This window comes from Sneathiella glossodoripedis JCM 23214 (assembly GCF_000616095.1).
In the GTDB taxonomy this organism is placed as follows: domain Bacteria; phylum Pseudomonadota; class Alphaproteobacteria; order Sneathiellales; family Sneathiellaceae; genus Sneathiella; species Sneathiella glossodoripedis.
Genome location: NZ_BAMS01000003.1, coordinates 172,737 through 288,079, shown reverse-complemented (window position 1 = coordinate 288,079; position 115,343 = coordinate 172,737). Strand labels below are relative to the sequence as shown.

Genomic DNA, 115,343 nt, shown 5'->3' with positions numbered 1-115,343 from the left:
AAGTGCTATTTTCTACACGCTCATCTTTAGCGACGGAAAGGGCAATCGCCTAACACCATATGCGGTGTTGCAACGACTTTCCCCTGTCGCCAATGCGCCCATCTTCACCAATTGGGAAACGTTGCTAGGTAGCGGCATAGTCGGTGGTTATCTGCTTTCTGGGGAAAAAGTTGGTGAAATTGCTGCCCGGTATGTACTGAATTTCAATCACTCACGTGGCGGTGAAGTCATTCGTGAAATTGCCTATCATCATGTCTATGATCAACGGCAATTAAAACGCTGGAAAATAGCATCTCAGAACTTACCGGAAAATGCACAGATCCGGTTCAAAGCGCCCGATTTTTATGACGTTTATCGGACAGAATTGATCTTTGGCACGCTTCTTCTTTTCGTGGTCAGCATATTGGTATTTCTGCTGGCATCCACCAACAGAAAGCGATTGGTCGCGAATGAAGCCAGCAAAGCAAAATCCAAATTCCTTGCCAATATGAGCCATGAAATCAGAACCCCCTTAAATGGAGTTCTTGGAATGGCGCAAATACTCAAAAAATCAGATTTGAATGAAGACCAGCGGTCCATGGTGGAAACAATTTTATCCGCTGGAAATTCGCTATTATCCATCATCAATGATGTGCTTGATATGAGCAAAATTGAAGCGGACGAGCTCAAACTTGAGGAAATTGATTTTGATCTGAATGAGTTGGTATCAACGGTCGCGTCCCCAATGAAAAGCCTTGCTGACGAGAAGGGCCTTTTCCTTAAAGTTGAAAATGGCCTTGCCGACAGGGTAGCTGTTAAAGGCGACATGGTAAGGGTGCGCCAAATAGTCTGGAATCTTTTGAATAATGCGATCAAATTTACATCGGAAGGAACTGTTTGCCTGAGTGTGACACCGCTCCCTGCCCCACCCAATGATGACCCAAAATACAACCTGAAAAAAGCCAACTGGATCAGATTTCGGGTACGAGATACTGGCAAGGGCATCAGCGATGAAAAAGTTCAGGCCATTTTTGATCGCTTTACCCAAGAAGATACATCCATAAACCGTGAATATGGTGGAACCGGTCTTGGACTATCGATCGTCAAAACAATTGTCGAAAAAATGGGCGGTGAAATTTCAGTAGTCAGTGATTTGAACATCGGCACTGAGTTCACAGTAGATATTCCCTTCAAACCCGGGAACCAGTCCAAAACCGTTAAACAGACACCAAAACCAGCACCGACAATCGTCCCCGACGCATTAAACAAAAACAGTGCCAAGCTAAACGTCTTATTGGCAGAAGATAATCACGTTAATGCTTTGATCGCGACTTCATTTATTGAAAATGCAGGCCATACAGTGCGCCACGTTACAAATGGAAAACTTGCGGTAGAAGTTGCCGACGAAGGCTGGCCTGATTTGATCATTATGGATGTCCACATGCCCGAAATGGACGGGTTGGAGGCCACTAAAATGATAAAGTCCAAAAGTGCGACCCGCAACATTCCAGTTGTTGGTCTCACCGCAGATGCATTTGAAGATCGACATACTCAATTTACGTCCATTGGAATGGACACGGTCATAACCAAGCCCTTCAAAGAAGAGCATCTAGTTTCCCTGCTAGACGAATATAGCGTGCATTTGAGTGCCTGATCAGATCAAAAGCAACCTCCCCCACTCTATCCATCCAAGGAGGGGGGGGAGTTTTAAATCAACTTGCTTTTTTAATACAAGATATAAAGTTTTTCGACATATTTTCGAGTAGTTGGAGATAAAGCCCTGGCCCGAGGCTCAGATTTGCACCCAGAGGGTCAAGCACGCCTGCGGAAGCTGTGCTTCCCTCGATGACTATATTGGAAAGTTTTGCAGGAAACTGCGGTTCGCGAAATACGCAGACAACATTCAGATCGGCAACCTTCTTTCGTAATTCAGTAATTCGTTTTGCCGATGCGGAATGTGCTGGATCGAGGACAATAGAGCCCACAGCCTGTAAACCATAGTGACGTTCAAAATACTGATAGGCATCATGAAATACAATGAAAGGACGATTTCCAACAGAGCTCAACTCTGATTTCAGTTTCTCATCAACCGTTTCAATCTGTGAAATCATCGCACGAGCGTTGGCTTTGTAGGTAGTTCTGTTTTCCGGAAAAGCGCGTGAGAGTTCTTTTGTAATCACTTTCACCATAGTGATTGCGTTTTCAGGGTCCAACCATACATGGGCGTCCACATTCGCCCCATGGGAATGGCCATGGTGATGATTATGGTCGTGATCATCGTGGTCGTCATGGTCTTTATGTTTACCATGGGTTTCGTGAGTGTCATGATCCTTGTGCCCATCGTGATCATCATGAGAGTGAACTTCCCAGTTTGCTCCACTGCGAGTATCCAGCAAGCGGATCCCATCCTGATCCATCAATGCCACCGGGCGAACTGTATCAGGCATCACCCTCAAGGCACGCGGGAGAAAGGTTTCAAAACCTGCATCTATGTAAAAAACAAGAGTCGATTGCTGCAGCATTTTCATTTGAGAGGGTTTCAGCTGGGTTGCGTGAGGGGATACATTTCCTTGCACCAACAATTCAGCCTTACCCGTATCACCCATTACAGCCTGAACCAGTGAATGCACTGGTGCAATAGATGCGGCAACTCGAGAGGAGGATGCCGCGGCTTCGAGCGCAAAAAATGAAAACAGAGCGCTAAGCGCCAGAAACTTTCTCATAATCGTAACTTTCAAATTCCTTACAAGGCTTCAGATCAGAGGCATCAAAATTCACACTTCGACAAATATCGAAACGTACACTTGACAGCCCAGTCATTTTGTTATTGTTATGTTATATAGTAACAAAAACTGAAAGCTACCACAAATGAGAATAATTCGCGTACTTCCTTCGCTTGTTCTGGCGCTAGGCTCATGGAATGCAATGGCAGCTGATGATCATGACCATGATCACCAGCACGGACACCAAGGGACAGGCTTTTACGGACATCTGCATGCTAAAGTTCTTTTCGATCATGTCTATGACGCAGAAGAATCAGATGAAGAGATAAACGAAGCATATACCCACTCCCACCTTGAGCTCGGGTATGGTTTTGAGAATGGACTATCATTCAACACCAATCTGGAACTGGAAGGAGAGCCTGGCGGCCATGACCATCATGGAGGTGGCTCTGAACTTGATGGTAACAATCGATATTTTGAGGATACTCCTCTCTTCGTTCGTTCACTCACAGTCAATTACGATCGAAAAAGCTTTGGCCTGTACGCAGGTAAGTTTGACCCCGTAATCAGCCTTGATCAGCATGCTATGCCCGGTATCTACGGCTATCAAATTGTTGATGAATATACAGTTCGGGAAAAAATCGGTTTTGGTGGCTATGGTCAGCTAAATGCTGGAGATTACGGCAAGCACCGCCTTGATGTGAGCACTTTCTTCTCCGACACGACCTTCTTAAGTAACTCGGTTCTACATGAGCGAGGCCAGACAAAAGAAGAGGATGGCGGCGTTGCCAATACAGAAGATTTCTCATCGATTGCAATTTCGTTAGGTGGCAGGGATTTTTATTCTCTAAATAGTGATATCCCCGAAGGACTGTCTTACCGTATCGGGTTCGCCCACCAGGCCGCGGGTGAAGGGGATGAAGAAGATGAAACCCGGTTCAGCATATCGGGGCAATATGAGCATGTCTTCACATCAGACCTGAAAGGCCGCGTTTTGGGTGAGATCGTGCATATCAACCACCTCAACGGTGAAGCACCGCATGATCGCACCTATAAAACAGTGGGTGCGGAGCTCACTTATGATCAATGGGTTGCAGGTTCGACTTTTACCCATATCGGCAATGACAATCCTGAAGAAGCTGATGAGGCGATTGACGGCAAGGTGTTTCAGGCGTCATTGGAATACCGTTTTCAGAACGGCATCTCGCTCGGCGGTGGATATAAATATCAGGATGTTGAAGGTGAAGAAAACCACAGACTGGGCGCAATGCTTAGCTATTCACTGGAATTCTAACTATAAGGCCCCAATAAAATCTAGGTTCTACAGGGGAAGGTCCAAAGTGGCCTTCTCCGTAGATACAACAATAGATGTTCGAAACTTTCGGACATTTTTATCTGCGAAGAAAAAGCGGTGCGTAAATTTTTCATAGTCTGCAATATCCTTCGCTACCACAATCATGACAAAATCAGCATCACCGGCAATGCAGTAGAAATTTGTCACCTGCCCATCCTGTTTTGCTTTTTGCTTGAATGCGTTGATCTGATCCAGACGATCCCTCTCCAACTCCACCGAGACAATCGCGGTAATGCCAAAGCCCAACTTCTTCTGATCCAGAATTGCGGCTTCTTTTTTAATCACCCCACTTTCGCGAAGTGACTTCAACCGTCTTTGTACAGAAGCGGTAGAGGCACTGATATGTGCCGCCATTTCCTGAATTGAGGTTTTCGCATTCTGCTGCAGTAGAGACAGCAATTTCAAATCACTAATATCCATGATCATATTTTATCAATATTTCTTCCTGTTAGACACAAACAAATCAATTTTTATCCTTTATTTGCATTTTTTACATCACATTTTTTAGATATTGTGAGGCCTATGAAACAAGGAATGATAACAATCTTACCTCTTGCAGCAGGTGCAGCCATATATGGCTTTGCCTTCGGTTTGTTAGCCGCGCAAGTTGGTTTTCCATGGTGGGGAGTGGCACTAATGAGCTCCCTCGTTCACGCCGGCTCATCGCAAATTGTTGCGGTTGAGCAATTCGCTGCCAGTCCCGCTGTGATTGGTGCCGCCCTCGCCAGTGCCGCATTAAACCTGCGATACATAGGTATTGTTGCTTCATTGTCGGACATACTGGACGGATTGCCGCTTCGGTTTAAATTACTGGCAATTCATATCACAGGCGATGAAAATTGGGCGTTGACCATGTCGGAACGTGCCAAAAACCCCACTATTGGCGCCCCCTTCCTTATTGGCTCCGGCATTGTCATGATCAGTGTGTGGACCCTCTCAACCTCATTTGGGGCGATTGTTGGATCCAACCTCCCCAATTTAGAAGAGTTTGGCCTCGGATTTGCCTTCACAGCGGCATTTATTGCATGGCAAGAGGGTTATGGAGTGGGCATTCCAGACTGTTTCCTTGGTTGATCAGCTTCTTTATTACCATGATCTTTGTATTACTGGGCTTGGCAAAAGCCTATGCAATTGTTGCAGGGACACTAGCTGGCCTTGCCTGCATCGCAGTGTTAAGACGCAGGAGTAACCATCAATGAGTACCGATTTTTGGGTATTGATATTTGTCCTAGCAGCAGCGGCTTTCTCAATCCGTATTCTGGGGTTGGTCGCCGGAGACACGATCAAAGCGTCCAAGCATGCCTGGATACTGGAAGAGATCCCCGGCCTGATTATCATCTCTCTTGTTGCTGCATCACTAACTGGTCAAGGGCTTACAACTTGGATCGCCGCTGGCGCTGCACTTGCAATCGCATGGCTCAGTAATCACGTAATCTGGACCATGTGCGGCGGTGTGGCAGTCTTTGCGCTGCTGAATTTTATGGGCTCCCAAGGCTGGTAAGTAATGAATTGACCTGCAGCGCAATTTTCAGCTCTTGCACCTGTATTATAATCCCATTAAGACAACATTTTCTCTTTCGTTATATGATCATTTGCCTATATGGAAGGCAGAACTGAAAACAGAGGTAGATGTGACCAAACTAAACCGCACCGTAAGTATTGCGCCCATGATGGACTGGACGGATTTTTTCTCAGCTACTTGATTTAGTTGTTAATTTTTTTCTTGGTAAGTATTTAATGCCAATAACTTTTTACGCAATGAATATAACCGTGTAAAGAAATTGACTGCGTTCCTAAAGCAATTCAAACAATTGCGATATGGGTCAAAAATTCAATCTTTATACGTGTTTTATATTATAAAAAAATCAACCATATATAGTAAATTTATCCCCAACATATCCTAACATCAAGTATTACAAGTTGCTGGATGGCTGATTTTTTTTATCAGTAGCAACCTTTTCATAATAATGCACAATATGATGAAAGAGAAACTCTCGAACCTCGTTTGAGGGACCTCGAGCAATGTTTTTATATTTTGAACCATCCATGACTTGCAGGTAACTTTGTCGGCCATACCGAATTAGAAGGGTTCGAAGCACCAGATTTGCACTAACCGTGAATTGCCTTCGAGGACTATTTTTTACCTGCTCAATAAAATCATTAATGTCAACTGTAGGCCTTAAAGCTAAGGCCCCACTATCAATGCTGATTTCCATTGGTGTGAGGTGAATTCGCTCCTGATGCTTGGGCCTAAGTATTAAATAAAGCAAAAACAGAGGAAAGGCCGCTAAGACAACCAGAAACATATAAACGGCTGATGAGATCATAAAGTGGTATATGTTTTGAATATTCGTTAGCTGAGCATTGAACAGTGACTGAAAAAGTAAATTCATAGAGAGCATTAAAATGCTATAAATTGCTAGCAATATTGCGTTTATTGGGTGCTTTGGTAGCGGCAAAACAATAACTTCAGTATCACCTTTTTTGGTGTAGGAAACATTATTTTTCGAGTAAAATTTAGTTATTTTTTTTGACATAAATACTTTTCTAGTTGTCTATTTAATTAAATTGAGAGCCACCGTTAATAGATTTAACATCAAACACAAGCACTACCTTAATTTTCCTCCAACCAAAGTGAAAAAATTCAATCAGATATGCAGCGACACCTGAATACAAAGAGAATTAATTTGGCACTGTGACTTATTAGGGATTAGTACAATCGAGTTCTCTCATTTCAGCGAACATTCCAAACGCAAAAGTAATAACAGATATTTTAAACTGCCTCAGACACCAAACATAACTATTGAGAGCCTTAAGTAGCTTAAACCATTTTTCCGGAAAAAGGCAATCCAGACTAGCGGATTATCGATGTTTTAAAAAATCAAGGCCAATTCACCCATATGGACGGGTTGATCCAACCAAGCGAAGTACCATCCCACCGGTGCTTAAGCTAAAGGATTACGTTCTGCAAACGAGCCAATTCACTTTTGTTAACCTCTACGCAGATAAACGGGCAAACAGCGGCTTCATCGGGGCCGACCTTCTCCACCTAACGGGCATAACAATCCAATAAATAATTTTGATTTAAAAGCTCCTTAAGCGGTACTAATATAGCGAAACAGCGGAATTTTATGACTGAAACTCAGGCCATTCCTAAATCAGCGCTTTATATATCTCGTTGATTTTTGCCTAAAATTCTATTTTTCGGCCGTAAAAAGAAACCAAGGAAACCGTGACCAAATTCAACCGTACCGCAACTATTAGTCCTCATAAAGGATTGGGCGGACTTCAGACATAACCGATTAAATCAATTGTATTTTTCGGCACTCTTTTAGCGCCAATTAAATTATCGATGCTAACAACAACTGACTGATTATTAACTACTTAAGACCGGTATTACTAATTTTAGAAAGGATAATAATTAGCGAAAACACTTTGTTTTGCCCATCAAGCGGTACAACAGTTGAGGTCTGCTATACAAAGTTAGCGGTAATGCCCTTCTTTCTGCTTCTTAAAACAATTGCAAGGCCAACAAAAGTGAAGGCGTGAAGCATTGCGAAGCAAGCAAAGCCAAGTACAAGAACGTATTTACTATCTTTATAGAATGAACGCGAGATTACGTGCTCGATATCTACGCCAAGTAAAAAAATGACAGCCACAGAAAAGCTTATAACCCCCATAAATACCCACAGAAATGAATGTTCCGCAACATTATGAAGCCATCTCAAGTAGAATACTGTTTGCTGTTCTATAATTGTGCCTCTTCTTTGAGGGGTTGAATTTTTGAGAATATGGCAAAGACTAATATGCGCAAATAAGCCCTCAATGATGACAACAAGAATAAACATAAGAACAAAGAACCAGGCAATTTCTGTCGGAGGCCCATCAACCACCTGATCAAAATTTGAAATAACAAAAATTGGAAAATCATATAATCCGTGTAACAGGATTGGCACGATAGCGGCTAACGCCCAGTAAATGATCTTATTTCGACCTTTGGTAGCTTTCGCAGCGAAGAAACCCATAAGAGCGCCAACAAAAGCATGCCCCGGGACTGCACTTATGCTCCGCAATAGTGCAACAAAATGCCAATTGTCACTGTCTACGACGTAGAAAATATTCTCTAGACAAGCAAAGCCACACGCAACGGCAATGCTCAGTGTAAATGTCTGGCTGGGTTTCAGAGTGTGAAGCTGGCCACTAATTAAGGTTAATAGTGCTATAAGTTTGAACGTCTCTTCTGGAATTGCAGCACCAAAAAAGGCATGATTGAGACTGCTTTCAAAAAAACCATCACCATAGCCAAAAGACTTCTCATAAATCTGCACTACAACAACAACAGGAAAGGCTGCACAGGCGCCAAATCCAAAGCCCTCCCATATTTTATCGCCAGTAACTTTGATTCTGGCAGCAGTCAAAAAATATACAAGCACGATAACAGGCGGAACAATTGCAGCAAAAAATGAAAGTGTTCTAAGCGGGATTTCGTCCATTGATGAGTTATCTTGCAGAATAGTTTAAAACAACTATAGCAATCAATGATAGCATTATTATGCCGCCAAAAATTGCTCCTGTCTTTGACACTCCACCCGTACTGCGAATACGCTCATCGCGCTCCTCTGGAGAGAGCCCCAATGCCTCGATTTTTTTTATTTTTTTGTTGGCGCTCTCAACGTAAAACTGATTTCCAAGCAGAAGAAACACAACTCCAATAGCAATACTGGCATCCGGTAGATCCGGAAATACTGTATATAAAATTACCGGAACCAGTAAAATAGCTAAGCCCCATAAGTACATTTTTCGATAAAATAGCCATGGTATTGGAAAGAAAAAAGCAACCCAATTGTACGATTTAGGTTTTTTGTTCGCGTTTAGGTCGTTGTTTAATTGTAAAAAAATCTCTGCATTCGGACCAACAAATAGCCTAAAAAGCCGCTCTCTTGAGTATTCCGAAGAAAAATCAGCACTATTTTCTGTTTCAATCACTTCATTCTGTTGCGACACAACTTCCCCCTACCTAATCAACATTTTTCTTGCATCCCTTACAACTTAGAGGATTATACAAATTCTCTGAATTTCTTGAAACACTATTTTCTTCAATCGTCTGATCCATCAAATATTGACAAATATGCGGTGTAGTTTGTGTCTTTGCTAAAACCTCACCATACGGTAGAATTCCCTACTGGACACATCCTCATAGAATTAAAGGACCAAAAACTAGAGAATGTAATTACGAAGTTCCTCCAATTATTTTTGTTCTGACCTAGTGAGAAAGCCTGAATGCCTAGTAGCGGCGTTAAGCTACAGATTTTCCCTTGGTTTTCTGCGTGGAATTATATATCTAAACTACGAAATGAAACAGAGGTAGATGTGACCAAACTAAACCGCACCGTAAGTATTGCGCCCATGATGGATTGGACTGATCGTCATGACAGATATTTTCTGCGCCTGATCACATCACGAGCCCTGCTGTACACAGAGATGGTGACAACCGGTGCAATTCTTTTTGGTGACGAAGCCCGGCATCTAAACTTTCATTCAGATGAACAACCCGTTGCATTACAACTGGGCGGCAGCAATCCGGAAGACCTTGCCAAATGCGCTAAAATCGCTGAGGGGTATGGATACAAGGAAATTAACCTGAATGTAGCTGCCCTTCAGACCGGGTTCAAAATGGGCGGTTTGGCGCCTGCCTGATGGCCGAGCCAGAATTGGTAGCCGATTGCGTTGCTGCAATGAAAGATGCAACGACGCTGCCCGTAACCGTCAAAAACCGAATTGGCATTGATGATCTGGATAGTTACGAGCATCTTGTCCATTTCACTCAAACCATTAAAGACAAAGGTTGTGAGACTTTCATCATTCATGCCCGCAAAGCCTGGCTTACAGGGCTCAGCCCAAAAGAAAACAGAACCATTCCACCGCTCAAATATGATGTTGTTTATCAGCTAAAGAAAGATTTTCCGGAACTCGAGATCATTATAAATGGTGGCATTCAAACTCTTGAGGAAATAGACAGCCATCTGCAGGCTGTAGACGGCGTTATGATTGGGCGCGAAGCTATCAGAATCCATATTTTCTGGCGCAAATTGACCAGCGCTATTACGGCGTTTCAGACGATGCGCCAGAGCGCAAAGAAGTGGTCGAAAAAATCTTGCCCTATATCGATTCCGAAATGGCAAAAGGAGTTCCTCTGAAAGCCATTTCCCGGCATATGCTTGGGCTATTTCAGGGGCGACCCGGCGCGCGTGCCTGGCGGCGACATATTTCTGAAAACGCACATCTGGACGGCGCCGACACCAGCATTTTAAAAGAGGCTGCTGCAAAAGTACGCTAAGCGATTAATCTTCCAGATACTGCCCTTGCAGGCAAAGCTCACTTTCGCGCGCGCCCCCAAGACGATGAATTCGCCGGCAACTACGATTGAACTCGGAAATGAAAAAACTCGCAATGGAGCGTTTTTGAAATTTGCCGGTTAAACGAGACAGCAAATCAAAATGCTGTTGCGCGGAATTTACGCTCCACATATAGGTTCGGTTGCGAGCAATTTTTTCACCTGCAAGACCCTCATGCGTTCCCCATGGCTTTAAAAGAATGGAGAAGGTCTTCCTCTCCGCCGGGATATAGGCCACAGTATTCTCTCCCGGAATAGGATAGGTAAAATAATCTGACAGATTTTCAGGTGCTTCCGTTGTGAGTGGCAACTCCACAATACGAACGTTTTCAATAAAGTTAGGCTGATCAAATTCTGCGCACCGGATATTGAGTGCCGCTGCATATATCCGCCCTGAAATTTTCCCGTTTTCACGCGTTGAAGCGATTGCAGTGTAAAGCCTAAACTCTACCTGCATACCCTCCTGGCCAAAGCCATCACGAAAAGTGAGGTCTGATCCGGATTTTTCATATACCCCGTAAATGACAGCCAACGCCTCCTCAGCTTCCGAGAATTCATCGGTTCCGTTATGCGCGAATGTGTCCTCTGCACAGCGATTAATCAGCGCCCCTGCGCTTTCGCGAATAATTTCAAACTTCGGATAGGTATCGTCAATCTGTGTGAGTTTTCCGTCATCCACCATCGCTTTGCGGCGGACATCAGACAGGAAGCCAACTTTTTCATCTAGTATCCCGATATTCGTGTAGATAACAGACTCTTTCAGAGAAAAAGGCTGCCCTGCGGTGATTTTAAAACTGGCATCATTCCCGAGCTCGCAGCCGGATTTGATACAAGCGTTGAAATCCTGATGGGGCATAAAATCCCGATTGCCAAAAATGCTCAGTGGCCTGACACGCTCATGCATGATTGAAAGCGATATTCCATCCTGGGTCACCGCGCGTACATACTGATTACCATCATTATAAGTTTCAGACTTATCAACACGGTAGAGCAATGTACCAGTAGGCACATAGGTAATGATAGGACGTCTGTCGTCACCATAAGGTGCGATCGCCCAGTCGCCGTCCATTACAACGTGAACCTCGTCCGCTCTCACCGGCAACACCAGAAGACAAATACCAAAGACACACATTGTGAAGGGATTACATTTCTGCATTTTGGATCACCGTCTCTATAAATTTTACGGAATTGCCGTTCATGGCGACTTGTATCTGCATTACTTCTGCGTCCGTGAATTTCGAAATATTTCGATAATCCTCCAACGCTTTGATCAGAGCATCTGAACTGCTGTCCTTCAGCCCGGTTAAAGTCCTGACAGACACTAAAGACGCCATCGCACGTGCAAGCTCAGTCATACGCTCAGTTCTGGTTTCATTGATTTTGTCAGTTCCCGCATTTCGATTACTTTGAGCAATCTCGGTCAGACGACTGATACTTTGGGAAAGCTGGGTCAGATTTTCATACAGGAATGTCGTCTTCGCCTCAGCGAGACGGGCACGCGATTCAATTTCCAGATTGTTTTCATACTGAATTTGCTGCAACGGATATAACACAGCAAAAACCAATGCTGCCAGGATCACCTTGTCATAAAATTTGATCCCCAACTCTTTAAGTATTGAGGCGGCATTATTCTGCTTCTCTGCACTTTTCTGAGATACGGGAACAAGGTTATATTGATACTTTACCGTCATCATGGGACTAAATCCCCCGATTGAATTTCCTGCAAACCGGCAAAGCAACCTAATTAGATTAGTCTAATTTATTTAGAGTTGAAAATAAAGAACCTTCTTTCCATTTAAAATTCACATAAAAAGGCCGGCACCTAAACAGTTCGGCCCTGTTTTCCTGAAGCCTAGTGATTATGCTTGTAGAGGGAATTTGCGATGTTTTAATTTAACATCCAAACTATAATCACCGGCACCATGGGCAACGAGCAACAAAAAACCACCAGCAATAGCAATGTTTTTCATAAACAGGATCATCTGAATTTGATCAGCGGGTTGAAAGTGAAAAATAAATCCAGAAACAACACAAAAGCCTGCAAGTGCCGCCGCAATCAAGCGCGTTTGATAGCCTGCGATAAGTAACAAACCACCTCCAATTTCAAATAGAATAACAAGTGGTAGTAACATGCCGGGTACGCCCATGGCCTCCATATAGCCCTGAGTGCCCTCATATCCGCTGATCTTTGAAAAACCTGCGGGAATAAACAAAGCCGCTAATAAAATCCGGCCAAGAACTTCAGATACGGGTACGAGTTTGTCAGTCATCCCAATTCACCTTCGATAATAATTACGTGTGATCTGAATTTAAATTTACTTTTTCAGAATAAAATTGTTAAATTTCGACTAATATATTCTAATTTATAGACATAATACGATGATCGGACGCATATCACTATCCCAATGGGCAATTTTTGACGCTGTAATTGAGCACGGGGGATATTATAAAGCGGCGAAAGCGCTGAACCGCAGTCATTCTTCACTACATCATGCGGTTGCCAAAATACAGCAACAGTTGGGGGTTGATCTTCTGGTCATCGATGGCAAAACCCCGGTATTGACAAAAATCGGTGAAGTCATCCACCGAAGAGCCAAACGATTGTTGCAGGAATCTCTGGAAATCGAGGAACTTGCAGTTAAACTCTCTCGCGGATGGGAAAGCGAAATTACTGTCGCTGTCGAAAACATTTTCCCAAAATCCCTGCTACAACCGGCATTAAAGCATTTTCATAAAACAAATCATATCACGCGGCTTCGAATACTGGACGTCGTCCTTTCTGGCGCAATGGAGATGATTGAAACTGCTGAGGCAGATATTGTGATCACACCCATTGTACCATCGGGCTTTATTGGAACACCGCTTTTAACAGTCACCTTATTGCCTTTCGCCCATAAGGATCACCCACTTAACAAAATGGCGCAACCGGCAACACAACGGGACTTAATTGAGCATTTACAGATCGTAATTAAGGATACTGGCACAGTGGCACGCAAAATGCCCACGGGATGGCTGCGGGCAGAAAAAAGATGGACGGTTAGTGACTTCTATCATGCGCGTGAGATCCTCTTATCAGGAGATGGTTTCTGTTGGATGCCCGAACATTTCCTTAAAACGAGTTGCCCAGACCATCAGATAAAACAAATTCAAACAGAAGGTGAGCTTGCCCGTGCAGCCACGCTGTATCTGGTTACATCAAAGGGGGAAAATGCTGGACCTGGTGTTGAGCTGCTTGCCAGGTTAATACGAGAAGAAGCCAGACGAGGCTTATAATCAGCTGAAACGACACTTATCAATATAAGTATTTTTTAGAATTAAAAAAAGTATGTAAAACTAATACTCAAAAAATAAAAAAATATCCATAAATTTGTTGTATATCAAACAAATTTTAAATACATTGCCCGCTAACTTTTAGTTGAAATTATCCGCCTTGGTTTCTTAAAAACTGAAATCAGGATCAGTAGCTTTCGGAGTTTGTAGTGTATAAAAACCTTGCCATTGTTTCATTGTTTGCCGTTTTCTCTCTAAATGCCACGGCTGAGGAAAAATTTACATTTTCTCTTGATACGGGTGTTCATCATCAGTGGAATCAAGCAACCACTTATGCTGTCGATTACTTAGCGCCAACTAAAACATCCACAGATAAGTCAACTCTCCTGATTGGCGGCAACGCAGGAATTTCTTACGCTCTACCCAGTGACAGTGTTTTCAGCAATGGCATTTTTGGGCAAAATCAATGTTGTCATTGGATTTTGGATATTTCAAAGGCTCCTCAAGCGCATCTGACCGTATTACAGGTACTAACGCAAACAGCCTGTTGGCGGTAGATGGTACCGTCGGTAGCCGCTGGGTTGACGCGACATGGTATTCAACAAACGATTATGAGCTTGCTGACCTAAACCTTAGCTTCAAGGGTTTCACAAAGGCACCCGCAGATTCTTGGTCGCTATTCCCTGAAATTGGTTTAGTTGGTCGTTATTTCGAACAGGAATATGATCAGGATAGTGATTTTGATGTATCGACCAGACGCAATGTTTTTGACGGAGATTTAGAATCGCACATGTATGGTGCACAAGTTTCCCTTAATATTCAGTCCCCAAATTACAACGGCTGGAGTTTTGGATTTAAGCCATCTGCCAAAATAATGGGTGCAGACACCGACATGCGCGTCATTCAGGACAAAGATAGTGCAATTTCCTCCTTCGCCGACAGACTGACAGTCAGGGATTCAAAGACATCAATTGTTTATGAAGGAAAGCTTGAAGTCGGCATTGTGAAACAGATTGAAAATGTCTCCTTTGGCGTAGATCTCTACGGCTCCGCTACTTCTGGAACGCCATATATTGATATGCCAGAATTTTCTGGAGATGAAGCCAAAATCAGCACTGACGGATTATCATATTCCGCAGGTGCCCGTATTAGCATTAATTTCCAATTTTAGTTTTCAAAGCAGATCGTTGAGGAGGCGAAGAAACTTTTGCCTCCTCAAATAAAGTGATGCTTAAGCGCTTACACGATGATGATGAAAATCCTTCATCATGTGCCCCAACTGAAGACGATATCCACGCTCTTCGTCATGAGTAAAGGCTTTAAGCTGTTTACGTGTTTCCTTTAGAAATTCGATAATTTCCTTAGCCTGCTCCATAGCCTCACTGTTTTTCTCAGCAAAACTATTTACAGCAGGTGCCTCTCGTCGGAAAACACCATATTTATGCCCTTCGATCATTTGGGTCTGGGTAAATTCAACCGTCGATCCAGCCGTATTTATGACGGTCGCCCGGTTTGGATCGTAATCAACTGTTTCGGTCGCGACACTGACTTCCAGTGCAAAACCACTGAAAACCCCGGCACTCCCGAGTGAGCCTGAACTATAGGTTTCTTCAACACGTGCCAATCGAATATCGATTGACAGTGATGCCTGATCCACCGAGGTATCACTCACAAGATCAGCTAGTGACTCCAGAGCCGTATTAATTATCTCAGCAAGTTCTTCACCTTTGTGCCCAAATGGCTCCAGGAACCCCTCCAGCTTTTCTGCGAGCATGTCCAGCATGTCATCCGCATCCTTTTCACCCTCCTCAAATGGCAATGAGACGATGGGATTACTGTGACTTTCTGCGATAACTGCATCAAAGCTAAATGAAGCCTCCTGAGCTAGCGAGGTCGAGGTGTGGGAAATTCCCCTGTAGGGATTACTATAACTAGTCGCCGAAGCCAGAGAGCTATAGGAAGACGAGGCGGAAAACCCCGCTATCAAGTCAGACATAAGCTGTACCTTTCTCTTTTTAAGAGGGTAAGGCTTCATTCTAAAGCCTAAAATAACAGCTTCATCTTATTTACAGGCCCTTAACTTCAGGTTAACGAGCGGTAAAATTATATCTAAATTTTTCAGAAAATGCCCTGCTGTCCTCTGTGGCGTAACAAATGATCGGCCAAAACACATGCCATCATAGCTTCACCAACAGGCACAGCACGAATACCCACGCAAGGATCGTGACGACCTTTAGTAACGATTTCAGTCTGCTCACCGGATTTGGTTATGGTCGCTCTAGGTTTCAGGATCGATGAGGTTGGTTTGACTGCAAATCGCACCACAATATCCTGCCCAGTCGAAATTCCTCCCAAAATACCGCCTGCATGATTACTCGCAAATCGTGGGCCTTGCTCATTCCCGCTGAACATTTCATCAGCATTGGTTTCCCCTGTCAAAGCGGCCGCTGAAAAGCCTTCGCCAATTTCCACCCCTTTAACTGCATTGATCGTCATCATGGCACCGGCCAAATCTGAATCCAGTTTTCCATAAATTGGCGCGCCGAGACCTGCGGGCACGCCTGAAGCGACAACCTCAATTACTGCGCCTACTGAAGACCCACTCTTACGGATACCATCAAGATATTCTGCCCAGACATCCACCATTTTCGGATCTGGTCCCCAAAAGGGGTTTTGATCGATCTGCGACGCGTCAAAGCGAGAATAATCAATCTTGTGCTCACCAATTTGAGTGAGATAGCCTTTAATTTTTACATCATCGCCCAGCACTTTGCGAGCTATCGCGCCCGCGGCTACCCTAGCCGCTGTCTCACGAGCACTGGATCTGCCGCCGCCTCGGTAATCGCGGATACCGTATTTATTCTGATACGTAAAATCTGCATGACCGGGTCGAAATTTCTCGGCAATGTCACCATAATCCTTGGACCGCTGATCCACATTTTCAATCATCAGACTGATCGGTGTACCTGTCGTTTTTCCTTCAAAAGTACCAGACAGAATTTTAACTGCGTCCGGTTCACGGCGCTGTGTTGTAAAGCGGTTCTGTCCCGGTTTTCTGCGATCCAAATAAGTCTGTATTTCTGCTTCACTGATTTCGATCAACGACGGGCAACCATCAATGACACACCCAAGGGCCGGGCCGTGACTTTCACCCCAGGTTGTAACCCGAAACATATGACCAAAACTGTTATATGACATAAGGTCTGCCGCCTGATTTAACTTTTTTCTATTCGTGGTGCTGGCACATCCGGAGCGTCTTCGCGCTTCATACCGACTACATGATAACCGGAATCCACATGATGCGTCTCTCCCGTAACCCCAGAGCTTAAGTCGCTCAAAAGGTAAAGGGCCGATCCCCCCACATCATCAATCGTAACGTTACGTTTTAGCGGCGCATTATACTCATTCCATTTCAGAATATATCTGAAATCACCGATACCGGATGCAGCAAGGGTTTTAATCGGTCCTGCAGAAAGTGCATTAACACGAATACCATCACCGCCCATCTCCGCTGCCAGATACCTCACGGATGCTTCCAATGCAGCCTTTGCCACTCCCATTACATTATAGTGCGGCATCACACGTTCCGCGCCGTAATAGGTCAATGTGAGCATGCTTCCACCATCTGTCATCAGCTTTGAAGCCCGTTTGGCAACTGCAGTAAAAGAATAGCAGGATATATCCATGGTCATCAGGAAGTTTTCACGGCTTGTATCCGAGTAATTTCCCCGTAACTCACGCTTGTCCGAAAATCCGATTGCATGAACCAGAAAATCAATCTTGCCCCACTTCTGTTCAAGTTCGTCAAATACAGCATCCATGGAAGCTTCGTCAGTGACATCGCATTCCATTAACACGTCATAGCCAAGACTTTCAGCCAGAGGCCTGACCCGTTTTTCAAGGGCTTCACCTTGATAAGTGAAAGCGATCTCGGCTCCTTGAGCGTGCAATGCCTTGGTGATCCCCCACGCAAGCGACATGTTGTTGGCCACACCCATAATCAACCCGCGCTTACCGCTCATCAGACCGGTCTGTCCTGTAGTCATCCCCGTGATCCCGTTACTCTTTCAAAACTCAGTGTTTACTTTATTTATCGCGCCCGGACAGTTCAGTCAAAACCAAAAGGCATATACATGAAGTATCATGCTTTGCGCCCAAACTTGGAGCGCGCGTCATATTGATGTTCTTCAGACCATTTTGAAATCCAGTCCTGAAACTCTGCATCCGGTTTTTCCGGAAGAACAACTTTCAGTCTGACCAATTGGTCACCCCGGTCCGAGCTTCCCTTAGCACCAACACCTTTACCTTTAAGACGTAGGGTTGTTCCCGTGTTGGAGCCTGCCGGAATCTTCAGATTGACAAGTCCCTCAACAGTGGGCACTTCAACTTTAGCTCCTAAGACAGCTTCAGGCACACTAACGGGTAACTCCAATATGATATTTCTGCCATCACGCTGAAAAAGATCATCAGGTTTGACAGAGACATTAATTAGAATATCACCTGCTGGGCCACCAGATATCCCCGGCTCCCCCTGACCTTTGAGACGAATTTGCTTTCCATCAGTTATGCCTGCCGGGATCTTAACGTCCAAGGTTTTGCCACCTTCGCCCAGCGTCAATCTTCGCGTTCCACCAATAGCGGCTTCTTTAAACGATACATCGATCGCAAATGTACGATCGCGTCCCTTGGTTGCTCTGCTGCGCGCGCCACCACGACGAAAATTGCCAAAAATTTCAGAAAAAAGATCATCTGCACCAGCAAAGCCTCCGCTCGCCTCATGAAATCCGCCAGAGCTACGCCGTGCACCGCCTCCACTGAAACCATGCGCGAATTTCTCCTGACCATTTTCGTCAATTTCTCCGCGATCGTACTTTGCGCGCAAAGTTTCATCACCTAGTATATTATAGGCAGCGGAAACCTCTTTAAAACGGTCAGCAACTTTATCATCACCGGGATTCGCATCGGGATGATATTTTTTAGCCAGTTTTCTGTAGGCAGATTTTATCTCACTTTGGGATGCGCCTTTACTCACACCCAGTGATGCATACAAGTCTTTCATCTAATCAGTTACCAACCAAGTAAAAACCAACGAAAACTAAATAAAGCAGTAATCAGTACTTTTAATTAACAGTCTGCAACTGCTGTTTCTCAAGAAAAGTAAGTGTTGCCTCCAATCGTTCAAGAGACTGTGCAGCTTTTGATGACCCATTTTGTTTGGCAAGCGACCACCAGTAATGAGCTTTCACACGATCAACTGGAACAGCATAACCTTCATGAAACATCTGGCCCAAATGGTACTGCGCGACCGCATTGCCTTCCTGCGCCAAAGGAGCCCATACGCTTAAAGCCTGCTGATACTGCTCCAGAGAGAAGGACAATTCTGCCATCTCAAGTCGCTCCGCAACTGTTAAACCAGCTCCTGGAACAACTACTTCAACCGGTTTGAGTTCACTTTTGGGTTTAGGCGCAACAATTGCTGACGCTGGCGCCGCAGCGACAGTAGCCGGTTCAGCAACGGCGGTGGATGAAACTTCCTCCTCATCATCACCAGTAATAAGTGACTTAAGCGATGCAAAGAAACCTTTGCTCTCTGGTTTTGGCGGAACATCAGCAGAAGGCGTTACTATCGGCACTTCGGTTGGTGCAGATGAAGTAACGCTTTCTTGCACTGCACCCGAATTAACCGGTTCTACGAAAGAAGGTTTTAAAGTTGTTTGCTCTGACGATACGCTTCCTTTCGAAGCGATAGATCGCGTATCAACAACTTTCGTGTCCGGAATAGATTGCGATTTTACCCCTACCGGCGGCTTATTAGCTAAATCACCGCCAGTGGAATCTGCACTTTTCGTCGCTACGGAAGCCGTGTTTGCTTGTTGCCTGTTAAATGCCGTTGGCGCCCCTTTCGTCTCCACTGCCGGGGTGTTATTTTGCCCTCCAGCAAGTAAATTGTTATTTGCACTACCCGCAAACGGGTCAATTTTCTTTGGAGTGGCCGTTTTGGCGAGAGGTTCAGAAGACGGTACTGGAGTTGATTTTGTAACAGGTTTTTTGACTGCTGTATCTGCAGCTTTTGTTGACACATCTGCTGCAGATACAGCAGGCGACGTCACTTTTTGTACTTCGTCACTTACAGATGAATTCCCTTTTTCGGTTTTACCTTCTGCTGGTTTTGCGGTCATTTTTTTCGTACCGTTAGTCCCAGCGTCAGCACTCTTAACATCTTGTTGCGGCTCCTCAGCGGCAACGGCAGACGCCTGATCCGCTGCAGAGATGTCTTTGACGTCGGGATCACTGGCAACCAGGACTGACAATTTGTCCAGCGCTTTGGGATGGCCAGCTTTTGCTGCCAGATTATACCAGCTAGCGCCTTGCTAACGCTTTTTTCAACACCTTTACCATGCTCATACATCAAGCCCAGATTATACTGCGCAATAACATGTCCGTTACGGGCAGCTTTCGTAAACCAGTCAGCAGCCTGAACATAATCCTGTTCAACACCCTGCCCCCGTAAATACATGGATGCAACATTCGCCTGAGCTCGCGCAAAACCAAAACTGGATGCACGCTTATACCAATGCATCGCTTTTTCATAGCTTTGCTCGGTACCAAGGCCGCGGCGGTACAGATGGCCAATATTACGCATTGCAGCAGGATCATTCTTCTGCGCGAGGATCATCCATTCTTTAAGCGCAGTTTCATAATCCCCGGCCTCATAAGCTTTGACTGCTTCTTCAAATCCGGCATGAGTGTACCCAACCGGTAAAATTGCCAAGGTTAATGCGATAGCGCTGCTGGCCAGCAAATTATTCAGTTTCAACATCTATCCCGTCGGTCTTGTATAGTTGCTTCACTCCTTTGTATGGGAAATCTGATCAAAAATACAGACCTAACGCGGATAAATCAGGACATAATTTGCCACGAACCATCTTCTTGACGGCAGGCCGTTCCATATCCTTCTTCCAAACGGCCACCAATCTCGATAGTCTGGCGGAATTCGCGGCAGTATCTTCCGCTGGTATCCTTCCCTTCCCTAACAGGGGTAATGGATCCATTATTGCCACTTTTGGGGTTATCCCAAGTAATGGTTTCACCAATCGGAGCTGTCGTTGCCCGTCTTTCTGCACGATCTATCGCGGCGCGATCTGCACGATCAAGAGACTTGCCGACTTCCTGACCAATCATGGCGCCAACCAATGTCCCGACACCAACGGCTACCAACCGCCCTGTTCCCTTTCCAAAAGCTGAACCCAGCAACGCACCACCGATACCACCAATTATCGCACCGCCTGTCTGCTTGCTATTGCCTTCATTGGATGCACAGCCACCGAGGACCAACATGACAGCCATTGAACCCGCGACCAATGTTTTCTGGATAGCCATTTCTTTAAACCTCTTTTTAAAAGTCAGTGTCAGCGACACGTGAGAAATATGTACCAGCCCTCACAATGCAACCGAATTCAGCGTTATTTTTCACAAGATTGCGGCTTGAATAAGACGAAAGGTCGACAGAAAGAAGTCCATTGACTACATTACCGCAATCACATTCGTCTTTTCCCTTTGTATCTGGGGTTTCCATGGAAATAAAACAACTGCCCGAACTGATTTCACAATTTAGTTCCTGGCTTCAGGAAGCTGAAAACTTGGAGCCTAATGACGCCAACGCTATGTCACTCGCCACCGTCAATAGTGACGGCGAACCATCAGTTCGAATGGTATTGTTAAAAGGGGTAGATGAAAATGGGTTTGTTTTTTACACAAATTTCGAAAGCCAAAAAGGGCAAGAATTACTCCAAAACCCTAACGCAGCTTTGTGTTTTCACTGGAAAAGCCTTAGGCGTTGCATACGCATAAATGGAACTGTGGAGCAAGTCTCTGACGAAGAAGCAGATGCCTATTTTAACAGCAGGCCAAGAGATAGCCGAATTGGGGCATGGGCCAGCCAACAATCCAGGCCAATGGAAGGCAGGTTTTCACTGGAAGCTGCGGTTGCCAAATATGCCGCTAAATATGCCGTTGGTGAGGTTCCCAGACCTCCTTATTGGTCTGGTTTCAGGGTAATTCCTAAAAAAATCGAATTCTGGCAGGACAAACCCTTCAGGCTTCATGAGCGCAATCAATACACGCATACGGATATAGGGTGGCAAAAAGCTGTCCTGTACCCTTGAGGCACTTTGATGTCCTCCAATACTGACCCTCAGCAAAACACCGACCATGAGCAAAATGCGCAACTCATGCGCCGTGCCACGTATTTTGCCGTTACCGTTGCGGGTACTTTGATCATTATTAAAATCTGGGCCTATCTGGCGACAGGATCGATTGCAGTTTTGTCAACACTGGTGGATTCGCTCCTTGATCTTGGCGCCTCAATGGTCAATCTGATTGCGGTTCGACATGCGCTAACTCCCGCTGACGATGATCATCGCTTTGGCCATGGCAAGGCAGAAGCTTGGCAGGTTTATTTCAGGCTGCTTTCATAGTCGGCTCCGCAGCTTTTCTGATTTTACAAGCGATTGAGCGCATTACCAATCCGGTGATGCTGAAAGCTGGAACAACCGGCATAACAGTAATGGTCATTTCAATTGTGCTGACCTTGTCGCTGGTTTTGTATCAACGATACGTCATTCGCAAGACGCAATCCATCGCCATTTCAGCAGATGCACTTCACTATGCGGGCGATCTACTGGTGAATGCAAGCGTGATCGTGGCAATAGTACTTAGTCTGCAATTACAGTGGCTCTGGCTGATGCGATCTTCGCGATCGGGATTGCCCTGTATCTGGCTTACAATGCTTACCTGATTGTACGACAGTCGTTTGTCGACCTGATGGATGAAGAGCTTCCCGCTGAAGAACGACAAAACATTATTTCTATTGTAATGGGTCATGAAGATGTGCTGGGTGTTCACGACTTACGCACACGCCGCTCAGGGCAACAGGTTTTCATTCAGATGCATATAGACCTGCACCCCGATCTCGACTTGCAACAGGCACACGACATTTCTGAAGCTGTTGAAGGCGCAATTTTGGAATCTTACCCCAACGCAGAAGCACTGATTCACCAGGATCCAGCGCCAAAAGAATTACTCGTAAATCCTTAACGATGCCTGATTTTTCCTTTGCTAAACATGACCAGTTAATTGACGCACTCGTGAATTCTCCTTCTGTCTGGGATAGCCACAGCACGAATGCGAGTGAGGTCAAAAAAATTGAAACTCACGGATCGACAGTGTTATTGGGGATACGAAAAGCTTTAAAACTCAAAAAGCCAGTGTTGTTCGATCATATGGATTACAGCACACTTGCGAAAAGAACAGCCTGCCTCAACAAAGAATTTCAGGTGAACCAACCGATGGCGGCTGATCTTTATGAAGGAGTTTTCAGCATTAGCTTCACGGCTGACGGGATTCAGCTTTTCCCGCAACCAATGAAAGATGCTGAATCCTGTTTGCTAATGAAGCGCTTTGCCGATGGAAATCGACTGGATATCTATATTCGGGAAAACGAAATTCCGGATCTGCTATCAGAACAACTCTGCGATACAATTGTTAGTTTTCACAAAGCAGCAACGGCAGTGCTGGAGCAAGAGAGTGCACCGAATTTTCACTCGGTAATTTCCAGAAATTTTGATCAGCTCCATGAGTATTCCCCTACCCTATTTTCAAAAAGCCTAATCGAAGAGTTCAGAACGTTACTCAACACTGAGCTTTCACAAACAGCCCACATTCTACTTGAAAGATTGAACAAAGGGTGGGTTCGCTACGGCCATGGCGATCTGCATTTACAAAATATTTGTCTGCACAACGGCTCTGCTATTCCCTTTGACGCCATCGAATATGAAGATGACTTTGTTATCGGCGATGTTGTCTATGATACAAGTTTTCTATTGATGGACCTTGCTGCGCGCGGTCAAACGAAAACATCAAATCAGCTTTTCAACCGGTATGTCCGATGATGGGTTGGCAAATGGAACCCAGCGAATTACGCATTTTGCGGTGTCTCCCGTTCTTTATGGCGATGCGAGCGGGCATTCGCGCGCATGTCGCAGCAAGCCAGTATTCACAGGCCACAACCGAACAGGCAAAGACTTTGCACGCTGAGCAGGCCAGATTTCATCTTGCAGCATCGGTAGAATATCTTAGCCACGTGCAGCCAAAAGCAATCGCGGTTGGCGGATTTTCAGGAAGCGGTAAATCTACAATTGCGGCGAATTTGGCGCCCTTGATTTCAAACGCACCCGGTGCGCTAAGAGTTAGAAGCGATGAAATCAGGCGGCAACTTATGGAATGGGACGAGTTTTCGCCAATGCCTCAGTCAGCATATACACCACAACAGTCGGAGCAGGTTTATACAAAGATGCTTGAGGTTGCAAAAACTGCTTTAGCACATGGTCATTCGGTCATTCTGGATGCGGTATTCGATAGGCCACATGACCAAAAATTATTTAAAGAACAGCTCTCTTCTACAGGCGCAAATTTCCAAGGTTTCTGGTTACAGGTCGAAAAAGAGAAAATGCAAGAGAGAATTGCCGCACGTACACGAGACGCATCAGATGCCACCATCGACGTCCTTCACATGCAACTTCAAAAACAACCCAACACACATACTGACTGGACCATAATTAACGCAGATGGTTCCATTGAGCAAAATACAAATGCAGTCTTAAATTCAATTAAATGACTGAAAACTGTGGACTTTAAAAGTTTCGTTGTTACTCTATATTACAGATAGCGAATTTGAAGAGGTGTCCATGTCAATTAAAGCAATTCTTGTTCCGCTGAATGGCTCCGACAAGCCCTGTGACGCCAATGCAGTCAGTTCTGCGCTGAATATTGCAAAACGCCTCAATGCGGCTGTAGATGGCTTGCATGTGAAACGCGACCCCCGTACCGCAGCGGCTTTTGTCGGCGAAGGTATGACAACCGCAATGATTGAAAGTGTCATCGAACTTGCCGATAAGGATGTTCAAAATCGCTGCGATACAGCACTCTCTACTTTCACTGATCAATGTGCTGCTGTGGGTGTCCCTCTCGTTGATGCAAAGGATCTGCAGAATCTCTCAACACCTGCTGGGAGATTTGTAGAAATATCTGGTAATCAGGAGGAGTTCCTTCCTGAATACGGACGCATGTTTGATCTTATTGTCGCTTGTAAGAAAACGAGCAGCGATAACACTCAAAACGAACTCGTCATAAATGCAGCAATATTGGAAACGGGCAGGCCCGTGCTGGTTATCGATGAGCCTCTTGGCGAGAATTTCGGTGATCGGATCGCTGTAATCTGGAATGGATCTGTAGAAGCCAGTCTCGCCATCACTCAATCCCTGCCACTCTTGCAAAATGCGACTGCCGTCTCATTGATTTGTGCTGTTGACGATCTTAGCGAAGATATTAGACCCGACGACGCTTTACGGTATCTTGCGTTGCATGGTGTGAAAGCGCAAAGCTGTATCATCAAGGGCGGAAGCGGCAAATCAACTGCACAGGCACTAATGGATGCGGCAGGTAAATTTGAGGCGGATTTTGTCGTCATGGGCGCTTATACAAAAAGCCGTCTTCGCAGGTTGTTTTTTGGTGCTGTTACAGGTGAAATGCTGGAAAACTGCTCCCTTCCGACATTACTGGTTCACTAACACTAAGTATACGCCAAATTAGGTATAGCCCGCTCTTAAAATAGATGATTAGTCCGTGATGCGACTATTTGTCTCTTGATATGGAGGTGGGTTGTCGGCTATTCAACATTTATAAATCTTTTATGATTAACTACTAATAAAAAAGTATTCTGTGGCTAGAGAAGGATATTGAAGGCATGACAGTGAACTATGAACATGTGTTCGAGCAGGCCATTCAAAATCTCAAATCAGAAAATAGATATCGTGTCTTCACAGAGCTGGGACGCCATGCTGGAGACTTTCCTCGTGCGACCCAACATACTGAACACGGGACCAGTGAAGTCATAATCTGGTGTTCAAACGATTATTTGGGTATGGGTCAAAACCCAAAAGTGCTGGCCGCAATGAAAGAAGCGGTGGACACATATGGCGCCGGCGCCGGTGGCACCAGAAATATTTCAGGTAATACCCATCTAATTTGCGAGTTGGAAAAAGAGCTGGCAGATCTTCATAACAAAGAAAGCGCACTGGTTTTTACATCCGGCTTTGTATCAAATGATGCAACGATCAGCACGCTTGGAAAATTAATGCCCGGTGCTGTTATTCTCTCAGATGAATTGAACCACGCCTCAATGATTGACGGTGTACGCCATTCAGGCTGCGAGAAAATGATTTTTCGCCACAATGATGTAGCCGATCTAGAAGCCAAGCTGAAAACGATCGATCCAAACCGTCCAAAAGTAATCGCTTTTGAATCCGTCTATTCGATGGATGGTGACATTTCGCCAATGAAAGAAATTTGCGATTTGGCCGATAAATATAATGCAATCACATATCTGGATGAAGTCCATGCCGTTGGACTTTATGGTCCACGAGGCGGCGGTATTGCCGAGCGAGAAGGCTTGATGGATCGCATAACGATTATGGAAGGTACTCTTGGCAAGGCGTTCGGCATTGTCGGTGGATTTATTACCTCCAGCACAAACATCGTAGATGCCATACGCTCTTACGCTTCGGGATTTATTTTCACAACATCTCTACCGCCGGTGATCAGTGCCGGGGCTATCGCAAGTGTGCGTCACTTGAAAAATAGTCAGGTTGAACGAACCGCTCATCAGGAACGTGCTGCAACGCTAAAATCCTTGTTACGAGAAGCGGGTTTGCCGGTAATGCAAACACCAACACATATTGTCCCTGTCATGGTTTACGATGCAGCCCTTTGCAAACAGGCGAGTGATATGCTGCTCGACGATTATGGCATATATATTCAGCCGATCAATTTTCCAACTGTACCACGCGGTGAAGAACGTTTGCGGATTACGCCCTCTCCTCTGCACGATGATCAAATGATGACGGCGCTTGTTCATGCCCTGAAAGAGGTGTGGAGTCGGCTCGGCCTTCGCCAGGCCGCCTGACCCTGCAAACCCCAAAATGAAAAGGCTGCGTTTTATTGCAGCCTAGCCAATTTTATTTTCCTTTAAATTCAGGCTTCCGCTTTTCACCAAAAGCGAAAATACCCTCTGCCCAATCGTCGGTACGCGCGCAGGCCGCAAAATTCTCGGCTTCAAGCGCAAGCTGTTTTTCCATATCATTGACAAGGGATTCATGCATCAAACGCTTGGTCCGCCCAATTGCAACTGTAGGTCCGGCAGCAAGACGCTTGGCAAGTTTATCCGTTTCTTCTTCCAGCTTTGCCGAGGGTACTACAAAATTCACCAACCCAAGACGCTGCGCCTCTGCCGCGTCAAATCGATCACCAAGCATGGCAATTTCCATCGCTTTTTTTAATCCCACTATTCGAGGCAGCGAATAAGTACCCGAACCATCTGGCGTAGTTGCGATATTGATATAGGCGAGAGTAAAAAATGAGCTATCAGCAGCAATCACCATATCGCATGCCATTGCAAGCGAAAGCCCGAACCCAGCAGCGGCGCCTTGAACACTGGCAATAATGGGCTTTTGCATTCGGCGCATTGTAAAGATGGTTGGATGTAGACCGTGAATTCGGTTTTCAAAAATCTTTTGACGCTCATCCGGATCTTTTTTCGCGATTTCGGCAAACGAAATCACATCACCACCAGCCATAAAGTGATCACCCGCCCCTTTTACGACGACACATCGAATGGAGTCATCTGTTTCGATATCCTGCATCGATTCAAACAATTTCTCGCGCATTTGAACGGAGAGGGCATTGCGGCTTTCCGGCCGGTTCATGGTGAGCGTTGCAATCGCTCCCTTTTTCTCTAGCAGTAAGTGCTCACTCATTTTTAAAACTCCTTCTTTGTTATTGTTTTGAGTTCTTTTTCCATTCAGTCGTCAGGCAACTGCTGTTTTAACATTCTGCGCAATCTGGAAACGCCAAACACCGTCCGCACCGGTTATCCGTTCGAGCTCTCCGGTACCAACAAGGTAATGGCAATGAGCCAAACCTTCTGCCACTGCAAGACGTTGATTGTTTTCGCTCAATTCACGCTCAAAAAGAATAGGCAGTAGGTCAAAAGCTGTTTTAGGTGATCCACAAGCGTTCTTCAGGCGGAGTAGACGTTCAGCATGATGTTCACGATAATAAATCAACTGATTATGTAGGCCAATGAATACATCATTATGTGCGGGCAGGACGAGGGTCTCTTCAGGAAGGCTCGACAACTTATCAATACTATTGAGAAACTTCTCCAGCGGATTGGCAGATGGCTCTGACACATACACTCCTATATGTGGTGTAATGCGCGGCAACACCTGATCCCCAGAGATCAGGACCCCTTTGTCTTCGCAATACAGGCACGCATGCTCCTGAGAATGGCCCTTGCCAACAATGACACGCCAGCTATTCCCGCTTATTGAAATTTCCTGCCCATCTTCAATACGGATAAAGCTGGGTGGCAAATTATGCACAGCGTTTTTAAAGAAGCTAAATCCGCCTTTGCGCACCATATTCAACATGTTTTCAGTGAAGCCCACCTTCTTGTTAAATTCAATCAGGTGATCCGGAACCTCACCACCGGATTCCAGATAGAGCATCCGGCCAAAAGTCCACTCACCGAATGTCATCGTCAGTTGAATCGACCAATATTCGCAAACCCAACCGGCCAGACCCATGTGGTCAGGATGAAAATGCGTACAAATCAACCGAGTAACGGGTTTTCCCTTCAGGTATTTATCAAAAATCTGCACCCAAAGAGTTTTGATTTCTTCAGAGTTATAACCTGAATCAACCATCGTCCAGCCATCGTCATCTTCAATCAGATACAGATTAATATAATCAAGGCCTTTGAAGGGTATGGGCATTCGAACCCACAAAACGCCGTCGCAAACTTCCAATGCTTCTCCATCCCCGGGACGTGTTCCCAGCGGGTATGTCATTTCCTGTTTATTATTCATTTGTTTTTCCTGACATAAGACAAGTATGGCGGCAAAAGCCGCCATACTCTTTGTATATGAGTTTAGTTGAGTTTACGTAAACGTCAACCAATAGCCAATATCAGGCGACCAGATCATCTTCCTCAATGGCATACAACAAATCAGCACCTTCGGTAACCGGCCCGAGCAAAGCAGCCACTTGGGGCAGGATTTGGGTTGCAAAGAATTTGGCGGTTACCACTTTTGCATCCAGGAATTTAACATCTGCATCACCAGCAGCTTTCAGTTCCAGCGCTTTTTTCGCAGATTTGGCCAATAAATATCCACCTACGGTAGTCGCGAACATGCGCAAATATGGTGTTGCTCCAGCTGGTGCAGCATTTGGATCATTCGGCGCATTCGCATACATCCAGTCAGTTGCCTCTTTAAGCGCGGTCACCGCAACGCCAAGTTGCCGTGAAATGACACTCAAATCATCATTGTCACCATTTAAACCGTGAGCAAGTTCATCCATCTCAGCAATCAACTTGCGAACAGGTTCACCACCTTGCAGCCCAAGCTTGCGTCCAACCAGATCCAGAGCCTGAATCCCGTTGGTCCCTTCGTAGATTGGCAGGATACGGGCATCGCGATAATATTGCCCAACACCTGTTTCCTCAATAAAGCCCATACCGCCATGGACCTGAACCGCTGTGGATGCCAATTCAACACCCAAATCAGTGCACCAGGCCTTCGACAACGGAGTTAGCAGCTCTGCCAGCCCCATGCTTTCTTTTCGCACAGTTTCGTCACTGTGATTGTGGGCTTTGTCGAGGGCAGCTCCATTTAAATAAACCAGACAACGCATAGCTTCTACGTAGGAGCGCATTGTCATCAGCATCCGACGGACATCAGCATGTTTTACGATTGGGGCACTTTCCCCTTTTGGGGTTCCCACTGCCCGACCCTGCCGACGCTCTAGCGCATATTCAACGGCTTGCTGATAAGCTCTATCAGCAATTGCAAGCCCTTGCAGTCCAACATTCAGACGAGCATTATTCATCATCGTGAACATGCAGGCCATGCCATTATTCTCACCGCCAATTAGATAGCCGACACAATCACCGTTATCGCCGTAGGACATGACGCAGGTTGGGCTTGCGTGAATACCAATTTTTTCCTCAACTGATACGCACCGCAGATCGTTACGGCGACCAAGCGACCCGTCTTCGTTCACAAGAAACTTGGGGACAATGAAAAGAGAAATACCTTTTGTCCCTGCTGGTGACCCTGGTGTCCGCGCGAGTACCAGATGGATGATATTGTCGGCCATTTCATGTTCACCATATGTGATGAAAATCTTTTGGCCGGAAATCCGCCAACTACCGTCATCCGCAGGCTCAGCTTTTGTTCTCAGCGCACCGACATCAGATCCAGCATGGCTCTCGGTCAGGTTCATGGTCGCTGTCCACTCACCAGTGACCAGTTTTTCAAGATAGGTCTTTTTCTGTTCTTCAGTTCCGTGTGCGATAAGGCTCTCTATCGCGCCTTGGGTCAACAGAGGACAAAGTGCGAAAGCCATATTCGATGCATTCCACATCTCCACACTTGCCAGAGCAACCGCTTGAGGCATGCCGCCGCCGCCAAACTCTTCCGGCCCTGCAATTCCGTTCCAGCCGCCTTCAGCAAACTGACGGTAAGCATCTGCCATCCATCAGGCGAAGTCACAACGCCATCTTTTACTGACGTTCCCGCCAAATCACCTGCCTTGTTTAACGGGGAGAGTACATTTCCCGCAAGTTTGGAGGCTTCTTCCAATACTGCCGCGACAACATCACTTTCGGCATGTGCAAAGGCATCCATCCGGGACAGTTCATCAAGACCAACCACATGGTTCAGGACAAAATCCATATCCTTCAGTGGAGCTTTATATTCGCCCATCGAAATTTCCTTTTCAAAATTACATATCGATTATGCGGCTGTTATGCCATATTAAGAGCTTCAACAAAAACATATTTATAATAGTTTTCAGGTGAAATATGCACCTGCTCTTAGGGTATCTATGTCTGAAAAGTCGAACGTCAAACCAATTACTGAGCAATCCATCAGAGAAGCGGCTTTACTGTTGCGGGAGGCGAAGCTGGTCTCTTTCCCGACTGAAACTGTTTACGGTCTTGGTGCAGATGCCACAAATGACGTAGCTGTCGCAAAGATATTTGAAGCAAAGGGAAGGCCTTCTTTTAACCCACTGATTGTTCATGTCCCGTCAATCGAGATCGCAAAAAGCCTGGTGAAATTTAACGACACGGCCCTCAAAATTGCCGCGGCGTTTTGGCCCGGCCCTTTAACCATGGTGTTGCCCAGAAGAGACAACTGCCCTATTTCCCGACTGGCAAGCGCTGGCTTGGATACGCTAGCTGTTCGGATCCCATCTACGGCTTCCGCACGACGCCTTCTTGAAGAAACAGAGAGGCCGGTTGCGGCACCCAGTGCCAATCCATCCGGGCAAATCAGTCCGACTAGCGCCCAACATGTTGCACAGGGTCTTGGCTCAAAAGTTGCTTTGATACTGGATGGCGGGGATTGCGCTGTGGGCGTGGAAAGCACAGTCATTAGCACCACTGGCGGAGTTATTACAATATTACGTCCGGGCGGCGTTACGGACGAAGACCTCGCACCCTATAGTCAGCATCCTGTTCAGTTTGCAGGTGAAGACAGCTCCATAACCAGCCCCGGTATGCTTCTCAGTCATTACGCTCCAGACTGCCCGGTCCGGCTCATGGCAACTGACAAAAAAGAGGGAGAGGCTTTCGTTGGTTTCGGCCCGGGAACAGCTGAATTTGAAACCACTAACCTCAGTGCCTCGGCAGATCTGAGGGAAGCCACAGCCCGTCTTTTTTCACTAATGCATGATCTAAACAAAAACCAATACAAAGCTATTGCCTTTGCCCCTATTCCCAATTCGGGACTTGGGGTTGCGATAAATGACAGACTAAAACGTGCAGCAGCACCCAGAGGTTAGCTCCATGAGTTTTGAAACAGAAATTGAGACGATCGTTGGCGGTAAAAACATACTGCTCGCCGAATCTGATATGCAGGGCTATCTAACAGAGTGGCGAGATAAATATGAAGGGCGAGCACGCGCCATCATTTTTCCTAAATCAACAGAAGAAGTTGCTGCTGTTGTTAAGATATGCGCTGCACACAAAATGCCCATTGTACCGCAAGGTGGTAACACAAGCCTTGTTGGCGGCAGTATCCCGTTTGATCAGGGTGATGAAGTCATAATATCTCTCAAACGCATGAATAAAATACGGGACATTGATCTGGAAGGCAGCACCCTCACAGTAGAAGCGGGATGCATACTTGCAGATTTGCAAAAAGTAGCCGAAGAGAATGATCATATGTTTCCTTTGCGCATTGGCTCTGAAGGTAGCTGCCAGATTGGCGGCAACATTTCGACAAATGCTGGGGGCGTACAGGTATTACATTATGGCAATACGCGGGAACAAATTCTGGGTCTGGAAGTTGTCCTTGCTGATGGCAATGTATGGAACGGACTTACCCGACTTCGCAAAGACAATACCGGTTACGATTTAAAACAGCTTTTCATTGGCGGTGAAGGAACTTTGGGAATTGTGACTGCCGCAGTTGTCAAAATGTACCCGCGCCCAAAATATCAGCAACTTGCAATGGTCGCGGTACCGAGCGTCCATGCAGCAATCAAGTTGTTATCCCAAGCCCGAAAAATGAGCGGAGATCAGGTAACTGCCCTTGAATTGATTCCGCGCATAGCCATAGATCTGGTTTGCAAGCACGTACCGGATTTTAATGATCCGATGCCTGCGCGGTATGACTGGCAGGTGCTTATAGAACTGTCATCGAGTGCAACCAGTGATCTAAGTGCGTTGATGGAAAGCATCCTGGAGGCAGGATTTGAAACAGGCGATGTTCTGGATGCAGTTATTCCGGCCAGCGTATCTCAACAACAAAAACTTTGGTCATTGCGCGAGGAAATTTCCGGTGCACAGAAACCGGAAGGCGGCAGTATTAAACATGACATTTCAGTCCCCATTGCAAATATCGCCGCTTTTATTGAACGCGCAGACGCAGCTCTTCAAAAAATCATTCCCGGATTTCGGCCCGTGACATTCGGCCATTTGGGAGACGGAAATCTACATTACAATCCACTGCAACCGATTGACATGGACAAACAGGATTTTCTGAATAAATGGGAAGAAGTAAGCCGCGTTGTCCATGACATCACCCATGAACTTGACGGTAGCATTAGTGCAGAGCATGGCATTGGGCGAATGAAAAAAAATGAAATTGCACGTTATAAGTCGCCCATAGAAATCAACCTGATGCGAAAAATCAAACAGGCGCTGGACCCTGATAATCTTCTCAATCCCGGCAAGGTATTACCAGATATATAGACCAATTAAGTCAGGTTATGACACGTTAAGGTAATCTTGACGCCTCGCCAATTGCGGGATCATATGTGGCTTTACCGGGCGCGAGAACGTAAATCCTTGCGCTTCATGGCAGCCTGCTTTTTTCAAAAATTCGATCTGTTCTTTGTTTTCTACGCCTTCCGCCAGAATTTTCATTCCAAGATTATATCCCAGCGAAATAATGGTCATTGCAATAGCCGCATCATTTTTATTTTGTACAATTCCATCCACAAAACTTTTGTCAATTTTCAGAACCGACGCAGGAAGATGGCTTAAATAACTAAGCGAAGAGTATCCAGTTCCAAAATCGTCAATGGACAGACGAACACCCAATTCCTTCAACCGTTCCATATTGCGTTTTGTTTGACCGCGATCTTCCATGATCACGCTTTCAGTCAGTTCAATATCCAGTAATTGAGCTGGCATCCCCGTTTCGTTTAGAATTCTTTGCACCAAAGGGACAAAATCTTCACTCTGAAATTCATTCAGTGAGATATTCACAGCAACAGGAAATTCGGGCACGCCTTGACGCGTCCACTCAACACGCTGCTTGCACGCTTCCTCAATCACCCACTCGCTAATTGGTCCGAGCAGACCAGACGCTTCTGCGATAGGAATGAAGGTATCCGCGGGCACATACTCACCGCCGTCGCGTTTCCAACGCAGTAACGCTTCCGCCCCTACCATACGCCCTGAGGACAGACTGATCTGCGGTTGATAGTTGAGCGACAGTTGTTTCTTTCCCAAACCTTCACGCAAGGCGCGATTCAGCGTTACTCTTCCGTGAATTTCAACCTCAATCTGGTTATCATAATAACAATAATTGTTTGTTTTCAGCTTGTTCGCATTTGCAAGCGCTGTACTGGTATTCTTCCATAACTTGTCTGCGTTATCCCCATCCTGCGGGTAGCGGGTTAAACCGATTGTCGGCGAAAGATGCGGCAAGCCGTATTTATCAGGCAACGTCAAATCGAATAAATCATTAATCAAATGCGGTAGCACGAGAAAATCATCTTCGCTTTCAAGATCAACACATACGGCAAAGCCGTTTCCAGAAGTTCGTGCAATTGAAACAGCGCTGGGAAATAGCTTTGTCAATTCTTCTGCTGCCTGACAGATTAGCTCGTCACCAGTAGCGTATCCTAGAGCTATATTCAGTTCCGACAGATTATCCAGAACAAATTGAACAACTGCAAAGGATCCTTTTTCCCTGCATTGCATCAATCGTCTTGAAACAGATTTTTTAAAACTGACACGATTTTCCAGATGAGTCAGTCGGTCTTGAAAAGCAAGTTCTTCTGCCTCTTCCAGAAGCTGTGCGGTTTCAAAACCGCGTGTTGCGTTATTTGCATATTGCCGAAGCAGACGAAAATCTTCCGACTTCCAGTTTCGTTCCGATTTCACCAAAATGGCGCCGTAACGATGGTCGTCCCCGACTAACGCAAGGGCGGCTATATTTTGGGTAAAAACTGACTGGCGGCTTTGCAGACATTGTTTGAGTAGTGAAATTTCTTCGGCTGGGATTTTATGGGGCACGTCTCCATTTTTCGCGACAACCCGAAACCCCGACCCGCTATTATCTTCAAGCAGAAAAGCGCAATACTCTATGTCTTCGAACACATTGCAAAGTTCGAACAGTGTTGTGCGGTAAAATGTTTGCGTATGACGACACGCCTGCATTTTTGAAATCGCCCTCAACAGTTTCTCTGTTTTTTCGGGTGATACTTTAATCTGTTCCTGACCAGGCAGGTTTATTCTGACGGATGACATTCCGAATACCAACACTTACTAAATATGACGCAACCGCAAAGAATCAAATTTTTAATCCGGTTCTTTGCATATTTAGTGTAGGAGGAATTCGAGCCCGCGCCAAATGCAAATTTGGAATATACCCTCTTTTTTAAGGAAACACCCCCAACTTCCTTTTATTTTGGTGCTGTGGCCTGAGCCGACAGGTATTTGCGGGCCTCGTCATCCCATTTTCCAGTTGGCTTACCGAGTTCAGAACCGACCTTGTAGCCTTTACGCAATGCAGGACGCTGTTTAAGCTGATCATACCAACGCCTTACATTTGGAAAATTGTTCAGATTAATTTCCTGCCGCTTGTACGTGATGATCCATGGCCAACACGCCATATCTGCGATCGAATAATCGCCGCAAATAAACTCACGCCCTTCGAGCCGCCTGTCCAGAACCCCAAACAAACGCAACACTTCATTTCCATAGCGTTCCTGCGCGTAAGGTATTTTTTCCGGTGCATAAAATTTGAAATGACCATTTTGGCCCAACATGGGACCAAGTCCGCCCATTTGCCACATGAGCCATTCCATGACTTCCTTGCGGCCACGAATGTCGCTTGGCAGGAACTTTCCGCTTTTTTCAGCCAGATAAACCAGTATCGCCCCAGTTTCAAATACGGACACGGGCTCCCCACCATCTTCCGGATCCAGATCAACGATTGCGGGCATTCTGTTATTGGGGCTGATTGCCAGAAAGTCGCTTTTAAATTGATCCCCACGTCCAATATTCACTGGAATAACGCGATAATCCAACCCCATTTCTTCAAGTGCTATGGATATTTTCCATCCATTTGGAGTTGGCCAGTAATATAATTCTATCATTCCGGCAACTCCATCAGCTTGGCTTCAATCAACTGCAGACGGTCATTTCCGAAATACATATCCTCCTCATCCAGAAAGATAGTTGGAGAGCCAAACCCTCCACGTTTAATCAACTCTTCCGTAGTATCGCGAAGCTTATCCTTATAAGCCTGATCATTGATTTTCGAAAAAAATTTGTCTTCATCGAGCCCAACTTCTTTCACAATTTGTGACAGGACTTCGTCCTGCGATATATCCTGAAGTTCACCCCAATATGTTTGAAATACCCGCCTTGCATAAGCGACAAGACGACCTTCTTCAATGGCGACGAACGCACCACGCATCGCTTTCACGCTGTTTACGGGAAAGACAGGTGGTTCGCCAATTTTAATTCCCTGCAATTGCGCCCAATCCTGCATGTCTTTTTTGGAATATGCCTGTTTAGCGGGAACAGGGTTATCCCGATTTGCATATACGGACGGATTGACGGCATTGAATACCCCGCCAACAAGAAAAGGCTTATAGACCACATCCACCTGAGGATACAGTTCTATCAAATCCTGTAGCCCTTCAAACCCCAGATAAGTCCACGGGCTGGAGCAGTCGAAGAAAAATTCAAGCTTTGTCATTAGGGAGCCTCCTTGTCATTTTTTGCTTATCGCGCCCAGTTTAGATGAAAAGCTACTGATTTTGGTGATATTTCGCAATCATTCCTTTGAAATCATCTGCTCGTTTATCTGGTGAAAGCGGGTCAACGCATTTTCAAAACGGCCAAACCGAAACTGTTTCGTCGCGCCGCTTTGCAGACCTTTTTGAATTTGCACCGCCAGTTCAAAATCTTCCAATAATGTATCACGTGTGAAATCAAAATTTGCCTGCCAGTGTGCCCTTGATTTTTCAGTCTCCATCGAACCTTTGGGAACAAATGTCCGAACTGAAATATGTGTCTGACTAGGGGAGAGAGGTATCGCATCGATGACAGCGAAATGATCCGGCTGCAATAAAAGAGAGGCTGACGGATAAAAGCTATACAATACGTTCGCTGTTTCACGGATCTGCCAGTTTTCTTCATCGATTTCCTGAAGTTGCTTCAAACTGGTTTTTGTCAGAACAGATCTGAAATGAGGTCCAAATTCATCGAAAACCGATAGAGTGTCATTGAACAGTGGGGCAATTGTATCACGATGTGCAATCTTGAAATGGTAAGATTCAAGCCCTCCTTCGACAATAAATTTCCAATTACTATTCCAGATACGAGATTCTTCAGCGAAAAGGACATGATCGGCTGCATTAATCCACTTAAGATCATCTCCTAAACCCGCAAGATGCTCGCCTACATCCAGTTTTGTATCCCCGCTTTTCTGAACCCAAATAAATCCACCAAATTCACTCGCATGCAATTCACTCAGTTTAACTTTTGTTGGATCAAGGGAGGGAAATCCTGATTTATGTGGAACAGACTTTAACTGCCCCGCCATATCATATGTCCAAGCATGATACGGGCACATCAACCGACGAGCCTGACCACACCCATTTTGAGCAAGTGGGCTTCCTCTATGTTGGCAGGCATTGGCAAAGGCGTGCACTTCCCCGTCCATATCCCGCGTGAGCAAAAGCGGAAAGCCACCCAGCCAATCCAACGCCAGATAACTCCCATTTTCCGGTAATTGAGAGCTGTGAGCTACCATAAGAGGAAAGCGCTCAAAGCTCTTCATTTCCTTCTCAAACCGATCTTGAGAAAGATATATATCTGGCCTACTCCCCCCTTCTTCATCTGCCATTTCCCGGCTATTTTCAGCGAGCAGACCCGCACAACGTTTCAAGAGTTCGATTTCTTTTTCACGTTTCATAATGTCCTCCTCAAGCGCGGGATAGGGCGTCAATTCCAGCCCATATTTCTTTTTTCAGGGTTTTTGGCTCAACATCCGTGCCATTCTGCCAATATCCCGACACAACGAAATTAATTGCACCCAACATCATCGCCCCTAAAATCCAGGGGTCTCGATCAGCATTTATGTCACCACTTTCCTGTCCCATCAGGATATTTCGGGCGGCCAGCTCAAGCTGACGGCGGGCCCTGCGTCCAGCGACCTCCACTACTTCCGGCTCGCTTCCTAGCCTTGAATAGATGACCGGCGTCAAGGGATCAGCACAGTAAAAGTCCACCAAAGCCTCCACCCTTAACTTCTCTCTCTCCTGCCAAGTATCTCCAGCAAATGCGACGTCAATAACCGCCTCTTCAAAGGCATCAAAATATTGATCAACTACAGCGGCAATAACCCCTGCCCGATTTTTAAAATAATGATATGCCAACCCCTCCGACAAACCTGCTTTTTTGGCCAGTGTTGCCATATCCAAAGCACCGTTTGAACTAACCAGCTCTCTCGCGGCTACTTTCAATATTTCACGGCGGCTCTCCTCAGCGACCTTCGTTTCCGGCGTGGCTTAGGATTAGGCTCCTCAGTTTTTTGCAATTTTGTGACTTTATTTTGCATTCCCTAACCCTCAGTTCAGCCATTCTATTCATCTAACTATCATTAAATTGAGCTCAACTCAATAATAGATTCACACCACTCTAAAAGAGGCACTGCGAACTATTCAGTCAAATTAATGCAGGCAAATTGCCAAAGATAAGGAGGACTTTTCCGCTTCTGAGAGAATAAGGCATGTTTCTCTGCCTCTGCCGATCTTCCCTCTACATGCAAAACCAGTTTTTCAAGCTGTTGAATTCCATCAGAACTTCTGGGTTTGCGCTCCGTCAACAATTTAAAGCCGATATCCTGGTATGGACCGCTGAACGAGACAGCCTCACTTATCATTTTTTTGTTCTGCCCATACCGCGCATGAAGGCGCACCTCGCCCTGCCCCTCACCAAAGAGGCGGGCCTTGAATTCGCCAATCAGAGGGCAAATTCCTCTTAAATTTCTGGGCCCTTCCAGAATTTGAACAGAACTCAAACGAAATGGGCGCGATATCGAAACAGAACTACCCGTCATGGCAAGCCGTTTTGTAGCCGAAGCCTTTAGAGCCGGATCACCCATGTACTTTATCGGAAGGGAAAATTTCTGATTTTTGACTCTGCTCCTTTTTTGGAGCAACTGAAGTTTATCCAAAACCTTGTTATACTCATATGGCTGGCAGATCACTTCAAGGCGAACAGGTAATTCCTTTTTTGTCACCCAACTTTCTTGGTAAAATTTAAGCTTTCTCTCAACCTGCCCCTCAAATTCATTGACCTTTTCAGCCAAAATCTCAAGCGGTTCTATGCGATAGGATGTACCACTGAACATTTTTAACTGCAGAGGTAAAGACACATTTTCCTCTCTTGAAGATATCGTCCGATCGTCCCCCACATAAACTGTTTTGCTCCAATAACTGTCGATATCGGTACCATACCCGATTAACAGTTGAGCAAGGTACTCACCGCGGCTATGGATATTGGTTTCGATTACCTCTTCCGTACAACCTCCCGAAACCTTTACCTGAATTTCTTCTGATCCCATCAGGTACAGAAGGTCCAGTTGGTTTAGCCGCGATGACTGGCCACCATTTTCTATTACGATCGGTTTTATTTGCTGGCGGAGTGAGATTTGCGGCTCGTCACCGGAAGTCACCTCTTCCGCCCAAAGAGGACTATGCCCCCAGCCACTAAAAATCAGAAACAAACAGGCCGTAATTAACCGCATTAAATCCTCACGAATCGCTGACTTGATCGTCACCTATCCAAACATTCTGCGTATTACGTCTATTTTATGGAAGGAAATTTTATGCGAAACATACTTCTGGCAACGGCTTTGCTGCTGCTATCCCCAACTCTCAATGCAACTGCCGCTGTAATTCCTCTGGATGATGGCGGCATGGGAAACTTTCAAAGCCTGCCATATGAAATATTCGAGGGGAACAAGCTAACTGTCACCCCATTTAGTGGCCAAATCGGCACACCTAAAATAACAAAAAACAATGGAAGTGGACTTGGTGTTGCAGTGCCTAACTATTCGAACTCTCGCGCGATTAACAAGACTGAGAGCTTGAGATTCGAGTTCAGTGAACCCGTAGTGATTAAATATCTGACACTTTCACCAGATAACGTAAACCCGGCACAAATCACCGTTACCGGATACTCTCAAAACAATGAGGAATTTGATATAGACCACTCCATTAATGGCAACACTCTCTATCTGGAATATGGAGCTACAAATATTCTCGCTTTCGTGATTGAAGGAATTGGGAATTGCAAAGATCTCCTGATACAGGAAGTTTCCGTAGTCGCAACTCCGTTACCAGCTGCACTGCCGTTATATGCTGCCGGCATGGCTGTACTTGGACTGGTGGGCTGGAGAAAACGCCGCAAGGCACAAATATTTAGCTAATATTTGAAAGTAAGTATCATGTTTAAATTAGTATCAAGTGCTCTACTGCTCATCAGTATTCATGCATCAAGTCTTTTTGCGGCCACTGTAAACATTGACCTTAGAATCGACGGGGAAGTGAGCAATGGGATCTATAATTATAACGACTTTCTGAGAATCAATAGCGAAAGCCAGGAAAACGCTATATTCAGGTCGGAAACCGGGTTAGGTGTAGGAGATTCCTTTTTTAGTAAAGGTGAAAAAATCATCTTTCGTTTTGCCGAACCTATTTTGAGGCCCTGTTTTCTATATTCTTGTGCATCCATTAGTCTCAAAGCTGAATTTCAGCTTACAGAAAACTCTGAAGGAAATCCTCAGATAATACCTGAACCTACCCCTATAGGTGAAAACTCAAGTGATTACGGCATTTCTCTCAATGTGTATTCCAACCTTCTTATTCGTTCGGTTAGTTTCGAATTTGACCCAACACAAGATGACAAAAAAGTCACCTTCTTAGAAACCACCTGGCGAGAGCCTGAGTTAATCGCCACACCTTTACCGGCGGCATTTTCACTTTATGCTGCTGGAATGGGAATATTAGGGCTATTGGGTTGGCGGAGAAAGAAAAAACCGCTCTTGCTATAACAACAATAATGATCTCTCATCAAATAAAGCGGATCTGAAGTGATCCGCTTTATTGTTTTCCATATTAGCTAAAGGCTTCATCCCAAGTGCCACGCGTGGCCGCTTTGGAATATTCAGTTGCCCGGTTTTCAAAGAAATTTGTGTGCTCAACCGCATTCAAAATCGCATCCAGCCAAGGCAGCGGGTTGCGCTCCAAATGATAAATCGGATCCAACCCCAGTTGGGTCAACCGTCTGTCTGCAATGTAACGGATATAGGCTTTGATTTCCTCTGCTGTTATACCCTCAATATGGCCAGCACCGAAGGCCAGATCGATGAACGCATCTTCATGAGAGACAATTTCTTCACAGGTTTTATAAAGGTCCTTCTGGAATTCTTCTGTCCAGATATCCGGATTTTCCGAAATGAAGGTCCGAAACAGTTTGATTATGGAATTACAATGAAGGGTTTCATCCCGAACGGACCAGGTAACGATCTGCCCCATTCCCTTCATTTTTCCATGACGCGGAAAATTAAGCAAAATTGCAAAACTGGCAAACAGTTGCAACCCTTCTGTAAACGCCCCGAACACCGCAAGTGTTTTCGCAACTTCTGACAGATTGTCCACATTAAACTGCTGCATGTAGTCGTATTTGTCTTTCATTTCCTTGTATTTCAGAAAGGCAGAATACTCAGTTTCGGGCATACCAATCGTATCCAGAAGATGCGAATAAGCAGCAATATGGACCGTTTCCATATTGGAAAAAGCTGCCAACATCATCTGAACTTCAGTTGGCTGAAAAACCCGTGTGTAATGGCGCATATAGCAGTTATTCACCTCGATATCCGATTGGGTGAAAAAACGAAAAATCTGGGTCAGCAAATGCTGCTCGTCTTCAGTCAGATTTTTGTGCCAGTCTTTTACATCATCCGCGAGCGGGACTTCTTCGGGAAGCCAGTGGATTTGCTGTTGCATTAACCAGGCGTCATAACACCAAGGATAGGAAAACGGCTTATAAACAGGCTTTGCATCAAGCAGGGACATCGAAAACTCTAATCTTGCAAAAAATATAATCAGTCAGGTTGTTTCAGGGAAAATCTGGCCTACTGACAGGCCAGACATTCTTCATAATCAGTGCTTTCAGCAACGACTTCAAGCTTTGGTTTTGCAACCGCGCCTGCCACCAGTTCTTTAAGCGTGTCAGGCATATTGTCCTTGGTTGCAACAACTTCAGCGCGCTGAATGGATTTGGACCGGCAATAATAGAGGCTTTTAACTCCCTGCTTCCACGCCTGAAAATGAATTTGATGCAAATCCCGTTTGTGAACGTCTGCTGGCAGGAAGATATTCACAGACTGAGACTGATCAATCATTGGTGTACGATCGGCAGCAAGCTCAATTATCCAGCGCTGATCCAGCTCAAAAGCGGTTTTAAATACGTCTTTTTCATGATCATCCAGAAAATCCAGATGCTGGACTGAACCTTCATTGACTGTGATGGAGGACCAGATCTCCTCATTATCCATCCCTTTTTCTGCAAGCAATGCCTTCAAATGTGGATTGCGGACATTAAAAGAACCGGAGAGTGTTTTATGTGTGTAGCTATTGGCTGCAGCTGGCTCGATGCCAGGGCTTGCTCCCCCGCAAATGATGGAAATTGAAGCCGTTGGCGCAATCGCTGTTTTGTTCGAGAAACGCTCATTAAATCCATAATCAGCAGCATCTGGACAAGCCCCGCGCAAATCAGCCAATGATTTGGACGCAGCATTAACTTTTTCCTGAATATGCGTGAATATTTTGTTATTCCAAACCTTGGCCATAACGCTTTCCATCGGCACTCGCTTAGCCTGCAGGAAGGAATGAAAGCCCATCACACCAAGGCCGACACTACGCTCACGCATGGCTGCATATTTTGCGCGTGCCATTTCATCTGGCGCACGATCAATAAAGTCCTGCAGCACATTATCAAGGAACAGCATCACATCTTCAATGAAGCCTTCCTCTGAATTCCATTGTTCATATGTTTCAAGATTAAGGGACGAAAGACAGCAAACAGCTGTACGATCATTACCCAAGTGATCACGCCCGGTTGGTAGCGTTATTTCAGCACACAAATTTGACGTTTTCACACTTAGACCCGCCAATTTATGATGCTCAGGCACCATTGAATTAACGCGATCACTGAAAATGATGTACGGCTCACCCGTTTCAACACGGGCGGTCAACAACCGAATCCACAAGGAACGAGCACTTACTTTGCGGACAACGGCCCCGTCTTTGGGACTGGTCAGCCCCCACTCCTCATCCGCTTCAACTGCGCGCATAAAATCATCGGAAACGAGAATGCCATGATGCAAATTCGGTGTTTTCCGATTGGGATCGCCACCGGTTGGCCGGCGGATTTCAATAAATTCTTCCACTTCCGGATGTGAAATAGGCAAGTAGACGGCAGCGGAACCTCTTCTTAGTGACCCTTGACTAATGGCGAGAGTGAGACTGTCCATCACTCTAATGAAGGGAACCACACCTGATGTCTTGCCAACGGCACCTACACCTTCACCGATAGAACGCAAATTACCCCAATAGCTGCCAATGCCGCCTCCTTTTGAGGCAAGCCATACATTTTCCGTCCAAAGATCTACAATTCCATTGAGACTGTCGTCGGATTCGTTGAGGAAACAGGAGATAGGAAGACCACGAGTGCTGCCACCGTTGCTAAGCACAGGCGTAGAGGGCATAAACCACAATTTACTGATGTATTCATAAATCCGCTGGGCATGCTCATCTCCCTCACCATAAGCACTGGCAACACGCCCAAAGAGATCCTGAAAACTTTCACCAGGCAACAAATAGCGATCTTTAAGAACAGCTTTTCCAAAATCAGTAAGATAAGAGTCCCGGCTATGATCAATATGAACCCTTGCGCCCCCTTTTACCTGCACAATATCTGTCAACATATCGACCGCATCCAACATTTGATCACCCTTTTGAACTATCTCTGCTTCCAACATCCATCGTTTTCCGAGAGCAAGGTTCCAACGCCTCTGCGCTTGCAATTAGAACAGACATGGCATAACGCCTTTAAACGTCCTGAAAAACTGAACATTTTGACTATTTTAGCCTCAAATCAATTCTGTTTTTCAAATTTCGTGCTCCCGTACGAAACCACTATATATTGTAGAATTGACCTTAAGGCGTCAACAAATTGTAGTGTTCTTTTTATAAAAAAAAAGACTTGACTGCGCAGGGAATTTTTATTTTTGCCGAAGTTTCAACATGTTCACTTAAACAGCTGAACCGAGACGTCAAATTTTATCATTCGACCTGCTACTTTCCGGCTAAAAAAGAGCAAAAAAATCAACTCTTAATCAACAATCTTTAAACGCTTGTCGCAATTAAGAACAGCCGCTCATGCCATTGCGACTCTGATAGATAGAACAACAGTCATACATTTTATATTGATGATAGATTTTAGAATTTGCTCATGTTACGGTCATGTCATGGCTGCAACAGAGTGGATTTAGTAAGTCTGATGTAACCGTAATACAAGTACCTGTCAAAAATTGCAGCCTGTTCGCAAAAATAAACAGGGAACCAAAAAAATGAGTCAAAACAACTTTCGTCGTTGGTATCGATGGCTCCAAATCGGGTGAAAAAGCGCTCGAATTTGCCAAAAGTCGAGCCCAACTCATCAAGAATAGTAAGATTCTCATCTGCTACGTTATTGAATGGTCACCATTCAGCTTCCAAACTGCTGAAGAAAACGAACAACGTCATAAACGCCGCGAAGAAGAAATCAACCTTGCAAAGGAACGTATATTGGACCCTGCCCTTTCAGCAGTTAGCGGCGCGGGCTTTACCGCAGAGGGTATCGTAAAGCACGGGGATGCGGCTGAAATTCTCGATCGGATCGCAAAAGAACATAAAGCAGAGCAAATCATTATTGGTCGCGTTGGCGCAAAAGGACTGAAAGAACGGCTTTTTGGCGGAGTAAGTGGCCGGCTTGTGGCCACGTCTTCAGTACCGGTAACGATCATTCCATAGCAAAGGGGGGCGAAAAATGATCCTAAACAGAATAATTACAACCATAATTTTACTTTTTCTTCCAACCCTGTCATGGGCGCAGGAGCAATCAGCAAGCTTTGATCAACAAGTCAATGAGGTGTTTGCAAGTTCAACGGGCTGGTTCGTAAGCCTGATATTTGCGCCGCTGCCCGGCACATCCTTTCCATGGATTGTACTGTGGCTGGTTGTCGCGGCCAGTGTCTTTACCCTGTATTTTGGTTTCATCCAAATTCGTGCCTTTTCACATGCGATCTCATTAGTGAAAGGGGATTATTCTGATCCCAATGACGCAGGTGAAGTCAGTCACTTTCAGGCGTTGGCAACAGCGCTATCCGGGACTGTTGGTCTTGGGAATATTGCCGGCGTCGCCGTTGCAGTCGGCATTGGCGGACCAGGGGCCACGTTCTGGATGATTCTGGCTGGCCTTCTTGGCATGGCTTCGAAATTCACCGAATGTACGTTAGGGGTTAAATATAGAAACGAGTATGACGACGGGACCGTTTCAGGTGGCCCCATGTACTACATGACCAAGGGTTTTAAAGAACGCGGTTTACCCGGCGGAGCAATTTTAGCGGTCCTTTTCGCCATTTTCACAATTGGCGGCGCTTTGGGCGGGGGGAATATGTTTCAAGCGAACCAAGCCCATGCACAACTTTTGGGGATCACTGGCGGTGAAGCCAGCTTTTTAAGCGGTAATGGCTGGTTGACAGGTCTAATTCTGGCCGGGATTGTCTTTCTCGTAATTGTTGGAGGCATTAAGTCAATCGCCAACGTAACTGAAAAAGTAGTCCCGTTCATGGGTGTTTTATATGTAGGTGCCGCACTTGTTATTCTACTGGTCAATTATGACATGATTGGATGGGCGTTTGGTCAAATCTTTGCAGGTGCCTTTACAGGTCTCGGTGTTGCCGGTGGTTTAGTTGGCGCGCTGATACAGGGCTTTAAACGAGCCGCTTTCTCCAACGAAGCAGGTGTGGGATCCGCTGCAATCGCCCACTCCGCAGTTCGAACAAAGGAACCCGTTACCGAAGGGGTTGTTTCTCTGTTAGAACCGTTCATCGATACAGTGGTGATTTGCACAATGACAGCACTTGTCATCACCATTTCCGGTGTGCTGGTTATCGATCCGGCAACAGGCCTTTATATGTTGGAAGGCAGCTCAATTAAGACTGTAGATGGCTCTTCTGGCGTATCTCTGACTTCTGCTGCATTTGGCTCCGCACTAAGCTGGTTCCCATATATTCTGGCAGTTGCAGTCGTTTTATTTGCCTTTTCCACGATGATAAGCTGGTCCTATTATGGATTGAAAGCCTGGACCTATCTGGTAGGAGAAGGAAAAACAAAAGAAACCATTTTCAAAGTAATCTTCTGCATTTTCATCGTTATTGGTGCGGCAGCACAGCTAGGCGCAGTGATCGATTTCTCTGACGCCATGATTTTCGCCATGGCCGTCGTAAATATCACCGCGCTCTACTTCCTGATGCCAATCGTCAAACGCGAAATGAAAAGCTACTTTGATCGCTTGAAAAGCGGTGAAATTGTTAAATTCAAGCAGTAGCAAATAACGTGAAATATAACGCCACTAAACCGATGGGCCGCTCCAAAAGCGGCCCATCATGTTAGCACCAACACACGTTCCAAAAATCAGAAATGAAAAAGGCGCTGAAATAAATTCCAGCGCCTCCGATCAATTCTGATCTAAATCCTACTATATTATCGTCAGGATGACAGCCTCGTTATTTTTTCTTTTAATCGGAGCTTTTCCTTCTTGAGCTCATTGATTTGTAGTTGGTCAGCTGACGGATGAGACATTTCAGACTGAATTTTTTCTTCAATCCGATGGTGCTTTTCGTTTAGCTGTGCAACATACTCAGTTGTGCTCATATTATATCTCCTCTAAAAAACAAAGGCGTACAGCCGGTGAGTGGCTGAATTTGAATATTACAAAAATATGAAACTAAATGATACGTTGGATTGCATTTTTTTTCATTTTTTTGGCAGGAGCTGGATTGTGATGGAAAACCAAAAGCTTATAGTCGGCATTACCGGTGCTTCGGGCGCCATCTATGGAATTCGCCTGCTTCAGGCCTGCCAAAAATTAAATATTCAAACTCATCTAGTTATAAGTAAGTCTGCGGAGCTCACTATTCAACATGAGACTGAATATTCTGGAGCCGCGTTAAAAAAACTGGCGGATAAAGCATATAATGTGAACGATATTGGTGCCTCAATTGCGTCCGGTTCTTTTAAAAATGCAGGAATGGTCATCGCCCCCTGCTCTATTCGAACCATGTCGGAAATTGCGACTGGAACAACTGGCTCTTTGTTGACTAGAGCTGCGGATGTAGCACTAAAAGAACGCCGCAAACTGATATTAATGCTCCGGGAAACGCCATTACATGCCGGGCATTTACGAAATTTAACCCAGCTGGCAGAGCTCGGCGCGATCATTGCACCGCCTGTTCCTGCGTTCTACACCAATCCGCAAAACATTGACGATATCGTCAATCATTCAGTTGGGCGGGTTCTGGACCTACTTAACATCGAAAATAATTTGGCACATCGTTGGCAAGGGTTACGCACCTGAGCTTGGTTAGCCTGGAAAGGCCACTTTCAGAAGTGTTGCCATCATTTCTTCTGCCGTATCATTCTTGCTGAAATCTACAGCCGGGCTACTTGCTTCGAAATTCCCTCGTACAATCCTGCATTTTTCATCTCTTGAAAACTCAGGTTGACGGTTACGGTCCAAAAACCTGGAAACCGTCGCTTCATACCTGCCCAGCAATTCTCTCTCAATCAACAACTCATTGGCGAGCAAATTCTCCCTCAATGTGTTGGCCCATTCACGGGCAAACACGTATGTCGGATTGTTTTTCAGGCATGTTCGCATTTTCCTGAGCGGCGCAAGAAGGTTGGTTTGAAATTCGTAACTTTGAGCAGAAAGCTCTTTTGTCATTTCAGGTGGCCACTCACCCAGATTTTCTTCTGCTGCCCAACAACAAAGCAGAAGCAAACAAACATCCGCACCCACTTCGTCTTGCAGCTTCAGGCACGCTTCCTTTACAGATGGGCGAGCGTAAAGGTCTAAAGCATATGTCCAAAGGTCAGACATTCCGTACCCTCCGCAGGTGTCCAAGCGACAATAAATTCAATTTTGGATCAGCACTAAAACTGTGCCGAAAAGTTCATCTGCAAGCTAGTTTCCTAAGCCAATTAATGCTATAATTCCAGCGATAGAATTTGAACCCCAATCGATTGTACCTATATCTTCAATAGATATCCGATCTGTAAGTAACGTTTGGAATAACGCATCAATGACAGTAGTTGACGAACAGGAAGCATTAAAGCGACGGCTCGCAGAACTGAAAAGTGAGCATCGCGATCTGGATATGGCGATTGATGCACTTATAGAGTCCGGTAATTTTAACAGCTTGCAACTTCAACGAATGAAGAAAAGAAAACTCATCCTTAAAGATGAGATTTTCGTCACGGAAAATGCTTTGCTCCCTGATATTATTGCGTAAAGACAAACGCGAAATATAACTTCCAAATTTACATTACCGACTGTCTTTAATAGCCTGTTTTTGCTTATACATTTTGCTGTCAGCTTCGGTCAGCGCCTGTTCAGGGTGCTGATCCGGCTCAACGGGAACAATGCCATAGGCCAAGCCAACTTCAAGCTTGTTTCCTTCCCAAAAAATCGGATCACGCTCCAACTCCTGCGGCAGACGCGCTGCAAGTGTTGCAGCCTGTTCAGATGATGTATTCGTCAGAATCAGTCCAAATTCATCGCCACCAAGGCGTCCAACCACGTCACTTTCACGAACACTTTTTACCAATCGCTTGGAAAACTCGGTCAACACAAAATCACCAGCCTGATGACCGTAATTGTCGTTCACTCCTTTAAACCCGTTGAGATCTATATAGATCAGACTGGAGCTGTTGCCATACCGCTCGACAGCAGCCTGTGCTCGTGTCAATTCCCGAACAAAAGCGCGACGATTGTAAATGGGGAGTAATGGATCTTGATCTGCCAGTTTTTCTGCTTCAGCAAGGCGTTGATTAACCCCTTCAACTGATTTACGTAGCCGATCAACCTCCTCCATAAGCGTCATGATCGCTTCTTTCACCTTAGGTGTAAGCTCAGCCTCAGGTATACCCATGATCGAAGTCGTGTCTTCAATCTGACGGGGGGCTGATACACCTCCATACGCCGCGGCCGCATTGGCAGCAGTGGAAGCCGTATTTTTACGTATAGGCGCGGTACTCGTCGGACGACCGGTCGAACCAATTTTCATTTACAAATCCAGAACCGTGAAAGCAATCAACTGCGTTATAATTAGGCATACTCATACCCAATTTACAAATATTGTACATAGAGTTCATGAAAACAGGGTTAATTTATATATCACCAGCCTTTACTTGCTTCTTGCTCACGCCTGCCTATAATCCGCAGCAATTCTGACCAATCGACTTTTCATAAATGGGAAATCACGATGGAAAAAAGGGACGCGCAAGTCGGCATCATCATGGGCAGTCAATCAGACTGGCCAATCATGAAACACGCAGCGGACACCCTTGACGAGCTTGGTGTTGCATTTGAAGCGAAAATCGTTTCCGCCCACCGGACGCCGGATCGCCTCTGTCACTATGCGAAAGAAGCCAAAGCACGTGGTCTTAAAGTTATTATTGCCGGTGCTGGGGGCGCAGCGCATTTACCGGGCATGGCTGCTTCGATGACACCGTTACCCGTTCTTGGCGTACCTGTAGAAAGTAAAGCGCTAAAGGGAATGGACAGCCTACTGTCTATCGTGCAAATGCCAGGTGGCGTTCCTGTAGGCACTTTAGCAATTGGTAAAGCTGGTGCCATTAACGCAGCATTACTGGCCACTCAAATACTGGCACTTAGCGATAATGAAATTGCAAATTCACTCGATAATTGGCGCAGCAAACAAACCGATGCGGTCGCCATTGAACCTGTGGATGTTGCTGAATAAGGACTTATCCAATGACTGTTATTGCACCTGGCAAAACCATCGGCATTCTGGGCGATGGACAATTGGGCCGCATGTTAGCCATAGCGGCAGCAGAAATGGGATATTTGACCCATGTATTTGGGCAGGATCCAAACGCCCCCGCAATGCAAGTGGCATCAAAACAAACAGTTGCTGACTATACGGATAAAGCGGCTTTACGAAAATTTGCAACCGACGTGGATGTTGTCACGCTTGAATTTGAAAACATCCCGGTGGAAACGCTCGCCTATCTGGAACCTATCATTCCGGTACGCCCCGGTCGCAAGGTCCTTGAATATACCCAAGACAGGCACATTGAAAAAAGCTTTCTCAATAGTTTAGGCGTTCCTACAGCGCCTTTTGCAAATGTGGAAAGCCTTGAAGATCTTCAAAAAGCTGTCGCTCGTATTGGCACGCCATCTGTGTTGAAAACACGCCGTTTCGGTTACGATGGCAAAGGCCAGTTCAAGATTAACAACGCCACACAAATAGACGAAGCATGGGAAGCAATTGGTCAACAACCTTCAATATTGGAGGGTTTTGTTCCGTTTGAGCTGGAAATTTCTGTGATCGTAGCCCGTGGATTAAATGGCGATATTGAAAGCTATATACCGGTTGAAAATCGTCACAAAAACCACATTCTCGACATCACAATCGCGCCTGCGGATATCTTAAATACGGTTTCGGAACATGCAACAGATCTGTCACATAGAATTGTCCAGAATATGGATCTTGTCGGCTTGATCGCAGTTGAAATGTTTGTCACTGCCGATGGGGAGGTTTTGGTCAATGAACTGGCACCTCGCCCACATAATTCTGGGCACTGGACTATTGAAGCCTGTGCAACCAGTCAGTTTCGTCAGAGCATTCGCGCTGCCGCTGGCTTACCTCTTGGCTCTGCCAAACGTCATTCAAACGCTGTGATGTGGAACCTGATCGGCGATGACATCGATCATTGGGATGAAATTCTGTCCCGCCCTGATATGAGTTTGCACCTGTACGGCAAAGCCGAAGCACGAGCGGGACGTAAAATGGGTCATACAACCAAACTTTTTGCCCTGGATAAAAAACCCAAGGTTTAACCTTAGGCCCACCCTCCAGCGAAATAGAGCACCTGGCCGGTGATATAATCAGAGCGATCTGAAGCCAGGAAGGCCAGATACTCGCCCGCCTCTTCAGGCTTTCCAAGCCGCCCAAGAGGTATCGGCTTGGTTATTTTTTTGTAAGCTTCTTCATTCTCAAGCAGTTCCTTGGGAAAATAGGTAGGGCTTTCAATAAAATTTGGGGCCAACGCGTTCACCTGTATTCCGTGGCGTCCCAGTTCCTTGGCAAGTGATATCGCCAATGCATTTGCCCCACCGCGTGCGGCGACATACATGGAATAATTTGGAAGCCCGTGCTTTGGCACAGCGGATGAGACAAACAAGATCTTACCGCAGCCACGCCCTTTCATGTGTTTCGATGCGTGTTTGGCATAATCGAAACCACGAACAAGAAGCGCGTTAAGCGTATCGGTGAAGTCGGAAAGTTCGGCTTCATCAATCGCCGCCTTTATGGCGGGGAATGCATCATTATTCACCAGCACATCCAATTGACCCGCTTTGGACAAAACTACGTCTATGACTTCGCTTGGAACCTGTTCAGCCAATGCTGTCACACCGGGGATTAACTCCTCAAACGCATCCCTCGCCTGTTTATCGGTAAAACGTGCGTCTTGGGCAAAGACAGTTGCCCCATCTCTCACTAAAGCTGTTATCCCCGGTTTTCCAAGAAAATGTGTCGCGTCCGTTACCAGGATTATTTTATTATTGAGCATTATGTCCCTTTTTCATTTTTGATTTATCGGGCGTTGAAGTTTCTGAAAAACCTTTTTGGTGATGGCAGGTCAGGCCCCTTTGGTTTTTGGGAGAAAAAATTTTTGGCTTTAAACTTAGCCGTTTCGAATTGCATTACGTTTTCAATCCGTCGATCCAGAAACTCCCATGTTTTATGCGCTCCCTCTGAATGGTCATCCAGCCAATAGAGCAGTGTGGATCCGTATACGGCTGATAAAGTCATCCGTTTTGTGTAGTAACTGAAGTCAGTAGAAGTGTCTCCTGTAGCGTACCACATGCGACTTACAGTTCCTTCCGTAAGCTTGAGAGCAAGGGCTGTATTTTGCGGCAAAGCAAGTAAGGTAAGTGCGCTTCGAATGGCCTCTTTACGGGGTGTGTACATTTCCAGGCGAAGGCGCACAGCAAGTGTGATCCGGTCTCTGATTTTCATGGACAAAACATTACGTTTGGCCAGTTCATTTTCCATTTCATCGTCGGCGCGGCGAACAAAATATGAAATGATATCTCGGGGACCATCAGGGAAAAGTTCCGATATCACAAACAAATCCAACGATAAATCTTCAGCCGCAGCTTTAATCGCCTTTTGTGACCACCCATCAAACATCACATGCGAAAGAACCGCTTCAAGTATTTGGTTTTTCTGCTCCATTTCGGTCACAATCATTTCCTTTCTGCCTGTTCATCCAATGCTCGAATGAAGGACGGCAGTTCAGTCTGAAAAATCAACTGGCGAATATCTGTCATGCGTTCAGGATACAGCACCCCATCCAGATGGTCCACTTCATGTTGTACGACCCGTGCATGAAATCCGCTCACATCGCGACTGATTTTCTGGATCTGCAACTCTCCGCCTCCAGCTAGAGAAGCGTTGTCCAGTGTCAGTCCTTCATATTTAATACGCGTGTATCTAGGAACCAGACCACGCAGACCGGGCACGGACAAACACCCTTCCCAACCAAGTACTTTTTCTTCAGTTAGCGGTGTAACCTTCGGATTAATCAGGACCGTCTGCGGCACACCTCCATTTGCAGATATCTCACCGTCTTCCTCAGAGATACGAGCTGCGGGGACTTCAAAAATGACCACTCGCTTGAGAACCCCTATTTGCGGAGCAGCGAGGCCTACACCGTTGGCAGCAACCATGCTTACACGCATCAATTCGATAAGGTCCCGAATCTCTTGCTCATTAAATTCATCAACCGGTTCGGAAATTTGGCGCAATAACGGATTCCCCATCTTTAAAATTTCTCTAGGCTCAATTTTCACGGCTAAACTCCCCAAATCCGCTGCAAATTTGCAATTTCTTGCATTTCACGGTAAAAATATAAACTTTATAGCTTCACAAGGGAATGAGGCCGTGTTACTAACGCGCCACTTTGTGAACTGATTTAATCACATTTTATTTAGATAGGAGCACTGTTAGCTGTGCAGGTACATGTTCGCGACAACAATGTCGACCAAGCGCTTCGCGCCCTGAAGAAAAAAATGCAACGTGAAGGTATTTTCCGTGAGTTGAAACTCCGTGGTGCCTACGAAAAGCCATCTGAAAAACGCGCTCGTCAAAAAGCTGAGGCGATCCGTCGCGCTCGCAAACTGGCTCGCAAGCGCGCCCTTCGCGAAGGTTAAGCCGACCGCGATACTGGCAAAAGCCAATCCAGAAAAACTCTCAAAGCCGCTCCGAAGTTCGGAAAGCGGCTTTTGGTGTTTGTACAGATCAGAGTTTGTGATTGGTGTGATTATTGATCCATTGATCAATTTCTTTCCATACGAACACGCCCTCTCTAAAATGATCGAAATGTCCCAGTTTCGACGCACCTGCCTCATCTGGGCTAATAACCTTATATGTCGTTAATTCTTTTGGGAAGAGATCCGCGAAGGCTCGCGTCACATGCGGAGGTGCAAGGCGGTGATCATCGGTAAATCCGACGCAGAAAATTGGTGTACGAGAAGAAGCAAAAACCGGCTCAAGATGTCTGCCAACACTACCGCGCAACCGTCCACTAAAAGCCCATCTAGCCCAGTCTAGAACCTGAGTTTTGGCAATTGGATTACCCCATCCGAAATGTTGGCCGGGGACATACCCCAATATTTTCGCCATAAAATAAAACGGAACAAATACGAACAAGGATCCCAATCCCAAATATTTCAACCTCAAGTTTGCAGTGGTAAGCGCTATTACACCCTGAACAGCACCAGGGTTCTCTGCTCCATAGATGGCGCTAAGAATGCCTCCAAGACTGTGACCTAATAAAAATACAGGCGTTTCAGGAAATCGACCATTTACAAATTGAAGGATCGCAGGGATGTCCTGTTGCAAGAAGGTGTCAAAACCATAATCAATGCCATGCTTCGGGTGCGGCACACTTTTTCCATGTCCTCGTATATCGACAGTAAGAACCGCATGTCCCATTTTCGCAAGGGCACTGGCCATAAATCTCGCAGGCCGCGAATGCGATCCCATAGCCGGCAAAACAACTATTACTGACGAAGGGTTGGTATGCGGCTCCATGCAAAAGAGGCCCGCTTTTAAAATCCAGCCGTCTTCTGTTGTAATACTTACCTCTCTGAGCGACTCTCCTCCATATTCATCACTGATCCTTCGTCAATGTTTCTGGCGCTGTCTTTACATAAGATTAAACCTCACCAGCAGCAAGCGCACGAGCAAACTGCTCTGTCTTAGCATCTGAAGGGAACATGCATTCGACCATAATTTCTTCAGCCGTTACATCCTGAGGCGTTCCAAAACTGGCAACTGTTGTAATCCATGAAAGTGTCGCGCCATTTAATTCAATTTCAATGGGCAGAACTGGTAGCGCATCCTTGGTTGGATCCTCGACAATTACATGCTGCGGAATACCCGGGTATTGCTTTACCTCTTCAAGTACTTTGCCAAGAGGATCATTTTCATCCTGACCATTTAGCTGACGATAAGCCTATGGATCATATGCTGTGCACTCCGCTCCCAATCCTTTACGCATGTTCTGAACCCATCTGGATGCAAGGTCATTCTCAGGATATTGGGAGGTCCCTCTTGACCGCCCAATTGAAATCCGAGCGCATTTACCAGCTTTGCCCCTGTATGATTGATCATCAGGATATCGAAACAGCGATTCATGACGAGGGCCGGAAACGGTTCCTGATTTTCAAGAATAATATCCAAAGCGCGTTTTACCTGTTCAAGTCCTTCACCCTCCAACGGATGTTCAGTATAAGCTGCTCGGTAACCCGCCTCATTTAAAAGACGGTTTCGATCTCTAAGCGGCAACTCCATTGCCGCTGACAATTTCAGTATCATTTCCTTGCTCGGGATCGACCGCCCTGTCTCGATGAAGCTGATATGCCGCGCGGAACTGTCTGCAGCCAGTGCTAGATCAAGCTGACTAAAACCTTTTATTTGCCGCCATTTTTTAAGCAAGTTACCAAAGTCAGATACATTTTTTTTAAGCACCGCATTACTCATGAAGGTATCTCCCACATAAAATCTGCCACAACTATAGCGGATTAAAAATAGATTGGACATTACCTGAGAGGTAATTGCGGACATGACCCGGCAGCGACATATTTCATTGCACCAGATCAAACCAGAAGAAAGGATCTGAGAAATGACCCGTATAGCCGTCTCATATGTAAAAAAAGTTCTCTTGGCTGATGCCATTTTTTCACTGTTCAGTGGTTTTGTTATGGTATTGGCCGCCAAGCCATTGACCCAATTGATGGGAATGCCCGATAACCTGTATCTCACCATCCTTGGAATTGGCCTGATTGTCTTTGCCGCTGACTTGGCATTCATTGCATTCAAAGCCGCCGACAAACCGTTATTTCTGAAAATCCTGCTCGCGGTCGATATTAGCTGGATTGTCGCCAGCGTGATTCTGGTACTTGGATTTTCATCCCTATTCAGTATTCCCGGAATGATCCTGATTGATCTTGCTGCAATTGCAGTCGCCGGATTCGCCTATTCAAAATACAAAGGTCTACGCATGCTGGTGGGGCAAAAACTTCAAGCAGCCTAAGATTATTAATCATATTGGTTGAGCATAAACAACTTAAAGGCCGCATAATATTGCGGCCTTTTTGTTGGCCACACCTTCCAAATTTACAATAGGCAGACCATTCGATTTTTATTTTTGTATTTACTTAATTAAGTAACTGATTCATTAATTGCGTATGGATAAATTTGCAGCACTCGCCGAACCTAACCGACGTCGTATGATTGAACTCATTGCCACTCGCAATCAGATAAGTTCGTCCGCGATCAGCAACGAATTCACCATCAGCGCTCCGGCTGTGTCTCAGCACCTAAAAATATTGCGTGAAGCCGGGCTCATACAGGTGGAGAAACGGGCCCAACAAAGACTTTATTCTCTCAATAGCGAGGGAATTGATGAAATATGGGAATGGCTCAATCAAATGCGGAGTTTCTGGAATGACAGGCTTGATGTCCTTGAGAAAATTCTAACCGACGAAGCCAATAAGAAAGATGAAGGAGATATCAAATGAGGAATACTCACCCAAAAATTCCGGATAAAAACTCTGAAGATTTCGGTCAAATTCTGGATACCGCCACGGTACGCCTTTCTCGCCTCCTACCTGGAAAACCAGAGGCTGTCTGGCCGTATCTCACTCAATCTGAAAAATGTTCTCTGTGGCTTGCCTCTCTCGATATTGAACCGGAAATCGGTGGCAAGATTAAATTGACGTTTGACCCTGAAAAACTGACACCCCATGCGGAGAAAACGCCAGATCGACTGAAAGAAAATGGCTGCATGGCCGAAGCAGGTGAGATTTTATTGTATGACCCGCCTTATCACCTCATTTACACTTGGTCCAACAATTCGGTGGTGTCTTTCCAACTAACATCGCGCGGAGACAAAATCCTTCTGACCGTCACCCATAGCAGATTACCCAACAGTGATGATATGCTGGACGTATCCGCGGGTTGGCATACACATCTGGATATTTTGCGTGACAAACTGGAAGGGATAACCCCAAATCCATTTTGGGAGACTTTCTACGAGCTTCGCAATATTTATAATGATTTAATCCAATCATTCAAAGTTCAACAATAGCATGTGCTATTGGGATCATTATTTTACCGCGACCCAGATGATTTAAAACCAGCTAGGATATGATCAGATCCGCTCGCGCCTGTCAGTTTGTGACAACCAATACTCAAATGAAATAATTTGTTTGGTTGAACTTGTAAATTTCAGTAAAAAAGTTTTAAGGTGCAATGGTATATCGCGTTAGTTAATTACAAATTCGATATATACACTCCAGTAGAGTAGTTAGTCCCACCCACTTAAGTTCCAAATTTCATAAAGGATAAGGTCCAGTGTCAATGAATGGACTGCGCTCGCCTGCAGGACCGCGAGAATTTATTTTACTTATGTCAATCCTGATGTCCGTGGTCGCAATCTCCATAGATGCGATGCTGCCGGCACTTGGCATTATCGGTATTGATTTGGGCGCGACCCACGCAAATCAGGCGCAATATATTATCAGCTTCATATTTGCCGGAATGGCAATTGGACAGTTGATCAACGGCCCACTGTCAGATGCGCTGGGCCGAAAAAAGATCCTGTACAGTTGCCTGTGTCTATACATACTGGGAAGCATGATCTGCGTCCTAGCAACTGATATTACCACCATGCTTGTCGGTCGCTTTATTCAAGGATTGGGGGTATCTGGCCCCTATATATCCATTATGTCAATCATCCGCGACCGCTATAGCGGCCGTGAAATGGCAAAAATCATGTCCTTGGTCATGACAATTTTCATCATGGTGCCTGTTATTGCGCCAGCAATTGGTCAAGGCATTCTTGCGGTTGCTAATTGGCGCTACATTTTTGGTTTCTATTTGCTCTACTCAACGATAGTCGGCATATGGATGTATCTCAGACTTGAAGAAACCTTGAAACCAAATGATCGTGTCCCCTTCAGAATTCAGACGTTATCTTCAGGTATCAAGGCGGTTTTTACGAACAAAACCACATTATGTTACACACTTGCCTTAAGCTGCATATTCGGCGCTCTGATTGGGAACCTGAATAGTATTCAGCAGGTTTTTCACTCTAAATATCAGGTTGGCGATATGTTCGCAGTCTATTTTGGGCTTCAGGCACTCGCTTTCGGCTTCGCTTCCTTTATGAACGCAAAGCTGGTTGAAAAACTGGGCATGCGCAACCTGTGCCTTTTTGCAACCGGTTTTCTGGTAGTGATTGCCTTTGTATTCATTATTTGCAGTATGCTGATCGGGGCGCCATTCTGGCTCTATTTCAGCTTTGGTGCCTTGTTGTTTTTTTCAGTAGGTATTCTGTTTGGAAATCTGAATTCAGTGGCGTTGGAGCCGATGGGGCAAATCGCCGGATTGGCATCAGCTATTATTGGGGCCACGTCTTCATTAATCGGCATCACGCTCGGCACCATTATTGGCCAGCAATATTCCGGCTCTTTAACTCCAATAATGTTGGGCTTTCTGATATTGGGTAGTGCTGCCTTCATCATTATTAAAATTGAACAAAACAGTCACTAAAAATTCGGAGTATCTTCTTAAACTTAAACCCTTTTCATGGGCCGTACACAGAAAACTCAGCAACCAATAGCTTTACAAATTGTTTAACCTGTAAATAGTTAGGTGCCTTAGCCACAAATTCTTTGTAATTGGACTAATTGAGTAATGAATAATCGCTGTGAGCCGGTTCAATTTCGATCAAAAGTTGCTTTTTGTTTCACCAAACATTAAATTCCACTTCACTACATTAGTGTTTTCAAAAAAATTAACTCACTCTTTTCAGTATCTAATATGCGAATTGAGGTTTAGATGACTGTACTTGATCGCTTGAGCATCGATCCTAATAGCCTACTTGCGTCTTTACAATCAGGTGTCGTGGTTCATGCCGCAGATACTACAATCCGATATGCCAACCCCAAAGCTTTAGAATTACTGCGTTTGAGTGAAGATCAAGCACTGGGAAAATCTGCGATGGATCCGCATTGGAGATTTCTTGATGAAATAGGGAATGATCTGCTACCAAGCCAATATCCAGTCAATGAAGTCATTAGAACCAATTCGTCTCTTTCGAATAAGGTTATTGGTATCGTTGACAGCTCTAGCGAGAATGTCACTTGGGTTCTTTTGTCCGCTTACCCTGAATTTAATGCTGCAAATACAATTGAGCAGGTTATTGTTTCATTCGCTGACTACACAAACCACAAGGCAACCATTCCATTTGATGAAATCGTGGATAAAGCAAATGACGTAGTCTTGGTAACCAAATCCAGTCCCGTAGATGGAAATGGACCAGAGATTGTATATGCTAATCGCGCATTTTCAGATCTCACTGGTTATTCTTGCGACGAAGTTTTAGGTTTAACGCCTCGCCTTTTACAAGGTGAAAACACATCGCCTGAAACGCGCGAAGCCATCAAGAGCGCGCTACAAGAACATCAATCTATCCGTGTCGATATTTTGAATTACACAAAACAAGGTGATGAATACTGGCTTGATATGAACATATTTCCACTCACCTCGGAAAAAGGGGATGTGCAGTTTTTGCAGCGATCGAGCGAGACGTCACAGATCAAAAATATCTGCAAAAAAAGTTGGAAAAACTTGCCATTATGGATCCGCTTACGGACCTTTTAAACCGGCGTGGGATTGAAGAGCATGCCAAAGCATTGATATCCGAGGCAAAGCGTCACAATACAAACCTGTTCCTCGCTCTAATCGATCTGGACTACTTCAAAAATATAAATGATACATACGGCCATTCGACCGGAGATGAAGTCCTAAGGCACTTTGCGGCTATCGCAAAAGACGAGTTTAGACAAGAAGACTCCATTGGTCGATTTGGAGGAGAAGAGTTTTTGGTGTTCATCAAAGGTGTGGATAAAGAAGAGGGCATGAATATCCTCAGCCGCTTTCGTGAGAGAATTTCAAAGACATCAATTGCTTCTGAGAAAAATGAAAGCGTGCAATTTACATGCTCCATCGGGGCGACGTCTTTATCCGAGCACGACAAGGAATTAGACGACCTCGTAAGAAGAGCAGATAAAGCGCTCTATATGATAAAAGAAAACGGTAGAAACCAGTTACTTTTCCTAAGATAGTACGCTCGGCAGCATACTAACCTGCGCACAAAAAACGCCGATCTCCGATAAGGTTAATGCTGTAATTCTTGACGATGGTTCATTTCCATCTCTATATTTGAATTATCAAATATTGCAAATCTTTGCGGGGTGGCAAATGGAACTTACACAGGAATTTATCTTGCAACTCTGCCTGTATGCGCTCATTGCATTTGGCCTGTTCTGTGCTGTCACTGCAATTGCATACTGGGCCACATTTCGCGGTCATAACCTGAGCGGAGAAAGTTTGAGTACGATCATCGCTCAAACCGAAATTCCAAAGCTCATAACAATTATTCTGATCATTGTCTCGACGACTTTTCTAGGATTACTGCAATTGGTGAACGGAGAGTCAGTGGTTGCAATCCTCAGCGGTATTGCCGGTTATGTACTGGGTGGGCAAGGAGTTCGGCGTAAAGAAAAGCCTACATCAGCACCTCAGAAAAGCTAATCTGCACCAAAAACTAATAAAGCATTTAATACTAATTTAATAAAATTTTATCAAAATACTAAAACGAACAACATGTACAGGTTGGGAATTGGCTGTCTAGTTGCGTATTACGCCCTACTGCTGAGTTCGGTATTTAATAAGCGTAGTATCAAGTGGTGCAAGTTCAAGCTATGTATATATTTTTAGATCTTCTCTCCCGTGAATATGCCAATCTTCTCGCAAATCTAGGACTTTTGTCTTTGCTCGCATGGGCGGTAGCATATTTTAACATAAACATGACAAATAGAGATCTGAAAAGCAGCATCCCTATGTCTATGAAAATAGGCGTAATGTTTGGAATTGCCACCGCGTTATTATTTCATGTCCCTATTGAATTTGAATCAGGCATAATTGCAGATGCCCGAAGCGGACCAATCCTGATGGCCGGCGCCATCGGTGGTCCCATCGCGGCCATAACAACTGCCGTAATTGCTGCCTCAGCAAGATTACATATCGGAGGAGCCGGCGCACCTGCAGCGTTGGTTTATATCTGCGTTTTCGCCGCAACAGGAGTTGTTTGGCAATATGTGTGCCTGCTTAAAAATTGGTCAATCGTCAACCCTCTCTCCCTGATTGTGGTTTCAAGTATCGGAACGTTGATTGGTTGCTCAGCTGTCCTTACACTCCCCCCTGAAGTTCAATATCGCGTTTTAGTAAGCGTAATGCCTATTTACTGGTTCTGTGGTGTCGTGGGGATCTGGTTGTTGTCCCTATTAATCAAACGCGAAATTGAGCGGCGCGAGTTTGAAGAACGGCTCTTGCTAGAAGTTGAACGAACAGCGCGGGCATCCCAAGCAAAAGCTAAGTTCCTGACCGCAATGAGTCATGAAATTAGAACACCGTTGAACGGGATCCTCGGCATAATTCAGGTAGTTTTGCAAAAGCACTTACCCAAACAAATTGATACAGAACTGAGAGTTGCACGTGAATCCGGCTTTTTTCTCCTCGGTCTGCTGAATCAGGTCCTAGATTTTGCAAAGATTGAAGCTGGGAAATCCGTAATCCAAAAGAAGGATTTTTGCGTTGAATCTCTCGTAGACGGGCTCAGGTCCATCTTTCATTTTCAACTGCACTCAAAGGGGCTCGAATTCAAAACAGCCATCGAACCCGGATCAAGCGGGCAATTTCATGGTGATCTAGAACATATTCAACAGGTCCTGTTTAACCTAATTGGAAACGCAACAAAATTTACAGCTAAAGGGTATGTAAAACTGGCGGTGAATTTTAACCCACATTCTGATGCACCCTATCTTGAGTTTGTGGTTTCAGATACTGGAACTGGGATCCCAGCCAACCAGCTCGAAAAAATTTTTGAAGAATTTGAACAGGTTGAAGGCACAAACAAGCTTGGTGGAACTGGCCTTGGTTTATCCATTGCGAAGGGACTTTGCGAAGATATGGACGGCGAAATTTTAGTTGAGAGTACCGTTGGTTTGGGATCCAAATTCACCATTCGCATACCTGCAGAACCGGTCAAGAATTCGCCAGTTACACCTATATTGGAAGAGCAGATCAAGATAGTTACACGCTCATTGTCGATACTTGTAGCCGAAGATAACACCGTCAATCAAATGGTTATCAAAAGCTTGCTGGCCGAGGAAGGGCATAAAGTGACCATTGCTCAGGATGGGCAGGATGTAGTCGATAAAATTGCTTCTTCACCGGAAAAATATGACATGATTTTGATGGATATTCAGATGCCAAAACTATCTGGCGTCGAAGCTACTGAAATTATTCGTGCAACACCATTGATCCCAAAAGACATTCCCATTGTGGCGCTCACGGCCAACGCGTTTATTGAACAGCGGGCCGAATATATCGCTGCGGGTATGAATGATGTGTTGATCAAACCAATCCAGATTAACGAACTAAACAGGGTACTGACAGAACATTTTGGTGAATATTCAGACATTGCGAAGATAGAACTGAAAGCGCACAAAATGAACTCAGATGAAATTAAAAAACTTTGCAATTCTATTGGTGCGAAAAGTGTTCATGATCTTCTGGAACGGGCGCATCATCGTTCGAATACCATTATGACAGAAGTAAAAGAGCGTAAAACCACTCAGTCAACGGCAGATCATTTGTTGCATGAGCTCAAAGGCATGGTTGCTAATTTTGGGTTCGACACTGTGACCAGGCAGATTGACAATTTAAGATCCCAAAAACCATCAACTGGGGAGTTATTGCAAGACATTCCTGATCTGGATCGGAACCTCAGATGTTCGTTCACATCGGCATTTGACTATGTCTCAACTCAGTTAAAAAATTAACTTTGGCATTGATTTTTGTTACAAAATATTACATAATATAGGATGTATTAATATAACTGATGAAGCAAGTTTATTGATGAAACTTTGACTATCTGAAGCCAGTTTGGCGACCAAAAACAATCGTGTTCTTTGCTTTTGGATCAAAAAAAGTCTCAGGCAGAATTCTTTTCAATCCCTTTAAAGTTGGTTCAAATGCAAATAATAATAGACGCATTTACACAAAGTTATATCAGCCTTATCGCCAATGTGGGTTTACTGGCCATTCTAGCATGGTTTATTGCCTATTTTGATTTCAATTTGACCAGTAGACCCAGTCAAAAAGAATTTAGTATATCGGTTAAAACCGGGCTACTTTTCGGTGCTGCGGCTGCACTTTTGATTAATATGCCCATTCAGTTTGCTCCAGGCATAATTGCCGATGCTCGCGGCGCCCCCCTACTAATGGCTGGAATTATTGGCGGCCCTATTTCAGCAGCAATTACTGCAACAATCGCTGCCTCCGTTAGGTTTTACGTAGGCGGGATAGGCATGGCTGCTGGCGTTTCCTATATTATAGTATTCGCAGGTATCGGGGTGGCATGGCGCTGGTATTGCCACCATGAAAAAAAAGAGGTGATTGCCCCACTTTCACTTATTGCGGTGGCCACATTTGCAACCGCTGTAACAATGCCAACCATTCTAACATTTCCTGCCCATGTCCAATATTCCGTTTTGGTTGGCGTTTGGCCGCAGCTCTGGATTGCCAATATTTTAGGAATATGGATGTTTTCTCAGCTTATCGCTCGTGAAAATGAAAGGCGGCAATATTCTGAACGACTAAAACTAGAAGCAGAAAAGGCTTCAAGGTCTGCGCGCGCAAAAGCGAAATTCCTAACAGCAATGAGCCATGAAATTCGAACTCCACTAAATGGCATTTTAGGCATTATTCAGATTGTTTTGAGGAATGATCTCCCTCAAAAAATTGACAAGGAACTCAGAATAGCGCGCGAATCCGGATTTTTCCTGCTTGGATTATTAAATCAGGTTCTGGATTTCGCCAAAATTGAAGCGGGAAAATCTGTTATAACCAAACAGGATTTTAACGTTGAAACGCTTGTTGATGGACTGAATTCAATCTTTCATTTCCAACTTCAAAACAAGGGTTTGGAGTTTAAGGTTGAGGTTTCAGAAGAGGCCGAAGGATATTTTCATGGCGATCTGGATCATATTCAGCAAATTCTGTTCAATCTGATTGGAAATGCCACCAAATTCACCAAACATGGCTTCGTCAAACTGGAAGTAGATATCAAATCGAAGCGTAGTCAATCTGCTCTGGTCTTTAATGTTATCGATACGGGTCCGGGCATTCCCCATGAAAAACTGGAAGCAATTTTTGAAGAGTTTGAACAGGTTGAAGGTCGCCCTCAACTCGGTGGGTCGGGTCTTGGCCTCTCCATCGCACGCGGACTTTGCGAAGACATGGGCGGTAGCTTAATGTCGAAAGCACACCCGGAGTTGGATCCAAATTCATAGCAACCATTCCTGTCGAAGAGGCCAAAAATGAAAAAGAAGGTGAAATTGGCCCGACCCGCAGCTCCAAAGTTATGTCAAAAACCCTCTCTGTGCTGGTCGCAGAAGACAACTCCGTCAATCAAATGGTTATTCAGGGGTTGCTCGAGGATTCTGGTCACAATGTCACCATTGCCAATGACGGCGTTGAGGTGGTCGAGCGAATAACCACCGCGCCAGAGAGTTATGACTTGATATTGATGGATGTGCAAATGCCCAACATGACAGGTGTAGATGCGACCAAAGCCATCCGCGCGACACCATTGGTACCAAGAGAATTACCAATAATTGCGCTAACCGCAAATGCCTTTATTGATCAGCGGACCGAATATATCGATGCAGGTATGAACGATGTATTGATCAAACCCGTTCGCCTTAGCGAGCTTAACGAGATCCTCGCCCGGTATTTTGGTGAATATGCAAAAGTATCCAAACTGGCTGAATCCCATCCGGTTCCTGATCACAGTGAACTGAACCGTTTCTGCGAAAGAATGGGTGTGGATGGCGTCCATAACCTGTTGGAGAAAGCCAACCAAAACGCCCGAAAAATATTTGGCGAAATCCGCTCTACAGATAAAAATGACGAAGAACTTGATGACCTTCTACATGAACTTAAAGGAATGCTATCCAATTTTGGCTTCCATGCCAGTTTGCATCATATTGAAGCCCTTCGATCTGACATCCCGTCCAAAAATCGGTTGGATGCCGAGCTATCCATTCTTGAAAAAGATATCAAACACAATTTCAAGGCTGCGTTCACACATGTGTCAAACTATACCCCCGCGCAAAAGGATAAGAAGACTGATAACAGAAGGTAAAAGCTAAGGTGACAAAAATAGCGGCTTATTTAACCATGGCCTTATCAGTTGTGGCCTTTATAAGCTTTGCTAGTCTTCTGAGAGAAAATACAGAAGACGTACAGGCAAAAGCTAATCGGGTGTATACTGCCATTCAGGAACGGCTGGCAAGCCAACTTGAAGACGCGGAATTGATACTTCGGCAGTTGCGTGAAGATATTGACAGCGCCGCTTTACGCAACGTGCCAAGTGATCAGATTTTAGATCAATATCTGCAAAAACACGCTGACGTCTATGATATTTTTTTAAAACTGACACCTGACGGCAAACTGCTTAGCTCTCCAACACAGACAAATACCTCCATCGATTTAAGTCACCGTGACTATTACAAGCGCGCGGTTGCCAAAAATGATTTTGCCATTGGGGAGTTTTTAGTTGGTAAAGTGTCAAAACTACCGGTTCTGGCTGTTGCCCTTCCGGTCAAATCAAGTAATCAGGAAATTTCGTATGTTCTTGTGACCGGCATAAAAACAGACTGGTTGAAGGAAGTCTTGGAACAGGTGGGGAAAATGGATGAAACCCTCCTGATCCAGATCAGGGATTCCAGCGGCATGCTGCTCGATAACTTTGAAGGAAATAGTATATCGCGGCTTGGTCAGGGCAGAACTGTTGAACTGGTTCGCCTGCCTTTGCATAGAACGTCACCTGACATCAAAATCGTTATCTACCAGCAAACATGAGCCAATAAAAAAGCCGCGGCACAAACCGCGGCTTTCTTAAATTCAGACATCCCAGCGTTACATTGCCTTGATGATATCCTCCACCATCTTCTTGGCATCGGCCAAAAGCATCATAGTGTTGTCTTTATAGAATAGATCATTATCAATGCCGGCATAACCCGAAGACATGGAACGCTTAACGAACAGAACTGTTCCCGCCTTGTCCACATCCAGAATTGGCATTCCGAAAATCGGACTTGATGGGTCATCACGCGCTGCAGGGTTCGTCACATCGTTCGCACCCACAACAAGTGCAACGTCAGCCGTTGAGAAATCTGAGTTGATTTCTTCAAGCTCGAACACTTCATCATACGGAACCTGTGCTTCCGCAAGCAGAACATTCATATGCCCTGGCATACGACCAGCAACTGGATGAATGGCATATTTTACATCCACACCTTCCGCTTTCAGTTCGTCGACCATTTCACGAAGCGCATGCTGAGCCTGCGCAACCGCAAGACCATAGCCCGGAACGATGATAACCTTACCCGCATTTTTCATAATGAAAGCGGCGTCATCAGCTGAGCCTGCCTTAAATGGACGGTCAACTTGCTGACCACCAGCCGCGGCAGCATCGTCACCACCAAAGCCACCCAAAATCACGCTGAAGAATGACCGGTTCATGCCTTTACACATGATGTAAGACAGGATTGCGCCGGAGGAGCCCACCAGTGCGCCGACGATAATCAGCGCAGTATTTTCCAGTGTAAAACCAATACCGGCTGCAGCCCAGCCTGAGTAAGAGTTCAGCATGGACACGACCACCGGCATATCCGCGCCGCCGATCGGAATAATGATCAGGAAGCCAATGAGGAACGCAAGCGCGGTCATGGTCCAGAAAATGGTTGGGTTGAGATCAACGCAGAACCATATAATCAGTGCCAAAATCGCAATACCGATCAGAAGGTTCAGCATGTGCTGACCCGGGAAAACCACAGGGTTACCAGAGACCAGTCCCTGCAGCTTGGTGAAAGCAATAATAGAGCCTGAAAATGTAATCGCACCGACAACGATACCGATCGCCATTTCAATCCGGCTTAACACTGTTAGCTCACCGCTTGCGCCTATAATGCCATATGCTTCCGGATTATAAAAAGCGGCCGCGGCAACCAGAACAGCGGCCAAACCGACGAGCGAATGAAACGCGGCGACAAGTTGTGGCATTGCTGTCATTGCGATGCGCTGCGCAATTACTGCACCGATGGCACCACCGACAACAATTCCCCCGATAATCCACTCGTAAGAGAGAACATTAGGGCTGAGAATGGTCACGACAATCGCAATGGCCATGCCGATCATTCCCATCACATTACCGCGACGAGAACTTTCAGGTGAAGACAATCCCCGCAGGGACAGAATGAATAGAATGGCGGATACCAGATAGGCAAGCGCCGTAAAGTTAGCAGTCACTAGCGTATCCCCCTATTTTTGTTTTTTCTTGTACATGGCAAGCATACGCTGGGTGACCAGAAAGCCGCCAAAGATGTTAACTGATGCCAGAACAATAGCCACAAAACCAAAGATTTTGGCCAAATTGACATCAGCCGGACCCGCTGCAATAAGCGCACCGACAATAATGACCGATGAAATTGCATTGGTTACCGCCATAAGAGGGGTGTGCAGGGCTGGTGTTACGCTCCAGACCACATAATATCCAACGAAAATCGCAAGCACGAAAATCGCCAGACGGAAAACAGTAGGATCGACCATATCCATGATTAGTTACCTCCCTCTGTCAAAAGCGGATGTACGACTTTACCGTCGCGTGTCAGGCCCGTGCCCTGAATGATCTCATCGTCCCAATTCATCTCTAGCGCACCATTTTCTTTATTGATCATGGGGGAGAGGAAATTGAAAAGGTTTTTCGCATATAGCGAAGATGCGTCACTGGCGAGACGGCTGGGCACATTTATATGACCAATAATTTTTACGCCGTTTTCAGTTTCAACAACTTCGCCTGGTTTCGACTGAGTCACATTACCGCCAGCCTCTACCGCAAGGTCAACAAGAACTGATCCAGGCTTCATCTGAGCGAGCATCTCATCCGTTATCAAAACCGGTGCTTCCCGTCCCGGGATCAAGGCTGTCGTGATAACAATGTCCTGTTTCTTTAAATGTTCAAAAACAAGCTCAGCCTGTTTCTTCTTGTATTCATCGGACATTTCTTTGGCGTAACCGCCCTCACCTTCACCTGTTTCATCACTTTCAACCATGATGAATTTGGCGCCCAGACTTTCCACCTGTTCCTTTGTAGCAGCACGCACGTCAGTTGCTGTAACAATAGCGCCCAATCTGCGGGCCGTCGCAATAGCCTGCAAACCAGCAACACCAACTCCCATGATGAAAGCTTTTGCAGGTGCAACTGTACCGGCGGCGGTCATCATCATTGGCATCACTTTGCCATATTCAGTGGTCGCATCCAGTACGGCCTTGTAACCGGCGAGGTTGGACTGGGAAGAAAGAACATCCATTGACTGAGCACGACTGATGCGTGGCACCAATTCCATAGCGTGCGCTTCAACACCAGCGGCGGCGTAGGCCGCAACCTGTTCTTTATTCTGAAGAGGAGCCAGCGTCGAAATCAACGTGGAACCTTTCTTCATCAAAGCCAGTTCGCCTGGCCCTCCCTCTGCTTCGGTCAAGGGGCGCTGCACCTTCAGAATTACATCGGCGTCCTTAAGGGCTGCTGCGGCATCCCCGGCAATAGTCGCCCCGGCATCGATATATTCCTGATCAGAGAAAGAGCTGCGTAAACCAGCACCCTTCTCCACAATGACTTCAGCTCCCAGACCCACAAACTTTTTTACTGTATCCGGAGAGGCTGCAACACGTTTTTCATGCTCCCGCCGCTCCATTGGGATTGCGATTTTCATCATCGATCCTCTTATAGATTATAATTAAAGTGGGTGTGATCGACGCCCCCTGCAAACGTCAAACGAGATTTATCCTGCCCCTCCTCCATGCCTGTCTTGTATGGCGGTCGAGACAGCTAGCATATCAAACCCTGTCAGGTAATGATAAACACAACAAAAGCAGTTATGACTGCTGCGATGATTGTTCCCCAAGTGCTGAGGCGAACAAACCAGTTATATGCATCCTTTTGCTGTTCGATATTCATGTTTCCGTGTTCGTACATTCTATCCTCTTTACCAAATGCGGTTTAGTTACGCTGCAACGCAATATAGCAAATCATTCAATATGAGCAACAAATTGTAGTTAATGACAGTCACAAAAAAAATAACCGGCCACAAAAGGCCGGTTAATTGATACAGCTCGGCAGAATTTTTAGCTTTGCAGTTCTTCCAGTTCGTCAATAAAGCCTTCGATTACACCCAGTCCTTTTTGCCAGAAAGCTGGATCAGACGCATCAAGACCAAATGGAGCCAGCAACTCCTTATGTCTCAGGGTCCCGCCTGCTTTTAACATTTCAAAGTATTTTTCCTGAAAGCCACTTTGTGCATTTTGATACACAGAATACAAAGCATTCACCAGACAATCCCCGAATGCATAGGCATAGACATAAAATGGTGAATGAATGAAATGAGGAATATAAGTCCAGAAATACTGATATTCATCATGCAAGCGAATAGCCGGTCCAAGACTCTCTTTTTGAACATCCATCCAGATCTTGCCAATCTGATCAGGCGACAATTCTTCTTCCGGCGTGCCTTGTGCAGACGCACTTCAAACTCGTAAAATGCAATCTGCCGAACGACCGTATTGATCATGTCCTCAACTTTACTGGCGAGCATGACGCGTTTTTTAGAAGGATCGGTCTCTTTCTCCAATAGGGCGCGGAATGTGAGCTGTTCACCAAATACACTTGCAGTTTCCGCCAGCGTAAGCGGTGTATCGGCCAGCAATGCGCCCTGAGGTGCTGCCAAAACCTGGTGAACACCATGTCCCAACTCATGGGCAAGCGTCATCACATCCCGAACTTTGCCTTGATAATTTACAAGGAGATATGGATGTGCGCTCGGAACTGTGGGATGCGCGAAAGCACCGGGCGCTTTACCCGGTCTCACTTGCGCATCTATCCACGGCCTGTCGAAAAACTCTTTCCCAAGATCCGCAAGTTTTGGCGAAAACCGGCGATAGGCATCCAGCACAGTGTCGCGCGCTTCATCCCATGGAATAATTCGATCGTCGTCTTCAGGTAACGGAGCATTTCGATCCCAATAGTCAAGTTTGTCCTGCCCCATCCATTTCGCTTTTAGCGCATAATAACGATGGGAAAGCTTTGGATATGACGCCTGTACAGCTTCGGAAAGCGCGTTGACGACCTCCTCTTCCACCTGATTGGAAAGATGGCGCATTGCCATTGGACTGTCTGTTTTCCGCCACTCATCTTCAATCGCTTTGTCTTTGGCCAAAGTATTGGTAATCAGCGCGAAAAGGCGAACATTCTCACCGAATACCTTACCAAGGCTTTTTGCAGCTTTCTTACGAACTGCACCATCCTTGGCTGAGAGTAAGTGCAGGACTTCTTGCGAAGCCATCTGCTTACCATCCATTTCAAATTTCAAGCCCGCCATTGTTTCGTCAAACAGACGAACCCAAGCACTGCGCCCGGAAACGTTTTTTTCATGCAGAAGCTTTTCCAATTGATCATCCAACTGATAGGCTTCATTGCACGGACATTATCTATCCAAGGCTTATATCGCCTTAGCTCCGCATTCTTATAAAACTCTTCGAAGCGTTCATCGTCTATCCGATTTAACTCCAGAGTGAAAAACAGCAAATCAGTTGAAATTTTGCTGATTTTCTCCTGCATATTCTGGAAAAACTTCCCGATCTCAGGATCTGTCATATCGCCGGCATACACCAGATAGGCATATGACATAATACGACCGAGTGTTTCCTCAATTCCTTCATAGTCCTTAAGGGCTGCAAGAATTCCGTCACCATCTAGGCTGGAGAGTTTACCTTCATACGCTTTTGCGAACTCTTTTGCGCTTTCAGCCGAGCTCTGAATATCATCATTTAACTCTGCTGAATTCGTACCCGGATAAAGGTCATTCAGGTCCCATTCTGGAAGTGTGCCAAGGGCAGTTTCGGACATATTAATGTAGCTCCGTGTAGACAGGTTTTATATAGCAGATAAGAAGTTTGCTTTAGCTGACAAGGAAATTTGCATTCGCGGTTGCAATTGGTTTGCTGCGGTCTTTCTGCCAAGCTCTCACACGCATATTCGCCACCCTGCGGCCGGGTTTCGTGATAATCGCTTCGGCAAAACAGGCATCCACTTTGGCCGAGCGAAGATAGTCTATTGTAAAAGTGATAATTTTCGGCAGTTGCGTTATTTCTTGCGTAATCAGCAGATGAACAAGAGCTGTGCTTTCCATGAATGCTCCCACAACTCCGCCATGGATCGCAGGTAATGTGGGATTACCTGTAAAGCGTTTGTTGCGAGGTATAGAGCAAATTAGCTCATCTTCAGTCTCACGAATTTCCACACCCAAATAACTGAAGTAGGGTATCAAACCAGCAATTGCGTTCCAATCGCGGTTTTCTTTGGCTTCCAGAATAGCCTTTAAAAAATCTTCAGAAGATTGGGTATTCATGATTTTTCCCTCATTTCTTTTGAAACTTTATCGAGAGATTTTGTCGGCGTTGAATGCAGCATGAAGGTGCTGACGCTATTGGCGATCGGATCATCAGCCGTGTCATGATAGGCAACCGCACGAACAAATGCGATTTGACGTGTCAATTTATAACAGGTTGCCCTAGCAAGGACATCCCGCCCCGGCTCTGCCGATTTCAAATAATCAATTCGCAGATCAAGGGTTGCGATTGGCAAATATTTTTGCAGCTTGGCGTAGATACACATCCCGGATGTTGTATCTATTAGGGTCGTGACAATTCCACCATGCAAAACACCACTCACCGGATTGCCAACGAAACGTGTATCATAGGGCAGACGCATGACGACGGCGTCATCGTTCAGACTTTCCACTTTAACTCCGATGTCCGAACAATGTGGTATTCCGACATCGATTATATTCTGTATCTGAGTAATATCAAAAGCGTTCGACATGGTTCACTCTCTTTCGATAAATTCGCGGTACCAATCCACGAACAGAGGAATACCCTGAGCAAGACTTGTTTGCGGTTCGTATCCAACAAGCTCACGCATTGGGTCAATATTGGCAAAGGTTTCTTTTACGTCCCCTTTTTGCATGGGAAGAAACTCCAGATTTGCCTTTACATCAAGTGTTTTTTCTAAGGTGGAGACCAATTCCATCAACGCTTCGGGTTTGTTGTTACCAATATTTACCACCCGGTAAGGCGGCTGTTCCATCCCTTTGTCCTGTGGTGCAACCGGTAATAATTTTACAACCCCATCCACGACGTCATCAATATAGGTAAAATCACGTTTCATATCCCCATTATTGAAAATTTTGATGGTTTTTCCCGCAAGCATTGCTTCTGTGAACAGCCAGTAAGCCATATCGGGGCGCCCCCACGGTCCGTAAACGGTGAAAAACCGCAACCCGGTGGATGGAATTCGATAGAGATGGCTGTAACTATGCGCCATCAATTCATTGGATTTTTTGGTTGCAGCGTAAAGCGACACTGGGCGATCCACTGACTGGTCTGTCGAATACGGCAACTCCTTGTTTCCTCCATAGACTGAACTGGAGCTTGCGTAAATGAAGTGCTGCAGGTTTGAATTATGCCGGCAAAATTCAAGGATATTCAGAAATCCAGTCAGGTTGGAATGTGCGTATGAGTGGGGGTTTTCAAGACTGTAGCGAACCCCAGCTTGCGCTGCCAAGTGCACTACGTAATGTATTTCGCGGCCTGACAAGGCGGTTTTTAGAGACTCTTCATCAGCAATGTCAACTTTCTGAAATTCAAAATCAGCATAAGGTTCTAATTCCTGCAGGCGCCCTTTTTTCAGAGCAACATCATAATAGCTGGTGATGTTATCGATTCCGAAAACTTTAAAACCGTTCGCCAGCAATCGCTTGGCGACATGCATCCCAACAAAGCCTGCTACACCCGTAAGCAAAATCGTCATAATTCACAAGTTCCTCACTGTTTTGAACAGTTTATCCGACGCCAGTGAGTTGAAGATAGAAAAAAGTCCCAAAAAATCATTGAGTAATTTTCTTTCTAAATGTCAGCATTATTGACCTTTATTGTAATTGGTGCTATTTTCCATATATTATAAAATACAAAACTACTTGCTAGGGAGTTTTAAGTATGCCGCTTGCCAATGTCTCGCTCGACGATAAATACACGTTGGAGGAAGGCCGTGTGTTTCTGACCGGTATTCAAGCGCTGGTTCGATTACCGCTCATGCAAAAAGCCCGCGACAGGGCAGCGGGCTTAAACACAGCCGGTTTCATTTCTGGTTATCGTGGTTCGCCACTTGGTGGCTACGATCAATCTTTGTGGAAAGTTCGCCCTCTCCTCAAAGAAAACGATATTCATTTCGAGCCCGGCATCAACGAAGATTTGGCCGCGACAGCTGTTTGGGGCAGCCAACAACTCAACATGTACAAAGGGGCCAAATATGATGGTGTTTTCAGCCTCTGGTACGGGAAAGGCCCGGGTGTAGACAGAACAGGCGACGTATTTCGTCACGCGAACTCCAACGGTACATCCAAATACGGCGGTGTTCTGGCACTTGCAGGCGATGATCATGGTATTGTCTCCTCAACCGTCGCCCATCAAAGCGAGCATGGCTTTATCAGTTGGATGATGCCTGTCTTACACCCTGCCAATGTGCAGGAGGTGCTTGATTACGGGTTAATGGGTATCGCCATGTCCCGGTACAGCGGTTTGTGGGTTGGTTTCAAATGCATATCTGAAACGATTGAGGGTGGTGCGTCCGTCTATGTAAGTCCAGATCGTGTAAATATCAAATATCCGGATATCGAGCTCCCACCGGGAGGACTGAATATTCGTGGACACGACGATCGCTTCGATCAGGAAGTTCGCCTGAACAAGCATAAAATTTATGCCGCTCGCGAATTTGCTCGCATAAACAATCTCGACAAAATTGTGATGGATAGCCCCAAAAGACGGTTTGGTATTGTCACAACTGGCAAGGCTTATCTTGATGTCCGCCAGTCCTTACGCGATTTAGGCATCACTGATGATATGGCAGCTGATATTGGTCTGTCTGTCTATAAGGTCGGCATGCCCTGGCCACTGGATCCAATAGGAATTCGTCAGTTTGCCGAAGGGCTCGAAGAAGTTGTCGTTATTGAAGAAAAGCGGGCCATTATCGAAAACCAGATGAAGGAGCAGCTTTATAACTGGGATACCGCTGTTCGCCCCCGCATTATTGGGAAATTCGATGATCAAGGCAATTTCATACTCCCTTCATCCGGAGAGCTGACACCTGCGAGCGTCGCGCGAGTCATTGCCGCCCGTATTCGCCGTTTTTATACGTCAGAACATATTGAACAACGACTGGCTTTTCTTGATCGCAAAGAGCAGCAACTCAACCAGTCGCCCGCCAAAATAAAACGAACTCCGTTCTATTGCTCAGGCTGTCCACATAATACGTCTACAGTTGTACCAGATGGCAGCCGTGCCGTTGCTGGTATTGGCTGTCACTACATGGTGACATGGATGGATCGCAATACGAATGAATTCACACAAATGGGTGGTGAAGGTGTGCCATGGGTGGGACAACAACATTTCACTGACGAGAAACATATTTTTGCCAATTTGGGTGACGGAACTTACCATCATTCGGGCCTGCTAGCGATCCGCCAGGCAATCGCTGCAAAGGCCAATATTACATACAAAATCCTATACAACGATGCGGTGGCAATGACAGGTGGCCAACCTCTCGACGACCAACTGACACCATGGCAAATTGCTCAACAGCTTGCTGGTGAAGGAGTGCAACATATTCGCGTTGTCTCCGATGAACCAGATAAATATCCATCCAATATCGATTGGCCAAAGGGAACAACCTTTCATCACCGCGATGATCTGGATAAAATCCAGAAAGAAATGCGGGAACTTCCGGGCGTGACCGTGCTGCTGTATGATCAGACTTGTGCATCGGAAAAACGCAGGCGGCGCAAACGCGGAACTTACCCTGATCCTGCAAAACGCGTCATGATTAACGACCTTGTTTGTGAAGGGTGTGGTGACTGTTCAGTTCAGTCCAACTGTATTTCTGTTGAACCCCTCGAAACGGAATTTGGACGGAAACGAACAATCAACCAATCAAGCTGCAACAAGGACTTTTCTTGTGTCAAAGGCTTTTGCCCAAGCTTTGTAACCATTGAGGGCGGACAGCTCCGCAAACCCGAAAAAAGTGCGCAGGACGACCCTGCCAGTGATGTTCCACTGCCAAACACAAAAGAAATAACAAATCCGTACCGAATTCTGGTGACAGGAATTGGGGGGACTGGCGTCGTAACAGTTGGTGCCTTGATGAGCATGGCAGCTCATATTGAAGGTAAAGGTGTCACTGTTCTGGATCAGGCTGGACTTGCCCAAAAAGGTGGTGCCGTTACGAGCCACATTCATATTGCTCCAACACCAGAAGATATAAGCGCAGTTCGTATTCCAGCAGGACGCGCAGATCTTCTGATCGGCTGTGACATGGTTGTTGCAGGTTCATATGATTCCCTTGCGAAACTGGATGTCGGGATCGCCAAGGCAGTGGTCAATTCTCATCCAGCACCAACTATGGATTTCACTTTAAATCCAGATGCTCCATTCCCGGTTCAGGATACACTGGATCACATTATGGAAGCTGTTGGTAAGGACGCCTGTCATTTACTGGAAGCAAGTGAAATCGCGACAACACTTATGGGTGATGCAATTGCGACAAACCTCTTCATGCTGGGTTATGCTTTCCAGAAGGGCTTTGTCCCTCTCTCGTTAGAGGCTTTATTACGAGCGATCGAGTTGAACGGTGTTGCGATTGACGCCAACAAGAAAGCTTTCGCTTGGGGGCGCAAAATGGCTCACGACCCTGACTTTGTACTGGGTGAAGTTGAAAAGCTCAAAGGTCCTGTGGATATTATGCACCCAACAGATGATCTTCAGGTCATGATTGATCGGCGGATCGAATTTCTGACGGGCTATCAAAACACTGCATATGCAAAACAATACGAGAATGTCATAGCAACCGTTCGCGGCGCTGGACATGACGAGCTGACCAAACGCGCTGCCAAGTCCTTGTTTAAACTCATGACGTATAAGGACGAATATGAAGTCGCACGCCTGCACACCGAAGCTGGATTTCAGGAAAAAATTGAGCGGATGATGGATGGGGAGTACAAAGTCAAATACCATCTGGCACCACCGCTTTTAGCGAAGAAAGACAGTGAGACGGGACATCTGAAAAAGTCCGAATATGGTCCTTGGGTTGGAAAGGGTTTCTCTAAACTTGCCAAATTCAAATTCCTCCGCGGAACAGCATTTGACATTTTTGGGTATACCGAAGAGCGGCGCGAAGAGCGCAAGCTAATCAAACATTTTCAAGGCACTCTGTCTTATGTAGTTGAACATCTGAATTCAGATAATTTACCAATTGCCCTTGAGTTGTTTGAACTGCCTATGAAAGTTCGCGGTTATGGTCATGTTAAAGAAAAGGCAATACGACAGTATTACTTAGAACACGACCATTTGATGGAATTATTCAAAAACCCTGAAAAGCAAGCTCAAGCGGCCGAATAAATTTCACAAAACCATAGCCCGGGAGTATTGATTTACCCCGGGCTTTATTTTGAGTCTCAATCTAAGCCTTTGACTTACGCCGTTTTTTCGCTTCTTTGAATAATGGCTTGAGCCCCATGGTCATTTGACGAATAAGAGTAGCTGTTTCCATATTGAGGTCAATTTTCGCAGGACTTCCGGTCGCCGACTTTTCATGCCGGCGCGCAGCAGATTTCAAAATTCGCTTCACATCCCTGTCGTCAAGAATTTCCTGCCGGATTAACTCCTGCAGTAATATCTCCACTATGGTTAGAGCGGCAAAACCTGTTGTATCTGCGGAAAACTGTCTCATTCCCCCTCACGAAAAAAGGCCGTGATGCAACTCCACCACAGCCCCTTGCACTTAATAAGTGTTTTTTTGTTTTCAAGTACTATTCCTTTGGCACCGCTTTCCATTCACCAGACAAGGTCAGATACTCGCTACCACCGTTACGGTAAAAACTCTTCTCTCCCGTTTTTTCGAGTACATTCAGCATTGCAGGAAGTGGCCTGTTCTCAGCCTTCAGTCTTGCGATGACTTTATCTGCTCCCAACTGATCGAGAAGTTCGAATGGACCTTTCGCCCAGCCAAATCCCCAGCGCATAGCCCTGTCAATATTCACAACATCATCGGCAATTTCGGGGATCAGATCAGCAGCATACAGAAGTGTACCTCCCATAGTGTCCCAAACCAGATTACCCTCTGCAGAGTCATCAAAGAACACTGTTTCCGGAGCCTGCAAAGAAGGAGCCAGTTCAATAGCCTCAACAGCACGCCAGCTTTCCTCTTTCAGGTCAAAAATCTCCTTTGTCTTGCTGCCGTCATCCGCAACATTCAGGCGATAAAACCCACCTTTCGTTTTTCGACCTAATTGCCCGCGCTCAAGCATGGACTGTTCTGCGGCAGGAAAACTTGTAAAGCTGCGCCCTACATCATTTGAAGGCAGATTGACCGCTAGGTTCTTACCAACAAGATCCATGATATCCAAACCGATCAAATCGATTAAGCCGTACAAGCCCGTAGGCGGCAGTCCCACTGGCTTACTCAGGAGTGCGTCAATTTTCTCCATTTGCATACCGGCATCCAAAGCTGGTTTTGCCTTATGCAAACCTGATAACATGAAAAAGCAGCCAATTCGGTTGCCAATAAAATTCACGGTATCCTTTGCGTATACGACGCCCTTACCAAGTTTTTCACCGCAGAACCGAGCCAGAGCGTCAGTGACTTCTTCAGTCGTCTCCTCCCCCGGGATCAATTCCATCAGGCGCATGATTTTCACCGGGTTGAAAAAATGGGTGACAACAATATCCCGCCGCAGGCGCTCAGGCATTCCTGCCGCGATATCTTTTAACGGAATGCCTGAAGTATTGGTTGAGACAACTGATCCTTCTCGGCGCAAAGGCTCAAGTTTCGAGAACAAGTCCCGCTTGGTTTCCAAATCTTCAATAATTGCCTCGCATATCCAGTCATAACCTTCAATTTTTGGAAGATCATTTTCAAAACTTCCCAACTTGATGCGTTTAGCAGATTCTGGATTTTCAAACGCAGGTGGACGAATGGTAGTCATTCGTTCGAGTGACGCTTGCGCGGTTCCATCGTTACATCCAGAAGCAGAACCTCTGCTCCTGCATCCGCAGATGCAGCAGCTATTCCAAGTCCCATGGTCCCACCGCCCAAGACGGCAACTGATTGAATTTCTCTTGTCATTGGTTTCCCTCAAAAATTACTACCTTTGACTACCATTTGAGAGAGACGGGATAAACATGAAATTACTGCCTTTAGCACAAAAAACGGCAACAGTCTTGAGACTGTTGCCGCATCGAGGTAGGAGCAGTTCAAAAGGAAATTTTAAACGTCAGTTTCCAACGTCATAGCAAAATCCTTAATCACTTCCTCGGTAATCTTGGAGGCTGGAAATGCGACCAGAATCTTCGAGCGAATTTCAGTCGCTGATAACCCTTCCCTGTAATGCTCAATGATCATATTCTGTATTTTTTCTCTTTGCGGCTTGGATTTTGCAACGGCAATTCGAACAGCAGCGTCTTTGGCTTCCAACAATTTTTGAAGTGCGACCATTTTTTGCGAGTGGTTTGGGAGTTGCTCTACCAAAGAATGAGCCAATGCGTTAAATGGTTTACTGATGCCTTGCAACCCCTCCGGTAAATGCTTGTAGTCAAAAAACGACAACATGTCCTCATAAGGGGCTCTGGAAATCATAGCCTGACGCTTGGCAATTTCTTCAGTCTTTTGAGTCATTGGGGAGTCTCCTGATACATACCACTGTGTGAGTTCCTTGGGGGGAACTTGATATCCCGAATAATATCGCTAAAGACTGACTAAAATATTAATAAAATCTAAAAACCTGCGCACATAAAAAAACCGGCGCAAAACTACGCCGGTTTTCAATTAAGAAATCTGAAAATTCTTATTTGGCAACAGATTTTCCAGTTGATCCCAGCTCGGAAAATGCCTGCCCAAGGCGCTCAACCATTTTCTCTTCACCCATACGGAGCCATTTTCTAGGGTCATACAATTTTTTCAGCGGCTCGTCCGTTTCAGGATGAATTTGATGTTCAAAGGCCACCATATTCTCCTTTGCAAATGCACCCACACCTTGAGCAAATGCAAACTGAGTATCCGTATCAATGTTCATTTTAAATACGCCATACTCAATAGCTTCAGAAATCTTTTGCGGCTCAGAGCCAGATCCGCCATGGAACACCAGATCCAGTGGTTTTTCAGATAAGCCATGTGTTTTTGATACAAGCTCCTGCGAAGCTTTCAGAATTTCAGGGCGTAACTTAACATTACCGGGCTTGTAAACGCCGTGCACATTTCCAAAGGAGGCCGCAATAGAGAAATGTCCAATGGGACTCAAACGGTCATAGGCTTCCAGCACATCTTCAGGCTGAGTGTATAATTTGCTATTGTCAATAGTATCAACGTCGCTGCCGACACCGTCCTCTTCGCCACCTGTAATACCAAGTTCGATTTCGATGCTCATATCAAGCTCTACAGCGCGTTTCAAGAGCCGGGCACTTTCAGCGAGGTTTTCCTCAAGTGGTTCTTCGGAAAGATCAACCATGTGAGAGCTGAACAAAGGAACACCGTTCTTTTTCTTATATGCGACCCCTTCCTCAAACAAGGCATCAACCCATGGTATCAGTTTGCGATTAGCATGATCAGTGTGCAATACAGCACAGATACCATAATATTTCGCCAGCAAATGAACATGCTGAGCGGCTGAAACTGCACCATAGAGCATGGCATCTGCGGAATTTTCCATTCCTTTACCGGCAAAAAAATGTGCACCGCCATTGGATAATTGAATAATAACGTCAGAGCCGTTTTTAGCTGCGGCTTCCATAACCGCATTAATGCTGTCGGTCCCCACGACATTAACAGCGGGCAGCGCAAAACCACCGGCTTTACAGTTGCTTACGAGTTTCTGATATTCTTCACCGAATACCACACCAGCTGGAAGTTGTAGTGACACGGAATTTTCCTCTCTTAAATGTGTTTTCATTTCTGACCCAAATTCGGCCAGCTTCATACGGCGTTACAGGTTAAAAACCTTCTTCGGGGGGTTCGTTATCCTGTTCGGCTTCCGGTGCCATATCATCGATCATGCCAAGCGCATGCTTGTACAGGTCAATCATATATTCCTGCTCCTGATAGTCGGCTTTGTCCATTTTCCGAAGACGCAAAATCGCACGCATTGCTTTTACGTCAAAACCGGACCCTTTGGCTTCTGCAAATATTTCCTTAATGTCGTCGGCAAGAGCTTTTTTCTCTTCTTCCAACCGTTCGATACGCTCAATAAAGGATCGCAGATGATCCGCCGCGACGCCGCCAACGTCAGCCATTATTCACCTCTTTTAATTATAGATAAATTCTAATGAGTAGGGTTTACCGATATTTGTCGGTTTTCGCTAGTGCCTGACCCCTATTTTTTAATCATTTGGCTTGTTTTTTTCAAAATCAGCTAACTTGTCTGGCCCAGCCTCTGTTTGATACTTATTTTTCCACTCTGAATAAGGCATTCCGTAAACAATCTCTCGAGCGGCTTCTTTGCTCAAATCAATACCTTTTGCGTTGGCTTCCTCCTGATACCAGCGTGATAAACAGTTCCGGCAAAAACCAGCCAGGTTCATCAAGTCAATATTCTGAACGTCGGTTCTTTCCTGTAAATGGTCGCGAAGCCTGCGAAATGCGGCTGCCTGTAGTTCAATTTCAGATTTATCTGTCATCTTTGTCTCTCGCCTGCTGAATATCTAATTTAAACCCGATACGGTTTCTTCAAGAACCTGATCAACGACCTTATGCAAAGCTATCTTCAAATCCTCGCCTGCCTCAACTGCGTCATTGAAAATTTTAAGCTGTCGCTCTGCTGAAGTTCCGCGCGCAATTATTTTTCTTGCGTGCAAAACTTCTTCAAGGCACCCCAATGCTTCTGCATCTTCGCGCACTAGCTCAATAATTTCCTCGATCAAATCGCCAGCGGGTACCTGACCGACTATTCCCAAATCAATTAACTTGCCTTCCACGCCAAAACGCTGCGCCAGCCAACGATTTTCTGCAACAAGCGTTGTTGGATAAATGCGCCATCTCTGATTATTTCGCCGTAGCCGGTACAACATGCGAAGCAGGCTTGAGTATATCGCAGCAATACAAAGCGTGTCCTCCATCAGCGTGCATACATCAGTCATGCGCATTTCAAGAGTTGGGAATTTCGAAGACGGGCGCAAATCCCACCAGATCTTTGATCCATCCTCAATCGATCCCGCCTCAACCATTACATTAACCAGCCTCTGATACTCGCCCCAACTGTCAAATCGATCGGGTATGCCCGTGCGAGGCAAGCTATCGAACACACTTAAACGGTATGATTTCAGACCACTGACTTCCCCTCGCCAAAATGGGGAAGAAGTACTCAGAGCCAGAAGGTGCGGTAAAAAGTAGGTAACCTGATTCATCAGATCAATCCGCATTTCCTGATCTTCGATTGCACAATGAACATGCATACCGCAGATCATTAAACGCCGTACGACCGCCTGCAGATCCCGAGCAATCGTATCGTATCGCTCGCGCGCAGTATGTTTAAGCAAATGCCAATCAGCAAATGGATGGGTGGAGGCTGCCATTAACCGCAATCCATGTTTTTCCGCAACGGCCGCTACTGTTGATCGTAATTCACTCAAGGCTGCTCTGGCTTCGCTGATATTAGAACAAACGCGGGTGCCTATCTCAATTTGTGATCTTAAGAATTCCGGTGTCACCTGATGATCGGGCAGCTTCTCCTGACATTCTTTCAAGATTTCTTCTGGTGGATCAATGGCAAGGTCCCTGGTTTTGGGATCCACCAGCAAATACTCTTCCTCAATCCCGATTGTAAAGCTTGGCTCTTTGATCATCACATTCTTATTCCGCTGAAGTCGGGGGAGACTGACTGACCTTGTCCGCAATCTGGTTGATAACATCAACCATCAAACCCGCCCATTGCTCGGCTCCATGGTGGGTATCGATCAAATCTTGCCGAATTTCCACCACCACATGGGGTATGTTTTTCTTTGTCCCATGTTCATTCATTGTATATCCAAGTGGTTTTCTGGCGGAATAAGGCTCATTATCCCCCACGACCAGTGTTGGATTTTTTCGAAGAACATCCAGCATCGGCAACGCAATCCGTCCATCCTGATCCCACAAAACACCCACATGCCAAGGTCTTTCAAAATCATTCATTATCGGTGTAAAACTATGCATCGAAATAACCAATGGACTTTTATGCTGCTTCAGTTTTTGCGCCAAAATCGCTTCAATTTTGAAATGATAAGGTGAGAAGTAGGTGGAAATTCGCTCTTGCCGATCTTCGTCCGTTACATTCTCATTCATCGGAACGACCACACCATCACTAATGTAAGGCGTGGATGAGGGATCATCCGGATAGCGATTGGCGTCAATAAGCAGTCTTGAAAATTTGGAAAATATCGCTGTACATCCCAGACGCTCTGCCATGCGTTTGGTCACATCTTCAATGCCAATATCCCACGCCACATGCCGCCTCAATAAAGAGACGTCCTCAATTCCCAGATTATTATACTTTTCCGGTATTTCGCGGCTGGCATGATCGGCGATCAAAAAAACCGGTGTTTGGCTCTCTTCATTTAAAAGGTAATAGGGGTCAGACATTTCTCGTATTTCCGAGCTGTTGGGAAGTGGCGATCTTATGCCACAACACCCCCGCTTGAAAAGGTTACATTTCACGAAAAGTCGTCAAAGACCTCACAAGCGCTTTATTTGTACCAACGTTCCTCAATGGCAACAGCGATACCCAGGAAGTCAGCTTCCTCCTCCATCATCGCGCCAGGGGCAAGGTACCAGTCTGTCATCTCATTGTTAAAGTAAGCAACGGGATCCTTCAGGCCAGAATTTGCAAGCTCATCAAGCCTCTCCACAGCCCAGACATAGTGATACCGTTTTCCACTGTTTTGTGCACGCCTGATCATTTCCTCGCGTAAATCAATGGGTGGCTGTGATTGGCTCTCAAGCATGCTGTCAGAAAATTTGACAGAAGGCTCCGTTTTCGCGACCTGAACTTGCTCGCTTCCAAAAAATCGGTGCCAGATAATTTGACTGTTCGGAATGATATAATAGCGGGTCCACGCGACACAATAACCAATTGCATCCGCAATCCGGTACAACAGACGGATAGCCTTACGTTTCAAGGCAATCCGAAAAAACCAGCGAATCTGTCTATGAGTTGGAACCATTTTCATAGGCAATAGTATGTCGCTTTTTTGTGTTAATTTTTTACTAACATATATGCCTAAGAGTATGATTTTGCGTAAAATTAAAATCTGGTGAATAATACGGCAATGTAACGGGGAAATTGCGTATTCAACACATCTGATCATACGGGCGGGAGTGATGCGATGAGACGTCAACGAAAAACCAAAATTCTGGCCACGCTGGGCCCTTCAAGCTCTTCCGCTGAAATGGTGGGAAAACTGCATTCGCGTGGCGTGGACCTGTTTCGATTGAATTTCAGCCACGGCGACCATGTGGATCATAAAGCCCGTTATGACATCATCCGCGAACTTGAAGTAAAACAGGGTCGCCCCATTGGCATTCTCGCGGATTTACAAGGACCGAAAATCCGGATTGGAACATTCAAGGGCGGTAAAATATGCCTCGAAGAAGGACAAATCCTAACACTTGATTTGAACGAGAGCGACGGTAACGATAAAAGGGTTGCATTGCCCCACCCAAAAGTAATGGAGTCGCTCGAAGAAGGAACAGAACTTCTTCTGGATGATGGGAAACTAAAGCTTAGAGTTCTCGAGGCGAGTTCAGCAACCGCCAAATGCCAAGTGTTGGTGGGAGGCACTCTTTCTGATCGCAAGGGGGTAAATATCCCCAATGCAATCGTCAAAATGAGCGCCCTAACCGACAAAGACAGACGGGATCTGGATTTCGCCCTTGAGCTGGGGGTGGACTGGATTGCCCTTAGCTTTGTTCAACGCCCGGAAGATGTAGCCGAAATCAAGAAAATCGTAGCTGGCCGGGCAGGCGTAATGGCAAAAATCGAGAAACCGGCTGCTGTCGAACAATTGGAAGGCATTATCGAGCTCGCTGACGCAATTATGGTAGCTAGGGGGGATCTTGGCGTGGAAATTCCGCTCCAAAAGGTTCCTTCTATTCAAAAAAACATAATCAATTTCGCCCGCGAAGCTGGAAAACCAGTCGTAGTTGCCACACAAATGCTGGAAAGCATGATTACTTCCCCTGTTCCAACACGAGCTGAGGTAACGGACGTTGCCAACGCCATATATGACGGCGCTGATTGCGTAATGCTGTCTGCAGAAAGTGCCGCTGGAGATTACCCGCTTGAGGCCGTCGCCACCATGAGCGACATCGCCGAAGAAACTGAAAAAGATGTCACCTACCAGAAACGCATGGACAACCAGCATGGTATTTTGGAGGCAACGACCGCGGATGCAATCAGTGCTGCAGCTTCTCAGGTAGCGCGAACAATCAACGCAACCAGTATCGTTACCTACACCACATCAGGATCTACGGCACTTCGCGCCGCAAGGGAACGCGGCACGACACCAATTGTGGCGCTTACCCCATCCCTTTCCACAGCCCGGCGTTTGGCATTGGTCTGGGGGCTGCATTGCGTTCATACCAAAGATGCCGAAAATTTCGCAGATATGGTGGAGAAAGCCTGCAACACCTGCTTTCAGGAAGGTTTCGCAAAACCCGGAGAAAGAATTGTAATCATGGCCGGCGTTCCCTTTGGAACACCGGGCTCGACCAACATACTGCGAATTGCCTGGGTTGGTGAGAAAACCCTTAGTGCTGTATAGTTTCGCTCAACATTTCAGGCTTCGGTCCGCCCGTTGCCCAATCCAGAAGCTGAACAGTGTGTACAACTGGAATATTTAAACCCGAGGCAATCTGAGCGATACAGCCGATATTACCCGCTGCGACCAGATCTGGCTTAACCGTTTTAATATTTCTCACTTTGCGATCTCTTAGACGCGCCGATAAATCCGGTTGCAATAAATTATAAGTTCCCGCTGAACCACAGCATATATGTGCCTCCGGCAAGGTCTTAACGTCGAAACCAGCTGCAGCCAATAATGCTTTGGGCGGCTCCACCACTTTCTGTCCGTGCTGGAGGGAACAGGCAGAATGATAGGCGACTACAAGATCAGGATTAAAATTATCGAGTTTAAGCTCTAGGTCAGATAAATATTCGGTTATATCTTTTGCAATAGATGCAACTGCAGCCGCCTTTTCTGCCATTTCTGGCTCACTTGCAAACATGTGGCCATAATCCTTGACCGTCGTACCACACCCTGAAGTATTGATAATAATCGCCTCCAGGCTACCCGCTTCAATCTCTGCGAACCAAGCATTTATATTCCGTCGTGCAGAAGCCAAAGCAGGCTCTTCCTGCCCCATATGTAGGGGCAAAGCGCCGCAACAACCCGCCTCGGGCGGGATAACAACATCAACATCATGGCGATTGAGTAACCGGATAGTCGCATCATTAATATCGGGTGATAAAACCTTCTGTGCGCAGCCTGTCATTAATATCACCCGCTTGTCGCTCCCCTGCCGGGATTTGTGAAGCGGCTGCTCATCCATTATGGAGCGTTGCGGTATTTGCGACGGTGCCATTTCCAGCATCGCCCGAATACGCCCTCTGAACAGTGACTTTAAGGGCCTCGCGATAGAAGCTCCTAGGAGTGATAGACGGAAGAGATTTGGACGCGCTAGAATAACGGACAGTATACGCCTTAAAATCCTATCGAATACCGGGCGCTCATAAGTCTCTTCAATATAGCTGCGAGCATGATCCACCAAATGCATATAATCCACACCTGACGGACAGGTGGTCATACATGAAAAACAGGACAAGCAGCGATCAATATGAGTAACTGTCTCTTTCGGTGCAGCCTCGCCGCTTTGAAGCATTTGCTGAATCATATAGATGCGGCCGCGGGGGCTATCTCTTTCATCTCCCAATTCGGTATAGGTTGGGCAGGTTGCAGTACAAAATCCGCAATGAACGCAATTTCGCAAGATATCATTTGAGGCAGCAAATTTAGGATCAGCAAGCTGCGCAAGAGTGAACTCAGTTTTCATCGCTAATTCCGCCTAACCTATAGAATACATTCTTGCAGGGTTTAAAATTCGGTAAGGGTCAAACCCTTCTCTGATTTTTTCCGAAATTCTGGCTTTGACAACATCAACAGGTTGGAAAACCTCTACCCGAGAACGAATATCAGAAGAAGCCCGGATCAAGGTTGCATGACCACCATTTCTGATTTGTGATCTGACAATTCCCTGCCCTGCATCTTCAAGCCCTTCTGGAAGAGACAGCCACAGCAATCCTCCCGCCCAGTCCATGAAATACTCCAGATCTTCGATCTGCTGCCGCAATCTGAATATATAATCTGCAGCATCCGACGGTGGCAAAGACACTCGCCAGACCAACCGTCTCTGATCTTCCACATAAGCGCCAACGTCAGAAACAAATTTCCACAGTTCGCTGGATCGCTTACTGTGCAACTCCTCAAGTTCTCCCTGAGCATCAAACATTGACCGCAAAGCATTCAGACGAAAATCAACGGAAGGACCATTGCCATCGATCAGGATAGCTGTAACAGCTCTGTTGGCATTGGAAACATAATCAATGTTTGTCCGGCCCGCGATCTGCTCAGGAAGGTAAGCGGCGGCGGCCACTTCATGCACTGACGACATTGCATCGCGCATGGTTATGACTGCTGCATTAGGTTCCTGCCCGAAAATCAAAACTGTCCGAAGCTTTTCCGGTTTTGGGAGCACTTTGAACGTGAACTCACTACAGACTGCGAGAGTGCCATAACTCCCTGCCACCAGCTTACAGAGGTCGTATCCGGTCACATTCTTCATAACCCGGCTTCCTGTCTGAAAGGCTTGTGCACGTCCTGTAAAACCGTTTACCCCCAATAAGTGATCTCTCGCCGCACCCATTTTGATACGCTGAGAGCCGGAAAGATTAGAACAAAAGACTCCACCAAGTGTTCCAAGCCCTGCGCCCTGCCCCAGCAAAGGTCCCAGGTCGGGTGGGCAAAAAGCCAGTTGTTGATCATTTTCATGCAAGACTGCGTTAATCTCATTGAATGATGATCCGGCAGCCGCTTTCATAACAAGTTCCGCTGGCTCATACATCCGCACCCCAGAGAGATTGGCAAGCCGCAATTCCGCCGCAACCTCCATCGGTCGCCCCAAACTCTCTTTTGAGCCATTTCCCGAAATAGAGAGAGACTGTTTCTCTGAGATTGCCCAATCGAGTGCGTCTTTTATCTGATCGGGACTGGAAATATCAAATACAGTCATTTTAAAACCTTGGAATATCTGGAAATGGTAATTTCCCATTATGGACATGCATTTTGCCAAGCTCCGCGCAGCGATGCAGGACTGGAAACACCTTTCCGGGGTTCAAACGACCTTCCGGATCAAATGCACATTTCAGACGTTGCTGCTGCTTCAAATCATCTTCGGAGAACATTTCTCCCATCAGGTCACGCTTTTCAATGCCGACACCATGCTCACCTGTCAGCACGCCGCCCACCTCAACGCATAATTTCAGGATATCTGCTCCAAATTGCTCGCATTTCTCAAGTTCACCGGGAATATTGGCGTCAAACAAAATAAGCGGATGAAGGTTTCCGTCCCCTGCATGAAAAACATTGGCTACCCTCAGTCCATATTTATTGGAAAGTTCATTCATTCTCTTTAAGACCAATGGCAGCTGACTGCGAGGTATGGTCCCATCCATGCACATATAATCCGGGGAAATTCGTCCCACAGCGGGAAAAGCCGCTTTGCGTCCTGCCCAGAAGGTAAGCCTCTCTTCTTCACTCTGGCTTTGCTTGATAACGCTTGCACCGCAGTCACCCGCTATCTTTTCAATTAGCGAGTTGTTATGGGCGATTTCAACTTCAGGGCCATCGAGTTCCACAATAAGCAATGCTTCCACATCTAATGGGTACCCCGCATGGCAAAATTCCTCTGCTGCATGGATTGCGTATTTATCCATCATTTCCATACCAGCGGGGATAATACCCGCCGCAATTATGCGTCCAACGCAATCTCCAGCCTGTTCGCTGGATGGAAAACCGATCAGCTGGGCCGTGACATGCTGCGGGCTGCGAAGCAAGCGTACTGTCACTTCTGTAATAACCCCGAGCAAACCTTCAGACCCAGTAATTACCCCCAATAAATCGTACCCTTCTGCATCCAGATGCTTGCCACCCAAACGGATTATCTCTCCGTCCATTGTGACCATTTCAACGCCCAACACATTGTTGGTTGTCAGTCCGTATTTAAGGCAATGAACTCCACCTGAATTTTCCGCAATATTTCCGCCGATTGTACACGCAATCTGGCTAGATGGGTCTGGGGCGTAATAAAACCCATCTGACTTAACTGCATCGGTAATGGCGAGATTGGTCACACCTGGCTGCACAACGGCGCAGCGATTATTATAATCAACCTCAAGGATCCTGTTAAATTTGCCAAGTCCCAAAAGCACCCCATCCGCAAGTGGCAAAGCGCCACCAGAAAGGGACGTACCGGCACCTCTTGGCACCACGTTTACCCCCTCAGAGGCACAAAATTTTAGCACCTCAGCAACCTCTTCCTTTGTTTCCGGAAGAACTGCAATCATTGGTAATTGGCGGTAAGCGCTAAGGCCATCACACTCAAATGCTCGAAGTCCGGCCTCTTCATCTATGACAGCTTCAGGATCCCTGATTATCTGTCTCAATCGCTGAACAAGATAGCCTCGTTTCGCGATTACCTCTTCATTGGGCTTTGGCATCATGACCATAGGATCACCTCAAATACTACGTTGAAGTACAAGTATAAGGCATTTCAGGCACAAAAAAACCGCTACTGCGAAACAGTGCGGCTTTTTTCACGATTCAGAATTCCGCATTACGGAATCACTTAAGGCGCAGTCAATTAGCCTGACGCGCCTTGAAGCGTGGGTTAGTTTTGTTGATCACATACACGCGGCCTTTACGGCGAACGACGCGGCAATCGCGATGACGTTTTTTCGCTGATTTGAGCGAGTTAATTACTTTCATGACACAGATCCCAAAAAACTGTTCTGAATTTGAAGGCCGGAACATACTGCCCGCCCCACGGCTTGTCAATGCGCAAAAGGCAGAATTATTGACTTTTATGCGTTTCGCATATTTCCTATCAACGGATTACAGAATTTCTGCAGGAACACGGGCATAAATTCGAAACACCTTCAAGGCTCCACTCTCCATAGCCTGCACCCGAGAAGTCCAAAGTTCTCCCTCTTTCAGCACCCAATCGTGCAGATGACCGCTCTTTTCACCTGAACTGGTTCGAGCAGCATATTCTGCAAAGGCTTTCAGAACATTGGCTTTATATTCAGCGGTCGTATCTTCAGCAATACTCACTTCAAAACCAGCTTTGGTCAGGAGTTTCCGAATCTCCTGTACATCCAGCAAATGAGGCTGCCTTGGCTCATTTACGGCCCATTTCTGGACATCCGGATCGTCCATGGTTTTGCCTTCGAGCATATAATCAGACATCATGAACTGCCCTTCCGGCTTCATCATGCCATGAATACGGCGGAAACAGTCGAGCTTGTTCTTTACGCAGAAAAGCGCTTCAGAAGCATACGCAACATTGGCAGATTTCAATTTTGGCTCAAAATTTTCGAAATTGGCCGATTTAACTTTGATAAAACGTGTCAGCCCTGCCATTTTGACAAGATTGGTAGACGCCTCGACCAATTCGTCTTCTTCTTCGTAGGCGTCCACATAGGTTTCAAATTGATCGACAACCCAAGTGGCAAATCCACCCAGCCCTGAACCAAGCTCTACCACACTCATCGTCTTGTTAATGCCAAGTGGGTTGGTTAGCTTTTTCTTCGCGCTGTCTGGAATACACCGTGTCATGCCATCACCAAATAAGGTCACGACGGATCGCTGCCGGCTCACAGACCAACCTTGAACTGTGGGGGGACCATCATCATTTGCCGTCTGGTCCGCCGCCTCGTTTTCAACTGGCTTGCGCTTTTCCTGCAATTCATAGCCTTCCCACCAGAGTTTTAACCGCTCTTTCATAGGAAGTTTTTCTTCGGCTTGATCCTTCACACTGCCTGCCTTGGCACTCATTACACACACACCCCTACGATTTCAATCTGACAGATTGAAGTCCCCCTTATATCGCATTGTCAAAATAATGTCAGATAAATATTAACCTTGGGTAAATCAGTGTTTGCAGGGTTTAGCTGGCTTTTTGTTTAATATATTCATCGCGTAATTCACGTTTCAAAACCTTGCCTATTGTACTGCGCGGCAAGTCTTCGCGAATGACAACATCTGAAACCCGCTGTGTTTTCCCAAGTCGGGCGTTGACCCAGTCTTTAATTTCGGCTGCGGATGTCTTCGCGCCGGTTTTCAAGACAACCAGACCAAGCGGTGTCTCCCCCCACTCCTCACTCGGGATTGCAATGACAGCAACGTCATCTACATCAGGGTGCTTCACAAGTTCGGCTTCAATATCCGCCGCATATATATTAAAGCCACCAGAAAGGATCATATCTTTCTTGCGGTCCAGCAGATACAAAAATCCATCTTCGTCTAGACGCCCCATGTCCCCACTTTTAAAGAACTTCTGCCCCTCGGGTGACGTCCAGATCATTTCTTCAGTCAAATCTGGTCGGTTATGATATCCCGTCATCATGGCATCTGATCGGCCGACGATTTCACCAATTTTACCTACCGGTAATTCATTTCCATTGTCATCAATGATGCGGATTTCTGCACCCAGCCCTGCCTTGCCTACAGACGCCAATTTATCTGGAAACTCCTCTGTTGACAGAACTGTACCAATGCCACCTTCCGTGAGGCCGTAAATTTCAATCAGATTTCCCGGCCACCGTTTTAATGCATCCTGTTTAACCTGTTCACGCAACGGCGCACTTGTTGATAGCTTCAGTCTGAAGCTGGACAAATCAAAGTCATCAAATTTGTGATAAGCCAACAACCGTTGATATTGGACTGGAACCAGCATTGTATGTGTCGCTTTTTCGCTTTCCGCCAATTCAAGATATTTTTGAACATCAAATTTGGGCATCAGAACTACCCGACCACCTAACGCCAACGTTGGCAACATGGCGACAAGAGTTGTGTTGGAATACAAAGCCGTTGCAATCATGGTTGTAGCACCGGCTTCAAGCCCCATTGCTTTAAAGCGAATAACATGCTGATATCGCATATAATGGCTTTGCTCGATTCCTTTTGGGACACCCGTCGTTCCTGAACTATAGATCAGATTAAAAGCATCTTCCGGCGCAATATTCGCAATAAACAACTCGTTTGTGGCGGCACCGATCAGCTCTTCAAAAGACTGCCAACCATCTTTTTTGAAATCAAATGCAACATAGCCATCTTCGGGAAGTTCGGGAATTGTGCCCGCGAAAGGTGAAACAAGGTCGAGTGTGGAACTGGAAACAAAAAGCATTTTTGCTGCGCTATCACGCATCATTCCTGCCAATTGTTCACTGGACGCCATTCCAGATAACGGTACCGCACACACACCAGCCTGCAGTGCACCCAAAAAAACAGCTATATAATCAGTACTACTGCGGGCAAGAATAGCGATCTTATCCCCTCGTCCCAAACCCCGGGCCTTCATGAGGTTCGCCACACGATTAATTCGATCCACCAGCTCAGCCCATGTAAGCACAGTGTCTTCCACCTTCAACACCGGCAATTCTGGATCACGAAATGCTGCGCGTTGAAACAACAGAGGAAAGGGCACAAAGCCCACTTCTTCGTCTATTGCATTAAAATCAATGGGATTTAATGGAGATACTGTTGTCATGTGATCCTCTTTTCATTTTTTGAACAAAGGATACCCACAGGACAACCGAATGCAATGCCTACTTTACACTATTCGCCTTTATACCGCCTTTTGCCTTAATGTAATTCATTACTGTTGTCGCCATCAATGTGCCTGCTGACTTATCAATTAGGACTTTGCTGTCGGGGAGCATAGAATAACCATCACCACCACCTGCTACATAATCATTTGTTGCCAATGTGTATTTGCTTTCGGGTTCTAGTTTCCTACCGCCGACTTTGATTTGTGTGACCCGGGCTCCTACGGGCTTGTTAATATCATACGAATATTCAAGCCCGGAATAATGGGCAAATCGACCCGCAGCATTTTCGACATCCGAAACCCCATGCTCCACCATGTCTTTCACCTGTACACCCGTCAACTCAAGCTTAACGGTTACATTCCCAAAAGGTAACTCGCCTAGAATATCTTTGCGGGTTAGCATGGCGCCTGCTTCATACTGCCGATCACCGCGGATACCGCCACCATTTGTAAACCCTATATCTGCCTCAACCTCATCTCTCATTGCTTGTGCAATGTATTTTCCAAAAAAATTCTCTTTTGTTCGTACTGACGAGCGCCGTGTATCAAGCGCCAGCTCGGTTATTCCCACAGCAACATTCAACTGTTGATCTAAACCTGCTTCAAACTTCGCAACCATTTCTGCAACAGGTGCTGATTTGGGGACAGCCGTGGTCGATTTCAAATACCAGGATGGAATGATGGAAAGGTATTTTTTGCCTCGTTTTTCTTTCCACTCCAAAGCCAATTCAACAACACCCAGATAGCGAAGATCAGATCCGGCCTGCAGGATCACAACATTGTTTTCCACAGTCGCAAAGGGTCGGTGATCATGACCGCCCAAAATGACGTGCAAACCGTCTACTTCATTGGCCAATCGCAAATCATCGGCTAAATTCATATGTGTAAGGGCGACGATTATATCAGCACCGTTATTTTGCAGCGAACTAACCACAGTGGATGCTGCCTTCACAACATCCTGAAATACAATTCCCTCCCCGGGAGAGGAAAGAGTGGCTGTCTCAGGTGTTACAAGACCCAGAAATCCGACTTTAAAACCATTAACCTCTTTAATAATCGACGAAACTGTTCCAAGCGATCTGATACCCTCTTTGAGACTTATATTACTTGCAAGCCATGGAAAATTGGATTGCGCAATACGTTCGCGGGCCACTTCTGCACCAAAATCAAACTCATGATTTCCAACAACAGCAACATCAATCCCGATTGCGTTCATCATGTCGACCATTTCCACCCCAAATGACAGGCCTGACATCAAAGACGGAGAGATCAAATCGCCACCAAAAGTCGTGATTGCATTCGGTTGCCGTGCTCTTTCTTGTTCAATAAGCGTGGCAAGTTCAGGAAAACCGCCATAGCCGGGCTTACCGCTTATCTCCCCCATATCATTACTGTGCAGAAAACTTATCCGTACCTCCTGCGCACTTGCAACAAAAGCGAAATTTATCGTCGCCACTAAAACTGCAAAAAACAAACAAGCTTTTGACAAAACTGAGTTGGTAGTGCGCATTTTAGCTTCCTCTTCCAATTAAAGAATATTATTGAACTTCTGCACATCAACTGCACTATAGATTAACCCCAAATTCAATAAACGCAGAGAGAAGAATTCTTGATGTTTTCTTTAGATCCCAGACTTGCCGCAGATACCTTTGAACTTGGCGAAACCGAGCTGTGCAAAATTCTTCTAATGAACGACAGCAGATATATTTGGGTTATACTGGTTCCGAAAATCAATGGAGTGGTCGAACTGCATGATCTGCCAAAAGAAAACTATGATGAAGTGATGAACACTGTCCGCTTGTTCTGCCGTCAGCTTGGGACCTACAACAATTGCGAAAAAATCAACATTGGCGCACTTGGAAACGTGGTCTCCCAACTTCACATCCATATTATATCCAGACGCAAATCAGATACCGCTTGGCCGGGTCCGGTCTGGGGCCACAGCGCTTCCATACCTTATACCGAGCAAAAGCTTTCGAAAGTCATGACAGACTTAAAAAAGCTTCTATATTTAAATTAACCAGTTAATCCATCTACCATGATAATCCCCGCGTCCTAGCAGTATTTTCTGTCCTCCGGGCCAAAGTTGCAAATACAGGCCCGCACCCGGGGCCACGTCATCCGCCTCTAAAAAGACCCACGCCAATGGGGCGTTATCAGTTGCGTTACGGCCAACCTGCTCAATTATATTGCGCCCCTGCACCTGTCTTTCATCAGGAAAATACTGCCACGCGATTGTGTGATAAATAATATGTACTGCGCCGCTATACTTCTGCTGCAATCGCAGATCCAGCCATTCAATAGCGTCACTTTTCTCAACCGACGCTGAGGTACCCTTAAAAAGCTCCACGGCATTTCGTGTTCTATCAATCCGATCCTGTTGATCCGCCCATATATAAGATAACAACCGTGTAACCGACTTCTCAAGCGTCACATCAACCGGATTCAAATCACAGGCAGAGCGGTCGAAAACATCCACGTTTTGAAACTCAGGCAATTGACCTGAAACATCTGGACAGATCCGAACTGGCGAGTTTGAATTTCCGAAATTCACACCACCGTAATCGTAGCGGTATTTATCCCACAGCATGTTCAAACCCGCACTGGCCCCCAGCTCGGACATAACGAATTTATTTATCCCTGTTCTCTTGGCAACTTCCATAAAAGCGGGAAGTAATATCCCGGCGCGGCGAACTTCATTTGTTTGTGGAGCGCTTTTCAAATACTGAAGAACAAAATCTTCATTCTCTTCAACGGCTTCCTCTATTGCAGCCATTAGCTGATTATCAGTAACCCCTTTAGCATGGCTCTTGTAGATCTCCGCTAGATTTGGATTTAACTTTTCCAGAACAATTGCGTGAAGTGCGCCGCAAAAGCGAAGCGAAACAGAATCTCCCGACGGACCAAGATCACCCGGCCAGTTTTTCATCACACTCCATACCGCACCAGTTTGTGGATATCGCTTCGCCACCAAACTCAGTATTCTCGCGGTAAACGGTGAGCCGAGTTCATTGCAGGAAACGGCCTGAGAGAGCATGGCATCGGAAATCTTGTTTTCACTCATACAAAATCCTTCTTATCAATTATTTGGTAATATTCTTACTTTAGAGCTTGCAGTTCTATGGAAACAAACTGTGCGAAAATGCAACATTTAGGGAACAACCCGTTTCACAGGGTTGGTTAAGTGGAATGGACGAAGTTAGACTGCTGATAAATATACTGTGGACTACTCTATTCGTGAGTATTTCCATATACTTTATCAGAAAATCCCGTCTTTTTCCAAAAACAGATCGTGGCATGCCTGTAATGCTCATTGGTTTCCTATGTTTAAGCGCTGGTTCTGTGCTGGGAATCTTCATGTCTATTCCGGCTATTTTTGATGGTCTCCTGGAAGCAAATCACGTGCGCCAAAGCTATGTCATCGCGGATGTTATTCGCGCTTTGGGAGCCTTGATTGTGCTCAATGGCATCATCTTTTGGGGTAAAGAGCTTCTAAGTCAGTACCAGTTGATTAAAAAAAACAACTCTCTTGAAGAAAGAATATCCCGACAGAGTGATTTGCTTGCCGCTCAATCAAGAGATATTGAAATCAGGACAATTGACTATCTAGAGCAAAAAGAAGCTGCAATTGAAGCAGAACGGTCGAAAACAAATTTCTTACGAAATACCAGTCACGAATTTCGCACCCCTCTCAATGCTATTATTGGATTGTCTGATCTAATTTCAGAAGGCAAAGCCTCAACACGAGAAGAACAAAGAGAATTTGCCAGAATGATCTCGGATTCTGGCCGTAAATTATTGAAAATAATAGACACTCTACTGGAAATTGCGCGCATTAAATCTGGCGAATATATTGCCAACCCACAACCGGCACGTGTCAAAGACATCATCGATCAATGCACGGCTTTACTGCTTCCCAAAGCCCATGCCAAATCCATCCGATTTGAATATGGAGAGGATTTTCCCGAGTACGCTGAAGCCGTATATGATTCAAATGCAACCCATCACATTCTAACCAAGATCATTGACAATGCGATTACTTATTCACCTGAAAACACAGTAATCACTATTGATGTCGACCAGTCGGACGAGGATTTCACGAAAATCCATATTTCTGACGAAGGACCCGGAATTCCTCAAGATCAGTTAAAAACCGTTTTCGAAATTTTTGGCCGAGCAGAAAAATGGCAACATCGCGGTGATGCAGAGAATACAGGTCTCGGCCTTGCACTTGCGCTCAAAATGGCGGAAATCCAGGATGGTCAACTGACAATTGAAAGTGACGGCTCCAAAGGAACGACTTGCATTCTATCGTTACCTGCGTATCGAAGTGCAAATCTGAAAGCAAGTTAGTTTGACTTGGAAATCACCTCTACCAGGCCGGCTCGCACGTAAATACTCTGAATAAAATGATGTTTGATATCCTGATATAACCGCTCTACGTCCTCCTGCGTTCCTGCAAACATTTGCTTTAGGGCCAACCCACGAAGAACTGTCAGAAGCGAGGCCCTCCAGCTAATTTTCTCCCGGTCAGAACATTCGAAATCGCACATCAATGTAAGCCATTGATCATCACGTTCCGTTTCCAGCAAAGCAATAGCATCACGAATATTACCGCTAAGTTCAGGGATCAGACGGCCATGCAAAGTCAATTCGATAAAGACCACATACGTGTCGCTCCGATACCCATCCCAGTAGATATCAACAATTTTTGCAAGCCGTTCCTTACGCTCCATTTTCAATAGATCCGCAGCCTCTACTTGCTCAATCATCGCGTTGACGACTTTGATGACGACCTCACGAAGCAATTCGTAAGGGTTTGCGAAATGATATTGAATAGCTCCTCTTGTCAGACCAGCAAGTTCGGCAACCTCTGCCGTGGTAAAACTGGCTGCTCCCTTGTTTTTAATAATTTCAAATGCTGAGTCTATCAGCTTTGCGCGCGTCTCCTCACGTCGCTGCTGCTGTGTCCTGCGTTGAGGTACACCTGCTGCCATTTACCGACCCCTTTTTTTGTCGCCTGTTAGTTTCAGGTTTTATTATTGTTTTTTCAAATTCAATGCAACGCCCTGTCGATGCCTGTTAATCCTACAGAAAAACACCCTGAGTTCAACACGAGAAAAAAATTGATTTTTTATCATTTTTCTCTTGATACATTCATGAATGAATGTTAATTTCATTCTCATAACAATAAGAATAAAGGGGGAACTGGTCAGTGCAGGGTGTGCGTCTAAAACCCCCATCCTTTTGTTTTCTTCCTTGAAGACTAGCGAAAGGCTTTACAGGGATCCAAGCTGTCATCAATGGGATCGTTGGTGCTTGAATCTTTTTTCCGATTTATCGGTTTAAGCCTCCCCTGGTTACACGTAAAGCCTTTCGCACTTTTCTCCTTCAAACCTCAACTAGTTTCCGCATGAAAAAAGCCCCCATAAGGGAGCTTTCGTCTTATTGATCTATTATTTGCTGGTGTTATTTACATTTCACCAGTCTGAGCGGCGTATATTCGATTGCGACGCTACCATCTTGTTTGGTTATCCTGTTACGCGTACGAACCAGCCCCCTGCCAGCCTTACTGCTCAAACGGGATTCGATAACTTCACACTCAACATGGATAGTATCCCCCGCGAATACAGGACCTTTGACATCAAGCTCCATATTCAAAAAGGCAAGACCGGTATATTGCATGGTAGATTGCACCAGTAATCCCTCAGCGAATGAATAAACCAGCGCACCTGGCGCTACCCTGCCTTTTATGTCCTCTGATTGAGCGAGATATTCCGTGTTCATGAACAGAACTTCCTGCATGCCGGTTGCATTTATGAAATTCACGATATCTGCTTCGGTAACCGTACGCCCGATTGTCTTAAACTGCTTTCCAAGCGGAAGATCTTCGTAGAATAATCCAAGCCCTACTGTTTCCATAACCTGTTCCTTATTCTGCAAATGCAAGTCTGCCGATGATATTGCGTTGTATCTGGTTGGTTCCCTCAACGATTTTAAGAACCTTGGCATCTCTGAAATAGCGGCCGATTGGATACTCTGAAGAAATGCCTGCTGCGCCAAACAACTGAACGGCATTTTCAGCAACCGTCATCGCCGTATCTGTTGCAAACAGCTTGGACATTGCAGCCATACCCGCCAGATCATTTCCACGAATACCAGCATTAACCATTGCAGCGGCCTTATATACCATTAACCGGGACGCTTCTGTCTGTGTTTCCATATCAGCAATCATCCAGCGAACGCCTTGAAAATCTGAAATATGTTGACCAAATGCCCGGCGATCACGAATGAATGCTTTGGTGTGATCAATGGCCCCTTGCGCCAGTCCCACTGCCCGAGCACCAATATATGGCCGCGACTTGTTAAAGGCTTCCATCACAATTTTAAAGCCCTTGCCCTCTGGGCCTAGGCGTGCGGATTCTGGAACATGGACGTCGTTGAGAAACAATGGATTGGACGGAACTCCCCTTGCTCCCATTTTGTCTTCTTTTTTGCCGATTTCGAAACCAGGCGTATCACGGTCAATGATGAACATATTGATACTACTTGTTCCGGGTCCATCCCCCACTTTGGCGGCAACAACGACAAAGTCTGACATCTCAGCATTTGTGCACCAAATCTTTTGGCCGTTGATCACATATCCATCAGCAGTTGGAACGGCTTTTGTCTTGATCCCTGCGACATCAGAACCACTTTGCGGTTCCGTTGTTGAAAACGCACCTCGCAAATCACCTGAGGCAAGACCCGGTAGATATTTATCTTTCTGCTCTTTTGAACCTCCGGCCAGAATTGCACCAAATGGCAACCATTGAACCAGCAACAAATATGCTGTGTTGTAACAGACCCGGCCCAATTCCTCGATCGCCAGGCAGCAAGAGATACTATCTTCAGTGCCGCCATATTCTTCCGGGAACGGCAAAGTAAACAAGCCCAGTTCTTTAAGCAGATCAAACATATCCTGAGGATATTCCGCTGTCTTATCGATGTCGTTTGCACGAGCAGCGACCTTTTCATTTGCAACGCGTCTTACTAGCTCCTGTACGGCACGTTGGTCGTCAGTGAGTTCAAAGTTCATGATCTGTCTTCTCTTGCTGGCTGCTTGATTTGCATCGCAGACTATTTGACTAAAAATTTGGGCAGGTTGGAAATATTATTTCGTCCTGCCTTGTTATTTTTTTCAGATACTATTTCAGAACATAAAATTCGATTCCAATATATTATTGATGACATAACAATATATTTTTTATATTAATGATAATATGACGACTGATTTCCGCCAACTCAGACAGTTTATTGCCGTAGCAGAGGAGAAAAACTTCCGCATTGCTGCTGAGCGGCTGAATATGACTCAACCTCCCTTAAGTCAGGCTATTAAAAAACTTGAAGACGGGCTCGCAGTTAGCCTCCTAAAGCGGACAAACAAGAAGGTTGAGCTTACCAGTGCCGGCGAAGTTTTTTTAAAAGGTGCCTACGAAACAATCGAAAAATTCAGGCAACTTGAAGAAGACACAAAAAGAGCTGACAAAGGATTGATCGGGAAGCTTCGGATCGGATTTTCAGGATCCGCAATCTATGAAGCCCTTCCCAATAGCATTCGCAGATTTAAGCATGATTATCCCCACATACAGCTTGAAATTTCCGAACTGGCGACAATTGATCAGATTGAAGCCATGCAAAAAGGACAACAGGATGTAGGCTTCTACGTCCGCCGATCACGAAAGAAAGTCTGTTTGATGTGTTCCCCCTAAGACATGAAGAGTTGGTCATGGTATTGCCAACGTCACATCCCCTTGCAAAATCAAAAGTCCTCACCCTGAGTGATTTTGCCTCTGATGAGTTTATTACTTTCGCTCCCGAGACATCACCCAATCTTCATAATCTGATTATCCAATGCTGTAGTGATGCGGGATTTATCCCCAAAATCGTCCAAACAGCGCCGCAGATCCAAACTCACATCAGCCTTGTTGCGGCCGGCCTCGGGGTATCACTGGTGCCGGAATGCGCAGCGCAGGTTACTCATCCTAACGTCGCGTTTCGAAAGTTCAAATCTCGCAAATCTGTCAATACAACGACAATGGCAATCGCCTGCCTGAAAGCGCGCGACAATCCGGTGCTAAAAGCATTTATCAACTGTAACACCATGACGGGAAGTTAGACCTGAGCAGCTAAATGCGCGGCCTGATTAATGGCCCGCTTAGCGTCCAGTTCGGCGGCTTCAAACGCGCCGCCAATCAAATGGACTTTAACGCCTTTATCGGTCAGCTCATCATATATGCCTCTTTGCGACGTCTGTCCCGCACATATAACAACAGTGTCCACATCCAGAATTTGATGCTCGTTATTGATTAATAAATGAAGGCCCAGATCATCAATTTTCAGATACTCGACCCCGTTTATCATTTTTACTCCGCGCCGATTTAACGTAATTCTATGTGTCCAACCCGTCGTTTTCCCCAAACCACGCCCCACCGGTGTCGCTTTTCTTTGCAGGAGTGTTATTTCACGATCCGCGCTCGCCACTACCGGCTTCACACCTGTCACACCGCCCCGTGGATGATTGTCAAAATCTATTCCCCACTCCTGTGCGAATATCTGTCGGTCCAATGCAGCAGATTTCCCCGTGTGGGATATTAGCTCTGCGACATCAAAACCGATACCACCAGCCCCCATTATCGCAACCTTTCGCCCAACTGCCCGATTTCCGCTGATTACATCAATATACCCAACAGCTTTTTCATGAGTAATGCCGGGCAAATCTGGCACACGCGGCGTAATACCCGTTGCAACTATGACTTCATCAAATCCCTCTTTGACCAATTGGCTCACAGTAACCTTGCAGTTCAAATTCAACAGAATCGAATATTTATCAATCGTACGGCGAAAATATCGTATGGTTTCGTGAAATTCCTCTTTACCTGGTATCTGCTTGGCCAAATTAAACTGCCCCCCAATTTCCGAACTTTGCTCGAACAAAGTCACATGATGACCACGGCTTGCAGCAATTTCAGAAAATGCAAGGCCCGCAGGCCCTGCGCCAACGACAGCCAGTTTCTTGATTTTTGCAACAGGTAGATAGTTCAGTTTGGTTTCATGGCAGGCTCGGGGATTGACAAGACAACTAACCTCTTGCCCCGTGAAAGTATGATCCAGACATGCCTGATTGCAAGCGATACAGGTGTTAATTTCATCCTCGCGCCCCTCCCATGCTTTTACCACAAGGTCGGCATCAGCAAGCATGGGTCGCGCCATCGAAACTATATCAGCATCCCCGCGCCTCAGTACTTCTTCCGCTACGCTTGGCATATTTATACGGTTGCTAGTGATCAGCGGTATTCCAAGGTGCTTTTTCAATCGCCCGGTTACCCCAGTGAATGCAGCTCGCGGCACCATCGTGGCAATCGTAGGAACTGCGGCCTCATGCCATGTAAAATGTGTACTGATAATATTTGCACCGACTTCTTCAATTGCTTTTGCAAGCTGGACGACTTCGTCCCATGACATGCCCCCCTCCAACATATCCATGGCTGCAATACGAAATATCAGAATGAACTGGTCACCAACTGCTTGTCTGATCCTGCGAATACATTCCACAGCAAATCGCATCCGGTTTTCGAACGGCCCACCCCATTCATCCGTTCTAAGATTTGTTTTCTGAACAAGGAATGTACTAATCAGATATCCTGCCGACCCAATAACCTCCACCCCGTCATAGCCGGCTTCTTTGGCCTTCACGGCACAATTTACAAAATCATCAAGCTGTTTTTCTATTCCAGCTGCATCAAGTTCGATAGGTGCTGCCCTGGCAATGCGCGAGCGAACGGCAGATGGAGCGACTGCATACTTGCCCCGGGCTAAAGGTCCCATATGCAATATTTGCATGCATATTTTAACCTCAGGATCAGCTTTATGAACTGCATCGGTGATTTCCCGATGAGCCTGTGCTTCTTCCGATGTTGAAAGTTTGGCGCCAGATCCTCCCTCAATATTTGGTGAAATGCCACCGGTAATGATCATGCCAACACCGCCTTTGGCCCGTTCAGCAAAATATCTTGCCATACGGGGAAAACCGTTCGGTAACTCCTCAAGCCCTGTATGCATCGACCCCATCAGAAACCGGTTTTTCAAACGAGTAAACCCAAGGTCGAGAGGTGAAAAAGCGATTGGATAAGAAGTTTTGCCGTGCATATGAGTGCCCTTGTCCTACTCAGACATTTTTTATTTTTGTTATATAATTTATCAAAGCCTACCGTTATAGGTCACGTGAATGCAAGCCGCTGTAGCTATGCGACTATCAGAAAATTTCTCAAATTCATTAAGCTGGACTTAAGAGACTCCCTCATATATTGGAAAGTTATCGTGGAATGGTGTCGCTTCCAAACACATGTCTGTATGTCTATCATCCACATCAGAGTAGTTTTTTTTGAGTAAAATGTATGAAAATACATGATCACCGCAAAGACCTTTATGCCAGCTTCATGAACTGGCAACGGGACGCAATGGCATCAACCAGCGAAGGTTTATCCTAATCAGGGACTATATGGATGCAAGCGCGATCAGTGTCATTAGGGCAAAGCCACAGCAAGCCCATCCGCAATATTTCAAATCACTACCCGAGCAGGCAATCAGTGATGGGCATGCCTGCGAATTAATATCCAAATACGCTCAAGCTGACGGGATACACACTGACAGCTTTAGAGTTACGAGCCGTCAGTGTTACGCAACGAGTTACATCTTCCGAAGCCGAAATGCAGAGGAAACCCTGATCATCTCGCTATGGCATGAAAACTTGCTCGATCTGAACGACGCTGATCAAATTTTCCTGGATATGGCAATTGAGGCTTGCCGGTTGCGAATTGGCGCTAAATACATCAAAGACTTTCGACAGCCACATATAATTTCCGAAGCATTCGATGCGGTAGATGACGGTTTCATAATTTATGATAAAGACCAACAAATCATCGCTTATAATCAGCGACAGCAAGATTTATTCCCGTCTGTTACTGGCACCCTTCAAATAGGCTTCGAATATGAAGCCATTTTGCGAAAACAACTTGCATCCGGGCAATTAAACATTCCCGACACTGAAGCTGAAGAGTGGATTGAGCGTCGCAAAAAACAGCTCAAAGACCATCGGCACACAGAGGAACAAAAATTTGAAAATGGCAAAACCATCCGCCTCACAAATTACCAAACATCCTCTGGGGGCACGGTTGCTGTTCGCAGCGATATCACTGAGCTTGTAGAAGCTCGCCAACGCGCGGTCGAAAACGAACAATTGTTTAGGGCTTTACTCATAGGAGCTCCTATCCCGTTATTCATTATTACAGGAATGGAAATTGTATATGCCAATTCCTATGCGGAATCTCTTTTTGATGCGGGAAGTGAAGGGCTTCTTAGCTAGATGTGCGTGATTTTTACGTCGACCAGGATCACCGTCGCCACCTGCTTTCAAAAATCGAGAGGGAAGGATATCTTCGAGGGGATACACTCAACATTAAAACCCTTAAAAATGTTGAAAAGACGGTCATTCTGTCGGCAAACATGATTACCTATAAGGGCAATCCATCCTATTTCGTGTCCCTTATGGATATTACGGACATGATCACAGCTCAAACTGCCCTTCAGCAAAGTGAACAACAGTACCGTGCGCTCAACGAGTTGATACCTGATGCACTGGTTTTACAGATTGACGGAAAAGTCGCGCTTGTCAATGAAAGTGCGATATCAACCTTCCGGGTCAATAGCATCTCTGACTTGGTGGGCCTCTCCTCTATCAATTTGGTGGCCCCAGATGAACGACCCCGTCTACAGGAATTCAGAAAAAAGGTTTTGAAATCCGGCAAGCCTGAGCAAATTCAGACCCGCTACCAACGCATGGATGGAGACATTTTTCACGTGGAAATGCATTCACAGGCCATGATCTGGAATGGACGTCAGGGGACTTTGAATTTTATCAGAGACGTTACAGCGCGGCACATATACGAAAGAGAACTTCTGCGAAGAGAGAGAGAAATGGCCCTCGCCCAAACTATCGGTCGATTTGGTCACTGGAGAGTCGATTTACAAAAGCAGGAAGTCTATTGGTCAAAAGAATTGTTCAATATATACATGCGACCGATTTCCGAAAAGCCAATTTCGCCGAAAGAAGCGGCCACCCTTATCTTTCCCGATGACCTACCGAAAGTACAAGAGGACTATTTTGATCTTATAAAAACGGGACAATCCAAAATTCTGCCGCTGCGTGTAATCAGATCTGATGGTGCGATCCGACATGTCGAAACTTCGATGCAGCCCGAGCTAGATTCAAAAGGTGTGGTTCAATCTATATTTGGTGTCACTCAAGACATTACAGAGCGAAAAGAGCTTGAAGAAAGGTTGCGCCAATCCCAAAAAATGGAAGCTGTTGGACAACTTACCGGCGGTGTCGCTCATGATTTCAACAATTTGCTGGCAGTGATACAAGGCAATGCAGAGTTGTTACAGGAAATGCTGGATCCACAAGATGAAAAATTGAAAGCACGTACTGAGGTAATTCTGGAAGCGGCAGAACGCGGTGCGGATCTAACCAAAAGCATGCTTGCGTTCGGCCGTACACAAGCACTGAACCCTGCTACAATTAATCTTAATGACAATGTCGCGAAAATGCTAAAGGTGCTGGACAGGACTATTGAAAAAAATATCCATATTTGTCTGGACACGGATCCAGCGCTTTGGGATTGTTTTGCCGACCCCGGGCAGGTTGAAAATGCCATCCTCAACCTGACAATAAATTCCAGAGATGCTATGCCAAATGGCGGTCAATTGACGCTCAAAACGAATAACGTAACTCTTGCCGGGGACGAGCTAAAGAAAGCAGACAACCAACCAGAAGGAGACTATGTCCGACTGAGTGTCACGGATACAGGCCAAGGTATAGATTCAGAAAAGCTTGAACATGTTTTTGAGCCTTTTTTCACCACAAAAGAGGTTGGGAAAGGAACCGGGCTTGGTCTTTCAATGGTCTATGGATTTATTAAGCAATCCAACGGACATATTGATATCCAATCGGTCGTCGGCGAAGGAACATCCGTGGATATTTATCTGCCAAAACACACTCTGAACTGAAACCAGAGCGAACTTAATTTTCAAGATGTCGCTGTATTTCTTCAAGAAAACTTGCGACATCAATCGCCACCTCAGAAGTCACTTCCAGCTCCCGATCTTCAAATACATCGCGATTTGGGTGTCGCTCCGCCCACGCTTTTACCGTTTTGTCCCGATCTAAAATCAGTTGCCGAATGACAGGTAAGTAAAGCCGAACCAAGTTCGTGATCCAGATATTGACGGGCCAGGATGGTGGCACAAGGTCCATTTCAAACCTGTTCAAGGCGAAGAGGACATCTTCCGCAGGATACCAGTTCTCTGCTGTGACCCAACGATTGGTGGTAAATAGACTGATTGGGTAGCCTCGGGCATCCATCGAAATAGCAACTAAATGCGTAAGCTTATCGTCTCTCTCTTCCATGTAATCCTGTAAAGACTGCCCTTTCAAAGGACGCATGTCATCCGGCATTCCCGCGGAGCGAAGAAACGTGTGAAAATGACCATGTTCACCTTCCCGGTGGGCATGATAATAATACTGACAATGAGTTTGCGGGTCGTAGACATCACCTTTTGGGTAATGGTCCATTTCATAAAAGGTTCCCTGACCTTTGATCACCTCTCCCACAATATTATCACCAGACTTCGCAAGAACACGATAGCAATTTAAGACCTGTTCACCCGCGGCGCCCATCTCTTCAAGTTCGCTTCGTGTCAAACTGTTCAAATCCAGCATAAAAATCTCCCCATCACACACTCATCACGCGGCGCTCATGGCCGCGTGATAAAAACCGTCATCAATACCTTCAGAAGTGAGTGTAATCAGCTCGCACTGCAAGGGTTCTTTTTCTTGGCAGCGCATGGATTACAAGGGTTACAGGGGTTTTTCGCGGCGCATGGATTGCAGGGGTTCTTTGCTGCACACGGATTGCACGGATTTTTTGCCGCACAAGGGTTACAAGCATTCTTTTTTGGTTTGCATGGATTGCAGGCACTCGCGACTACTAATTCACCAGCTTTTTGTGCGGCTTGCGCTACCGGAACTGAAGCAATAGTTGCAGCAGAAATAGCTGTTAAACTGAGTGCGGTAACTTTTAGAGATTTCTTGATCATTGGATATCCTACTCCTGTAGTGTTGAGCTATTGATTGAGCGATCTGCTGAAACTCAACCTTTCAACAGATCGAGGGGTTATTTTCGTAACTCTTCTGGTAAAAAGAGCAGGTAATCCTGATCCTCAGCAGAAGCGTGGCACTCCGAGCAGAAAACCATTCCTGCAGTATTTTTGCCTTTCGTTTGCCCAAATATGGATCCATCGGGCATGACCATTGAATATTTCCAGTTACCCAATTCCGGCTGGAAACCGTCTGCCATTTTTTCCATAATGAACATCGGCCCTGGCGAGATTGCGCCGCTCGCCGTCACTTCGAAGCTGTCTTTAACAATCACAGAGCCTACAGGCATCTGACCTGCATCTTCATATTTTCTATATTGCGCTGCTCCCACAGTGTTTACCCAATTATTCACATAGCGGTTCCCATGGGTGACTGCCTGATATGGGCTAAGCGCAACATTCTCCCAGCCGATATAATTTTGAACCTCTGAAAGGCCGGCTTTTGCATAGGATGAGATCAACTCACTTTGAATGCAGTCATAGGCCGCAATCGCTTGTTGAGGACTAAGTTCCGCCACATCCGCTGCACCACAAGGATTGCAGGGGTTTTTTGCTGCGCACGGATTGCATGGGTTCTTCGCTGCACACGGATTGCATGGATTCTTCGCTGCACAAGGGTTACAAGGGTTCTTTGCAGCGCATGGATTTGCTGCGGCCAACTCAGGAACCACGCAGCCCGACTGCGTTTCCACTTTAGCAGAAGCGCATGGATTACATGGATTTTTGGCGGCACAGGGATTACAGAGGTTCTTCTTTGGATTGCATGGGTTACAAGTACTCGCCAGCAAAAGGTTTTTCTTAACCGCTTGCGGATTGATAGCCTGTTTTTCACTCGGTGAAGAGGAAGCAATTTCTCCATTAGCAGCTAATGCTCCCGCTCCATAGATACCAGCACCTGTACCAACAGCTACAACGAACACGACAGTTGATTTCAACAATTGTTTAAACTCTTGCATCTCACCGTTCCCTTTTTCTCTTTTGCGATTTCACTATGGCACGGGGCTGGTGGCACCTCTAATAACGTTGTTTCAACTAACCGTGACGCCGAGTTGAACAAAAAAGCCGCTACAATCTGCAGCGGCTTTAAAGAAGTTCTATCAATCAGCTCTCACTCAACAACCAGCGCATAGTCAGGTGTTGAATTCAAAGGGCAGGAAAATACATATTCTCCGGGTTTCAGGGTCACTTTATATTCGATCGTTTTTCCTTCATGCATCCCGCCACCAGAAACGCTCAGTTTGTTAAGCTTATGAAGCGGATTAGCCCAGTTATATCCTTTTTCACGTATCCAGAAACCAAGCTCATAAGGGACATTCTTATTTGTTACCCGAAACACATACTCACCCGCAGCGAGCTTCATCGGAGCAACATCTTTTAAGCGATCGTCGGCAGTATTCGCATTAATCGTTTCACAATCAGACTTTTGGGTTGAGGTGAAACCGTGATCACTCTCCACACCAAGAAACTGACAAGGCACCTGCACCAGTTCTACAACTTGAGGAGCGGCTTGAGCTGTTGAAGCCTGAGACAAGGCCACCAACACTATGCTGGCTGACACCCCAAGAGCCAGTTTGGGAAATGAAATGGGTAGTTGCATCTTGTAACTCCGTTTTGAATTCAGAAAATCGACTTTCTTGAAAGAAGCGATGCACGGCACAACAGATATTAAACGGCACAACTTTCTACTGGGATATCACTTTGCAGTCGCAGTAACCCAATCATCTGGGTCCTTTCAATCAAGCTGGTGACTGAAAGCTAGTGACATTCCTGTTCACATGCATTTCAAATTACTGCGATTTGTGCGTGTGGTAGATCCAGGTCAGTATTTTCGCGGGTTGATTTCCACATCTCTGTGAACATAACTGCTCATGATCAGCCCAAAGCTGACAAGCAGGGTCAGCATGGATGTCCCACCGTAGGAAATTAAAGGCAAAGGAACACCGACGACGGGCACCAGCCCCATCACCATTGCAATATTGATAAAGACATACAGAAAAAACACTCCGCTTAGTCCCAGCGCCAACAGTCGCCCAAACTGATTGCGCGAACGCAGCGCGATGGCATATCCATATGCTAACAACATGATGTAAAGCGCAAACAGAATAAGGCCGCCGACCATGCCAAATTCTTCAGCCAACATACTGAAAATAAAATCTGTTCGCATTTCAGGTAAATAATTCAAATGGCTTTGCGTTCCTTGCACAAAACCCTTTCCAAAAATTCCCCCTGATCCAAGAGCGATTTTGGACTGCATGATGTGATATCCGGCTCCCAATGGATCTGATTCCGGGTTCAAAAAGATTAGAATCCGTTTTTTCTGATACTCATGCAGAAACTGATAGGCAAAGAAACCAGCAGGTATGGCTGTCCCGATCACCGCCGCAAACTTCCACCAAGCGACACCAGCGCCAAAAAAGACCACACCAGCGCCAGCTATCAACAATAGCGTTGTCCCAAGATCCGGCTGCCGCAGAACCAGCATGGCGGGCATGGCCACCAATATTAAGGGCGGAATTAACCAGCGAATGCGGCGCACATCTTCCAGATCAAGACCATGGAAATAACGGGCCAATGCCATGACCAGCGTAATCTTCATCACTTCCGAGGGCTGCAACTGAATTGGGCCGATTTCAACCCACCGACGAGCACCCATACCGATTACACCCATCACTTCAACAGCGCCGAGCATTAACAGGGCTATGAAATACAACGGATATGCCAGCCGTAACCATATGCGAATATCAGTCAACGCAACCACCAGCATAATAACCAACCCGGCACCAAATCGGATCATCTGGCGAGAGGCCCAAGGGTTAATATTGCCGTCTGCAGCCGAGTACAGCATTAAAAATCCAACCGAAGCCGTTACGCAGATTAACAGCACTAAGCCCCAGTTTAATTCCCATATTTTTTTTGAAAGAGGCTGGTTCCTCTCTGGTGCACCGAGTTCTCTAAGCATCACGCTCATCCTCTCGTTGCTGTTTGTCTGAAATCTCGTCCTTTTTATGCTTTCGCCTCACCGGATCAAGACGCAAGGCTTCTTTCAACAGATCACTTGCAATGGGTGCTGCAACCTTGGAGGCACTCCCTCCGTGTTCGACAATAACTGACACCGCGTATCGCGGATTGTCATAAGGTGCAAATGCCACAAACAGGGCGTGATCTCTGTATTCCCAAGGCTTTTCTTCTGATTTCAACACGCCAGTCAGCCGCTCTTTCTTGGAAATTCTGCGAACTTGAGCAGTTCCCGATTTACCCGCGACTTCCCACCCCTCTACATCTATTCTCGAGCCACGACCGGTACCTTTTTCACCATTCATCACGTCAAACATGCCATCCAAAACGGCTTTGAGCGCCGCTTTGCTAACACCTATATCCTTCGGCGGCTCAGCTTGTTCGGCATCTCCTTTAACCAGATTTTGCAGCTCCTGCTTTACCAAACGAGGCGTGACCGCTTTACCGCCATTGGCCAGCCGGGCTGTCATGACCGCAAGCTGTAATGGCGTAGAAAGGACGTATCCTTGCCCGATACCGGCGTTGTAGGTATCGCCAACCTGCCAGCGTTCACCGCGTACGGCCTGCTTCCAGTCAGTTGTCGGAATCAAACCGGCTTTTTCACCATATAAATCCAGCCCCAGTTTCTGACCAAGTCCAAATCGGTTGGCCATTTCTGCAATTTTGTCCATACCGACTTTACGAGCGATATCATAAAAATACACATCACAGGACTGCTCAATTGACTGTCGCAGATTTAATTTGCCATGCCCTCCGCGTTTCCAGCAATGAAACTTATGGCGGCCCAACATCGTATGCCCAGCGCAATAAGTGGTGTAATCGGGCGTAATCACGCCTGCCTCAAGCGCGGCCAATGCCACAACCATTTTAAACGTGGATCCCGGAGGATATTGACCGGCAACGGCTTTGTTGTTCAGTGGATGTTTGGGATTTGACTGCAACGCGCGCCAATCCTTGACACTGATCCCCGTGGTAAAACTATTGGGATCAAAACTGGGCACCGACACCATGGATAAAATGTCCCCTGTATGCACATCCATGATAACGGCTGCGGCGCTTTCCTCTCCCATTCTTTGGGCTGCATACTGTTGAAGCTCTGCATCAATCGTCAGTTCCAGATCATTACCCGGGTTCCCCTCCTGACGGCTAAGCTCCCGTATGACACGGCCATAAGCATTAGCTTCCACACGACTGGTTCCTGCTTTTCCCCGAAGCGATAAATCGTAATATTTTTCTATTCCGTTTTTACCGATTTTAAATCCGGGTAACTCCAGCAACGGATCGGGCTCCAGTGTCTTCAGATCCCTTTCGGATACCGATCCCACATAGCCGACAGTGTGTGCGAATAATGGACCATAGGGATAATGCCGTGTCTCCCCGACATCAAGCTGGATACCCGGCAGCTCAGGGCTGTGAACATTAATTCGCGAAAACTCTTCCCAGGTGAGGTTTTCCATCACGGGAATGGGGACGAAGCCGCGTTTGCGTCTCGCTTCTTTGAGTACCCTTTCCCTGTCGGCATCGGATACCGGCACCAAATCGGAAAGGCGGTCAAGTGTCTGCTCCACGCTCTTTGTCTGCTCGCGGATAAGGACGACACGGTAATTCTGGCGATTGCTGGCAATTTCTTTACCGAAACGATCCAGAACCTGTCCCCGCAGTGGCGCAAGAAGCCGAATGTTCATTCGATTTTCATTGGCCATCGTTGCATATTCGTCTGATTGCAACACTTGCAGGTAATAGAGCCGTCCGGCCAGAACTGACATAAGCGCAGCCTGTCCTCCTGCCAGGATCAAAGCCCTGCGTGTAAATAAACGGGATTTTTCCTTATCGCGAGCACTGGACATGTCAAATATGCTTCAAAATACTGGATTGCACGACTGCAAAACACCATGCAAGCAGAGGAAAAAACAGAACTGTCAGACCATATTGTATAAATACAGGCAGGATCGGGATAATCGTCAATTCCAGTACACAGGCAACAATCCAGGAAAACACTGCGATCCCTGCTCCGATCAGGAAGAACCCCCACCAGGAAAGTACAAAGGCTTTCCCAACGAAGACCTGTCTTTGCGTTACCGCTATTCCGTGTACGACCAACAACATAAGAGAGGTCAACCCCATGGGCGTGCCAGTCAGTATATCGAAAATCAGACCCAGCAGAAATACAACCGGCGCCGGCAAGAGATAGGGACGATGCAAACTCCAGTAAAAGACCGATATCATCAGAAACGAAGGAGTTACAGTTGCAAATCCAGTAATTCTTAGTGGGACAACGCTTAGGAAAATGAGAAAAAGCGATATCCAGAAAGGGATACTTCCCCGTAAGATACGATGCAGTTGATAGGAAATGGATGGTGTCATTGGGGGTACCATCCGATCAATTGCCAAGCTTACTCTCGCCAAGATCGCCAGGATTATTATGTTTATCCGTCAGTCCCGGCAAGTCATAGCGCAGCACGCTTACATATTCCAATCGCGTCCAGTCTGCATAAGCCTGAACACGCACCTGCCCCTCTGCAACCGATGCAACCATGCCAATTGGCCAACCCGCCGGCAATAATCCCCCATCACCTGAGGTCACGACTTTGTCACCTGGGGATACCTGTGCATTGGTTGGCAAAAATTCAAGCTTGGGTGAGGACGAGTTATCCCCCACCAAAATTCCTTTGTGCCGAGAATTTTCAAGCGCAACCGGAATGCGGGAGTTCAGGTCTGTCAGTAGCAAAACGCGGGCGGACTGATGCCCGACTTCCACCACGCGACCAATCACACCATGCGGACCAACCGCGGCCTGCCCAACACGAACGCCATCAAGCGTTCCCGCGCCCAATAGCAACGTACGGACAAATGGGCCCCCGGAATCGCCAACGACACGAGCCGTGATTGGAAGAACCAGCGGATCACTGAGTGCGTTTAACAATCGACGATAATAGTCATTCTCCCGATCCAGTGACCGGCTGACCGACTGCCATTTGAGCAACCGTTCATTTTCCCGTCGCAGCCGTTCGTTTTCCTCAACAAGGCTTGCAAGTTCCCGAACCCGTTCAATCCCCTTGTTCAACGCATTAATAGGCTGTGATAATGTGCTCAAAACCGGCGACAGCGCATCAGTACTGATAGTCCGCACCCGCTCCATCACAACAAGATCGGCTTTACCAAGAACCAGAAGAGCGATTGACAGACAGATCAAGGACAGAAAGGCAAACCGCTGAAAGAAAACCTTCAACGGTATCGCTAGTCTCCAGGCTGAATTTTGACCTAATGCCAATTCTAGTACTCCTAAACGCGAAACAGCTAATCAGATAGCAATCTGTCTCAGCCCTCGCCGCTCAAAACGTGACGTAGTGTTTTGATCTCTTCAAGGGCACGGCCTGTACCGATAGCAACACATGAAAGCGGCTCATCGGCAATGGAAACAGGCAATCCGGTTGCATTGCGAAGAACATGATCAAAATTGCCAAGCAATCCACCGCCACCGGTCAGGACAATGCCTTTGTCAACAATATCAGCTGCCAGTTCAGGCGCTGTATGTTCAAGTGCAACCTTAACCGCTTCGACAATCGCGCCGACAGGCTCCGCAAGACTATCTGCAATTTGCCGTTGACTGATAATCAACTCTTTTGGCACGCCGTTCATCAAATCACGGCCCTTCACTTCCATTGTCTCGCCATTGCCATCTTCTGGCTGGCAGGCCGAACCGATTGTTTTCTTGATCCGCTCTGCTGAACTCTCACCGATCAAAAGATTATGGTTACGACGAATGTAAGCGATAATTGCTTCATCCATCTTATCACCACCAACCCGAACGCTTTTGGCATATACAATTCCGCCAAGCGACAGGACCGCGACTTCAGTCGTACCACCGCCAATATCCACAACCATTGAACCGGTTGGCTCTGTTACCGGCAATCCGGCGCCAATAGCTGCCGCCATCGGCTCTTCAATCAGGAAGACTTCACGGGCCCCCGCATTCTCGGCGGATTCGCGAATGGCTTTACGTTCCACCGCAGTGGATCCGGAAGGAACACAAATAATAACTTGCGGACGCGCAAAGGAACGTCGGTTATGCACCTTTTGAATGAAGTGCTTGATCATTTCCTCGGCAATTTCAAAATCTGCGATCACGCCATCACGCAACGGGCGAATGGCTTCGATATTGCCTGGTGTTCTACCCAGCATCATTTTTGCTTCATCACCAACGGCCAGAACCTGTTTCTTGCCCTGCCGGTGAATAATGGCAACAACTGACGGCTCGTTTAGAACAATTCCGCGCCCTTTCACATACACAAGTGTATTGGCTGTTCCAAGGTCAATTGCCATATCCGCTGACATCATGCCGAGCATTTTGGAAAACATTAAATCGCCTCACTCAAAAGTCTAAAAGAGCAAGAACCCCCCGCCCTTCAATCAAATTCCCATTCAGTTTAACCTGCCAACCTGTAATAGCAGATTTAAAACCGCGTTTCTGTTGTGCCAACACAGCATTTCAGACTACGAAATACCTGAAAATACCAGTATTTATCAACAGTTCAACGTGTATGACAGATAATGGTTAATATTTTTCAAGCATGACTGACACATTTACGCCTTTTGCGCTTCTTCTATCAACAGAATAATGGGCAAACGTCCAAATTTCCGCGCTGATTGCGCAAAAGCCGTAAAGGCAGTCAACCTAAAGGCTATTAGGTGAGAATTTCGGCATGATTATGTCCAAAAATATCGGAGCGCGCCAGAACTGCACCGCTTACCCCAGCCATTCTGCTTTATGCGCGCCAAGTGCCGGGGTCGGCCCCGCATATCGTGGCTGAACTTCACTATAACGAACAACTGGTCCAAGATGGCGAATATCCCCGTAACTCGTTTGACTGGTTTGCTGCAAGGCCTGCACTTCCTCTGCGCTCAATGGAATTCCAACGTTCGGATTTTCCAGTCGCCCCTGCCGCTGCAAAAACATGGCAGTTTGGCAAAGGGAAACTTTCACATGATAACTACCCCCTTCAACGGCACGCCGTGCTAACGCCAGAAGGGTCCCGTAAGCGCCCAGATATCCTGTTCCGTAGTCTGAGAAAAAGACAGGCAGCAAAGTTGGAAATTCACCATTCTCATGGCTCACACCGGTAACGGTCTGGGCAATCTGCTCCCAACCGCCTCGATCGCTAAACGGCCCATCACTTCCGTAGCAATTAATGGTGGTGTATATAAGGCCCGGGCGAATTTCCGCCAGTTGCTCCGGCCCGAAGCCTTTACGTGTCAACGCATTTGGCCTGTATCCTTGTGAAAATACATCCGCTTGACGAACCAACTGCTTTAAATGCTCCGCCTCCTCCTGATCACGCATATCCAGATAACAACTGCGCTTGCCATGGGATAGATCAATAAAGAATTTCTTGATTTGCGGAACATGCTTTGCCGCCACCATCAACACATCAGCCCCGTATTCTCCAAGGGTTCGTGCTGCAACCGGACCGGCCAGAATTCGGGTCAGGTCCAGAACGCGAATACCCTGAAGTGGTAATCCCCCTGATGGAAACGGTTCTGGCTCACTGTCGCCAATTTTTTCAATCTCAACCACCGCTTTCGCTGACAAAGCCTGCCCATGAGGGTGAGCCAGCCACTCATCCTGCGTTCTGACAATCCCCCCGCAACAGTTGGCATCAGCAATAACCTGATCCAGCTCTTCCGCATCCCATTTGGCAACAGCTTTACCAACTGACTGAGCATCGAAATCACAGCCCAGTATCTTCAAGACCTTTTCTTTCAGATGGGGCATGCCGAAATGTGGCATAAACAACCGATCATCGCGTGTGTAATAGGGGGCGATGATATCATATGCCTGTTTGGAAAGCTCGGAATCCTGCTTCGCCACATATTCCCCGTTTTCCTGACGGAATTCCAGATAATTGCTGCTGTTAAGTACAGCGGCAGCGTGACGCATATCAACACTGGCTGTTTGCCTGCGCCCCGTTTTCAACTCCCAAATATCATTAATAGCCGCAGCATTTGCGGCCAATATGGCTGCTGCAGTTTCAGTAACTTTAAATTTGGTGTGGTAGACAGAGTCCGACCCCGTAATCTGAACATCCGGCGCTACGTCCGCACCGCGAACTGCCATCAACTCCTGAAAGGCGTTTATCATTTTTTTTATACCTCTGAGTTTTATATGAATTATCAAATATAACGAAATAGACAAAAGCTGTAAAAACAAAAAAGCCGGCACTCTTTCGAGGCCGGCTTTGCAGTTTCAAAAACCCAAATCAGTTTTTGGATTTATCAACCA

114 protein-coding genes and 5 pseudogenes (2 of these 119 cut by a window edge) are annotated in these 115,343 nt (G+C 46.0%); 45 read left to right on the top strand and 74 right to left on the bottom strand.

The window, feature by feature from the left end; genetic code table 11:
- On the top strand, positions 1–1,633 hold the 3' portion of the coding sequence (locus tag JCM23214_RS22660) for an ATP-binding protein (RefSeq protein ID WP_025899429.1). Its footprint begins 683 nt before the window's first position; the window shows 1,633 of its 2,316 coding nt (coding positions 684–2,316); the start codon falls outside the window, past its left edge; it ends in the stop codon at positions 1,631–1,633.
- Between the two features lie 58 nt (positions 1,634–1,691).
- On the opposite strand, the gene JCM23214_RS13640 is transcribed toward JCM23214_RS22660, so the two are convergent.
- Positions 1,692–2,702, bottom strand: a complete 1,011-nt coding sequence (locus JCM23214_RS13640) for a zinc ABC transporter substrate-binding protein (protein ID WP_025899428.1) — start codon at positions 2,700–2,702, stop codon at positions 1,692–1,694.
- A 145-nt stretch (positions 2,703–2,847) separates the two neighbouring features.
- Here JCM23214_RS13640 and JCM23214_RS13635 point away from each other — a divergent pair, with 145 nt between their 5' ends.
- Positions 2,848–3,996 (top strand): hypothetical protein, encoded by a 1,149-nt coding sequence (locus tag JCM23214_RS13635; RefSeq protein WP_025899427.1) that lies wholly within the window; start codon positions 2,848–2,850, stop codon positions 3,994–3,996.
- A 27-nt stretch (positions 3,997–4,023) separates the two neighbouring features.
- On the opposite strand, the gene JCM23214_RS13630 is transcribed toward JCM23214_RS13635, so the two are convergent.
- A complete protein-coding gene (locus JCM23214_RS13630; RefSeq protein ID WP_084264856.1) occupies positions 4,024–4,476 on the bottom strand; it encodes an Lrp/AsnC family transcriptional regulator in 453 nt (150 codons plus the stop codon).
- Positions 4,477–4,590: 114 nt separating this feature from the next.
- Between JCM23214_RS13630 and JCM23214_RS20885 the strand changes: the two genes are divergently transcribed.
- Both JCM23214_RS20885 and JCM23214_RS13620 read left to right on the top strand, forming a co-directional pair.
- Positions 4,591–5,130, top strand: coding sequence for an AzlC family ABC transporter permease (locus JCM23214_RS20885; RefSeq protein WP_199899603.1), 540 nt, complete (start codon positions 4,591–4,593; stop codon positions 5,128–5,130).
- Positions 5,131–5,251: 121 nt separating this feature from the next.
- Positions 5,252–5,557 carry an AzlD domain-containing protein gene (locus tag JCM23214_RS13620; protein ID WP_025899425.1) on the top strand — a complete coding sequence of 102 codons (306 nt, stop codon included), beginning with the start codon at positions 5,252–5,254 and terminating at the stop codon, positions 5,555–5,557.
- A gap of 412 nt (positions 5,558–5,969) precedes the next feature.
- Here JCM23214_RS13620 and JCM23214_RS13615 read toward each other — a convergent pair whose 3' ends face one another.
- The 3 genes from JCM23214_RS13615 to JCM23214_RS13605 form a co-directional block, all read right to left on the bottom strand.
- Entirely contained in the window at positions 5,970–6,593 is a 624-nt protein-coding gene (locus JCM23214_RS13615) for a hypothetical protein (RefSeq protein ID WP_025899424.1), read from the bottom strand.
- A gap of 936 nt (positions 6,594–7,529) precedes the next feature.
- Positions 7,530–8,549, bottom strand: a complete 1,020-nt coding sequence (locus tag JCM23214_RS22655) for a PrsW family glutamic-type intramembrane protease (RefSeq protein ID WP_025899423.1) — start codon at positions 8,547–8,549, stop codon at positions 7,530–7,532.
- 7 nt (positions 8,550–8,556) lie between these two features.
- Positions 8,557–9,060: a DUF2628 domain-containing protein gene (locus JCM23214_RS13605; protein ID WP_025899422.1), complete on the bottom strand. Its 504-nt coding sequence runs from the start codon at positions 9,058–9,060 to the stop codon at positions 8,557–8,559.
- 402 nt (positions 9,061–9,462) lie between these two features.
- Between JCM23214_RS13605 and dusA the strand changes: the two are divergent.
- Positions 9,463–10,393: pseudogene (gene dusA, locus JCM23214_RS26780) on the top strand (tRNA dihydrouridine(20/20a) synthase DusA).
- 4 nt (positions 10,394–10,397) lie between these two features.
- On the opposite strand, the gene JCM23214_RS13595 reads toward dusA, so the two are convergent.
- From JCM23214_RS13595 to JCM23214_RS13585, 3 genes are all read right to left on the bottom strand, one after another.
- On the bottom strand, positions 10,398–11,606 hold the full coding sequence (locus JCM23214_RS13595; RefSeq protein WP_148301893.1) for a hypothetical protein: 1,209 nt from the start codon (positions 11,604–11,606) through the stop codon (positions 10,398–10,400).
- Positions 11,593–12,144, bottom strand: a complete 552-nt coding sequence (locus JCM23214_RS13590) for a hypothetical protein (RefSeq protein ID WP_025899420.1) — start codon at positions 12,142–12,144, stop codon at positions 11,593–11,595. The genes JCM23214_RS13595 and JCM23214_RS13590 overlap by 14 nt, the downstream gene beginning before the upstream one ends.
- A gap of 165 nt (positions 12,145–12,309) precedes the next feature.
- Positions 12,310–12,720 (bottom strand): DoxX family protein, encoded by a 411-nt coding sequence (locus tag JCM23214_RS13585; protein WP_025899419.1) that lies wholly within the window; start codon positions 12,718–12,720, stop codon positions 12,310–12,312.
- A 109-nt stretch (positions 12,721–12,829) separates the two neighbouring features.
- On the opposite strand from JCM23214_RS13585, the gene JCM23214_RS13580 reads away from it, so the two are divergent.
- The 3 genes from JCM23214_RS13580 (at position 12,830) to JCM23214_RS13570 (ending at position 14,891) form a co-directional block, all read left to right on the top strand.
- Entirely contained in the window at positions 12,830–13,723 is an 894-nt protein-coding gene (locus JCM23214_RS13580; protein ID WP_025899418.1) for a LysR family transcriptional regulator, read from the top strand.
- 206 nt (positions 13,724–13,929) lie between these two features.
- Positions 13,930–14,277, top strand: coding sequence for a hypothetical protein (locus JCM23214_RS23515; RefSeq protein ID WP_025899417.1), 348 nt, complete (start codon positions 13,930–13,932; stop codon positions 14,275–14,277).
- Entirely contained in the window at positions 14,187–14,891 is a 705-nt protein-coding gene (locus tag JCM23214_RS13570) for a hypothetical protein (RefSeq protein ID WP_148301892.1), read from the top strand. Before JCM23214_RS23515 ends, JCM23214_RS13570 begins: the two co-directional genes overlap by 91 nt.
- A gap of 60 nt (positions 14,892–14,951) precedes the next feature.
- Here the strand turns inward: JCM23214_RS13570 and JCM23214_RS13565 are convergent, their stop codons facing one another.
- The 6 genes from JCM23214_RS13565 to JCM23214_RS13540 form a co-directional block, all read right to left on the bottom strand.
- Positions 14,952–15,716, bottom strand: a complete 765-nt coding sequence (locus tag JCM23214_RS13565) for a hypothetical protein (protein WP_148301891.1) — start codon at positions 15,714–15,716, stop codon at positions 14,952–14,954.
- A 122-nt stretch (positions 15,717–15,838) separates the two neighbouring features.
- Positions 15,839–16,918, bottom strand: coding sequence for a chorismate synthase (gene aroC / locus JCM23214_RS13560; RefSeq protein WP_025899414.1), 1,080 nt, complete (start codon positions 16,916–16,918; stop codon positions 15,839–15,841).
- Between the two features lie 17 nt (positions 16,919–16,935).
- The gene (fabI, locus tag JCM23214_RS13555; RefSeq protein WP_025899413.1) at positions 16,936–17,766 is read right to left on the bottom strand and encodes an enoyl-ACP reductase FabI; all 831 of its coding nucleotides are present in this window, start codon (positions 17,764–17,766) and stop codon (positions 16,936–16,938) included.
- A gap of 95 nt (positions 17,767–17,861) precedes the next feature.
- A complete protein-coding gene (locus JCM23214_RS13550) occupies positions 17,862–18,779 on the bottom strand; it encodes a DnaJ C-terminal domain-containing protein (protein ID WP_025899412.1) in 918 nt (305 codons plus the stop codon).
- Positions 18,780–19,895: 1,116 nt separating this feature from the next.
- Positions 19,896–20,540, bottom strand: a complete 645-nt coding sequence (locus JCM23214_RS20870) for a tetratricopeptide repeat protein (protein WP_051548174.1) — start codon at positions 20,538–20,540, stop codon at positions 19,896–19,898.
- Positions 20,541–20,620: 80 nt separating this feature from the next.
- A complete protein-coding gene (locus JCM23214_RS13540; protein WP_037493607.1) occupies positions 20,621–21,100 on the bottom strand; it encodes an RT0821/Lpp0805 family surface protein in 480 nt (159 codons plus the stop codon).
- Between the two features lie 194 nt (positions 21,101–21,294).
- On the opposite strand from JCM23214_RS13540, the gene pdxH reads away from it, so the two are divergent.
- The 7 genes and pseudogenes from pdxH to hemA all read left to right on the top strand — a co-directional run bounded on the left by pdxH (position 21,295) and on the right by hemA (position 26,741).
- Complete coding sequence (pdxH, locus tag JCM23214_RS13530) at positions 21,295–21,885, top strand: pyridoxamine 5'-phosphate oxidase (protein WP_025899409.1); 591 nt, start codon at positions 21,295–21,297, stop codon at positions 21,883–21,885.
- Positions 21,886–21,894: 9 nt separating this feature from the next.
- A pseudogene (locus JCM23214_RS25580) lies at positions 21,895–22,517 on the top strand (cation diffusion facilitator family transporter).
- Positions 22,451–22,816: a cation diffusion facilitator family transporter gene (locus JCM23214_RS24735; RefSeq protein ID WP_199899602.1), complete on the top strand. Its 366-nt coding sequence runs from the start codon at positions 22,451–22,453 to the stop codon at positions 22,814–22,816. The pseudogene JCM23214_RS25580 and the gene JCM23214_RS24735 overlap by 67 nt, the downstream one beginning before the upstream one ends.
- Before the next feature lie 2 nt (positions 22,817–22,818).
- Positions 22,819–23,670 (top strand): hypothetical protein, encoded by an 852-nt coding sequence (locus JCM23214_RS13510; RefSeq protein ID WP_025899405.1) that lies wholly within the window; start codon positions 22,819–22,821, stop codon positions 23,668–23,670.
- 11 nt (positions 23,671–23,681) lie between these two features.
- Positions 23,682–24,395, top strand: coding sequence for a P-loop nucleotide/nucleoside kinase family protein (locus JCM23214_RS13505; RefSeq protein ID WP_159104365.1), 714 nt, complete (start codon positions 23,682–23,684; stop codon positions 24,393–24,395).
- Positions 24,396–24,465: 70 nt separating this feature from the next.
- Positions 24,466–25,347 (top strand): universal stress protein, encoded by an 882-nt coding sequence (locus JCM23214_RS22645; protein ID WP_025899403.1) that lies wholly within the window; start codon positions 24,466–24,468, stop codon positions 25,345–25,347.
- Positions 25,348–25,529: 182 nt separating this feature from the next.
- Positions 25,530–26,741: a 5-aminolevulinate synthase gene (gene hemA / locus JCM23214_RS13495; protein ID WP_025899402.1), complete on the top strand. Its 1,212-nt coding sequence runs from the start codon at positions 25,530–25,532 to the stop codon at positions 26,739–26,741.
- Between the two features lie 52 nt (positions 26,742–26,793).
- On the opposite strand, the gene JCM23214_RS13490 is transcribed toward hemA, so the two are convergent.
- From JCM23214_RS13490 to JCM23214_RS25575, 4 genes are all read right to left on the bottom strand, one after another.
- Positions 26,794–27,591 carry an enoyl-CoA hydratase gene (locus JCM23214_RS13490; RefSeq protein ID WP_025899401.1) on the bottom strand — a complete coding sequence of 266 codons (798 nt, stop codon included), beginning with the start codon at positions 27,589–27,591 and terminating at the stop codon, positions 26,794–26,796.
- Between the two features lie 51 nt (positions 27,592–27,642).
- The gene (locus JCM23214_RS13485) at positions 27,643–28,704 is read right to left on the bottom strand and encodes an MBL fold metallo-hydrolase (protein ID WP_025899400.1); all 1,062 of its coding nucleotides are present in this window, start codon (positions 28,702–28,704) and stop codon (positions 27,643–27,645) included.
- A gap of 100 nt (positions 28,705–28,804) precedes the next feature.
- Positions 28,805–30,328, bottom strand: coding sequence for an acyl-CoA dehydrogenase family protein (locus tag JCM23214_RS20855; RefSeq protein ID WP_234397753.1), 1,524 nt, complete (start codon positions 30,326–30,328; stop codon positions 28,805–28,807).
- On the bottom strand, positions 30,217–30,603 hold the full coding sequence (locus JCM23214_RS25575; RefSeq protein ID WP_234397733.1) for an acyl-CoA dehydrogenase N-terminal domain-containing protein: 387 nt from the start codon (positions 30,601–30,603) through the stop codon (positions 30,217–30,219). Before JCM23214_RS25575 ends, JCM23214_RS20855 begins: the two co-directional genes overlap by 112 nt.
- A gap of 121 nt (positions 30,604–30,724) precedes the next feature.
- Here JCM23214_RS25575 and JCM23214_RS13475 point away from each other — a divergent pair, with 121 nt between their 5' ends.
- Positions 30,725–31,684 (top strand): L-threonylcarbamoyladenylate synthase, encoded by a 960-nt coding sequence (locus tag JCM23214_RS13475; RefSeq protein WP_025899399.1) that lies wholly within the window; start codon positions 30,725–30,727, stop codon positions 31,682–31,684.
- A gap of 4 nt (positions 31,685–31,688) precedes the next feature.
- Positions 31,689–33,098: an FAD-binding oxidoreductase gene (locus tag JCM23214_RS13470; protein ID WP_025899398.1), complete on the top strand. Its 1,410-nt coding sequence runs from the start codon at positions 31,689–31,691 to the stop codon at positions 33,096–33,098.
- Positions 33,099–33,113: 15 nt separating this feature from the next.
- Here JCM23214_RS13470 and JCM23214_RS13465 read toward each other — a convergent pair whose 3' ends face one another.
- The 6 genes from JCM23214_RS13465 to JCM23214_RS13440 form a co-directional block, all read right to left on the bottom strand.
- A complete protein-coding gene (locus JCM23214_RS13465; RefSeq protein WP_025899397.1) occupies positions 33,114–34,886 on the bottom strand; it encodes a bifunctional diguanylate cyclase/phosphodiesterase in 1,773 nt (590 codons plus the stop codon).
- 155 nt (positions 34,887–35,041) lie between these two features.
- Positions 35,042–35,737: a glutathione S-transferase N-terminal domain-containing protein gene (locus tag JCM23214_RS13460; RefSeq protein ID WP_025899396.1), complete on the bottom strand. Its 696-nt coding sequence runs from the start codon at positions 35,735–35,737 to the stop codon at positions 35,042–35,044.
- A complete protein-coding gene (locus JCM23214_RS13455; protein WP_025899395.1) occupies positions 35,734–36,345 on the bottom strand; it encodes a 2-hydroxychromene-2-carboxylate isomerase in 612 nt (203 codons plus the stop codon). The genes JCM23214_RS13460 and JCM23214_RS13455 overlap by 4 nt, the downstream gene beginning before the upstream one ends.
- Positions 36,346–36,423: 78 nt before the next feature.
- Positions 36,424–37,566: an aromatic ring-hydroxylating oxygenase subunit alpha gene (locus tag JCM23214_RS13450; protein WP_025899394.1), complete on the bottom strand. Its 1,143-nt coding sequence runs from the start codon at positions 37,564–37,566 to the stop codon at positions 36,424–36,426.
- A gap of 10 nt (positions 37,567–37,576) precedes the next feature.
- A complete protein-coding gene (locus JCM23214_RS20850; RefSeq protein WP_025899393.1) occupies positions 37,577–38,116 on the bottom strand; it encodes a TetR/AcrR family transcriptional regulator in 540 nt (179 codons plus the stop codon).
- A gap of 194 nt (positions 38,117–38,310) precedes the next feature.
- On the bottom strand, positions 38,311–39,402 hold the full coding sequence (locus JCM23214_RS13440; RefSeq protein WP_025899392.1) for a hypothetical protein: 1,092 nt from the start codon (positions 39,400–39,402) through the stop codon (positions 38,311–38,313).
- Positions 39,403–39,483: 81 nt separating this feature from the next.
- Here JCM23214_RS13440 and JCM23214_RS13435 point away from each other — a divergent pair, with 81 nt between their 5' ends.
- Together JCM23214_RS13435 and JCM23214_RS13430 are read left to right on the top strand one after the other, a co-directional pair.
- On the top strand, positions 39,484–40,086 hold the full coding sequence (locus JCM23214_RS13435; RefSeq protein ID WP_025899391.1) for a VPLPA-CTERM sorting domain-containing protein: 603 nt from the start codon (positions 39,484–39,486) through the stop codon (positions 40,084–40,086).
- An 18-nt stretch (positions 40,087–40,104) separates the two neighbouring features.
- Positions 40,105–40,710 (top strand): hypothetical protein, encoded by a 606-nt coding sequence (locus JCM23214_RS13430; protein ID WP_025899390.1) that lies wholly within the window; start codon positions 40,105–40,107, stop codon positions 40,708–40,710.
- 64 nt (positions 40,711–40,774) lie between these two features.
- Here the strand turns inward: JCM23214_RS13430 and JCM23214_RS13425 are convergent, their stop codons facing one another.
- Entirely contained in the window at positions 40,775–41,734 is a 960-nt protein-coding gene (locus JCM23214_RS13425) for a ribonucleotide-diphosphate reductase subunit beta (protein ID WP_025899389.1), read from the bottom strand.
- A gap of 59 nt (positions 41,735–41,793) precedes the next feature.
- The gene (locus tag JCM23214_RS13420; RefSeq protein ID WP_439646403.1) at positions 41,794–43,647 is read right to left on the bottom strand and encodes a ribonucleoside-diphosphate reductase subunit alpha; all 1,854 of its coding nucleotides are present in this window, start codon (positions 43,645–43,647) and stop codon (positions 41,794–41,796) included.
- A 673-nt stretch (positions 43,648–44,320) separates the two neighbouring features.
- On the opposite strand from JCM23214_RS13420, the gene JCM23214_RS20845 reads away from it, so the two are divergent.
- Together JCM23214_RS20845 and JCM23214_RS13410 are read left to right on the top strand one after the other, a co-directional pair.
- Positions 44,321–44,734 carry a universal stress protein gene (locus tag JCM23214_RS20845; RefSeq protein ID WP_037493601.1) on the top strand — a complete coding sequence of 138 codons (414 nt, stop codon included), beginning with the start codon at positions 44,321–44,323 and terminating at the stop codon, positions 44,732–44,734.
- A gap of 16 nt (positions 44,735–44,750) precedes the next feature.
- Positions 44,751–46,313, top strand: coding sequence for an alanine/glycine:cation symporter family protein (locus JCM23214_RS13410; RefSeq protein ID WP_025899386.1), 1,563 nt, complete (start codon positions 44,751–44,753; stop codon positions 46,311–46,313).
- A 161-nt stretch (positions 46,314–46,474) separates the two neighbouring features.
- Here the strand turns inward: JCM23214_RS13410 and JCM23214_RS23170 are convergent, their stop codons facing one another.
- On the bottom strand, positions 46,475–46,639 hold the full coding sequence (locus JCM23214_RS23170) for a DUF465 domain-containing protein (RefSeq protein ID WP_084264827.1): 165 nt from the start codon (positions 46,637–46,639) through the stop codon (positions 46,475–46,477).
- A 130-nt stretch (positions 46,640–46,769) separates the two neighbouring features.
- On the opposite strand from JCM23214_RS23170, the gene JCM23214_RS13400 reads away from it, so the two are divergent.
- A complete protein-coding gene (locus JCM23214_RS13400) occupies positions 46,770–47,342 on the top strand; it encodes a UbiX family flavin prenyltransferase (RefSeq protein ID WP_025899385.1) in 573 nt (190 codons plus the stop codon).
- Between the two features lie 6 nt (positions 47,343–47,348).
- Here the strand turns inward: JCM23214_RS13400 and JCM23214_RS20840 are convergent, their stop codons facing one another.
- Positions 47,349–47,867, bottom strand: a complete 519-nt coding sequence (locus JCM23214_RS20840) for a TIGR02444 family protein (protein WP_025899384.1) — start codon at positions 47,865–47,867, stop codon at positions 47,349–47,351.
- A 202-nt stretch (positions 47,868–48,069) separates the two neighbouring features.
- Between JCM23214_RS20840 and JCM23214_RS13390 the strand changes: the two genes are divergently transcribed.
- The gene (locus JCM23214_RS13390) at positions 48,070–48,279 is read left to right on the top strand and encodes a YdcH family protein (protein ID WP_025899383.1); all 210 of its coding nucleotides are present in this window, start codon (positions 48,070–48,072) and stop codon (positions 48,277–48,279) included.
- A 33-nt stretch (positions 48,280–48,312) separates the two neighbouring features.
- Here the strand turns inward: JCM23214_RS13390 and JCM23214_RS13385 are convergent, their stop codons facing one another.
- On the bottom strand, positions 48,313–49,053 hold the full coding sequence (locus JCM23214_RS13385) for a GGDEF domain-containing protein (RefSeq protein ID WP_025899382.1): 741 nt from the start codon (positions 49,051–49,053) through the stop codon (positions 48,313–48,315).
- 198 nt (positions 49,054–49,251) lie between these two features.
- Here JCM23214_RS13385 and purE point away from each other — a divergent pair, with 198 nt between their 5' ends.
- A complete protein-coding gene (gene purE / locus JCM23214_RS13380) occupies positions 49,252–49,752 on the top strand; it encodes a 5-(carboxyamino)imidazole ribonucleotide mutase (RefSeq protein WP_025899381.1) in 501 nt (166 codons plus the stop codon).
- Between the two features lie 11 nt (positions 49,753–49,763).
- Complete coding sequence (locus tag JCM23214_RS13375; RefSeq protein ID WP_025899380.1) at positions 49,764–50,852, top strand: 5-(carboxyamino)imidazole ribonucleotide synthase; 1,089 nt, start codon at positions 49,764–49,766, stop codon at positions 50,850–50,852.
- Positions 50,853–50,854: 2 nt separating this feature from the next.
- Here the strand turns inward: JCM23214_RS13375 and JCM23214_RS22640 are convergent, their stop codons facing one another.
- Genes JCM23214_RS22640 through def form a run of 3 tightly spaced genes read right to left on the bottom strand, consistent with a single transcriptional unit; the run spans position 50,855 to position 52,871 of the window.
- A complete protein-coding gene (locus tag JCM23214_RS22640) occupies positions 50,855–51,586 on the bottom strand; it encodes an SDR family oxidoreductase (protein WP_025899379.1) in 732 nt (243 codons plus the stop codon).
- A 23-nt stretch (positions 51,587–51,609) separates the two neighbouring features.
- A complete protein-coding gene (locus JCM23214_RS13365) occupies positions 51,610–52,254 on the bottom strand; it encodes a COQ9 family protein (protein ID WP_037493662.1) in 645 nt (214 codons plus the stop codon).
- An 11-nt stretch (positions 52,255–52,265) separates the two neighbouring features.
- Positions 52,266–52,871: a peptide deformylase gene (gene def / locus JCM23214_RS20830; RefSeq protein WP_025899377.1), complete on the bottom strand. Its 606-nt coding sequence runs from the start codon at positions 52,869–52,871 to the stop codon at positions 52,266–52,268.
- Positions 52,872–53,030: 159 nt separating this feature from the next.
- On the opposite strand from def, the gene rpsU reads away from it, so the two are divergent.
- On the top strand, positions 53,031–53,231 hold the full coding sequence (rpsU, locus tag JCM23214_RS20825; protein WP_037493599.1) for a 30S ribosomal protein S21: 201 nt from the start codon (positions 53,031–53,033) through the stop codon (positions 53,229–53,231).
- Between the two features lie 88 nt (positions 53,232–53,319).
- Here rpsU and JCM23214_RS13350 read toward each other — a convergent pair whose 3' ends face one another.
- On the bottom strand, positions 53,320–54,114 hold the full coding sequence (locus JCM23214_RS13350) for an alpha/beta fold hydrolase (RefSeq protein ID WP_084264825.1): 795 nt from the start codon (positions 54,112–54,114) through the stop codon (positions 53,320–53,322).
- Positions 54,115–54,522: 408 nt separating this feature from the next.
- On the bottom strand, positions 54,523–55,065 hold the full coding sequence (locus JCM23214_RS23510) for a helix-turn-helix domain-containing protein (RefSeq protein ID WP_025899375.1): 543 nt from the start codon (positions 55,063–55,065) through the stop codon (positions 54,523–54,525).
- 142 nt (positions 55,066–55,207) lie between these two features.
- Between JCM23214_RS23510 and JCM23214_RS23505 the strand changes: the two genes are divergently transcribed.
- From JCM23214_RS23505 to JCM23214_RS13290, 11 genes are all read left to right on the top strand, one after another.
- Complete coding sequence (locus tag JCM23214_RS23505) at positions 55,208–55,618, top strand: hypothetical protein (RefSeq protein ID WP_025899374.1); 411 nt, start codon at positions 55,208–55,210, stop codon at positions 55,616–55,618.
- 154 nt (positions 55,619–55,772) lie between these two features.
- Positions 55,773–56,105 carry an ArsR/SmtB family transcription factor gene (locus tag JCM23214_RS13335; RefSeq protein WP_025899373.1) on the top strand — a complete coding sequence of 111 codons (333 nt, stop codon included), beginning with the start codon at positions 55,773–55,775 and terminating at the stop codon, positions 56,103–56,105.
- Positions 56,102–56,674 carry an SRPBCC family protein gene (locus JCM23214_RS13330; protein WP_025899372.1) on the top strand — a complete coding sequence of 191 codons (573 nt, stop codon included), beginning with the start codon at positions 56,102–56,104 and terminating at the stop codon, positions 56,672–56,674. Before JCM23214_RS13335 ends, JCM23214_RS13330 begins: the two co-directional genes overlap by 4 nt.
- Before the next feature lie 272 nt (positions 56,675–56,946).
- Positions 56,947–58,140 (top strand): multidrug effflux MFS transporter, encoded by a 1,194-nt coding sequence (locus JCM23214_RS13325; RefSeq protein ID WP_037493597.1) that lies wholly within the window; start codon positions 56,947–56,949, stop codon positions 58,138–58,140.
- A 288-nt stretch (positions 58,141–58,428) separates the two neighbouring features.
- Positions 58,429–59,253, top strand: a complete 825-nt coding sequence (locus tag JCM23214_RS13320) for a PAS domain-containing protein (RefSeq protein ID WP_025899370.1) — start codon at positions 58,429–58,431, stop codon at positions 59,251–59,253.
- Positions 59,229–59,717 carry a GGDEF domain-containing protein gene (locus JCM23214_RS13315; RefSeq protein WP_051548173.1) on the top strand — a complete coding sequence of 163 codons (489 nt, stop codon included), beginning with the start codon at positions 59,229–59,231 and terminating at the stop codon, positions 59,715–59,717. The genes JCM23214_RS13320 and JCM23214_RS13315 overlap by 25 nt, the downstream gene beginning before the upstream one ends.
- Before the next feature lie 136 nt (positions 59,718–59,853).
- Complete coding sequence (locus tag JCM23214_RS13310; protein ID WP_025899368.1) at positions 59,854–60,186, top strand: hypothetical protein; 333 nt, start codon at positions 59,854–59,856, stop codon at positions 60,184–60,186.
- Between the two features lie 308 nt (positions 60,187–60,494).
- The gene (locus tag JCM23214_RS22635) at positions 60,495–62,498 is read left to right on the top strand and encodes an ATP-binding protein (RefSeq protein ID WP_159104363.1); all 2,004 of its coding nucleotides are present in this window, start codon (positions 60,495–60,497) and stop codon (positions 62,496–62,498) included.
- 192 nt (positions 62,499–62,690) lie between these two features.
- On the top strand, positions 62,691–64,010 hold the full coding sequence (locus JCM23214_RS13300) for a sensor histidine kinase (RefSeq protein WP_148301888.1): 1,320 nt from the start codon (positions 62,691–62,693) through the stop codon (positions 64,008–64,010).
- 71 nt (positions 64,011–64,081) lie between these two features.
- Positions 64,082–64,864, top strand: a complete 783-nt coding sequence (locus JCM23214_RS13295; RefSeq protein WP_025899365.1) for a response regulator — start codon at positions 64,082–64,084, stop codon at positions 64,862–64,864.
- A gap of 8 nt (positions 64,865–64,872) precedes the next feature.
- On the top strand, positions 64,873–65,583 hold the full coding sequence (locus JCM23214_RS13290) for a PDC sensor domain-containing protein (protein ID WP_025899364.1): 711 nt from the start codon (positions 64,873–64,875) through the stop codon (positions 65,581–65,583).
- A 57-nt stretch (positions 65,584–65,640) separates the two neighbouring features.
- On the opposite strand, the gene JCM23214_RS13285 is transcribed toward JCM23214_RS13290, so the two are convergent.
- The 8 genes and pseudogenes from JCM23214_RS13285 to JCM23214_RS13250 all read right to left on the bottom strand — a co-directional run bounded on the left by JCM23214_RS13285 (position 65,641) and on the right by JCM23214_RS13250 (position 72,646).
- Positions 65,641–67,032, bottom strand: a complete 1,392-nt coding sequence (locus JCM23214_RS13285) for an NAD(P)(+) transhydrogenase (Re/Si-specific) subunit beta (RefSeq protein WP_025899363.1) — start codon at positions 67,030–67,032, stop codon at positions 65,641–65,643.
- Between the two features lie 12 nt (positions 67,033–67,044).
- Positions 67,045–67,329, bottom strand: a pseudogene (locus JCM23214_RS13280) (NAD(P) transhydrogenase subunit alpha part 2); the annotation flags it as partial.
- Positions 67,330–67,340: 11 nt separating this feature from the next.
- Positions 67,341–68,495 (bottom strand): Re/Si-specific NAD(P)(+) transhydrogenase subunit alpha, encoded by a 1,155-nt coding sequence (locus JCM23214_RS13275; RefSeq protein ID WP_025899361.1) that lies wholly within the window; start codon positions 68,493–68,495, stop codon positions 67,341–67,343.
- A 134-nt stretch (positions 68,496–68,629) separates the two neighbouring features.
- Positions 68,630–68,758: an aa3-type cytochrome c oxidase subunit IV gene (locus JCM23214_RS23155; protein ID WP_084264819.1), complete on the bottom strand. Its 129-nt coding sequence runs from the start codon at positions 68,756–68,758 to the stop codon at positions 68,630–68,632.
- 149 nt (positions 68,759–68,907) lie between these two features.
- Positions 68,908–70,684 (bottom strand): annotated as a pseudogene (locus tag JCM23214_RS26770) (M3 family oligoendopeptidase).
- Between the two features lie 52 nt (positions 70,685–70,736).
- Positions 70,737–71,186, bottom strand: coding sequence for a PaaI family thioesterase (locus tag JCM23214_RS13260; protein WP_025899360.1), 450 nt, complete (start codon positions 71,184–71,186; stop codon positions 70,737–70,739).
- Complete coding sequence (locus JCM23214_RS13255; protein WP_025899359.1) at positions 71,183–71,659, bottom strand: PaaI family thioesterase; 477 nt, start codon at positions 71,657–71,659, stop codon at positions 71,183–71,185. The genes JCM23214_RS13260 and JCM23214_RS13255 overlap by 4 nt, the downstream gene beginning before the upstream one ends.
- Before the next feature lie 3 nt (positions 71,660–71,662).
- The gene (locus tag JCM23214_RS13250; RefSeq protein ID WP_025899358.1) at positions 71,663–72,646 is read right to left on the bottom strand and encodes an NAD-dependent epimerase/dehydratase family protein; all 984 of its coding nucleotides are present in this window, start codon (positions 72,644–72,646) and stop codon (positions 71,663–71,665) included.
- Positions 72,647–72,831: 185 nt separating this feature from the next.
- Here JCM23214_RS13250 and JCM23214_RS13245 point away from each other — a divergent pair, with 185 nt between their 5' ends.
- On the top strand, positions 72,832–76,284 hold the full coding sequence (locus tag JCM23214_RS13245) for an indolepyruvate ferredoxin oxidoreductase family protein (protein ID WP_025899357.1): 3,453 nt from the start codon (positions 72,832–72,834) through the stop codon (positions 76,282–76,284).
- 61 nt (positions 76,285–76,345) lie between these two features.
- On the opposite strand, the gene JCM23214_RS13240 is transcribed toward JCM23214_RS13245, so the two are convergent.
- From JCM23214_RS13240 to JCM23214_RS13200, 10 genes are all read right to left on the bottom strand, one after another.
- Positions 76,346–76,615, bottom strand: coding sequence for a hypothetical protein (locus tag JCM23214_RS13240; RefSeq protein ID WP_025899356.1), 270 nt, complete (start codon positions 76,613–76,615; stop codon positions 76,346–76,348).
- 79 nt (positions 76,616–76,694) lie between these two features.
- Complete coding sequence (locus tag JCM23214_RS26070; RefSeq protein ID WP_051548172.1) at positions 76,695–77,870, bottom strand: 3-hydroxyacyl-CoA dehydrogenase; 1,176 nt, start codon at positions 77,868–77,870, stop codon at positions 76,695–76,697.
- Positions 77,867–78,010: a 3-hydroxyacyl-CoA dehydrogenase NAD-binding domain-containing protein gene (locus JCM23214_RS26065; protein ID WP_084264817.1), complete on the bottom strand. Its 144-nt coding sequence runs from the start codon at positions 78,008–78,010 to the stop codon at positions 77,867–77,869. Before JCM23214_RS26065 ends, JCM23214_RS26070 begins: the two co-directional genes overlap by 4 nt.
- A 141-nt stretch (positions 78,011–78,151) precedes the next feature.
- Positions 78,152–78,559, bottom strand: coding sequence for a hypothetical protein (locus JCM23214_RS24715; RefSeq protein ID WP_199899596.1), 408 nt, complete (start codon positions 78,557–78,559; stop codon positions 78,152–78,154).
- 169 nt (positions 78,560–78,728) lie between these two features.
- Complete coding sequence (fbaA, locus tag JCM23214_RS13225; protein WP_051548195.1) at positions 78,729–79,829, bottom strand: class II fructose-bisphosphate aldolase; 1,101 nt, start codon at positions 79,827–79,829, stop codon at positions 78,729–78,731.
- 40 nt (positions 79,830–79,869) lie between these two features.
- The gene (locus tag JCM23214_RS13220; protein ID WP_025899353.1) at positions 79,870–80,169 is read right to left on the bottom strand and encodes a DUF2312 domain-containing protein; all 300 of its coding nucleotides are present in this window, start codon (positions 80,167–80,169) and stop codon (positions 79,870–79,872) included.
- An 87-nt stretch (positions 80,170–80,256) separates the two neighbouring features.
- Complete coding sequence (locus JCM23214_RS13215) at positions 80,257–80,553, bottom strand: DUF1244 domain-containing protein (RefSeq protein ID WP_025899352.1); 297 nt, start codon at positions 80,551–80,553, stop codon at positions 80,257–80,259.
- Positions 80,554–80,577: 24 nt separating this feature from the next.
- A complete protein-coding gene (locus JCM23214_RS13210; RefSeq protein ID WP_025899351.1) occupies positions 80,578–81,714 on the bottom strand; it encodes a carboxylate-amine ligase in 1,137 nt (378 codons plus the stop codon).
- Positions 81,715–81,724: 10 nt separating this feature from the next.
- Positions 81,725–82,492, bottom strand: a complete 768-nt coding sequence (locus JCM23214_RS13205) for an N-formylglutamate amidohydrolase (RefSeq protein ID WP_025899350.1) — start codon at positions 82,490–82,492, stop codon at positions 81,725–81,727.
- 104 nt (positions 82,493–82,596) lie between these two features.
- A complete protein-coding gene (locus tag JCM23214_RS13200; protein ID WP_148301886.1) occupies positions 82,597–83,028 on the bottom strand; it encodes a hypothetical protein in 432 nt (143 codons plus the stop codon).
- Positions 83,029–83,235: 207 nt separating this feature from the next.
- Between JCM23214_RS13200 and pyk the strand changes: the two genes are divergently transcribed.
- Positions 83,236–84,672: a pyruvate kinase gene (gene pyk / locus JCM23214_RS13195; protein WP_025899348.1), complete on the top strand. Its 1,437-nt coding sequence runs from the start codon at positions 83,236–83,238 to the stop codon at positions 84,670–84,672.
- Here the strand turns inward: pyk and glcF are convergent.
- The 7 genes from glcF to JCM23214_RS13165 form a co-directional block, all read right to left on the bottom strand.
- A complete protein-coding gene (gene glcF, locus JCM23214_RS13190; RefSeq protein WP_025899347.1) occupies positions 84,659–85,960 on the bottom strand; it encodes a glycolate oxidase subunit GlcF in 1,302 nt (433 codons plus the stop codon). The two genes, pyk and glcF, sit on opposite strands and share 14 nt — an antisense overlap.
- A gap of 12 nt (positions 85,961–85,972) precedes the next feature.
- Positions 85,973–87,196 carry an FAD-binding protein gene (locus JCM23214_RS13185; protein WP_025899346.1) on the bottom strand — a complete coding sequence of 408 codons (1,224 nt, stop codon included), beginning with the start codon at positions 87,194–87,196 and terminating at the stop codon, positions 85,973–85,975.
- Position 87,197: 1 nt separating this feature from the next.
- Positions 87,198–88,691, bottom strand: a complete 1,494-nt coding sequence (locus JCM23214_RS13180) for an FAD-linked oxidase C-terminal domain-containing protein (protein WP_148301885.1) — start codon at positions 88,689–88,691, stop codon at positions 87,198–87,200.
- A gap of 130 nt (positions 88,692–88,821) precedes the next feature.
- Positions 88,822–88,950: a type B 50S ribosomal protein L36 gene (gene ykgO / locus JCM23214_RS20795; RefSeq protein WP_037493654.1), complete on the bottom strand. Its 129-nt coding sequence runs from the start codon at positions 88,948–88,950 to the stop codon at positions 88,822–88,824.
- A 126-nt stretch (positions 88,951–89,076) separates the two neighbouring features.
- Positions 89,077–90,018: a methyltransferase domain-containing protein gene (locus JCM23214_RS13175; RefSeq protein ID WP_025899344.1), complete on the bottom strand. Its 942-nt coding sequence runs from the start codon at positions 90,016–90,018 to the stop codon at positions 89,077–89,079.
- Between the two features lie 112 nt (positions 90,019–90,130).
- A complete protein-coding gene (locus JCM23214_RS13170) occupies positions 90,131–91,732 on the bottom strand; it encodes a class I adenylate-forming enzyme family protein (protein WP_025899343.1) in 1,602 nt (533 codons plus the stop codon).
- Positions 91,733–91,790: 58 nt separating this feature from the next.
- Positions 91,791–93,302, bottom strand: a complete 1,512-nt coding sequence (locus JCM23214_RS13165) for a bifunctional metallophosphatase/5'-nucleotidase (RefSeq protein ID WP_025899342.1) — start codon at positions 93,300–93,302, stop codon at positions 91,791–91,793.
- Between the two features lie 102 nt (positions 93,303–93,404).
- Here JCM23214_RS13165 and JCM23214_RS13160 point away from each other — a divergent pair, with 102 nt between their 5' ends.
- On the top strand, positions 93,405–93,812 hold the full coding sequence (locus JCM23214_RS13160) for an HIT domain-containing protein (protein WP_025899341.1): 408 nt from the start codon (positions 93,405–93,407) through the stop codon (positions 93,810–93,812).
- On the opposite strand, the gene JCM23214_RS13155 is transcribed toward JCM23214_RS13160, so the two are convergent.
- On the bottom strand, positions 93,804–94,856 hold the full coding sequence (locus JCM23214_RS13155) for a DUF2332 domain-containing protein (protein ID WP_025899340.1): 1,053 nt from the start codon (positions 94,854–94,856) through the stop codon (positions 93,804–93,806). The two genes, JCM23214_RS13160 and JCM23214_RS13155, sit on opposite strands and share 9 nt — an antisense overlap.
- Before the next feature lie 293 nt (positions 94,857–95,149).
- Between JCM23214_RS13155 and JCM23214_RS13150 the strand changes: the two genes are divergently transcribed.
- Positions 95,150–96,145, top strand: coding sequence for a sensor histidine kinase (locus JCM23214_RS13150; RefSeq protein WP_159104362.1), 996 nt, complete (start codon positions 95,150–95,152; stop codon positions 96,143–96,145).
- Here the strand turns inward: JCM23214_RS13150 and JCM23214_RS13145 are convergent.
- From JCM23214_RS13145 to JCM23214_RS13130, 3 genes are all read right to left on the bottom strand, one after another.
- The gene (locus tag JCM23214_RS13145) at positions 96,142–96,789 is read right to left on the bottom strand and encodes a TetR/AcrR family transcriptional regulator (RefSeq protein ID WP_025899338.1); all 648 of its coding nucleotides are present in this window, start codon (positions 96,787–96,789) and stop codon (positions 96,142–96,144) included. The genes JCM23214_RS13150 and JCM23214_RS13145 overlap by 4 nt on opposite strands.
- A 472-nt stretch (positions 96,790–97,261) precedes the next feature.
- Positions 97,262–97,714, bottom strand: coding sequence for a MaoC family dehydratase (locus JCM23214_RS13135; RefSeq protein ID WP_025899336.1), 453 nt, complete (start codon positions 97,712–97,714; stop codon positions 97,262–97,264).
- 10 nt (positions 97,715–97,724) lie between these two features.
- Positions 97,725–98,870, bottom strand: a complete 1,146-nt coding sequence (locus JCM23214_RS13130) for an acyl-CoA dehydrogenase family protein (RefSeq protein ID WP_025899335.1) — start codon at positions 98,868–98,870, stop codon at positions 97,725–97,727.
- A gap of 184 nt (positions 98,871–99,054) precedes the next feature.
- Here JCM23214_RS13130 and JCM23214_RS26765 point away from each other — a divergent pair.
- A pseudogene (locus JCM23214_RS26765) lies at positions 99,055–99,950 on the top strand (LysR family transcriptional regulator).
- Here JCM23214_RS26765 and JCM23214_RS13120 read toward each other — a convergent pair.
- Positions 99,947–101,980: an oxidoreductase gene (locus JCM23214_RS13120; protein ID WP_025899334.1), complete on the bottom strand. Its 2,034-nt coding sequence runs from the start codon at positions 101,978–101,980 to the stop codon at positions 99,947–99,949. The pseudogene JCM23214_RS26765 and the gene JCM23214_RS13120 overlap by 4 nt on opposite strands.
- 352 nt (positions 101,981–102,332) lie before the next feature.
- Between JCM23214_RS13120 and JCM23214_RS13115 the strand changes: the two genes are divergently transcribed.
- Together JCM23214_RS13115 and JCM23214_RS20785 are read left to right on the top strand one after the other, a co-directional pair.
- A complete protein-coding gene (locus JCM23214_RS13115; protein WP_025899333.1) occupies positions 102,333–103,196 on the top strand; it encodes a PAS-domain containing protein in 864 nt (287 codons plus the stop codon).
- A 2-nt stretch (positions 103,197–103,198) separates the two neighbouring features.
- Entirely contained in the window at positions 103,199–104,899 is a 1,701-nt protein-coding gene (locus JCM23214_RS20785) for a hybrid sensor histidine kinase/response regulator (RefSeq protein ID WP_025899332.1), read from the top strand.
- A gap of 13 nt (positions 104,900–104,912) precedes the next feature.
- Here JCM23214_RS20785 and JCM23214_RS13105 read toward each other — a convergent pair whose 3' ends face one another.
- Positions 104,913–105,611 carry a DUF6969 family protein gene (locus JCM23214_RS13105; RefSeq protein ID WP_025899331.1) on the bottom strand — a complete coding sequence of 233 codons (699 nt, stop codon included), beginning with the start codon at positions 105,609–105,611 and terminating at the stop codon, positions 104,913–104,915.
- A gap of 45 nt (positions 105,612–105,656) precedes the next feature.
- Here JCM23214_RS13105 and JCM23214_RS23500 point away from each other — a divergent pair, with 45 nt between their 5' ends.
- Positions 105,657–106,022 (top strand): hypothetical protein, encoded by a 366-nt coding sequence (locus JCM23214_RS23500; RefSeq protein ID WP_025899330.1) that lies wholly within the window; start codon positions 105,657–105,659, stop codon positions 106,020–106,022.
- Between the two features lie 43 nt (positions 106,023–106,065).
- On the opposite strand, the gene JCM23214_RS26060 is transcribed toward JCM23214_RS23500, so the two are convergent.
- The 9 genes from JCM23214_RS26060 to ilvC all read right to left on the bottom strand — a co-directional run.
- Complete coding sequence (locus tag JCM23214_RS26060) at positions 106,066–107,004, bottom strand: cytochrome P460 family protein (protein ID WP_051548169.1); 939 nt, start codon at positions 107,002–107,004, stop codon at positions 106,066–106,068.
- A gap of 152 nt (positions 107,005–107,156) precedes the next feature.
- Complete coding sequence (locus JCM23214_RS13085) at positions 107,157–107,645, bottom strand: hypothetical protein (protein ID WP_025899329.1); 489 nt, start codon at positions 107,643–107,645, stop codon at positions 107,157–107,159.
- 222 nt (positions 107,646–107,867) lie between these two features.
- The gene (rodA, locus tag JCM23214_RS13080; RefSeq protein WP_037493591.1) at positions 107,868–109,007 is read right to left on the bottom strand and encodes a rod shape-determining protein RodA; all 1,140 of its coding nucleotides are present in this window, start codon (positions 109,005–109,007) and stop codon (positions 107,868–107,870) included.
- On the bottom strand, positions 109,000–110,910 hold the full coding sequence (gene mrdA, locus JCM23214_RS13075; protein WP_025899327.1) for a penicillin-binding protein 2: 1,911 nt from the start codon (positions 110,908–110,910) through the stop codon (positions 109,000–109,002). Before mrdA ends, rodA begins: the two co-directional genes overlap by 8 nt.
- Before the next feature lies 1 nt (position 110,911).
- The gene (gene mreD / locus JCM23214_RS13070; RefSeq protein WP_037493649.1) at positions 110,912–111,427 is read right to left on the bottom strand and encodes a rod shape-determining protein MreD; all 516 of its coding nucleotides are present in this window, start codon (positions 111,425–111,427) and stop codon (positions 110,912–110,914) included.
- Positions 111,428–111,443: 16 nt separating this feature from the next.
- The gene (gene mreC / locus JCM23214_RS13065) at positions 111,444–112,334 is read right to left on the bottom strand and encodes a rod shape-determining protein MreC (RefSeq protein ID WP_199899595.1); all 891 of its coding nucleotides are present in this window, start codon (positions 112,332–112,334) and stop codon (positions 111,444–111,446) included.
- A 47-nt stretch (positions 112,335–112,381) separates the two neighbouring features.
- The gene (locus tag JCM23214_RS13060) at positions 112,382–113,422 is read right to left on the bottom strand and encodes a rod shape-determining protein (protein ID WP_025899324.1); all 1,041 of its coding nucleotides are present in this window, start codon (positions 113,420–113,422) and stop codon (positions 112,382–112,384) included.
- A gap of 388 nt (positions 113,423–113,810) precedes the next feature.
- Entirely contained in the window at positions 113,811–115,202 is a 1,392-nt protein-coding gene (locus tag JCM23214_RS13055) for a CoA transferase (RefSeq protein WP_025899323.1), read from the bottom strand.
- Positions 115,203–115,320: 118 nt separating this feature from the next.
- Positions 115,321–115,343 carry the end of a ketol-acid reductoisomerase gene (ilvC, locus tag JCM23214_RS13050; RefSeq protein ID WP_025899322.1) on the bottom strand. Its footprint extends 997 nt past the window's final position, so only the last 23 of its 1,020 coding nucleotides appear in the window; its start codon lies beyond the right edge, outside the window; it ends in the stop codon at positions 115,321–115,323.

Coding starts and splice junctions, on each gene's coding strand:
- JCM23214_RS13570 (WP_148301892.1), top strand. CDS start 14,187: ATGTTGTCATTGGATTTTGGATATTTCAAAGGCTCCTCAAGCGCATCT.
- fbaA (WP_051548195.1), bottom strand. CDS start 79,829: ATGAAAACACATTTAAGAGAGGAAAATTCCGTGTCACTACAACTTCCA.
- JCM23214_RS13245 (WP_025899357.1), top strand. CDS start 72,832: ATGCCGCTTGCCAATGTCTCGCTCGACGATAAATACACGTTGGAGGAA.
- JCM23214_RS13430 (WP_025899390.1), top strand. CDS start 40,105: ATGTTTAAATTAGTATCAAGTGCTCTACTGCTCATCAGTATTCATGCA.
- JCM23214_RS13320 (WP_025899370.1), top strand. CDS start 58,429: ATGACTGTACTTGATCGCTTGAGCATCGATCCTAATAGCCTACTTGCG.
- JCM23214_RS13315 (WP_051548173.1), top strand. CDS start 59,229: ATGGATCCGCTTACGGACCTTTTAAACCGGCGTGGGATTGAAGAGCAT.
- JCM23214_RS13205 (WP_025899350.1), bottom strand. CDS start 82,492: ATGTCTGACCCCTATTACCTTTTAAATGAAGAGAGCCAAACACCGGTT.
- JCM23214_RS13550 (WP_025899412.1), bottom strand. CDS start 18,779: ATGAAAGACTTGTATGCATCACTGGGTGTGAGTAAAGGCGCATCCCAA.
- JCM23214_RS22655 (WP_025899423.1), bottom strand. CDS start 8,549: ATGGACGAAATCCCGCTTAGAACACTTTCATTTTTTGCTGCAATTGTT.
- JCM23214_RS23155 (WP_084264819.1), bottom strand. CDS start 68,758: ATGTACGAACACGGAAACATGAATATCGAACAGCAAAAGGATGCATAT.
- JCM23214_RS26070 (WP_051548172.1), bottom strand. CDS start 77,870: ATGACTACCATTCGTCCACCTGCGTTTGAAAATCCAGAATCTGCTAAA.
- purE (WP_025899381.1), top strand. CDS start 49,252: ATGGAAAAAAGGGACGCGCAAGTCGGCATCATCATGGGCAGTCAATCA.
- JCM23214_RS13350 (WP_084264825.1), bottom strand. CDS start 54,114: ATGGAGCCGCATACCAACCCTTCGTCAGTAATAGTTGTTTTGCCGGCT.
- JCM23214_RS26065 (WP_084264817.1), bottom strand. CDS start 78,010: ATGACAAGAGAAATTCAATCAGTTGCCGTCTTGGGCGGTGGGACCATG.
- JCM23214_RS13335 (WP_025899373.1), top strand. CDS start 55,773: ATGGATAAATTTGCAGCACTCGCCGAACCTAACCGACGTCGTATGATT.
- JCM23214_RS13150 (WP_159104362.1), top strand. CDS start 95,150: ATGTCTATTCCGGCTATTTTTGATGGTCTCCTGGAAGCAAATCACGTG.
- JCM23214_RS13590 (WP_025899420.1), bottom strand. CDS start 12,144: ATGATGACGGTAAAGTATCAATATAACCTTGTTCCCGTATCTCAGAAA.
- JCM23214_RS13505 (WP_159104365.1), top strand. CDS start 23,682: ATGGAACCCAGCGAATTACGCATTTTGCGGTGTCTCCCGTTCTTTATG.
- JCM23214_RS13615 (WP_025899424.1), bottom strand. CDS start 6,593: ATGTCAAAAAAAATAACTAAATTTTACTCGAAAAATAATGTTTCCTAC.
- JCM23214_RS13310 (WP_025899368.1), top strand. CDS start 59,854: ATGGAACTTACACAGGAATTTATCTTGCAACTCTGCCTGTATGCGCTC.
- JCM23214_RS13180 (WP_148301885.1), bottom strand. CDS start 88,691: ATGGTCATGATGCCAAAGCCCAATGAAGAGGTAATCGCGAAACGAGGC.
- JCM23214_RS13450 (WP_025899394.1), bottom strand. CDS start 37,566: ATGAAACGTGAAAAAGAAATCGAACTCTTGAAACGTTGTGCGGGTCTG.
- JCM23214_RS13185 (WP_025899346.1), bottom strand. CDS start 87,196: ATGACTGTATTTGATATTTCCAGTCCCGATCAGATAAAAGACGCACTC.
- JCM23214_RS13400 (WP_025899385.1), top strand. CDS start 46,770: ATGGAAAACCAAAAGCTTATAGTCGGCATTACCGGTGCTTCGGGCGCC.
- JCM23214_RS13440 (WP_025899392.1), bottom strand. CDS start 39,402: ATGCGGTTAATTACGGCCTGTTTGTTTCTGATTTTTAGTGGCTGGGGG.
- pdxH (WP_025899409.1), top strand. CDS start 21,295: ATGGAAATAAAACAACTGCCCGAACTGATTTCACAATTTAGTTCCTGG.
- glcF (WP_025899347.1), bottom strand. CDS start 85,960: ATGAAAACTGAGTTCACTCTTGCGCAGCTTGCTGATCCTAAATTTGCT.
- JCM23214_RS13105 (WP_025899331.1), bottom strand. CDS start 105,611: ATGCTGGATTTGAACAGTTTGACACGAAGCGAACTTGAAGAGATGGGC.
- JCM23214_RS13455 (WP_025899395.1), bottom strand. CDS start 36,345: ATGACAAAGCTTGAATTTTTCTTCGACTGCTCCAGCCCGTGGACTTAT.
- JCM23214_RS13425 (WP_025899389.1), bottom strand. CDS start 41,734: ATGTCCCTGCTTGATGCAAAGCCTGTTTATAAGCCGTTTTCCTATCCT.
- JCM23214_RS22640 (WP_025899379.1), bottom strand. CDS start 51,586: ATGCTCAATAATAAAATAATCCTGGTAACGGACGCGACACATTTTCTT.
- JCM23214_RS13435 (WP_025899391.1), top strand. CDS start 39,484: ATGCGAAACATACTTCTGGCAACGGCTTTGCTGCTGCTATCCCCAACT.
- mrdA (WP_025899327.1), bottom strand. CDS start 110,910: ATGTCCAGTGCTCGCGATAAGGAAAAATCCCGTTTATTTACACGCAGG.
- JCM23214_RS13260 (WP_025899360.1), bottom strand. CDS start 71,186: ATGAATACCCAATCTTCTGAAGATTTTTTAAAGGCTATTCTGGAAGCC.
- JCM23214_RS13135 (WP_025899336.1), bottom strand. CDS start 97,714: ATGGAAACAGTAGGGCTTGGATTATTCTACGAAGATCTTCCGCTTGGA.
- JCM23214_RS13060 (WP_025899324.1), bottom strand. CDS start 113,422: ATGTTTTCCAAAATGCTCGGCATGATGTCAGCGGATATGGCAATTGAC.
- JCM23214_RS13565 (WP_148301891.1), bottom strand. CDS start 15,716: ATGTCTGACTTGATAGCGGGGTTTTCCGCCTCGTCTTCCTATAGCTCT.
- JCM23214_RS25575 (WP_234397733.1), bottom strand. CDS start 30,603: ATGGGCGAATATAAAGCTCCACTGAAGGATATGGATTTTGTCCTGAAC.
- JCM23214_RS13540 (WP_037493607.1), bottom strand. CDS start 21,100: ATGGCTATCCAGAAAACATTGGTCGCGGGTTCAATGGCTGTCATGTTG.
- JCM23214_RS23510 (WP_025899375.1), bottom strand. CDS start 55,065: ATGAGTAATGCGGTGCTTAAAAAAAATGTATCTGACTTTGGTAACTTG.
- JCM23214_RS13325 (WP_037493597.1), top strand. CDS start 56,947: ATGAATGGACTGCGCTCGCCTGCAGGACCGCGAGAATTTATTTTACTT.
- JCM23214_RS13635 (WP_025899427.1), top strand. CDS start 2,848: ATGAGAATAATTCGCGTACTTCCTTCGCTTGTTCTGGCGCTAGGCTCA.
- JCM23214_RS24715 (WP_199899596.1), bottom strand. CDS start 78,559: ATGACTCAAAAGACTGAAGAAATTGCCAAGCGTCAGGCTATGATTTCC.
- JCM23214_RS13460 (WP_025899396.1), bottom strand. CDS start 35,737: ATGATAGAATTATATTACTGGCCAACTCCAAATGGATGGAAAATATCC.
- JCM23214_RS13465 (WP_025899397.1), bottom strand. CDS start 34,886: ATGTCATCCGTCAGAATAAACCTGCCTGGTCAGGAACAGATTAAAGTA.
- JCM23214_RS13475 (WP_025899399.1), top strand. CDS start 30,725: ATGTCTGAAAAGTCGAACGTCAAACCAATTACTGAGCAATCCATCAGA.
- JCM23214_RS13170 (WP_025899343.1), bottom strand. CDS start 91,732: ATGACAACAGTATCTCCATTAAATCCCATTGATTTTAATGCAATAGAC.
- JCM23214_RS13365 (WP_037493662.1), bottom strand. CDS start 52,254: ATGGAGCAGAAAAACCAAATACTTGAAGCGGTTCTTTCGCATGTGATG.
- JCM23214_RS13595 (WP_148301893.1), bottom strand. CDS start 11,606: ATGCAGAAATGTAATCCCTTCACAATGTGTGTCTTTGGTATTTGTCTT.
- JCM23214_RS13375 (WP_025899380.1), top strand. CDS start 49,764: ATGACTGTTATTGCACCTGGCAAAACCATCGGCATTCTGGGCGATGGA.
- JCM23214_RS13250 (WP_025899358.1), bottom strand. CDS start 72,646: ATGACGATTTTGCTTACGGGTGTAGCAGGCTTTGTTGGGATGCATGTC.
- JCM23214_RS13640 (WP_025899428.1), bottom strand. CDS start 2,702: ATGAGAAAGTTTCTGGCGCTTAGCGCTCTGTTTTCATTTTTTGCGCTC.
- JCM23214_RS13630 (WP_084264856.1), bottom strand. CDS start 4,476: ATGGATATTAGTGATTTGAAATTGCTGTCTCTACTGCAGCAGAATGCG.
- JCM23214_RS13165 (WP_025899342.1), bottom strand. CDS start 93,302: ATGCGCACTACCAACTCAGTTTTGTCAAAAGCTTGTTTGTTTTTTGCA.
- rodA (WP_037493591.1), bottom strand. CDS start 109,007: ATGCTTAGAGAACTCGGTGCACCAGAGAGGAACCAGCCTCTTTCAAAA.
- fabI (WP_025899413.1), bottom strand. CDS start 17,766: ATGACTACAGGACAGACCGGTCTGATGAGCGGTAAGCGCGGGTTGATT.
- JCM23214_RS13175 (WP_025899344.1), bottom strand. CDS start 90,018: ATGAGTGCCAAGGCAGGCAGTGTGAAGGATCAAGCCGAAGAAAAACTT.
- JCM23214_RS20870 (WP_051548174.1), bottom strand. CDS start 20,540: ATGTTGAAACTGAATAATTTGCTGGCCAGCAGCGCTATCGCATTAACC.
- JCM23214_RS13120 (WP_025899334.1), bottom strand. CDS start 101,980: ATGCACGGCAAAACTTCTTATCCAATCGCTTTTTCACCTCTCGACCTT.
- JCM23214_RS13255 (WP_025899359.1), bottom strand. CDS start 71,659: ATGTCGAACGCTTTTGATATTACTCAGATACAGAATATAATCGATGTC.
- JCM23214_RS13585 (WP_025899419.1), bottom strand. CDS start 12,720: ATGACTGACAAACTCGTACCCGTATCTGAAGTTCTTGGCCGGATTTTA.
- JCM23214_RS13085 (WP_025899329.1), bottom strand. CDS start 107,645: ATGCAACTACCCATTTCATTTCCCAAACTGGCTCTTGGGGTGTCAGCC.
- JCM23214_RS23505 (WP_025899374.1), top strand. CDS start 55,208: ATGACCCGTATAGCCGTCTCATATGTAAAAAAAGTTCTCTTGGCTGAT.
- JCM23214_RS13240 (WP_025899356.1), bottom strand. CDS start 76,615: ATGAGACAGTTTTCCGCAGATACAACAGGTTTTGCCGCTCTAACCATA.
- JCM23214_RS13295 (WP_025899365.1), top strand. CDS start 64,082: ATGTCAAAAACCCTCTCTGTGCTGGTCGCAGAAGACAACTCCGTCAAT.
- JCM23214_RS13130 (WP_025899335.1), bottom strand. CDS start 98,870: ATGAACTTTGAACTCACTGACGACCAACGTGCCGTACAGGAGCTAGTA.
- JCM23214_RS13510 (WP_025899405.1), top strand. CDS start 22,819: ATGCCTGATTTTTCCTTTGCTAAACATGACCAGTTAATTGACGCACTC.
- JCM23214_RS13385 (WP_025899382.1), bottom strand. CDS start 49,053: ATGAAAATTGGTTCGACCGGTCGTCCGACGAGTACCGCGCCTATACGT.
- JCM23214_RS20840 (WP_025899384.1), bottom strand. CDS start 47,867: ATGTCTGACCTTTGGACATATGCTTTAGACCTTTACGCTCGCCCATCT.
- JCM23214_RS13580 (WP_025899418.1), top strand. CDS start 12,830: ATGATCGGACGCATATCACTATCCCAATGGGCAATTTTTGACGCTGTA.
- JCM23214_RS13275 (WP_025899361.1), bottom strand. CDS start 68,495: ATGAAAATCGCAATCCCAATGGAGCGGCGGGAGCATGAAAAACGTGTT.
- JCM23214_RS13220 (WP_025899353.1), bottom strand. CDS start 80,169: ATGGCTGACGTTGGCGGCGTCGCGGCGGATCATCTGCGATCCTTTATT.
- mreD (WP_037493649.1), bottom strand. CDS start 111,427: ATGACACCATCCATTTCCTATCAACTGCATCGTATCTTACGGGGAAGT.
- JCM23214_RS13485 (WP_025899400.1), bottom strand. CDS start 28,704: ATGAATAATAAACAGGAAATGACATACCCGCTGGGAACACGTCCCGGG.
- JCM23214_RS13420 (WP_439646403.1), bottom strand. CDS start 43,647: ATGTTGACAGATATTGTGCAGGTAAAAGGGGGCGCAAGGGTTCATATT.
- JCM23214_RS13055 (WP_025899323.1), bottom strand. CDS start 115,202: ATGATAAACGCCTTTCAGGAGTTGATGGCAGTTCGCGGTGCGGACGTA.
- JCM23214_RS26060 (WP_051548169.1), bottom strand. CDS start 107,004: ATGCAAGAGTTTAAACAATTGTTGAAATCAACTGTCGTGTTCGTTGTA.
- JCM23214_RS13115 (WP_025899333.1), top strand. CDS start 102,333: ATGGATGCAAGCGCGATCAGTGTCATTAGGGCAAAGCCACAGCAAGCC.
- JCM23214_RS13490 (WP_025899401.1), bottom strand. CDS start 27,591: ATGAGTGAGCACTTACTGCTAGAGAAAAAGGGAGCGATTGCAACGCTC.
- aroC (WP_025899414.1), bottom strand. CDS start 16,918: ATGTCATATAACAGTTTTGGTCATATGTTTCGGGTTACAACCTGGGGT.
- JCM23214_RS13155 (WP_025899340.1), bottom strand. CDS start 94,856: ATGAGTGAAAACAAGATTTCCGATGCCATGCTCTCTCAGGCCGTTTCC.
- JCM23214_RS22645 (WP_025899403.1), top strand. CDS start 24,466: ATGTCAATTAAAGCAATTCTTGTTCCGCTGAATGGCTCCGACAAGCCC.
- JCM23214_RS13390 (WP_025899383.1), top strand. CDS start 48,070: ATGACAGTAGTTGACGAACAGGAAGCATTAAAGCGACGGCTCGCAGAA.
- JCM23214_RS13330 (WP_025899372.1), top strand. CDS start 56,102: ATGAGGAATACTCACCCAAAAATTCCGGATAAAAACTCTGAAGATTTC.
- JCM23214_RS20885 (WP_199899603.1), top strand. CDS start 4,591: ATGATAACAATCTTACCTCTTGCAGCAGGTGCAGCCATATATGGCTTT.
- JCM23214_RS22635 (WP_159104363.1), top strand. CDS start 60,495: ATGTCTATGAAAATAGGCGTAATGTTTGGAATTGCCACCGCGTTATTA.
- JCM23214_RS13410 (WP_025899386.1), top strand. CDS start 44,751: ATGATCCTAAACAGAATAATTACAACCATAATTTTACTTTTTCTTCCA.
- JCM23214_RS13620 (WP_025899425.1), top strand. CDS start 5,252: ATGAGTACCGATTTTTGGGTATTGATATTTGTCCTAGCAGCAGCGGCT.
- JCM23214_RS13470 (WP_025899398.1), top strand. CDS start 31,689: ATGAGTTTTGAAACAGAAATTGAGACGATCGTTGGCGGTAAAAACATA.
- JCM23214_RS23170 (WP_084264827.1), bottom strand. CDS start 46,639: ATGAGCACAACTGAGTATGTTGCACAGCTAAACGAAAAGCACCATCGG.
- JCM23214_RS13145 (WP_025899338.1), bottom strand. CDS start 96,789: ATGGCAGCAGGTGTACCTCAACGCAGGACACAGCAGCAGCGACGTGAG.
- pyk (WP_025899348.1), top strand. CDS start 83,236: ATGAGACGTCAACGAAAAACCAAAATTCTGGCCACGCTGGGCCCTTCA.
- JCM23214_RS13160 (WP_025899341.1), top strand. CDS start 93,405: ATGTTTTCTTTAGATCCCAGACTTGCCGCAGATACCTTTGAACTTGGC.
- JCM23214_RS13215 (WP_025899352.1), bottom strand. CDS start 80,553: ATGACAGATAAATCTGAAATTGAACTACAGGCAGCCGCATTTCGCAGG.
- ykgO (WP_037493654.1), bottom strand. CDS start 88,950: ATGAAAGTAATTAACTCGCTCAAATCAGCGAAAAAACGTCATCGCGAT.
- JCM23214_RS13300 (WP_148301888.1), top strand. CDS start 62,691: ATGCAAATAATAATAGACGCATTTACACAAAGTTATATCAGCCTTATC.